The organism is Thermanaeromonas sp. DSM 22490 (assembly GCF_056378755.1).
In genome coordinates this window covers 57672-173014 of sequence record NZ_JBJHHE010000003.1, presented here as the reverse complement: position 1 = coordinate 173014, position 115343 = coordinate 57672, and the positions used below count along the sequence as shown (strand labels likewise).

The following is a 115343-nucleotide window of genomic DNA, read 5'->3' as shown; positions in this document are numbered from 1 at the left end:
TTTAGCTTCTTTTCTGTTCAAAAGTACCTGGTGGATGGTGAGCAAATCCCCTGTGCCTGGCAGGCCGTTGGCCGGGAGATTGAACTGGAGCTCAGACAAAGGATAAAAGTAAGGATTCTGATAAGCCAGGAAAAGCCTGCCTTGTATTAACCTTTCTTCGGGCTCCAGGCGGGCCTGAATATTATAGACAGGATAGTAACGATAGTGGGAGTATCCTGAGCTACCACTACCCCAGACGGGCAGCCGGACTTCGTTAAGATCACGACTAGAAGAAGGTAAACCAAGGAGACTTAGCGCGCGGGACAGGGGAAGGTAAGTATTGCCGGCGCCCAAAATCTGGCCGGCCGGTACCATAACTTCACCCTTTACTTTTAGAGGAGGTGGATCCAACACTACCTGCCTGTAGCTTGCCCAAGGTACAATTTCCGCCCCTGGAGAGCGCGAGAAGGAAAAAGGTAAAGATATGTAAGAGTAAAGCGCCAATAAAAGGCCCGGTAAAGCTAGAAACAACAATTTTTTACCCCGCATCATTGGCCCCCTTCTGACGGCTAATTCGACAAAATTATCTATTCTCCTGCTATCTTTAGCATTTTTGCCGTATAGGCCTGGGCCAGGGGTATATACTAAAACAAACTACAAGTAAAAGGTGAGGGGAACATGAGCATCTGGCGGACCAAACCTGTAAGCCAGCTATTGGAAGATGTCCAGGAGGAAGGAAAATTAAAACGCAACATGAATGCAGTTGATTTAATAGCCCTGGGCGTAGGAGCTATTATCGGTACCGGTATTTTCGTTCTGACCGGAGTAGCTGCAGCCAATTATGCTGGTCCGGGCCTGGTCCTTTCCTTTATACTCTCAGGTATAGCTGCAGCCCTGGCAGCTTTGGTCTACGCTGAGCTGGCCTCCATGATACCGGTAGCCGGCAGCGCCTACACTTACACTTATGCTGCTTTAGGAGAAATCATAGCCTGGATCATCGGGTGGAATTTAGTCCTGGAGTATATGGTGGCTGCCGGAGCAGTAGCCCTTGGCTGGAGCTCCTACTTTACCGACATGCTGCGCTCTGCCGGGATCTTTTTGCCGGCCGCCTTAGTCAACCCCCCCTTTAAAGGTGGTATAATTGATCTGCCAGCAATTCTAGTTACTCTGCTAATGACCCTTGTGGCTATTATTGGCACCAAAACCAGCGCGACCACTAATAAAATCGTGGTAGCCATTAAACTCCTGGTAATTCTGGCCTTTCTAGCTTTAGGCTCTCCTCGAGTCAATCCTGCTAACTGGCACCCTTTTCTTCCCTTCGGTCTTCCGGGAGTGGTGCAAGGAGCAGCCATTATCTTTTTTGCTTATATTGGCTTTGATGCTGTCTCCGCTGCTGCGGAAGAGGTCCACAATCCCGCCCGGGACTTACCGCGAGGCATTATCGGTTCCCTTTTCATCTCTACCCTTCTTTACATGGCCGTGGCCGCTGTCCTCACCGGCCTCACCAATTATACCCGACTCAATACAGCTTCCCCTGTAACTACTGCTCTTCTGGATGCAGGCATCCAGGGAGCCTCTTTGCTCATCGGCATAGGGGCTTTGGCCGGGCTGACCAGCGTACTCCTGGTGGACATCTACGCCCAAAGCCGGATATTTATGGCCATGGGGCGAGACGGGTTGCTACCTCCATTTTTTGCCTGGGTCCATCCCCGCTTCCATACTCCCTGGTTAACTACCCTTCTAGTAGGAGCAGTAATAGCGCTTATAGCTGCATTTTTACCCATCGAAATAATTGCCCAGCTGGCCAATGTTGGTACCCTGTCAGCCTTTATTATTGTATCTATCGGTGTTATAGTTCTGCGCTACGCCAAGCCCGACCTGCCCAGGCCTTTCCGCACACCTCTGGTACCGCTTCTCCCCTTTCTAGCGATGGCCTTCGCCGGATATCTTTTTATAAATTTACCTCGCCTGACCTGGATCCGTTTTGCGATCTGGATGGCCTTAGGGCTGCTAATTTATTTTAGCTACGGCTACCGCCACAGCAGCCTTGCCCGGGTAGAGGCGCCTCTTCCTAAAATCAAGGGAGCCGAAGATATCCTTCCGGCTCCCGGAAAACAGCCTGCTAGAGTTCTTCACTCTTTGTCTTTTTTCCGCCCCGCCCTCTTCCCACTAAAACTCCGCCTCCCCCGGCGGAAGCCCCGGCCTTAATAACTTAATAAATAATAAAGATTGGAAAGCTACCAGGCGGATGGTTTTTCCGTCAAGGTGACTGTGATGTTAATTTGGCCACCCCGGCGGAAGATCAAAAGCTGTACTGCCTGCCCCACTTGCTTCTTTTGAACAAGTTTCACCAGCTCGCTGGCCGAGTTCACTACCTGTCCATCCACCTGAAGAATTACGTCTCCACCTTTAATACCGGCCTTGGCCGCTGGGCCCCCGGCTACCACTTCCCTAACCAACACGCCTTCTGGCTTGCTCATACCCAAGATGTCTGCGATATCAGGTGTTACTTCTTGTAAGAACACTCCCAACCACGGCCGGCTAATCTTGCCCTTGGTCATTAGATCGTTTAACACCGGCTGGACGGTAGTGCTCGGGATGGCAAAGCCCACTCCCTGGGCGTCTGCCTTGACGGCCGTATTGATGCCGATCACTTCTCCCCGGAGGTTGAGAAGGGGCCCACCGCTATTACCAGGATTGATGGAAGCATCGGTCTGCAACAGGTTTTCGTAATGGCGATCCTGGGTATCAATGGGACGCCCTTTAGCGCTTAAGACCCCTACGGTTACCGTATGGTCCAGGCCATAAGGATTACCTATGGCAATAACCCATTCTCCTACGCGCGCTTTGTCGGCATCTCCCAGTTTCAGGTAGGGTAAGGGCTTGCCCACATTAACCTTTAACACGGCCAAGTCCAAGTCGCGGTCGGCCCCCACTACTTTAGCTTTAAAGCGCTGGTCAAAACCGACGATGGTAACTTCGACTTCTTGGGCCCCTTCTACTACATGCTCATTGGTCAAAATATAGCCGTCGGAAGAAATAAGAAAACCGGAACCTAACGACCTTTCCTGTCGCTGGCCACCGAAGGGCAGCCCAAAAAATTGACGGAAAAAGGGATCGTTAAAGGGTGCCGGCAGGCCACCGCTTTCGGTTAGAGTATCAATCCTTACCACTGCCGGGCTGGCTGCTTCCACGATATTGGCAATACTCTCAGGTCCCAGCCCTGGTGGCAAGTTGGGAGCTGCTGCCGTATCGGCAGTTATCTTAGGCTCCGCTGCAGTCTGCGGCGGCAAGGCAAAAGCGCGGGAAGCTCCGCCCAGAACAAAAAAGATAGTAGTAACTGCTACTCCCGCCAAAAATACCACCAGTAAGAGCAACCCCAAGCTCCGCCTGCCCTCGCGATCATACATAAGAAGTCCCCTCCTTCTTAAAACCTTTACTCCATCCACCACACACTATTGTACCATGTCATTTTACTACAGAAAAACGAAGAAAGTATTAAGAAATCCTGAAATAATTATAAATTCCCGGGTAGACCATTGCAACGCTAGCCTGCCTCTGCTATACTGGGCCTCGAGGGGTGAAAGTATGAAGAAAGTATCTCTGGTCCTCTTTCTTCTACTTTGGCTAGCCCTGGGGCTGACAGTAACTATCATAAATAGCCAAAGTGCAGGCGAAGGAAGTCATGGGCCTGTAGCTGGTGAAGTGGAAGCAAGCCAGCATTAAGGTCAAGGAAGGAAAACGCCTTCCTGGCGGCGCACGTATGGTCGTGCGCTTATTTATCCTTGATATGGCTGGGTTGTAAAGGAAAGGAAGGTGGGCTTTCTTGCTGGCTGAAGCAATATTCACTGGTACTGAGCTCTTGCTCGGCCAGATAGTGAACACCAACGCTGCCTTTTTGGCTAGGCAATTAGCTGCTGCAGGTGTTAACCTTTACCGGCAAATAGTAGTAGGTGACAATCTGGAACGCATAAAGCAGGCTATTTTAGAAGCGCAAGCAAGGGCAGACCTTATTATTCTCTGCGGGGGCCTGGGTCCTACAGAAGATGATCTCACCCGGGAGGCCCTGGCAGCGGCCTTAGAGGTACCCCTGGAAGAAGACCCTGGGGCCCGGGAACATATCATTCGCTTCTTCACCGCTCGTAACCGCCCCATGCCGGTCCAAAACCTTAAGCAAGCCCTGATCCCGCGCGGAGGTCAAGTCTTGGAAAATCCTTTAGGTACTGCTCCCGGTATTTTTCTCGATTATAAAGGTAAACTCTATGCTTGCCTGCCCGGTCCGCCGGGGGAATTCCGCTCCATGGTTAAAGATAAACTTTTGCCCCTGCTTACTAAATACGGCAGCGGTAGCGAAGTCATCCTCTCCCGAGTTTTAAAGATAACTGGACTGGGAGAATCGGCAGTAGAAGAAAAAGTGCAAGACCTCCTGAATAATACCAACCCCACCCTTGCTCCCCTGGCCAAAACCGGGGAAATCCACCTGCGCCTCACGGCTAAGGCTCCCACTACCGAAGCTGCTTTCGCCCTTATCGAGCCGGTGGAAAAAGAAATCCGCCAGCGGCTATCCGATTACCTTTTTGGAGCGGACGAGGACACCCTGGAAGGCGTCGTAGGAAGTCTTCTGGCCGCCAGGGGCCTGACTCTGGCCGTAGCTGAATCCTGTACTGGCGGCCTTCTGGCCCACCGCTTAACCAATATCCCTGGGAGTTCAACCTATTTCCGGCTGGGGATAATCGCTTACGCCAATGAAGCTAAAACAAAGCTTTTGGGAGTATCCCCTGAGGATTTGGCCCTCCACGGAGCCGTGAGCAGTGAAGTGGCCCTGGCCATGGCCCGAGGAGTGCGAGCCTTGGCCGGCACCGATGTGGGCGTAGGAGTTACCGGCATTGCCGGCCCCGGCGGAGGGACGCCTGCTAAGCCGGTAGGACTTGTATATCTGGCTGTCGATTTACAGGGAGACACCCAGGTGCGCCAAGAGCTCTTTCAGGGAACGAGGGACGAGGTTAAATGGCGGGCCAGCCAAAGCGCCCTGGACCTGCTGTGGCGAATGTTGAGGATAAAAGCGCGGGAAGAAGGGTAATCACCGTCATTGGCCGTCACATTTTTGCTCTTTAACCTCGGCCATAGCAGCTACCTTCTGAAGAAATTCCTCATATATGGAGAGAGGTACCTCTGCTCGCAAATATACTTCCAAGGGACCGTAGTCCGCGGTTACCACCCGGCCACCACCAGAATTTATATGGTAAAGTACGCGTTCCAGGGTGGTATACGGACAAGTTAAGGTTATTGGCTGTGTAATTACCTTTTCTACCCGGCCGGCCTTTTCCAATACCTGGCGCGCCGCTTGCCCGTAAGCCTCGATCAGCCCTCGCACACCCAGCTTTTTACCGCCAAAATAGCGAGTTACCACTACTGCCACATTGGTTAAGTCTAGGCTTAAAATAGCTCCTAAAATAGGACGTCCCGCCGTACCGCTCGGTTCTCCAGCATCACTATAATATAGAACTTCTCTGGGAGGCAGGCCTATCCGATAAGCAAAACAATTATGGGTGGCCTGCCGGTGAAGCCTTTGCCGTAAGGCTATGAAATCCCGCGCTTCCTCTTCAGTAGTCACTTCTTTAACACAACTGATAAACAGGGAACGTTCGATTTTTAGTTCCACTTCCGCCGGGCCAGCTATGGTGGCAAAGGTATCCCTTCCCGTCATGCCGAGCTACAGGTTAAAACCGCCCTCCTCTAGGCTTAAGACCCAGACCTCTGTTTCCGGCGGCAGTGTAGTCTTATCCACTTCTACTTCACTGCGGCCCAGATGCCGCACATTAGCCCTGCCCGAAGTAAACTCGTCCACTCCTGCGATGGGGAAGCCGCGCATGCCGGCTGTCAAATAGTGCATGGGCAATACCAGCCGGGGTTTTAAAGTTTCCACTATCTGCCAGGCCTCGCGAGCATCAATGGTAAAGTACCCGCCTACAGGCACCATTAATATGTCCAGTTGTCCAATTTTTTGGCATTGTTCCGGGTCTACGACGTGGCCCAGATCGCCCAGGTGGGCCAAGCGCAAATCTCCTATCTCCAAAACAAAAATAGCGTTCTTACCCCGCTTCTCCCCCTGTACCTCATCATGGTAGGCAGGAACGGTGTAAACATGAACATCTTTAAAAGTTGCATCCACTTTATTCCAATCTTCCCCTTCAGCTGTTAAGCCCCGCAAAATTTGAGGGTCGCCCTTTACCCCTTGCAGGTAGTTGTGATCCCAGTGTTCGTGGCTTATAGTAACTACATCGGCCTCTACCACCTTGGCTGCGGGCGAAACATCAGGTCCATAAGGATCGGTAACTACCCGTACTCCTGCCGGGGTAGTAATATAAAAGCTTGCATGACCAAGCCAGCGTATCTTCATTTTGTGGCCTCCTCTAGTGCTTATATATTACTATTACTACTGTAAAGTCAATATTATCACATAATGGCGAAGTGTGCAAGAAGAACGGGTTCACTGTTTGTTGCCTTTTCTCGTCAAGTATGAGCGAAGTCGCCGAAGAAACCCTCGAAGTTCTGCCCGGAAGGAGCCTTATTAAGTTATACTTAACAGCAAGGGACCGGACCTTCTCCGGACTCACTCCGCTTCCACTCCACTTTTGTTCTTAAATTCACAATTAAGCCTAACTTAACCCCCTTTCACCCAGAGAGCATATTGACCTCGTCACCCTATTATACGCTATAAGCCGCAGCCAAAACAAGTAAAGCTCCAGACCGGCACTCTTGCAAAGGGCTCATTGAGCAGGCCACGAAAATCCCCTCTAGTGCCATCTTAAGGACACTGAATTATATCCTGTGCCCAGAGGCAGTCGGCACAAGAAGGGTCATTACCCCAGCAATCACAGTTTTCGGCCGGATAATCGCAGGTGTATGCCAGTTGGCAGTCGACGCAGGAAGGAAACCTGAACAACCTGACTTTTCCGCGGAACCTCACGTATTCTTCCGAGGTCCACAGAGTATACAGGCTGGAATCCTTTAGATTCCCGAAAGAATACCTTTTTACCTCTTTACGGCGACCGAAAACAAAGCATGAGTAGGAATGGGATAAAGGATAGCAAGGAGTTACCTCCCCATCCCAAGTGACTACAGCCGAATACGAATTGACAAAGCGGCAATTGCGCGCTGCACCCCAGACCATCCTAGGCAATTTAATTGTTCCCCAGGTAAACCATTTTTTTGCTGCCGCTTCCCACACTATGGAACCTATATCCACATAATTTTCCGGCATTATACCGTCGACCTTGACCTTCTTGCTGGCCGCAGGATAAGTATAAAGTATTTCACCTCTCATATCGGCACTATAGGGTAGCAAATTGGTTACCAGTAAAGCCAGGGCTTCCCAGCGGCTGGCCAGGCCGGGTAGGTCCTTAAGCTCTTGAAGATTGCGCTTCATAGCCACAAACTCCAGCACCAAGCGCGGATGGATACTTTCATATTTCTTTTTGGCCCGATTTAGCGCCCGGATACCCTCTTCCAAGCGCCCCAAGGAGCTGCCGCGAATGGCTTCAAAGCTTTCTGTAGTGGCACTATCGCAAGAAACTATAATTTCCTCCACTCCCAGTTGGACCAGGTCCTCGGCCATGGCCGGTAGGTACTGCCCGTTGGAAGAAATTTTAATCCTCAAACCTTTTTCCCGGGCACGCCTTATCATATACAAAAGCCGGGGATGTAACAAAGGCTCGCCGAAACCGCCCAGGTAAAGCCATTCCAGTAAGGGAAAGCGAGGCACTTCATCCATAAGTGCCTGAAACAGCTCAAAACTCAAATCTCCTTCAGCTTCCCTCCAGGTGCGACGTACACACATAATACATCCCGCATCACACCGGTTGGTAACTTCCACATAAAGGCGCCGGAGATCGGATAAACCCCGGTACAATATAGTTGCGCCCTCGATTTCCTCTTTATAGACAAACTCCTTAATCATAGTAATCACGCCTCTTTTAGCCCCCGGCTATGGGAGGAAAGATTCCTATTTCGTCGCTGTCTTGCAAAATATAGTCGGGCTCCACCCTTCTCCCATTTATAAAGGCCTGCTTTATTTCCTCCGAGGGTATTCCCAGTACTTCATACAGCCTGCCCAGGCTAGTACCGGGCTCAATTTTAAGGGTAAATTCTCCGGCATTAGGGCCGGAAGGATTGTACTTGTTAAGCGTAGCATAAAGGCGTACTTTAACACTGATGCTCACTTCAGCGGCCTCCTCGTAAAAGCAGGGCTGCCGCAACAGCCCTGCTTCGGTAATTTCCCTTGTTTGGGTTTTATTCACCGAATACTTTGTCCAGTTCTTCATCAGGCACGTCGTATACGTGATTGTGGGGCGGCAGAGGCTCATACCGCATAAACTCGGGCGGCCGGTCATGGGCCTCGGTGAATCCCGCAGCTTCGTTGAAGGCGCGCTCTATCTTTAAGATCTCTCTGCCTATAGAAGCTACATCATCTGCTGTCCACGTGGTGCCCAATACGCCGTTGCAGGTCTCCACCATGCCCTCGAAACCGGTGGCTATGTCCAGGATGGCAAAGGAAATAAACAAACAGTAACCTGTGCTGTCCACAAAGGCCGTAGTAGTCTGGAAGTTTCTAGATAGTTCTGCTTTACCTCCAGGAAGTAGCGGATCAACTTTCCCGCCCACAGAGAGGATTTCGGGTGCTATAGTATACCCGGCAGTATGATCAGCGCCCATGGGAGAGGTCATGTAGGTAATACCTATTCCTTTCACGGCCCGCGGTTCATAAGCCGGCATCCCTTGCCCTTTGACCGCCGGAACCCTTGTTACGCCAAAGGCTTTGCCGGTAAAGGCAGCACCGTTGCCGATGATGTGTCCCAGCGGCGTACCCTTGGCGCACTCCTTCAACAGGTTGATGGCTCCCTGGGCGTCTCCAAATTTGATTAGCCCGGCCTCCATGGCTACTCCCAGGGTTACGCCGGCCTCAATGGTATCTAAACCGCTATCATTGCAAATCCATACCAGTTCAGCTACAGCATCTATATCATCTATGCCGCAATTAGCTCCCAAAGCCCAGACAGATTCGTATTCCAGACAGGACACGTGTTCACTGCCATCCGGCCTGGCCCAAATATTGCCGCACTGGATGATACAGCCGGGATGACAGGGATGCCCTGTGCTACCGCTACCATTTCTTTGCTTGATGATCTCAGCAATGGTTTCGCCTGCGATCTTGCTTGCTCCCTCAAACCTGCCGGCACTGAAATTACGGGTGGGCAACCCCCCGGCCTCGTTTAAAACATTGATCAGAGCTGCCGTACCATAAGTATTAAGCGTACCCCCAGGCTTGGTTACACCATGTTCCCTTAACGCCTCCACTAGCTTGCGCTGCCCTGTCTTGAAAAGGTCCTGGTCAACCACGGTGACCCCCGGAGCACCGCTAGCGTCTATTATAATGGCTTTAAGGCCTTTAGCACCCATTACCGCCCCTAAGCCCCCGCGCCCGGCATAACGGCTGGGACGGTCGTCCTTATCGTTAAAGCATACACCGGACATACTTAAGCGCTTCTCTCCGGTGGGGCCCGTTGCAATAAAGTCTACGTTACCGAACCTTTCTTTTACGCGTTTGGCAAATTCGTGCAGCCCAATACCCACCAGATCCCCGGCCGGTTCCAGGCTGCCACCGTCCTTGGTGAGGCGCAAGATAAAGAAGCTATCTTTTTCCTTGGGCTGCCCTTCAACAATGATAGCTTTAATACCCATTTTGGCTAAACTCTGGGCTGCAGGAGTCCCGGCATTGGCTTCTTTAATCCCCCCAGTAAGGGGCGATTTGCCGCCCACCGATATGCGCCCGGAGCAGGGTGCGGAAGTACCTGTAACTATACCAGGAGCAAAGATTAGCTTGTTATTGGGGCCTAAAGGATGACAGGTAGCCGGCACCTCATCGTAAACAAGCCTGGAAGTCAACCAGCGCCCACCCATATTTTTGTATTTCTCCGGTACTTCCTCAAATTTTACCGTCCCCTCAGTCATGTTTACTCGGACAAAATATTTCATACCATTAGTGCCCCCCTGCTCAATTTTTTAAAGATGTTAAAGGTAGTGATGCTTAAGGCCTCTTAAATCTCTTTAAAACAAACGACCCTTCACCCCCCTTTCCCCACAAACAAAAAGTACCCTCCTACAGTTCAGAAGAGTACCTTCCTTTGCCCACTGGCAGGCCCTGGGATTGCTCCCGGACCCTAACGTTTGCCCCTCCCGGAGGGAAAAGGCAAATCGGAAGCCTCAGCTCTTTTTTAAATTGTCAAATTTATATATTCGCTACTGACCGGAAAAATCCTCTTGGCCCTATAAATTTTAGGTGCCCAAACATAGAGTAATAATCCCGGGTTTAACCCGGGATTATTCGTTACATGATTTTTTCGCAGCGTTCCTGTGCTTCCTGGAGCAAATTGCCGGCTTTGGAGCACATAGTTTCCAATTGTTGCTTCTGCGAGTTCTGGGGTAATGCTTTAATTACCTGGCCCATCTTCATCAATTGATCTTGTGCCTGCCGGATGCAGTTCTGGAGTTCAGCCTGAATGCTGGTATCGACCATCCAACCTCACCTCCCAGCAGAATCATTTGCCAAACTCCAAGTTTTTATGTGCCCCGCCTAAATCATTACCGGCTTTGCCCTCAGTTCAAAAATCCTATTTCCCCTCCATAGAGGCTTCCTATCCGCACTAAGGACTCTACCCGGATACCTTGCTTGCGCAAATATTCGCCACCGCTCTGGAAAACTTTTTCGATTACGGTGCCCACGCCCACCAGCTCTGCGCCTGCCTGTTGTATAATTTTAATGAGCCCTCTAACTGCTTCTCCAGAAGCTAAAAAATCATCAATGATAAGTACGCGATCCCCAGGGCCAAGATAACTGCCTGCTACCACTATATCTACCACTTCTTCTCTCGTGAAAGAGCGCACCTTTCCCCAGTAGGCGCCTGAACCTATAGTGGAGGGCTGCTTCTTTTTAGCAAAGACTACAGGCACCCGCAGGGCCAAGCCGGTCATGAGGGCTACGGCGATGCCTGAAGCCTCTACTGTAAGCACTTTGGTGACCTTATCTCCGGCAAAGCGCCGGGCGAATTCCTCTCCCACTTTAAGCATTAAGACGGGATCTATCTGGTGATTCAAAAAGGAATCCACTTTAAGTATATCTTCAGATATCACTTTTCCTTCCCGGCGTATCTTCTCCTTCAGCAGTTCTACAACATCCCCACTCAAGGCCTTCACCTCATGAATTGCGATTTTGTTATTTTATTCTTGAGGGGAAATTCGCCCTCCAGGTCCAAAATTCCTGCCGGCGAATTTAAAGGTTGGAGGTAAAAAGAGAATAACAGGGCAGAAAAATAAAAAAGCCTAAATATGATAAAATAGCTTATACTGGAGGAAAAGACCAGGAATAGCAGGGGGTTAGTTGGTTGCAACGGGTACTGATCTATAACGAAGCCCAAGGACTTTTAGAACATATCCCGCAGACTTTTCGTCCGCGGGCAGGTACTGCTTATGTATGGGTGGATCTTGTCCAGCCTTCTCCGGAAGAGCTGGACATATTGAGCTCAGCCTTTTCCTTTCACCCACTGGCCATAGCTGACTGCCGGCGGCCCCATTTCCGCCCCGGCCTGGTCCAGTATGAGGGATACAGCTTCCTCACTTTACGTTGCGTTGCTCCTCAACCCCAGCCGCACGCTTTAACTACTTTCCTCAATATATTTGTCGGTCCTACCTATGTAGTCACCGTTCATGCTGAAAAGCTCGACTTCCTGGATACCCTTTGGGCCAGTTATCATGAGAATCCTTCCCTATTTCAAAAGGGCACCGATTTCCTTCTTTACAGGCTGCTGGAACCTCTCACGGCCGCTTTCTTTCCCTTTTTTGACCGCTTAGAAGACAAGATAGAAAAAGTTGAGGAAGAAATCTTTCGCCGGCCCGACCGCAAAGTACTCAATCAGATCTTTATCCTGCGACGCCAGGTCATTAAACTGCGCAAATTTTTAGGGCCCCAGCGCGATATTATAAATCTCCTTTCCCATCCTGAATTCCCCCTGGTCAAGGCAGAAAATAGGGTCTTTTTTCTGGACATCTATAACGAAATGTTGCGTCTGGTGGACCAGGTAGAAACCTTTCATGATTTGACCAGTTCGGCCATGGAGATCTATCTTTCCCTCACTTCTAACCGCCTGAATGAAATCATGAAGGTGTTAACGGTTATAACCACTATAATGATGCCCCTTACCCTGATAGCGGGTATTTACGGCATGAATTTTCGCTATATGCCGGAACTGGAATGGCGCTACGGTTATTATTGGGCCCTGGGCTGGATGGTATTGGTGGCTTTAATCATGCTGGGTTATTTTCGCAAAAAGGGGTGGTTCTAGGGGACCCCGGTTTATTCCGGGGGGCCGAGGACAACCTGAGCCAGCGGTTCAAAGAGTCTTATCAGGGCTTCAGAGGGAAAAACAATCTTCCTGTGGAGGGCCCAGGGTAAGCTTAAGGCCAGGCCCAGTAGGCACAGAACAGCAAAGACAATGAGCTCTCGCCAGGCCCGGCGCCGGAAAAGGGGCGGGACCTCCAGGAGGAAAACGCAGGTATATAAAGCGAGCACAATTAACAGCCTAAACACCAGCAATTACCTGCCTTAAGCTTAGCCTTTAATAAAATTTTTATTTAAGGGGGTTAACGCGCTAGGCTATCCCAGTTTTCGCTGGGGAGGTGCCAAGTTAACGCGCTTTGGGCTGCCAGGGGCGTCCGGTCAAACCTGTACGGCGCAACTTGGCCTCAACCTGTATGGTAACGGGCAATTTTTTGAATTCCTTATCCCAGCGGGTTTGCACTTGCTTCCACAGCCTCGGTTCCTTGCGGGAGAGGGCGCCGCCGAAGTCAAAAACATCGGTGCCCACCTTTTTTGCCTGGGCCATAGCGCTGTTAATTTCCTCTGTAACAGCCGCTGCCATCTGGCTTTCCAAAAGTTTGATGGCTTCTTCCCTGGTAAAGTCATGAAAGCATTGCTGCTCCAGAAGATTTCCTTCCACCTTTACCTTAATCGTACCCTGGAGCTGGCCGTTCTGGGTTTGAACCTGGGCTTTGCCCCGCGCTTCGGTTATTTCTACCGAAACCTTGCCTTTATCCTCCGGACACTTAAGTTCCAGGATGGCCCGCCTTACTTGATTTCTAACCCAGGCCCAGCCGCGGGTCTGGCGCTCGTCCAGCCAGCCTACCAGCTTATCATGGTGGAAAAGGCCTGCTCCGTTCAAACGCACAGTCCTGACTATTTCCGGTTCGGGTACCCGTCCTGCGCCTTGTTTGCCAGGCTCCCCGGAAGTAGCTCCCCCAGGAGTTGCTGCCCCTATAATGGGCGGTAAGGGCTGGGGGCTAAGCTCCAAAACCGGTATAAGCGCAGCAGCTGCCCCTCCGGATAATTCAAGAAATATATCATGAATGGTAGGTATAAAACCGAAACCGCTAACCCTTACCCATTTATTTAGACCCACAATCTCCCGTCCCAGGGTTGCCTCTAATCCCCCCTGGGCGAGGATTAAAATCTCCCTCGCTGGCCCCCGGGTAATCAAAATAAACGTAGAACGGCGGAATTCCTGTTGCCGGTCTAAAAAATCCAGAACTTCCTTGAGGCCCCGGCGGGCCAGCTCCTCCCCCACCAGTACGGCAGTAGTGTGAGCCACATAAGAGCGACGGGGTAACCTCAAAGCCAGCTTTCGCTTGGCGGCCAAAAGGGTATCTCCCCGGTCGCTGCTGAGGACTGCGTTGCGCTGGGGCAGAGCGCCTGCGGTGCCCCCTCCACCTCCGCCCTCACCACCTCCGGCAACCGCAGCCGGACGTATTATTTCGACCGTGACGATACGCTGTTCCCCCTCCAGATCGACAGCCAAAGAAGATATGAAAGCCAATTCGTTAATCTCCCGCCGGTCCCAGCAGCCAGGTAGAAAAATAAGAAGGAAGATCAGACCCAGCAAAGAAATGGTACGTAGGAGCATCAACGCCCCGGCCTCCTGGGACGCCCTTTAGCCCGGGCCCGTTTTCCTTTTCCCATCATAGTCTCTATCTCTGCCTCAGGGGGTTCTACCTGGGCCGGCTCAAACTTTTTAATGCCGGGTTTTACCCGGAAGAAATTCCTCAAGCCACCTTCGAGTTTAGGCCGGGTCAGCATAGCCCACCAGGGTGCCCGGAAGACAATGTCCTTCTGGTCTTCCCAGATAAAAGGCGCCAGAGGAGCCAGATAAGGCAAACCCAGGCTCCTTAAAGTAACCAGGTGGATTAAAATCGCTAAGATACCCGCAAATATGCCAAATATTCCCAAGGAACCGGCCAAGAATATCATGGGCAGGCGCAGCATACGTATGGCCGTGCCCAGACCGAAGGTGGGATTGGTAAAAGAAGCGATGGCCGTTAGGGAAACTACAATTACCATGGCAGCCGAAGCCAAGCCAGCCCGGATGGCCGCCTCACCGATAACTAAGGCCCCGACAATGGTAACGGCCTGGCCCACAGGCCGTGGCAGGCGTACACCGGCTTCCACCAGTATTTCAAAAATTATTTGCATCAGCAGGGCCTCCACAAAAGCCGGGTAAGGCACCCGCTCCCGCTGAGCCGCTATGGCCACCGCCAGGGTAGTGGGTATCATCTCATGGTGGAAAGTAGTGACGGCCACATAGAGGGCCGGCAGCAATAGAGCAATGAAAAGAGCTAAAAAACGATAAACCCGAATCAGGCTCACTACCCAGCGCTCATAAAGGTCATCGGGAGCCTGAAGCTCTGTAAAGAGGTTTATCGGCAAGGTAAGAACAAAGGGAGAACCATCAGTTAAGATAGCCACCCTGCCCTGCAAGATGTCCGCCACCACCCTGTCGGGCCTTTCCGTCCGGGCAAACTGGGGAAAGGGAGAAAAAGGGGAATCCTCAATGAGTTCCTCTATATAGCCGCTTTCGAGAATACCATCAATATCGATGCGCTTTAGCCGGCTACGCAACTCCTGCAGGACCCCTTCCAAAGCCAGGCCCTCTAGGTAGCTGATCACCACCCGGGTATGGGTAGCCCGGCCAAAATACCAGGTTTCAAAGCGCAGGTCGGGTGTCCGCAGGCGCCGCCGGATTAAGGATATGTTGGTAGGAAGATCTTCGGTAAACCCCTCCCGGGGGCCGCGGATGACAGTCTCTATTTCTGGTTCGGTTACCGCCCTTTTCTCCCACCTATCGGCCCCCAGGAGTACGGCCCGGCTATACCCATCCACCAATAAGGCCACCTGACCATCCAGCAAGCCATAAAATATCCCGCGCCACAAGCGGTGTTCTTTTAAATGTCCTATTGCCAAAGTATCGCGTACTAACCTGGATAAGCTCGCTCCAGCTAAAGACCCCTGTTCCGCTCGCAATTTCATTAAAGACGGTAAAATATCCCTCTGTACTACATCGCGATCCACCATGCTTTCTAAATATACCAGAGCGATGTGGCAGCCGGTTATCTCCATCTCCCTGATGATCAAATCCTCGCTCAGGCCAAAGGCTTCCCGCAGATAAGTTAAATTGGCCTTCAGGTCTGTTTGAAGCGGGACTTCGTATTTTCCCCTTATCTGGTCACGGGACGAATTTTTCTTCTTTCCTGAATGGGTTAATTTCCACAGGCGGCGAAAGACTCTCAGCAAGATCCGACCATCCCTTCTTTCCAAGTAGCCCGGCTATTTTACTATGGAGGTAACAGTACCTACCCTTTAGTGTGATGCTTGTCAGCCTTTTTATACTGTAGCTACATATAAGTAGAGCTAATAGGAAATATTAGTTAGCCAGGAGGAGGCCTACATCCATGCGGGAAGAAGGTAGAATTTCTAGCTGGCAATTTTTAATGCTGGTCATGGCTTTTCTCATTGGCACCTCCACCCTGATCATGCCCGTGGGGCCGGCCAAACAGGACGCCTGGATATCGTACCTTTTAACCGGGGCCCTAGGCGTGGGTGCAGCCTACTTTTACACAAGCTTAGGGCAAAGGTTTCCAGGGGAAACCCCCTTGCAGTACGCTCCGCGGGTCCTGGGAAGAGTCTTGGGCACCTTCTTCAATCTCCTTTTTCTCTGGTACGCCTTCCACCTGGCCGCTCTGCTTTTGCTCAACTTCAGTGAATTATATGTCATCGCCATTATGGTTACCACACCCCTTGTAGTTTTTGTCGGCATAATGGCCGGCCTGGCAGCTTGGGCAGTCCGCTCAGGCATCGAAGCCATTGCCCGTCTGGCCGAGCTATTAACTCCCTTTCTTATAGCTACTATTATCGCCCTCAACCTCCTTACCTTGGCTACACCGGGGTTGCCCCACTGGGAAAACCTCCTGCCCATTATGGCCGAAGGTCCGCTTCCCATCATTAGAGGGGTATTACCATCTTTTGCCTTCCCTTTTGGAGAAACTGTCTTTTTCCTGGTGTTTATTCCTTTTCTAACCGACCCCAGTAAGAGCCACCGGCCTTTTGCCCTGGCAGTGATTTTAATTAACCTCCTTCTCACCTCTGTCCTGGTGCGCAATATCCTTGTTCTAGGCCCGGTAGAAGCTGCCCGGACTAATTTCCCCAGCCTGACCACCATACAGCTAATTAATATTGGCGATTTCCTCCAGCGCATGGATCCTTTAATTATTTTCATCTGGACCTTTGGTGTCTTTTTAAAATTAAGTGTGGTTTTCTATGTCTTTACCCTGGGAACCGCCCAACTTTTTAACCTTCGGGATTACCGCCCCCTGGTTTTACCCACCGGCCTTTTGTTGACTTTTTTTGCCCCTACAGTCTATGAGAACTTCCACCAGATGCTGCGTTTCGCTTCCCGTACCTGGCCCTTTTACTTCTTGCCCGGCTATTTTATCTATCCTGCCATATTGCTGCTGGTAGCTAAAATCCGGAATATTAAAGGGAAGAGCGCTAAATAGTTGTTGCATCGAAAGGTGTGGTTTAGTACTTAGTCCGGTGCTAAAATAAAAAAGGCTTGCTTTCAAGGGGACAAAATTTAGATAGTGAAAGGGGGGCAGGATAAATTGCTTCCCTGGGAACAAAAGCCCTTACCCTATGAGTTTTTTGCCCGGGATACCAGGACAGTAGCTAAAGGATTATTGGGAACTTATATGGCGCATTTTTCACCGGAAGGTTTAACCGTAGGACGGGTGGTAGAGACCGAGGCGTACTTAGGCCCGGAAGACCCTGCCTGCCATTCGGCCCGCGGGCCGACAGAGCGGAATGCTGTTATGTTTGGCCCGGCAGGTTTTATTTATGTGTATCTGATTTACGGCATGTATTATTGTGTGAATGTAACGACAGATAAACCCGAAGTCCCGGCGGCGGTGCTTTTGCGGGCGCTCGAGCCCCTGGCCGGCCTGGAACTTATGGAACGACGGCGCGGCACCAGAAAAATCCAACAACTCTGCAACGGGCCGGGCAAGCTGGCCCAAGCCATGGGGATCGACCGCAGCCTTAACGGTACCAGCGCCATCCAGGGCCCCATTCGTTTTTATCCTCCTCTCCCCGGCGAAGACGTCCCGGAAATTGTGGCGGCGCCGCGCATTGGTATCAGCCAAGCCACCGACTGGCCCTTGAGGTATTACATAAAAGGAAATCCTTTTGTATCCAGGAAATGATTAGTAACATCCTTAAGGTTCGCGGAATAAACTACAGTAGATTAACAGATTAAAAACTTGATTGGAGGAGTGTAATATGGCTGACAGTGGTTTGGGTTTCTTGCGTGGTAGGTTTGCCTTTATTTTGTTCCTAATTCTGATCCTGCTCTTCTTCGGCGATGATTAAAATTTGCCAGGCTTCCCCCGCTTATAGCGGGGGAGCCCTCCCCTTTAAACGGGCCGCGTTACGAAAGCTGGAAAGCTAATAGGGTTTAGTAAATCTTTAAAAAGGAGGATTTTTATGGGCGGAGGATTTTTGGGCCCCGGATTTTTTAGTGGTAGGTTTGCTTTCATTTTGTTCCTAATCCTGATTCTCCTTTTCTTGGATGCGTAAACTGGCAACCGCCTCCCAAAAGTTGGTATAGATATAGTAAGTAAACAGGCCACACCCTTCTTAATAAAGCTCAATTCCTAAAAGGAGGGCTGTGGCCTGTTTGTATAGGCCAGACTATAATTTTGCCTCTTCCCTGGGTACCCTTTCCAGGTCTAATAAATATCATACAATAGAAGAGGAAATATGGAGGGGTACTTATGTCGCTCGAGCAGATTATAAAGCTCCTTAACCTCGACCTATCCTGGGAGTATGCAGCCATGATCCAGTATATCCAGCATGCTAGTATGCTTACTGGCCCCCAATATGTAGCTGTTATAGAGGAAGAGCTCCAACATGCCCAGCAGGAGCACGCCCACGCTGTTATGTTAGCCGATAAAATCCAGTACCTCGGTGGCATTCCCACGGTCCAGGTACAGGAGATCAGAACCTCCCTTAATAATGTAGAAATGCTTCGCCAGGATCTACAGGCCGAATACGACGCCCTAAACCGTTACCTGCAACGTATTGAGCAACTGGAAGCTATGAAACTCTACGATGTCGCCCAGGTCATCAGGGAAATTGCCGTCGTAGAGCAAGAACACATTATTAATCTGGAAAAAGCTCTGGGCATCCAGAAGGTAAGATAAGAAGGAGATTACGGGGGATCTCCTTGGCTTTCCTTAACACCCCTGGCTTGTACGAACAACATGCCTGCAAGTATAAGGCCGCATCCCAAAAGCTGCTTTAAACCCAGAATTTCGCCACCAAAAGCATAGGCGGTAAGGGCACCAAAAACCGGCTCCGTAGCCAGGATTACAGCCGTAGCGGCGGCAGATAGGTAGCGCTGGACCTTCACTTGTATGAGAAAAGCGGCAGAGGTGGCTAAGACAGCAGTAATAACTAAAGCTTCTATGACTCTAGCTGACCAAATAACTTGGGAGGGTTCGAAGGGTAAAAAAGCGGCGCTAAAGAAGCCCACGGTCAAAAGCTGTACCAATGCCAGCTGAATTGAGCTATGCAGGTGAGTCACCCTATCTATGAATATCACGTGTCCGGCAAAACAAAAAGCACATAAAAGGACTAACCAGTCGCCGTAAGATAAAGCCAAGGAACCTTCTAGGGAGAGGAAGCCCAGACCGGTTGCCGCCAGCCCTGTGGACAACATCACTGAGGCGGGCGGGCTTTTTCTTTTTAGCAAGGCTTCCAAAAGAGGTACTATTACTACCGACAGTCCAGTGATGAAAGCCGCTTTAGAAGCAGAAGTAATTTTAAGGCCGATTGTTTGGAAGGCGTACCCGCCGAACAAAAGAAGGCCAGCCGTAAATCCGTGTATTATAACCTTGCGCACCCTGGAAAGCTGTTCCTTTAGAGCCCAGGGTAACAAGAAGAGTGAAGCCACCATGAAACGGTAAAAGAGAAAGTGAAAAGGAGCTATATCCTTCAGCGCTTCACGCACAAAATAAAAGGTTGCGCCCCACACAAACGCAACTCCTAATAAGCCTAAGCCAGGTATAACTGATTTCCCCATCAAGACCACCAAGCCTGATTCTCCCACTATCCACCCTTGACTGTCAATGAAATTTTACTTCTCTTCCGGCAGGAGTTATCAATCTAATGCCGAAATAACACTTTCGTTTGGGATTAAAAGCACAAAAAGGAGGAGACCTGAAGTGAAAACATTTCTCAGAAAAATTGCCTTTCTAGCCGCTGCTTTGTTGCTGGCGGTGGCCATCACAGGCTGCGGCCAAAGCAGTTCTCAGGGCCAGGCCGGCAAACAGTCTTCTGACAAGCAGCAGAGCCCGTCCAAGCCCAAATATGTAGTGGCTACCGAAGCTTCTTTCGCTCCTTTCGAGTTTCGGGATGATAAGACCGGTCAATATGTGGGGTTTGATATCGAGCTTATGAAAGCCCTAGCGGAAGTCCAAGGTTTCGAGGTCGAGTTCAAAGATATGGGCTTTGACGGCATCATAGCCGCGGTGAAAACGGGAAATGTAGATATGGCCATCTCCGCCATAAGCATCGATGATGACAGGAAACAGCAGGTAGACTTTTCTTTACCCTACTACCAGTCCGGACTCAGCGTGGCCGTACGAGCGGACAATAACACCATTAAAGGTTTTCCAGATCTTAAAGGTAAAAGAATAGCCGTACAGATAGGAACTACCGGAGCTAAATACGTCAAGAACAACATCGAAGGAGCCAAGGTAACCGAATACAATACGGTTAACGATGCCTTTCTGGAACTGATCAACGGCGGAGTAGACGCCTTTGTAAACGATTATCCCGTATCTGCTTACTTTATAAAGCAGGGCAATACTAAGGTAAAAATTGTAGGGGACCTGGCCAACAGCGAATTTTACGGCATTGCTATCCCCAAGGGCAAAGCTGAATTGCTCCAGAAAATTAACGACGGGCTGAAGAAGCTAAAGGAAAACGGTAAATACGCCGAGATTTACCGCAAGTGGTTCGGAGAAAACCCACCCGATTTCCTGCCTGGCGAGCCCAAAAAGTAGTTGAAAAAATGTTTATTCCCAAGACTTAAGTTTATGGTAGTATATAATGCGTAGTGTCGTCTAAAGACGGTACTACGCATATTTTGTGTTATACTGGCGAGGTGGCAGTCTTGGCACTAATTTTGAAATCTCTCCCCTACTTGCTCATGGGCGCTGTGGAAACCCTAAAGATAACCTTTTTTGCCGTTTCTCTGAGAACTATACTGGGCCTTATTGTGGGATTGGGGAGGATCTCCGGTCAAAGGATTATCCGCTTCCTGGCAACCTGCTATGTGGATTTCCTGCGCGGCACACCCCTTTTAGTGCAGGTGTTTATCGTTTATTTCGGTTTTCCCCAGCTATTGGAGCAATTGGGCTCACCCATTACCCGTATCCCTCCCTTCGTGGCCGCCATTATCGCCTTCAGTCTCAACAGCGGCGCTTACGTAGCGGAAATATTCCGGGCGGGCATTCAATCCATTCACCGGGGACAAATGGAAGCGGCCCGGAGCCTGGGTATGACCCACGCTCAGGCCATGAGATATGTTATTCTACCCCAGGCTTTCAAACGGGTCATCCCACCCCTAGGAAACGAATTTATAGCCCTGCTTAAAGATACTTCTCTGCTTTCAGTCATCGGTATAGTCGAACTTACGCGCCGGGGCCAGATAATAATAGCCAGTACCTTCAGGCCCTTTGAAATTTGGTTTACCGTAGCCCTTATCTACTTGGTTCTCACCTTTTCCATTTCGCGCCTGGTAGACTTCCTGGAAAGGAGATTGGACATCAGCGATGATACGCGTTAGGGGGTTAAAGAAGCGCTTCGGCCGCCTGGAAGTGTTAAGGGGTATAGATTGTGATATAGAGGCGGGAGAAGTGGTGGTGATAATCGGTCCCAGCGGTTCGGGCAAAAGCACCTTTCTCCGCTGTCTTAACATGTTGGAGGAACCTACTGAAGGCTCCGTCGTTATTGATGGAGTGGAACTTACTAATCCCTCCACCAATCTCAACCTGGTCCGCCAGAAGGTGGGCATGGTTTTCCAAAGCTTTAACCTTTTCCCCCATAAAAACGTCTTGGAAAATATAACTCTGGCTCCTATAGTAGTAAAGAAGCTCGACCGGGCAGCAGCTGAGGCGTTGGCTTATGAACTTCTTAGAAAAGTAGGCCTGGAGGATAAGGCCAGGGCTTACCCCGACCAGCTCTCCGGCGGGCAGCAACAGAGGGTAGCTATAGCTCGGGCCCTGGCCATGCAGCCTAAAGTTATGCTCTTTGATGAACCTACCTCGGCCCTGGATCCAGAAATGGTGGGCGAGGTTTTGGGAGTGATGCGGGACCTGGCCAGGGAGGGGATGACCATGGTAGTGGTAACCCACGAAATGGGGTTTGCCCGCGAGGTGGGACACCGGGTAATGTTTATGGACGAGGGTAAAATCGTGGAAGAAGGTCCCCCGGAGAAAATTTTTAACCACCCCGAAAATCTCCGCACTCAAACTTTTTTAAGTAAAATCCTTTAGAAAGGCTGGAAAAACTGTGGAAAGTTTACTGGGACCCTTGTTCAAGGCCATAACTGAAGTCATTGCGGCCTTCGGCTACTGGGGAGTGGCCGTGGGCATGGCCATCGAGAGCGCCTGTATCCCTTTGCCCAGCGAAATTATCTTACCCTTTGGAGGATATTTGGTGAGCATCGGCCGCCTGGAGTTTTGGGGAACTGTGCTGGCCGGCACCGTAGGAGGTACCATAGGCTCTATTGTGGCTTACTTGGCGGGATTGTGGGGAGGACGACCTTTCCTTAAAAAATACGGCCGCTACATTTTCTTCTCCGAAAAAGAATTCGCCGTAGCCGAGAGATGGTTTCAGCGCTACGGCGAAGCCACAGTTTTCTTTACCCGCCTCTTGCCAGTAATCCGTACCTTTATATCCTTGCCGGCGGGGATTGCAGGCATGCCTTTCGGACGTTTCGTTATTTATACCTTTTTAGGGTCGCTGCCCTGGTCCATAGCGCTAGTATATGCCGGTAAGGTTCTGGGCAACAACTGGAATGCCTTAAGCCCCTATTTTCACCGTTTCGATTTAATCCTAGGGTTAGGTATACTGGTTTTGCTGTTCCTGTATTTGCGGCACCGCCGCCGGCACTAAAATCCTAGACCAGATTGCGGGGGTAATTGGCAAACAGCTCCCTGGCCTCTTCCAGAGTGGTATCAGGAGCCGGTAAAATCAGGTCCGACTCCACCAGCTCGGTATCCGGCACTTTAGTGCCGCGGCCACGGATTAAAGCCAGAACTTCTTGGAAGTTTTTATTGAACTCTCCTTCATCGCTATTTGCTACGGCATCCAGCAGTCTATCATCGAGCCGGTCCAATTCGCTCAAGGCCTCATTCTCTACCCGGTACTGGCCTTCGGTGAGGATACGGATAATCACTCCTTCCCCACCTCCTTTTTGAGCCGGGCCAGTTCTTCTTGCACTTTACTCGCAGCAGAAGCCCGGCGCAGTTCCGCCTCTAGGGGATCCCCGCTTTCCAGGGCGTCCTCCAGCACCCCTTTAGCCACCAGCTCATCGATGGCATCTGCTCGAGCCCTCATTCTTTCTGTCTTTTCTTCGGCCCGCTGGATGGCCAGGGACACGTCGGCCAGTTCTTCTGATAGTCCGGTGACTGCCTCGCTTATCTTTACCTGGGCCTGGGCTGCCGAATACTGGGCTTTAATAACTTCTTTCTTGGTGCGGAAAGCTTCCACCTTGGCCTGCAATCTCGCCTCTACTGTAGCCAGCTTTTCCTGTTCCTGCTCCAACCCTTTAATCTGCTCTTCCAATCCCTCAAGTTGAGCAGCCAACACCTGCTTGCGCTCCAGGGCAGCTGTGGCCAGGTCTTCTCTCCCCAGCTGCAAAGCCTCCTTGGCCTGTCTCTCCAGCCGCTCCATGTTTTCCTTGAGCCGCACCACCTGTAGCTCCAGACGCTTCTTGGAAGCTACCACATCGGCCAGGTTCCGCTTAACTTTCTGCAAGAGTTCAAGCTGGCGCTGGTAGGAGTACTCCAGAGTCTCATGGGGGTCTTCGGCTGCATCGAGAATCTTGTTGATCTTGGCTTTAAAAATGGTGGACATGCGGGATAGGATGCCCATTTATATGTCACTCTCCTTATGAATTATTAATGCCTACACCGGACTATTCCATAAAGGATACCAACGGCTAAAATCTTTCTCCCAGGGAAGCTCTTTTTCTAAAAGGGCGAAAAGACGCATTTCCCCGGCATTGTCCCGCTCCTTATCCTTCCCCGGCAAAGGCAGGAAAGGATAAAAAGTGCCTCGCTTGTAGTTAAAAATGAGGTAAAGAGCGGAAGCAGAAGCCTGTTTCTGTAGGCGGAAAACGGCGGCCAGGAGGCGATCGCCGAAACCGTTTTCTATCAGCGCCTGCCCGGCCATGTGGATTAAAGCCACCAGGTCTTCCCAGTCGGGATCTTGAAATACAAACCAGGTGTAGCCATACTCGTCCTGGATGACCTGGGCTTGGCTACCCATTTCCTGGGAAGCCAGCCGGATCAAATCTTGGGCTTCTTCCGCAGCAGAAGTAAAGGCACTGTCCTCTGCGGGCCGCAATACTAAACCGGCCCTTCCCGCCGGCAACCAGCCCAACTCGGCCTCTAAAGTAATCCGGGCGGTAGTCAGGGCAAAGAGGGGCTCGGTCCGGGCAGGGGGCACCCGCGTGCGGCCCAGCAAAATATCCCAGAAGCCCATTTAATGCCCCTCCATCTCCCTTTCCAGTCGCCGCAGGTATTCCAGCCGGCGTTCTAAGGAAGGGTGCGTGGAAAACAGTTCCATCAAACTGTCCCCGCTCAAGGCCGGGACAATGAAAAAGGCGTTTAGGGCTTCAGCCTGGCGCAGATCCCTGGTGGGAATGCGCTGGATCACCCCACTGATCTTTATCAGCGCGGAAGATAGCTGGCCAGGGGCCCCCGTCAACAACGCCGAGCCTCGGTCAGCGGCAAATTCACGGTAACGGGAAAGGGCATTTATAAGGAAGTAGCTGATAATCCATACCACGAGGGAAACCAGATAAACGAACATAGCCGACCCACGGCCTTCACGCCCTTCCCGGTCGCCGTAACCCCACCAGCCCCAGTAGTAGAACTGCTGGACCAGAAAAGAGGCCACGGTGGCAAAGAAGCTGGCAATGGTCATGACCGCTACATCTCTGTTGCGGATATGGCTCAGCTCATGGGCCAGGACTGCTTCCAGTTCAGGTGGGTTAAGCCGCTCTAACAATCCCGTAGTTACTGCCACTACCGCATGGGACGGGCTGCGGCCGGTAGCGAAGGCGTTGGGTAGAGGTGTACGTACAATAGCTACACGAGGCTTGGGAATATCGGCCAGGGCCGCCAGCCTTTCCACCAAGGCGTGGAGCTCGGGCGCCTCCCTAGGGCTGACCTCTTGCGCCCCCATGGACCATAAAACCAGGCGGTCGGAAAAATAATACTGGGCTACAAGCATACCGCCGATAACCACAGCCATGCCCACATAGCCCACCCCTGCCTGCCACAGGACAAGGCTAAAAAACAGGTATAGGGCTGCCAGGAGAAACAGGGTCAAAAACATGCGGGCTTGCAAGCCCGTATCAGGTTTTATCTGCCGCCGCAAGAGCCCTTCCCCCTCCTCCAAAACTTAATCTTTTAATTCTTCACGCATACGGCGGTATTCTTCCGTGCTAATTTCTCCTCGGGCATAACGTTCTTTAAGGATGCGTAGCGGATCTTGCTCCGCCGTCGATCCCAGCGGCTGTCCCAACCGGCCACGGGTAAAAAGGGCTACTACCCCGTAAACGGCTAAAACGATAATACCGGCAATAACGAGCCACCACAGGATCATCCAAAGATTCATACCCCAATTCCAGCCCCAGTAGTGCATCACCTTCTCACCTCACGTTCATCATAATTGGCCAGCTTAAAAGCTGTCAAGGTTGTTCACAAAAACTTCAAAAACTGGCTTCATGCCCATAGTATACGCCAGCCCTGGTAAAAAAATAAATGCTGAAGTTGAACTTACATTGTTGAATATAAATTTGAAGAGGAAGGAGTAAGGGAGATGGAGAAAATGCTTAAACCCAGACCTTTAAAACCCGGTGATACCATAGGCATTGTGGCTCCGGCCAGCCCTTTAAAGTGCGACTTATACTTACAGCGGGGGATGGAACGCCTGAAATCTTGGGGGTTTCAGGTAGTATTACACCGACCGCTGACGTCGGGCGAGGGATACCTTGCAGGCAGTGACGAAGAGCGCCTGGCTGAATTGGAAGCCATGTTTGCTTCTCCCAGGATTAAAGCCATTATCTGTCTGCGCGGCGGTCACGGGAGCCTGCGCCTTTTACCGCACTTAAATTATGACCTTATCCGGGCCCATCCCAAAATCTTCCTCGGCTACAGCGATATCACTGCCCTGCACCTGGCTCTAATACAGAGAGCCGGACTGGTTACCTTTCACGGTCCCATGATTTATCCTGAATTAGGCGGCAACTTAACCCCCTACACCGAAGCCTCCCTGCTAGGTATGTTAACCGGCTGTCCACCCTCCTATACTATTTACCCCGCCGAGGGAAAGGGCTTGACTGTAACGCCAGGCCGGGCCAAGGGATATCTAATCGGCGGCAACCTTTCCCTTTTGACGTCTACTTTAGGTACTCCTTTTGAAGTAAACACCGGGGGAGCTATTCTTTTCTGGGAAGAAGTGGATGAACCCCTTTACCGCCTGGATCGCATGCTCACCCAGCTCCTTCTGGCCGGAAAGCTAGCGGCCGTCGCGGGCATGGTCATCGGGGAATGCATAGGGTGTGGGGACCTGGAGGAACTTCTGCGGGAACGCCTGGCCCCTTTAGGCATCCCCTGCCTCTACGGCCTTCCCTGCGGCCATGGTATTGACGTGGCTACCCTGCCCTTGGGTGTCGCGGCTACCCTGGATGCGAGCAAAGGTTACTTGCGCATAGAGGAAGCCCCCTGGGCCCAGGCTTGAACATGGCGGCAGGCCCAACACAGTCGTAATGATAAGGAAAAAGGCGCACGACTTTTAAAATCGTGCGCCACTTAAGCTCACACAGGTTCTCAGGCTACCCTTTGGCTACCGCTGGCGGAACCGGCCCGCTCCTTAATTTCGCGATACCAGCGGCCATGGTGTTCTCTGGCAAAGGCTTCCGAAACGGAGCCCCAAATCATACCTTTTATGGCTTCCCTGCAACCGGGGTGGCATAAAGCCAGGTAAACATGGCCAATTAGTGCCGCGCCCATCAGGAGGGCCCCCGCCGAATGGAGGGGATGGGCCCAGGCCACCACCTCAGGGGAAAATTTATCCCTTAACAGAAGTATCCAGCCGGTAGCCATCATCCACAAGGAACCGAATATGGTGAGCAGAGAATTTAACTTTTCTCCGGCGTTAAATTTTCCCTGTTCCGGCAATTTCACCGGCAGGCCAAAGAATTCCCGGGGAAAACCTTGTAGAAACTTCCAGTCCTCGCTTCTCCAGGTAATGCATTCTTTAAGCCACTGGAACGTTGTCCGGGGGGTACCAATCAGAAGAATGAGAACCGTTAAGAAAGTAAAAGGATAGGCCATGGCATGGTGCAAGCTGCGAGCAGCCTTCAAGCCCTCCGGGCCTAAAAGACCGCTCCATCCCCGAAAGACCAGGCCTAAACCCGTCAATAACAGCACCACAAAAGTTACACCATGGCTCCAGTGCCCCAAACGTTCAGCCAGGTTAAAACGCTCAATCCTCTTTTCCGGCATGATCCCTACCTCCTTTGTGAACAGTATTTATCAATAAACTGGTAACCACAGCAGCAGCCGCCAAGCCCATAGCCGCTTTGCCCGCCGGATGAATGATATCCTGCCACAGCCGCACTACTCCGGGTTGCTGTAGATCCGGGGGAAGAAGGGAGCGATCCAGCTGCAAGTTGCGGGGAGGCACATAAGCGATGCCGGTGCCAGTGATGTTAATGGCTTTTTTACTGTTAATGAGTTTGTTTATCTCGCTCCCGGGATCCTCCAGGTCACCAAAAATTCGCGCCCCGGCCATACAGGTCTCCACACAGGCAGGCTTTTTACCTCCTGCTAGCCGCTGGTAACAGAAATAACATTTCTGGACGATGTTCCGCTCTTTGTTGAAACTACGGGCATCATAGGGGCACGCCGACTGGCAATAGCGGCAGCCGATGCATTTCTGCTCATCTACTATTACCAAGCCATCGGATCTCTTTTGGGTGGCCCCCGTAGGACAAACTTTAGCGCAAGGAGGGTCATCGCAATGCATGCACTGGGTAAGGACCACTCCGCCTCGCACTTTAGGAAAAGTTCCCACCTCGTAGCGGTGAACTTGGGTGAAATGCTGTTCCGGTAATAGCTCCCACTCCGCCTGGCAGGCCACCGTACACCCGTGACAACCAACACAGCGGTTAAGATCGAACAGCATACCTAAACGCGCCATTCTTTTATCCCACCTTCCGCACTGTAACCAGTGTTTCGCACTGGGCGGCTGCTCCCGAAACAGGGGCCGCCAGAATGGGGATCAGAGCGCTATCGTTAGCTCCCCGGTTATAAGCCAGCCGCCTTAAGGGTACACTGCAGCCGAAGCCATGGGCCAGGAAGACGGCCTCCGGATGGATGCCTTCGGTTACCCGGGCTTTTACTTTAACCTTACCCACTCCCGATGTTACTTCCACCATATCCCCTGTCTTAATACCCAGTTTGCTTGCCCGGCTGGGATGGATCCAGAGTTCGTTTTCCGGCATAAGGGCAGCAAGATAACTATTGTTATCTGTGGTAGTGTGAGTATGCATGGGGACGTGCCCCTGGATAAAGCGGAAGTTATCTTCTTTAGGCTCCACCAGAGGCGGCTCCCAGGCCGGCGTCAAGGTGCTGCCAGCTTTAACAAAGACCTGGCAGGCCAGCTCGATTTTACCGGAAGGAGTTTTGAGTTTGGTATAATCCGGTTTCTCCGCCTCTACCTCCACTACCCCTTCCCGGGCCAGCTTCTCATGGGTGAGGCCTAGAGGAGCTAGTAGAGCGTCATTGTACTGCTCCAGGGTAAAATTGAAGTATTCGCCCAAGCCAGCAGCCTTGGCCAGCCCGGCAATTATTTCCTCACCGCCCTTGGTATCAAAAAGAGGTGGCACTGCCGGCTGGCGCAGGATAATCTTATTGCCCACCGTCATCAAGGGATCGTACCTTTCCAGGTAGGTGGATTCCGGTAAAACATAGTGGGCATAATAGGCAGAATCGTTCATTTGGATGTCGATGGCCACCACCAGGTCGAGCTGCTTTAACGCTTCGATAAAAGCTCTCGAGTCCGGGCAGGAACGTACCGGATTCAAATGGTAGATTACTGCCGCTTTGATGGGATAGGGTTTGTTTTCCTTCACCGCTTTAGGGAAAAGCTGGATCATGCCATGGGCTTTGATAAGGGGCCATTTTTCGCTGCCCGCTCCATCCCAACGCGGAGCAGCTACTGCCGGCGGCTTAGGGCCCATGATGCCGGACGGGTCACCCAATTTAATCTTGGGCGGGAAGGTCAAGCCCCCTTTGGCTCCCAGGTTACCCAGAAGGGCATTGAGAGCAGCTACTGCCCTGGCTGTCTGCAGGCTGTTGTAATACTGGGAACCGGTAACGGCATGCCAGCCCGGATCGATAGCCGCTGCCGGCTTAGCAGCTGCCAGCTCCCGGGCAATGCGGGTGATGGTGGAAGCTTCGATACCCGTGATTTTAGCTGCCCACTCAGGTGTGTAACTAGCCACACCAGCTTTTAGCTCTTCAAAGCCGATTGTGCGTTCAGCGACAAAAGCAGCATCATAAAGGTTTTCGTTAATGATAACGTTAATAAGTGCAAGCACTAGCGCTAAATCGGTACCGGGCCTGATGGGAAGCCATTCATCGGCAAAGGTGGCAAACTCGCTCAGGCGCGGGTCTACAGCCACCAGGCGGGCACCCTTTTCTTTGGCAGCCACGATCTTTTGTATATCCGGATTTTTAATACCTCCAGTGAGATTCCGGCCGAGGGCAATATAGTAGCGCACGTTGGCGTAATCGGTACCCGGCACAGCGCCGTACATCTGCTCAAAGGCCACATTGCGGCTGCTGTAGCAGGTAGGCGCATGGCCGGTATAGTTGGGAGACCCAAAGGCAGCCAGAAAATGCCTCTCCCAGGGAGCAATAAGCTCAGGGTGAGTTAGCCAGACCAGCGACTGGGGGCCGTAACGGCTCTTAATCTCCTGGAGTTTATCGCCAATTTCTTTAAAAGCCTGCTCCCAGCTGATGGGTTGGAACTGTCCTTCTCCCACACGCTTCATAGGGCTTTTCAGACGGTCAGGGTCGTACAGGGTTTTCATGCCGGCATTACCCCTGGCGCATAACCGTCCCGCTGCCTGGGGATCCTTGGGATTGCCTTCGATTTTTACTACCCGGCCCTCTCGCACTCTTACCAGGATGCCGCACTTAACGCCGCACATCTCGCATATACTTGGTACAACCCGCTCTTTTTCCGCCGCTTCGGCCGGAACCCCTCTTCCCCAAACGGTCAGGCCGCTGTTAAAAGCGGCCAGCGCCCCTGCCGCAGCCGAAGCCTTCAGAAAAGTGCGCCGGCTGATTTTGGTTGCTAACATTGGCCACCACCTTCCTCATAGAATAGTCGTTCCTTTAAGAGATTTTGTTATTGTTCTAACACAGTTTTTCCCCTTGTCTCCTGCGAAGCCTTTGTGTTACCTTTAACTTTCACAGAAAAAGTTAGCCATTGGCCCGCCTTATTCCTGCCGCCCAAAAGCTTGGGGGAATCAAAGAGGGGAAGCCCTTCCAGCTCCCCCTAACCCTTGATATTTCTCATCTGACAGCCTTCGCCCCTCCCAATTTCCTATCGAGTATTTCGAAGGCTCTCAAACCTTTCGATAGATACCAGCAACAATCGTCCTCCCAGATAGCTTCCCAAAATCAATCCCAGGCCAAAAATATAGCCATGCAAAGAGAAGGAGGCAATTCCGTTAAAGAAGGCACCGATGTTGCACCCCATACCGATTCGGGCTCCGTAACCCATCATTAGGCCGCCGGCGATACCCCAGGTCACCGCCTTCCAATTCCGGGGAAAACGCAGGCGAAATTCCGAAGCTCCCAGAGCGGAGAGGAGAGAACCGGCAATTATACCCACATCTAAAATAGTACGCGGTTCCTGGCTAAAACCTACCTTCAGAGCCAGAGCGTTTTCAAGTAAAGTAAAGTAATACCAGTTTTCCGGATTTCCGCCTAACAAAAGGTAAATCCAGGCACCCCAGTAAGCAAAAGCGGTGGTAATGCTCCAGGGGGCACCGCGAAAAATTAGCAGTCCGGCATCCAACAGGGCAATGAGCACCCCGCCCAGCCAATAGGGCCAGGCTATGGTCCAGGGGGGCTTGGTCCCTTTAGTGCCCTCTTGCGCCGGCAAAGCGAGGATCGCGCCAAAGGCCCTCTTCTCCACTTGAAGTAAACCCAGATAAACCGCACCCAATAACAAGGCTTGTAAGAAGAGGGAAAAAGTCCAACCGAGTCGGTCAGGCAAAAATAAAATAGGGGAACGGCTGATAAAAGTTTGATGCCACCAGCCGAAATCATGGGCTCCCCAGAGGGAGCCGGCAATAAAGGCGCTTAAAACCAGCCATTGCTGCACATGACCTTCTCCGGCCCGGGTTAAAGTGCCGGTAGCACACCCGCCGGCCAGCACCATTCCCAGGCCGAAGATAATCCCACCGATAAAAGTATGCCAGCCTGCCGGGCGGACGTCGCCCTCAAAGCCCGCCCTTAAAAGAAAAGCAAAAGCCAGAGTGGCCACCATTAAAGCTATTACTAAAGCCCGGCTAAGGGAGGTATTGCCCGTTATGAAAGGGTCTCTAAAACAGGCTACAAAACAGAAGCGGCTACGCTGCAGTACATAACCGAAACCCAGGCCGAAGAACAATATACCGCCCAAAATCGGGTCCTGTCTTTGTAACCAGGAAAACACACCAATTATCAAAAATAAGAGCAGGATAGCATAGGGTAATTGAGACTTCACCTCGTCCTGCACCGGGTATCACCTCAGCAGGATTGAAGTTGTTGTTTGTAGAAAGATATTTAAAAGTTTTATATAGGGTGGGGGTAAGGTTTGTGAATCTGGCCCATATTCAGGCCTTTTGCACTGTGGCCCAGGTAAAATCCATTTCCGAAGCGGCCCGAATCCTCCATATATCCCAATCTTCCCTCAGTTACCAGATACAGCTGCTGGAAAATGATCTCGAAGCGGAGCTTTTTATCCGCACTACAAAAGGCGTCGAACTTACCGAACTGGGAGAAATAGTTTACGAATACGGTCAAACCCTCCTCCAACTAGTGGAAAATATGAAACGGGATATAGCTAACTGGAAGAGCGGCCACGAGCGCCTCATTGTAGGAGCCAGCAGTACCATTGGCAGCTATGCACTCCCCTGTACTATCTATACTTTCAAAGAAAAATACCCGGAAGCCAATATCAAGCTGCTGGTGGCCAACCGGGAAGAAACCATTCAGCGCTTGCTGGAAAGAACCATTGACCTGGGACTCATTGAAGGCCCAGTGGAGGTACCGGGCCTGGTAACTCGCGGCGTAGCCGAAGATGAATTATTGCTCATTGTAAATCCCGGCTGGCAGGGCCCGGATAGCATCAGCCTGCAAGAACTCCGCAAACTGCCCCTTATCATCCGGGAAGAAGGTTCCGGTACTCGGCAGATCATCGAAAGGGCGCTGCGCGAACAGAACCTTACCCTTAAAGATTTAAATATAGTCTTAGAACTCAATAGCAATGACGCCATTAAATCGGCTATCAGCGCAGGCCATGGAGTAGCTTTACTATCGCAGTTAACGGTCCGCAGCGAGCTAGGTACTGGAGCCCTCAAAGCCCTTAAGGTAGAAGGGATTTCTTTCCGCACCACCTTTACCATTGTTTATCCTCAAGGGAAACCGGTGAGCAACCTCCAAAAAAAGTTTTGTCGCTTTATCCTTTCCAATCGCAAAGCTTTCTGTTAAGTCAGCAGCATTTTTCAATGCTAATTTCCCAGAGACCATTGCCCACAGTTCGCACGTCCACCCGGTGTCCCATCTTGCGTACCACATCTACCAGTGCCTGGGTAGTACAGCTATGATCGCTTTCTACAATGAGGATATCCCCCCGAGCCATACCTTTCAGCCGCAGTTTGGTGCGCACGATGGGTATGGGGCACATCTCGCCGTAAACATTGAGCCGGTAGACGGCCACCTTATCACCGCCACTCCATATACCAGTTCCACGGATTGGATTCGCCATTACTCTCTTTCTTTCCTGCAGGAAGGATAAACTAAAACAAAAAGGGTGCGCTTAACAATAAACGCACCCCAGTAAAGCTTATCCTATTTTCCTATAAACTCTTGCGCCCAGTAGTGGCCGTAACTCCCTCCGCTGGCATAGCCCACGCCAATGTGGGTAAAATTAGGATTGAGGATATTAGCCCGGTGCCCTGAGCTTCCCATCCAGGCAGCCACTACAGCTTCCGGAGTCCTATAACCGGCGGCTATGTTCTCCCCTGCCGTGCGGTAAGTAATCCCGAATTTCCTCAACATTTCTGCGAAGGGTCCATAGGTAGGAGAAGTATGGCTAAAGTAGTTTTTGTCCCGCATATCTTCGGCCTTCAGCCGGGCTGCTTTGGACAGTTGCAAGTCCACGGCCAGGGGCTTAAGGCCGGCTTTGGCCCGCTCGGCGTTAACCAGTTCCACCACTCGCTGTTCATACTGGTGGAGCTTATAGGCGTTATCAGGTTGTGGCTGCGGAGGGTTAGGAGTTGGTTGAGGTGCCGGCGCTGGCCCAGGCTGGGGTTGAGGTGCGGGGGCCGGCTTGGGCTGAGGTGCCGGTGCTGGCTGAGGTGTGGGAACAGGGCCAGGTGCCGGTAGCCACCGGAATAACCAGGTCCAAAGTTGTACCGGGATAGATTGATAGTTTGGGGTTGTCTTTAGGTAGTAAATGTACTTTAGGCTGTAAGAAGTACCGGCCCCGGCCGGGTTCGCCAGGGAAAGGGCGAAGGTAAAGGCCACAAGTAAAGCAACGAGGGATAAAATGAGCCGCTTACGCCGCAAAGTCAACATTCCTCCCTTTTTTGGTAATTTCACTTTCGGGCCCGTCGGCCAGAAACCCCTCCTTTTATACGCTAAGCCCCTTGACATTCCCTTACGGCAGGCAGAGATGCTAGTTTAGAGGAAGGGCATCTTGATGTTACCATAAAGGGAGGTGTAAGTTAACATAAAATTTTTACCAGCTTATCCCCGCCTTTAAGGATACGCTCCCCTAAAACCCAAGCGCCGGGAGACTTCCTGGCCAGCCCAGCGCACTAACTCTCCCAATTCAGGTATCCTCTCCTCCGTTACGTGAACTTCCGGTCCGGAAATACTTAAAGCCGCCACCACGCGGTTTTGATAATCAAATATGGGCGCTCCTACACAGCGAATGCCCTCTTCATTTTCACCGTCATCCACGGCATAGCCCTTCTGACGAATCTCTTCCAGTTGTTCTGCCAATACCGGCCACTCGGTAACCGTGCGGGAAGTAAAACGGGTCAAGCCTTTCCTGGCCAATAAACCCTGTACCTCCGGCCAGGGAAGATAGGCCAGGATAGCTTTACCCACCGCCGTAGAATGCAAGGGCACCCGGCGGCCGATCTGGGAGTACATGCGGATGGTCCGGTTTCCTTCCACTTTATCAATATAGACGGCCTCATCCCCGTCCAGAATTACCAGGTGAGCCACTTCGTTGCTTTTAGCTGCTAACTCTTTTAGAAAGGGATGGGCAACAGTACGCACATCCATCCGGTCTAGAATTCTTCCGCTTAATTCTAATATCTTTAACCCCAGGTTATATTTGCCATGGCTGGCATCTTGCTCTACATAGCCATATTCCTTTAAAGTTTGGAGCAGGCGATAAACTGTGCTTTTATGCAATCCTACCCGCCGTGCCACTTCATTTAAGCCCAATCCTTCCTTCTCCTGGGCTAAAGTTTCGAGAATGGTTAAAGCCCTTTCCAGGGCTTGGACAGTTCCCGCACTTCCGGACATTTTGCTCATCACCACCATGGTGTCAAGGCACTAGCTCAACCATTGATACTAAATCAATTATACCACTTGTTCTTCCTCTAAAATCTTTTTCTAGGGCGACCTCGTCTCTGCAGGCAATCTTAAAATTAAAACCCTGGGCCGGTGATTTAAAACAGCACCAGGGTTTTAATACAATTTAATACCGGCTATTTTTAACGCTGGACGCGACCGGAGGCATCTCCCTTCATCAAAGTTTGTACCTCCTCGCGAGTTACATGGTTGAAATCGCCGGGAATGGTATGTTTGAGGCAAGAGGCGGCTACGGCAAATTCCAGGGCTTCGCGGACATTCCAGCCCTCCAGCAGAGCATAGATTAACCCCCCGGCAAAGGCATCCCCTCCCCCTACCCGATCTACAATATGGATCTGGTAGCGGCGAGAGCGATAAAATTCCTCCCCGTCATAAAGCAAAGCAGACCAGCCGTTGTCAAAGGCAGAAAAGCTCTCCCTTAAGGTTATGGCCACCATCTTTAAATTAAACCTGCGGGCCAGCTCTGCTGCTACCTGCCGGTATCCTTCTTCACTGATCTGGCCGGCAGTTACATCCGAAGCGGGCGCTTTAATACCGAAAACTTTCTCCGCATCTTCTTCGTTGCCAATGGCTATATCCACATAAGCCATAAGTGTGGTCATAGTAGCCTGGGCCTTTTCCGGAGACCATAAGTTTTTGCGATAATTTAAATCACAGCTCACCGTAAGGCCTAATTTCTTGGCCGTCTGAACCGCTTCTAAAGTTACCGCCGCCACATTATCCCCTAAAGCCGGGGTAATGCCGGTAAAGTGGAACCAGTCGGCACCTCGCAAGATCTCTTCCCAGGGAAATTCTCCTGGCTGTACCTGGGAAATGCTAGAACCTTTTCGGTCATACATTACTTTGGACGGCCGCTGAGAAGCCCCCATTTCCAGAAAGTAAATGCCCAGCCGTTCGCCCCCGCGCAAGATATAGCGCGTATCTACCCCGTAACGGCGCAAATGGTTTATGGCCGCCTGGCCTAAAGGGTTGGCCGGTACTTTGGTGACAAAAACGGCTTCGCCGCCGTAGTTGGCTATAGAAACGGCTACATTGGCTTCTCCTCCACCGTAGGTAACGTCTAGAGAATCTGTCTGCACCAGCCGGCTATACCCGGGCGGCGAAAGCCGCAGCATAATTTCACCGAAGGTTACCACTTTAGCCATTTCGGCTAACCTCCTTGATCAGTAAGATTTCCCCCCACTGTTGAACCCAGACCTGCCTGGCTTTAGCCCGCTCCCAGCTCAAGCAGGCCTCCCCCAGCGAAAACCGGGGATATTTCAGGTCAGGAAGCAGCTTGCTGGCGCGCCTTTCTTATAGCCTCTACAAACTTCCTGGCCGTCTCCGTTACCAGTGCATAGTTCCCAGTTTTAGCTCCTTTGGTCAGCTCTCCTCCCACACCTACCGCCTCGCAGCCAGCCTTAATCCATTCCGCTACATTTTCCAGGTTAACTCCACCCGTAGGAATAAGGGGTGCTTGCGGCAGAGGGCCTTTAATAGCTTTAATTACTTCCGGTCCAAAAACGCTCCCGGGGAAGAATTTAACAAAATCCCCACCTGCTTCCATAACCTCCACCACTTCGCGTATGGACATGGCTCCCGGCATGCTCACCTTCTGGTAGCGGTTGCACATCTTGACCATATCCACATTTAGGCTGGGGCTCACCAAAAATTCCGCTCCGGCCAGTATGGCCAGCCGGGCCGTCTCCGCATCCAGCACGGTGCCCGCCCCAATGAGAATTTCCCCCTTCCGGTAAGTGGCGGCCAGCTCGCGTATGACCTCTACCGCCCCCGGTACCGTCATGGTGATCTCAATGGCCTCCACCCCTCCGGCCTTGACCGCCTCCGCAATTTGCAACGCCTGTTCAGGGTTCTCCGCCCGCACGACCGCCACAATACCGCACTGGATAATACGCTGCATGGTCTGTAGCTTTTTCATGTGGTTAAATCACCTCTGGTTCATATTATAAAACTATGGTTTACTATATGATAATAATTCGCCACGGCTGGCCAAATCCCTCTTATCTCCACCCCCTAAATCGCAATTTTTGTTGTCAAGTCTGCCAGAATGCCTTTAATTCATTGAGGGACGACGTCACAAAGTAACTCCCGTTTTAAAAATAGCTATTTCCCGGGAACCCATCTCTTCGTTGCAAGTGCGCTTCCGACCCGCAGCCACCGCCATAATAAGCTCCCACAGCTCCTCTGTTAATTGGTCCAAGGTTTTCCCCGTCAATAGGGGACCCGCATCAAAATCTATCCAGGCCTTTTTGCGCTGATAGAGCTGGCTATTGGAAGAGATTTTCAGAGTGGGCACGCAGGTGCCCAGGGGTGTCCCCCGGCCGGTGGTAAAAAGGATTAACTGGCAGCCGGCCGCTGCCAGGGCTGTGGAGGATACCAGATCGTTACCCGGCGCACTCAAAAGGTTAAGGCCCTTTTTCTGGCATCTTTCCCCGTAGGCCAGCACGTCTACCACCGGAGCCGTGCCCCCCTTCTGCACGCAGCCCAGGGATTTTTCTTCCAGAGTGGTGATTCCTCCTTCTTTGTTGCCGGGTGAGGGGTTCTCGTACACTGGCTGGCCGTGATCTAAATAATATTTTTTCCAGCCATTGATTAATTCCACTATTTGCTGAAAAACCCCCTGGTCCCTAGCCCTACCCATAAGTATCGTTTCTGCACCGAACATCTCCGGTACTTCGGTAAGGACTGCTGTTCCCCCGCAGGCCACCAGCCGGTCGGCCACCTTCCCCACCAGCGGATTGGCGGTGATACCCGAGAAGGCATCCGACCCGCCGCACTTAAGGCCTATTTTAAGCTCACCCACCGGGCAAAGTTGGCGCCGGAAAGTAGACGCATACTCTGCCAGTTCTTGTAGAAGTGTTAGACCCTGGGCCAGTTCATCTTCCGCTTCCTGGGCTACTAAGAATCTAATCCGCCTGGTATCCTTTTCCCCTATTACCTGTTGGAACTCATGAAGGTTGTTGTTCTCGCAGCCCAGCCCTAACACCAATACACCGCCGGCGTTGGGGTGAAGGCATAAAGAAGCCAGTAGCCGCTGAGTATTGCGATGGTCTTCCCCCAATTGGGAACAGCCATAGGGGTGCTTAAGGGCATAAAAGCCATCCACTCCGGGAATGTCACCCAAACGCTCCTGTGCCAGGCGAGCCAGATTCTCTGCCAGCTGGTTAACGCAACCTACTGTCGGTATAATCCAGATTTCGTTGCGCACTCCCACCTGGCCGTCGTTCCGCCGGAAGCCCGGGAAAAAGATTGCCTCTTCTTCCGGGGGCACAACTGAAGCTAGGGGCCGGTAACTGTACTCCTGGAGGCTTTCAAGCTTGCTCTGCAAATTGTGGCTGTGCACCCATTGACCTCGCTGAATGGGAACTGTAGCCCTGCCAATGGGAAAACCGTATTTTATGATGTCTGTTCCTGCCCGTATATCTGCTAGGGCAAACTTGTGCCCGGCCTTAATGGCTTCCTGCAAACAGATCTCGTACCCGCTTACCGTGACCCTCTCACCTGCAGGAATAAGGGTTAAGGCTACGGCCACATTATCCTTTTCATTCAACTGTAAAACCTTATTCATATTCTCCTCACTCTCAGTTTAAGACTTTTTCCAGGGCTCGCTCAATTCCCTGGTTTATAATCGTTTCTAGATGCTGAGCCAAAAGCTGGGTGAGGCCGGCAATAGTAGTTAAGTCCTGGCCCCAAATTCTCTCCCGGCGGAGAATAAAATTTGCCACCTCTTTTGTACTTTCAGCCGTCCCCCGGTATCTCTGCCAGGCGGCCTGCCAGAAAGCCAGAGCCTCCGGGTCATCTTCCAGGGTAAAGCTACCCTTCCCGCGGTGTCCCAAGAAGTTCCGATCCTGTACTTGTCCATCCTTGAACAAAAACGCTAGGGCCGCCAGGGAGAAAATTAACCTTGAAGGTAAGGACCGTTTCCGGTCAATATAGTCCAGGATAGAGGGCAAAACCCGGGTTTTATATTTAGCCGTAGTATTGAGGAGGATGCTCTGCCAGTAGTGGACAATATAAGGATTATGAAAGCGTTCCAGGACTTCTTCAGCAAAATCTCGGAGCACATCGGGGTCGCCTTCTAAGGAAGGAAGGATCTCCTTAAAAATGGTCTCCTGCATGAAACGGCCCAAGAGAGGGTGTTCCACTGCTTCCCTTACTGTATCAATCCCCCACAAAAAGGCGGGTGCAGCCGTAGTCGTGTGAATTCCATTTAAAACGCGAACCTTCCTGGTGCGATAAGGTGTGAGGTCATCGGTCCAGACGACGTTGAGCCCGGCCCGGTGGAAAGGCAATTTATCTTTTACCCAAGCTGGGCCTTCAATCACCCAGAGATGAAAGAGCTCTCCCACTACCATCAGGTCGTCCTGATAACCCAGCTCTTGGCTTAGCTGAACGGCTTTGTCGCGAGGGTAACCAGGTACTACGCGATCAACGAGAGTGTTGAGAAAAAGGTTGGATTTGTCAATCCATTCCCGGAAGCCGGGTGATAGTCCCCACTCCTCGGCCAACTGCAAAACTATTCTCTTGAGGTTATCCCCGTTACGGTCGATAAGTTCACAGGGAAGAAGGATCACTCCTTTATCGGGATTACCATTAAAGTGTTGGTATCGCTGGTAGAGAAAAGCCGTCAGTTTACCGGGGAAAGAACGGGGAGGCTTAAAATCTAAGTTGTCTCCAGGGTCATAGGCGATACCGGCTTCTGTGGTGTTGGAAATAATAAACTGGATTTCAGGGTTGGTGGCGCATTCCAGTACAGCATCCCATTCTTTATACGGGTTAAGTCCCCGGCTGACGGAAGTTATTATCTCTCTATGTTCTATTACTTTACCTTCCCGGTAACCGTATAAGAAGAGAGTATAGAGGCCGTCTTGCTGGTTTAACTTTTCTACCAGGCCCTGGGGCAAAGGCTGGACCACTACCACACGGCCCTTAAATAAACCTTCTTGGTTTAGCCGGTGAATCATCCAGTCTACAAAGGCTCGTAAAAAATTACCTTCGCCAAACTGGATTACCCGCTCCGGAAAACTAGAGCTATCAGAGCCTACTTTAAGGTTAGGGGGAAAAGGAAAGTTATTGTACAGCAGGGTTTTATTCAACGCCCGCACTTTTTTCTCCTCCCTTCTAGAATCCTATTTTCTAAGATCCATGGTGGGTGGCTGCTTCTTGCGGGTCGGGACGCCGTGAAACCAACCAATGACCTTTCCGTACTAGATTCCCGCCAGCAATCTTTTAATATATTTTAAAGCCCCCGCTGCCGCTTCTTCAGGAGAAGGATAGGGCAAACACTCCAGGGCGATATACCCGTTATAAGCAATGTCCCTTAAAGCAATGATTATTTCTTTAAAATCGATATGTCCCCGACCCGGGTAAAGCCTGTTGCTATCCGCAAAATGAACATGGCCCAGGGCTTCCCCCGCCTTTTTTATGCTCTCGCTAAAATCTGCTTCTTCAATATTCATGTGGAAGGTATCCAGATGGAGCTTCAGGTAAGGCGAATTAAACCGGGCCAGGAAATCTAGCACCTCTTCTGCCGTATTCATGAAATTGGTCTCGTAGCGATTAATGGCTTCTAAGAAAAGTTTCACCCTGCATTCTTTAGCCTTTTCGAGGCAAATCCCTAAACCTTCTACTGCATATCCTTCATATTTCTTAAACTGTCTGGTTTCGCCAATCACCCCCCTCATGGATCCGATTATTACCCCAGCTCCCAAAAAGGAGGCTACCTGAATATGGCCTAACAGCCGCTTTACCGCTTCCTGCCTTACCTGGGCGTCTGGGTGGGTAAGGCTTAATTTATCCATCACATATCCTAACCCCGTCCCCAGAGTGGAGACAGTCAGCCCTTCCTCCCGGCAAACCTTTAAAATCTGTTCTATCTCCAGTTCCCGAGGGTCTCTTACGTGGATCTCTACAGCATCATATCCCAGGGCAGCAGCCTTTCTAAGGCTATCAACATAAGGCCCCCTCAGGACAAAGGGGGCAGATTCAGGAACATTTTGGGCGATGGATAGGCTTATTTTCATTTCTTATAAACCTCCACCAGAGGGGGAATTTATGGGGATGGGCCTGCCTTCGGCCAAAGACCTATTAGCCGCCAGGCCAATAAGTACTGGCTGCAAGCCGTCAATACCTGTAACGGGCGGTTCTTTATCGTTTAGTAGACAGTCTACAAAGACTTTTATTTCTTCTATATAAGCCTCCCGGTACCTTTCGATAAAGAAGTTTTGGAGTTTGTCGCTTAGGAAGCCCTCTTCCGTGCTTAAAATCGTATGGGTTAGAGGATCATTTCCTACCAGTATACACCCCTTAGACCCCAAAACCTCTATCCGCTGGTCATAACCATAAACAGATTGGCGGCTATTATCGATGACTCCCAGGGCGCCGTTAGCAAATTTTAAGGTAACAATGGCCGTATCGATATCTCCCACTTCACCAATAGCTTTATCCACCATCACCCCACCTGCGGCATACACCTCTGTCACTTCGCTCCGCGACAGGTATCTGACCATGTCGAAGTCGTGAATGGTCATATCCAGGAAGAGCCCGCCAGAGACTTTTATATACTCCAGGGGAGGAGGTGCAGGATCCCGGGAGGTTATCTTTATAACACGTATATCGCCGATCTTCCCTTGGCCTATCAGGTCATAAGCTTTTTTAAAGCTAGGGTCAAAACGGCGCTGAAAGCCAATTTGGAGCTTGACCCCTGCCTTTTCCACCTCCTTCAGGGCTTCTTCGATCCGCTTTAAGTCGAAATCTATGGGCTTTTCGCAGAAGATGTGCTTGCCAGCCCGCGCAGCCTGTATTATCAAGGCCGAGTGGGTATCCGTGGAAGAGCAGATTAAGACAGCATCGATGGCTTCCTCTTCCATGATCTTTTGACTGTCGCTAAAAACGTGCTTGATACCCAGACTATAGGCCCAATCTTTTATCCTATCGCTATAAAGATCGGCTACAGCCACGATTTCCGCGTCCGGGACATTAAACCGTATATTTTCCGCATGTACCCTCCCGATGCGGCCAGCGCCGATAAGACCCACTTTTATCTTCTTAGCCATACATTGCCTTCCCCCTGGCTTAAAAGTTGATTTCTCTGAAACATCCAGTTGCCCGGAGGCTGGCGCCGGCTCCTTATGGATAGCGCCAGCCTCCCTGGTACTGGAGGCAGCAAGATTACAGCTTGTGGAAGGGCCCTATCAGGGGCATTTCATACACAGACTTCCAGCCTTCGCTCAAAGGCTCTTTCAGGAAAGGCCGCATTTCTTCCTCGGTTCGCAAGGTTACCTTCTCTACCGGCGGCACAGTACCGGGCGGAAAGGCTTCCAGTATCTGGTCGTGTAACAGAGTAAGGTATTTTAAAATTGCCGCTACAGGCCGCTTAGCCTTCTTGGCAGAAGCCAGGCTGGGTTTGCCCACCACTCCCTGGGGAGTAGCCGCCCGCTCGATGGCCATATGTCCTTCGCCTTCGGACCACCGATGGGGGCGCCTGAAGGGATCCACGGCCGTATCGAAATGACCGACGGGCAGGAAACTTTCCCCTTGGGCGTCCTCCACCACGCTCATATCTATCATACCTGGGAAAAGAAGAAGAGCTATGGAAGTCTCTGCTTCGTCAGCGTGGACAAAATGAGTCTCCAGGCTGTCTTCCCTCTCCACGGGGAAGAAGAATTCCCTGATAGCCCGGTGCCAGTCCACTACCTGGAAAATACCTGGCAGGTGGAACCTCTTCATAAACTCATGGATAGCGGATTCGAGCATCCATAAATGACCGTGGTTGTTAACCAGGATAATCTTACGGAACCCGTCATTCCAGAGGCCCAGCATAGTATATATAATAGTTTCCTCTACCACTTCCTTGGGCATAATGACCGTTCCCGGCATACCCACATGGTGATAGGGGTGCCCACCATAATTCAAAGGTGGGAAGGCCAGGCTCACTTCCCTTCCCTGCTTGGCTGTATAGCGGCGCACACCTTCCAAAATCTGGGTTACCATGAAGGTATCCAAACCGCTGTTAGCGTGAAGGCCGTGATTTTCCGTACAGCCGATAGGTACAAAGACGATATCGTTCTTCTTGCGTTTTTCAATTACCTTAGCCCGGGGAGTATTCTGGATATACGTGCCGGGTTTGCCCAGCTCAGGTTCCGAAGGGATCTCGTACTCTTTTAAGATAGCATCGATCTCTTCTTCTGAGGCATCCCAGATTTGTTTCTTGAGCCGGCCCACGGTATTGTCTTCAAAGACAATGGCCGGGTGCTCAGTCAAAAGCCAGCCCTTAACTGCCTTCTGCTCCATAAATTTATCAACTCCTCCCTAAAGCTGCTGATACTTCCTGAAATATGACCCATGCCGGGGTGCGGGTGCGCCGGATTGGGAGTCCGGCGCCCCAGCATCTCCTTCTCACTTACCTATTCCATAACACAGGTTATCTTGCATTCCTTCCTATCCGTCCGCAGCGACACCAGGTTTTCCGGGACTTCCTCGAGCTTTATCTTCTTGGTGATCATGGGCGTCATGTCCATGCCAGCGGCCATGCTCTCGATAACCCGCGGGAAGGTGCCATGGCCGGAATGACCTTGAGCACCTATAATCTGGGCCCGCCTCACCTGGAGCACCTCGCCGGTAACCGGCATCTTGGCGTCCGCCCTGGCCACGACAATCACCCTGGCATTTAGGGTTCTGCCTTCCCAGACCACTTGCTCGATCTGGGGATATACTACAGTCGGCAGTCCAGTGGCCTCCAAATAGAGGGCTGCTCCATACCCGTCAGTCAGCTCCAATACCCTTTGTACAAAGTCCTCTTTTAGAGGATTTATGACATAATCAGCTCCCATTTTGAGGCCCAGCTCGGCCCTGGCTGGCTCAGGCTCCGACAAAATCACCCTGGCCGCACCCTGACGTTTCAGTATAGCGCAGGCGGCAATGCCTACTGGTCCTCCTCCACAGATAACCACGTTATCGCCAGGCCTTATACCGCCACCGCTCCTCTCTATCACGGCGTTATAGGCTACAGAGGTGGGTTCTACTAAGCTTCCCGCCAGGAACAGATCCAAACCCTTATACCGGGATTTCAAAGGCTCCAAGCTCCATACCAAGCGAGCTGGTACCTTCACATACTTGGCAAACCCACCATCTACGTTGAATCCCAGCTCATCCAGCCGTTCACAATGATTGGGATAGCCATCGGCGCAAGGCTGGCAGGAACCGCACCATACCATCTCTTCGGTGCACACTTCTTCGCCACCCTTGAAGGGCTTATTGGTCCGCTTATCATAAGCTCCTGGACCTGCCTCTACCACTACCCCGGAGATTTCATGTCCTAATACCACGGGAAAACCTGTAAGCCCTGGGTAAAGGATATACCCTTCCTCATCCGGCTGGGCCATATGCACATCGCTACCACAGATACCGCAAGCCTTTACCTCGATCACCACCTCACCCGGGCCCGGTTTGGGTATTTCCTTCTCTTCAATAACTACCCTGGGGTTCCGCCACACTCGGCTACCCAAGTAGGTCTGCTTCCCCTCGATGTCTTTAGCCCCCAGCTTGAAGCCTGGCCGGGGATCCCAGTCGGCATGGAGAACTACGCAACGCATGGTGGACATGAAAGTAACTACCTCCTTTGGATTGTTTAGGGCTTAGTGTTCAGCCTTTTGGTAAGCGCTTTCAAGAGAATTGTTGAAAACCGCCACAATCCTGGAAAGATCCAGGACTGTGGCAGTGATCAGCCAAAAGTTTTTTATTTCTTGCCCAAGATCTTGGCCAACTTGTCCATCTCTTCCTGCACATTTTCCTTAGTTATAACCTTAGTACCCGTATCGATCCTCTTCTCTACGCTTTCCCCTTTAGCAGCCTTTACAGCAGCCTCTACACCCATATAGCCAATATTGTACGGGTTCTGCGCTATGGAAGCGGTGAGCTTGCCCTCTTTAATCGACTTCAAGGCATCAGGTGAACCGTCAAAGCCTACCACTATGATGTTCTTTTTGGCCGCCTCAATAGCCCTTAAGGCGCCTAAAGCCATTTCATCATTGGTGGCAAATACGCCCTGAATATCCGGATTGGCCTGGAGGATATTCTCCATTACTGACATACCCATCTGGCGTTCGCTGTTGGCCGGCTGGATGGTAACCACTTCTAATCCTTGAGCTTTAAGAACTTCTACTGCACCGTTGGCCCGCTCGTCATGAGTCGGATCGCCCAAAGCACCGCGAAGGATAGCTATCTTGGCGCCCTTACCCAACTTTTGGGCCAAAAATTCACCCGCTTGCTTACCGCCTACGTAGTTACCAGTACCTACGAAGGAGACCTTGTCCTGCCAGGGAGCATCGGTATCTATTAAAACTACCGGTATCTTTTGGGCCTTAGCCCGCTCAAAGGCAGGTATGGCCGAGCTGGGCTGGCTGGGAGCTACAGCTAGAGCAGATACTTTCTTGGTAATCTGGTCCTCAATCATAGATACCTGTTCGGTTACTTGGGTCTCCGCAGCAGGCCCTAATACGGTAACATCTACCCCTAATTTAGCCCCTGCATCTTTAGCTCCAGCCTCCACCAAATGCCAGTAATCGCTATTGAGGGCTTTTACTATAACAGCTACCCGAATTTTGCCGCTGGCCTGTGTCTCCTGCTTAGACGCCTCCTTCCCGCCGCCTTGGGAACTCTGCCCTTTGCTACCGCCACAGCCAGCCAATACGAAAACCATGGCTGCTACCAAAAGGACAATGGCCAACAACTTCCTACGCACGAAGCAGACCTCCTTTAAAATTTTAGTGAAAGTAGTAATTGGGGAAAAATTGATGTAAGGACCTTAAGCTCTACTTACTTGCCTCACCTCCTCCCTTTATTTATCGCCCGCTGGCGCAACACATCGACATAGACAGCGCCGATAATAACAGCGCCTATAGCCACAGTCTGGAGATCAGCAGAAACTCCCAGTAAGTTTAACCCGTTGCGCAGAACAGCCATAATAAGGGCTCCCACCAGGGTGCCCCACACAGTACCTACCCCTCCGAAGAAACTAGCCCCGCCAATAATCACTGCTGCGATGGCATCTAGCTCATACCCCAGGCCGGCCAAGGGATAGGCCGCATTGACCCGGCCTATCAGCACCAGCCCCGCCACGGCTGCCATAAAACCGCTTAGGGTATAAACTATCACCAGAACCTTTTCTACCGGGACACCTGATAACCGTGCTGCCTCAGGGTTACCGCCTACGGCGTAGATGTAGCGGCCCGTAGTGGTACGTGTAAGGAAGAGGTGAAAGATGATGAATACTACGAGGACCAGGATAAAGCTAACTGGGATAGGTCCCCAAAAGGCAGCCCCCAAGAACTGAACGGAAAAGGGGAAGCCCGAGATAGGAGTAGCACCGGTGACAATTAATGCTAATCCCCGGGCAATATTCATGGTGCCCAAGGTGGAGATAAAGGGATGGGGGAGATGTAATTTAGTAAGCAAAATGCCGTTCATAAAGCCCAAAAAAGCGCCCAGGGACAGACCTGCCAATACTCCTATGAAAGGGCTTACATGTAACTTTACAATAAGGATAGCCATTACCACGGTGGACAGGGCCAGGACTGAACCCACAGAGAGGTCGATCCCTGCTGTCAAGATTGTAAGGAGCATCCCTACAGAGATAAGACTGTTTATAGCCGACTGACGGGCAATGTTCATCAGGTTATTGAGGGTCAAAAAGTCAGGTGATAATACGGTTAATACGGCACTTAAGAGGATCAGCCCCAATAAGGCACCCAGGCTATATAGCAAGTCCTTCCAGTTCTTACCTTCTGCCTGGATGTCCGGCTCCTTAACCGCTTTTTCGCTAACTGTTTTAAGCATCTTTAATAACCTCCCGTTGCCGCCCTCATTATCTTTTCTTGAGTGGCTTCTTCCCTTAAAAACTCCCCGGTAATCCGCCCCTCACTCATCACCAAGATGCGGTCGCTCATGCCCAGTATTTCGGGCAACTCGGAGGAAATCATTATAACGGCCGCACCATTTTGGAGCAGTTGGTTTATGAGGTTATATACCTCTACTTTAGCCCCCACATCAATACCCCGGGTAGGCTCGTCGAAGATGAAGATTTTAGCTCGGGTGCATAACCACTTAGCCAGAACCACCTTTTGCTGGTTACCCCCGCTGAGTTCCCGCGCTTTTCTCCGTACATCTAGGGGCTTCACTTTAAGCTCCCGGGCTAGCTGTTCGGCAGCCTTAAATTGCCGCCTTATATCTAGCCAGCCCCACCGTCTAAATTGCTTAAGTCCCGCCAAGGTGATATTGAAGGCCAAACTTTCTCCCAGGATAAGGCCCTGGGTCTTCCTGTCCTCCGTCAAAAAGGCCAGTCCGCATCGAATAGCGTTCTCCGGGCATTTTATATCTATCCTATGCCCGTAAATGAAGATGCTGCCTTTACGTAAAGGGTCGACCCCGAAAATGGCCCGCGCGAGTTCCGTCCTTCCCGCCCCAACCAGCCCAGCGATTCCTAAGACCTCACCTTCATAGGCTGAAAAGCTAACCCCTTTTAATCCCGTATCTGTCCATATATCATCTACCCGCAAAGCCTCCTGGCCGCGCTGGACGCTAATCTTGGGAAATTTCTCCTTCAGGGTCCTGCCGACCATCAACTTAATCAATTCTTCAATGTCAAACTCTCCCCGCTGCAAAGTGGCCACTTTCCGGCCGTCCCTTAGCACCGTAACCCGGTCAGCAATTTGGCGTATCTCCTCTAGCTTGTGGGATACAAAGATTATGGCTATACCCTTTTCTTTTAACTGCCTGACTACCCGGAAAAGCTCGGCTACTTCCTTCTCGCTTAAGCTCGAAGTAGGCTCATCCATGATCACCAGTCGAGCATTTAGAGAAAGGGCTTTGGCTATCTCTACCATTTGCTGCTTGCCCAGCCCTAAATCTTTAACTTTAGCATTAGGGGAAACCTGGCAACCTAGCTCCTTAAGTAGGGCGGCGCTCCTAACATAGCGCTCTTTTAAATTTATAACCCTCAAGGCGAGAATGCTCTGGGGTTCCCGGCCCAGAAAAATGTTTTCTGCCACACTTAAATGAGGAATTAGATTTAATTCTTGGTAAATGCACGAAATACCTAGTTGCAGAGCTTCTCTGGGGTTTCTAATATTTGCCTCTTTTCCATCAATAATGATCTGCCCGGCGTCCTTTTGGTAAGCGCCGGTTAAAATCTTGATTAAAGTAGACTTGCCTGCCCCATTTTCTCCTAGCAGCACGTGAATTTCTCCGGGATAAATATCTAAATCAACGTTATCTAAAGCCACTACTCCCGGAAAGCGCTTACAGATTCCTTTAAGCACCAGGAAGGGTTGCTGCATTTTAAGACCACTCCCTTACCCGCCATAAGACTTAGTAGAGCTTCTCACTACTAATTTGGTCGGCAATATTATTTTCTTTGCTATCTCTTCCTTATTGCGTATTCTATTTATCAATCTCGTCATGGCCATCTTGCCCATCTGACGCATCGGCTGGGCCACACTAGTTAAAGGGGGTTCAGCAATAGCAGCAAATACCGTATTATCGAAACCCAGAACCGAAACCTCCTGGGGGATACTTAGGCCCAATTCTTTCAGTGCTCTTATTACCCCTATGGCCAGCACATCGTTAGCAGCGAAAATGGCCGAGGGCCTCGCTTGGGGATAAAAAGCCTTCACCACCTCAAAGGCATCTTCCAAGGTTTTAAGGCCAGTTATGATTAACCCCTCTTCTACCGGTAAGCCGGCTTCTTGTAAAGCCGTTTCATACCCTGCCTGGCGCTCTCGGGTGGACTTGATGTTTAATGGCTCTCCTACAAAGGCAATGGTGCGGTGGCCCAAGCTGATTAAGTATTTAACACCTTCATAAGCCCCTTGAAAATTGTTGGCTAGAACAACATCTACTTCAACGCCTTCGACTTCACGGGCAATTAACACTATAGGAAATTGCTTTTCTTTTAACATCAAAATATTTTGGTTGACTATTTCTGAGGTAGCAAAAATTATGCCATCTACACTTTTCTGTAAAAGAAGGTTGACGTATTTAGTCTCTTTTTCTGGATCATTATCAGTATTGCATATGATTATATTAAAACCGAATTTATTGGCTGTATCCTCTACCCCTCGCGTTATCTCCGCAAAAAAGGGGTTAGAAATATCGGGAATAAGCAGGCCTACCGTATAAGTATTTTTCTTCATAAGTGCTGCAGCCAGCAAGTTGGGAGCATAATTTAGCTCGTGCATGGCCTGCAAAACCTTTTCCCTCGTCTTTTCCGCTACAAAGGGGTAACCGTTAATCACCCGCGAGACAGTAGCTATAGATACACCTGCCGCTTTGGCCACGTCGTAAATAGTGGTCAAAATATTTCACTCCATTGGAAGCGCTTACAACTGTTTGCTAAATATAATATTCGCCGTTGAAAGGAGAAATCCTTCTGCTTCAAACAAATTATTTTTTTCACTTATCTCACAAACTGTTAGTACTAAATATTCTTATAAGCACAATTAATCGCCTGCCTTAAGCCAGTTCTTTCCCCCTGTTTGAATTTATACCTGGCAACAATCCGAGCAGGGATCTAGTTACCGCTTGACCTGATAGACACTGATTTGTTCCCCTCGCATATAAAGAGCCAATAAATCAGGTAGTAAATGTGCCCAGTGTTCGTAATCGCCGAAGCGCTGATTTACAACGACAAAATCTACTCCATGGCGCTGGATGGCCTCACGCCAGGAGGCAGCCGAATTGCCGTCTACCAAATGTACTTCATGGCGCAGGCCGCCGTAAAGGGGATAAATCCAGGCCATGGGCGTATAGCCTATGCGGCTAGGTGGTAAATCGTCCACCCAGGCATAATCTTTAAAGTATATCCGACCAAAGGTGCGGTGGGTACTATCCAGCCGTAGAGCCATGGGGAGCTTATCTAAGGTTTCTGTCAGGGTCAAACCCGTGGCTACTACCAGATTAAGGATTAATATAGACACCACTATGATCTTCATTATCCTAGTATGGAGACGGTCATACACCCAGGCGAAGGCCGCCAGTCCTATCGGTACTACATAAATTATGTAACGGGGCCACCAGGCGGCCGGTTGGATGGCTAAGAGCAGAACTGTTAGACCAGTCATCCAGAGTCCTGGAGCATGACGGCGGCGCAAGGCGTAAAGCGTAAAAGGTAATAGGGCTGGAAGGGCAAGGGACGCCCAAACCGGACCCAGCCCACGGGTACGGGAATAATAGTTATACGATTCATCACCCAGTTCTAGCCACGAACAAAGAATATTGAGTATGATATTACGGCCCTGGTAGACGGCGGGTGTGTTATGGTGCATAAAGAGCTGAGAGACACTACCCATACCAGGTAGCTCCCAGCCCCATAACTTGACTTGAACGGGATAGATAGGATTGCCGTAAAACCACCAAGTACGTAGGTACCAAAAAGATCCGGTGGACAACAGACCTAAAAAGGCCACCGCTGCCTGCAACCCCAGCGCACGGCCACATAGTTGCCCGCGCCGGTATTGCCATAAGCCATAGCCCAGAGCGGCCAGGGCAAAAAGGCCAGCGAAAGCAAGGCCTGGGGATTTGATGCCCATCATCAGCCCTAAAACCAAACCCAAAATCAGGGCATAGCCAAGGCTACGCTGCTCCTGCCACCTTAACAGCATGTAGATTGCGGTGGCTACCATGGAACCAAAGGCGGCATCCACATAGGCTACCCGCAGTTGTATCAAAACCATGGGCGTTAATAGGAAAAGCATGGCAGCCAGGATCGAGGATTCCCTACGGGCGCCGGCTAGTTTGCTCAGGCCAAAGGTGGTGAGGGCACCAATTAAAACATAGGGAAGCTGGGCAGCATCGGCCAGGAGATCGTTACCAATTAGAATCATGCTCCATAGGGCACTGAGCTCAGCGTTGAGAGGATAAGCATTGGCCCAGTTGTAGGCCACACTGAAATCCAAGGCCAATTGATTGGGATCAACCCTACTGGGATCATAATCTTGCCACAGACTGGCCTCAGGCAACCTAGTAATTGCGCCCTGTTTAATCCAGGCGGCCATGGGAGTAAGATGATACCAGATTTCATCCCAGGCAAAAGGTGGAAGATAAATCCAGCCTACAAACAAGGCCGCCAGGCTAAGGACCAGGATGAAGCCGACAACTGTTAGCAGGACGTGGTGGTGGGAAATCGGGCCAAAGATTTGAGGAGGTTTTTTTATTTTGAACTCTAACCCGCCATGAACTAATATACCCAGGCCCAGCCAGGCCAGAGCTGCAAATAAAACAGTCCAGCGGTTAAGCTGCCTTAAACCGGCACCAAGCAAAAGAAGGATCAACACCTGGGCGGACAGGGATAACACCCCAGCCGCTAGCAAGCGATCAGTAATCGATTTTGTCCCAAATCGATTAACCATCAACCAAGACCCGGTTACAATTGCCAACGTCCCAATTATTAACCCCAACACCTTGGCTAGCTCCGTAATTTTACATAGCTAGAGATATCACTACAGGTTCGCTTTCCATAGCTTGGTGGGCAGGTAAGTTTAATTTTATTATTGCCCTACCGCTTTAATAGTATATCCAACCTCTACTCGTTAAAGGCTCCCTGCCATTTATGCTTTTCAGTGTTAAGACTCCTCTGTATTGTTACCCATCTCCTGAGATCTCTGCAGGCGGCCTGTCAAAAAGCCAGAGCCTCGGCTCTGCAACTATTTGATTAAGAAAGCCAGTTTGGGTGCATAATAATCGTGGGCTTAATGTTTTTACGAGGAGCTGATCTTTGTGGCCGGTGAGACAAAGATTTTGGTAGTTTTCTACAGCCTTTATGGCAGTACGGCTAAACTTGCCCGAGCCGTAGGGGCCGGGGTGACGGAAGTACCCGGCTGTACCGCCGTCTTGAGGCGGGTACCAGAAACCATGCCCCGGGAAACCCTACAGCAACTGGAGCAATCGGCAGCTTATCAACGAGCTCAGAAGGAAATGCAGGACATTCCTTTAGCCACCCTGGAAGACCTTCAGGATGTCGATGGGGTAATCTTCGGCAGCCCTAGTCACTTTGGTAATGCCGCGGCCCAGTTAAAACAATTTATTGATTCCACTGTCCCTCTATGGGTTAAAGGTCAACTTGTCGGTAAAGTCGGGGGCGTCTTCTGCACTTCGGGCAGCCTTCACGGGGGTAACGAGGGCACCCTTATTTCCATGCTCCTGCCCCTGCTCCACCACGGCATGATTATCGTTGGCCGGACCTACGAAGATTATAGCCTGGCCAACGCTGGAACTCCCTATGGGGCTTCCGCCACTTCCGGTCCCAATCATGACCAGCCGCCCACGGATCAAGACCTGATCATCGCCCGTTCCCTGGGCAAACGCATCGCTTTGGTGGCCCAGAAGCTAAAGGGGTAATCGAATCGGAAGGAACGGCCAGCCCCCCGTCCTTTTACCTATAAAGGGCAACATTAACCCTATCCTTGGTTCTTAATATCCGCCACGAGCGCGGCTATCGGCGTACGTTATCAGGAGAAACAAAGCCTAAACACTTCTTTAACTTCCTTAGCAGAATTTCCCTCCGCCCCTTGCCGATCCGGCTCTTCGGCCTTGCTGTCGTAGGAAAATACAGCTATAGGCAATACCTTCTTCTGATGCTTTTCGTAAAGCTGGCAACACTGGCCTGCATAATGAGGACGGTTAAATGGCCCAATCAGTGAAACATAACTCGACTCAGTTAGCCATAACTCCGGCCAGTAGTCCCTAACCAACGAAAAAAGGACAATTGAGCAAACCTGTAAGCCGAGTTCTGTCGAGGATGGTCATCTATCTAGGATGCCAGTTGCCTGGCACCTCCAGCGACCTTACCCGGGGACGGAGCGGGCCACTCCATTGTCCCCCTATTCGGTCTTGCTCCGGGTGGGGTTTACCTAGCCGGTTAGTCGCCTAACCGCTGGTGAGCTCTTACCTCACCTTTCCACCCTTACCCCAGGGGCAGAGGTTAAATACCTTTCTCCCCTGAGGCGGTCTGTTTCTGTGGCACTATCCTTAGGGTTGCCCCCACTGGGTGTTACCCAGCACCCTGCCCTGTGGAGCTCGGACTTTCCTCAGGAGTGAGGACACTCCTGCGACCATCCGGTTTACTCAATTATCCTATGTAGGCATAATTATTTTACCACACTTCCTGCCCCAATTACAACAGCCGCCACGGTTCCCTTTCCTTTTGGGCTGCCAGTACCATAACTTCCCGGTCCTGCAATTCCTCCTGTAAATATTGGACCAGGGCCGGAACAATAACCCTTTCGGTGGCAAAATGTCCGGCATCGATAAGGGCCAGTCCCAATTCCAAAGCACGCCGGGCCTCGTGATATTTAACATCTCCTGTTACCAGTACTTCAGCCCCTTTAGCCTTAGCCGTCTCTATCATATCGCTGCCGGCCCCGCCGCATACCGCTACCTTCTTTATTTTACGCTCGGAGTCGCCTACCACAACTACTCTTTCTACCCCCAGCTCCTTTTTAACCGTGAGGGCCAATTCCTGCAGGCTTATAGGTTGAGGCAGCTGGCCTAAGCGCCCTGCTCCCTGGGCCGGACCTTCGTTGGCCAGCGGATAAATATCATAAGCCACTTCTTCATAAGGGTGAGCTTTAAGTAAAGCCTGCAAGACTTCGGGCAGGCGCTCCCGCGGCAAAATCGTCTCTAGCCGGTATTCTTTAACTTCCTCTAGCTTGCCTTCCTGGCCGATATAAGGGTTAGTTCCAGCCAAGGGCAAAAAGGTTCCCGTACCCGGGGTACGGAAAGTGCAATGAGAATAGTTACCTATCCAGCCTGCACCGGCGGCACAGATGGCTTCCCGGACCTGGCTCTCGGCTTCTGCCGGGACGAAGGTTATCAACTTATAATATCGTTCCTGGTATGTAGGTTTGAGAATCTCGATATCTTCCAGCCCTAGCTTGACTGCGAGGTGATAGCTCACACCCAGGGCAGCAAAGTCTAAGTTGGTGTGGGCACTATACACCATAATATCTTCTTGTACCAAGCGCCGGACCAGTGCTCCCTGGCCACAATCAAAGCGCAAGCTTTTCCACGGCCGGAAAAAGAGGGGATGATGGCTGATAATTAAGTTGACACTTCGGCTACTTGCTTCTTCCACTACTTCAGGCGTAACATCCAAAGCCACCAGGATGCGCCGCACTTCCTTTTCCGGATCGCCCAGTAGTAAACCTACATTATCCCACTCAGCAGCCAGTTCCGGTGGGGCCAGGGTTTCCATGATAGCCATTATTTCGCGGCATTTGGCAGGCATGCCATTACCTCCTGTAAAGCTTTAATCTTTTCCACAATCTCACGGCAGCGCGCTATCGCTTCCGGCCGCTGGCTCTGCATCAGACTTTCCTTCACCCGGTGCAACTTTTTTATACGTTCTGCCAGGTAACCGGCCAGCAGAGGATGACCCTTCGCCAGAAGTAACGGGCCAACCTCCCATTCCCACGAGCTAAAGGGCGGGCTTTCGCCGTGCTCCCAGGCAAAAATTATATAGTACCTACCCTTATCCAGCACCAGTTCCTCGTCTACCAGCTGCCAACCGGCACCCGCCAGCCAGCGCCTTAAAGCCATATGATCCCCCTGCGGTTGCAATATCAAACGCCTTGTAGTTTTTAGTATTTCCGGAGAAGCAGAAAGTATAGCCTGGATAGTATTAGCCCCTAACCCGGCAATGGTAATAACCTCTACCTCTCCCGGTCTTAAAGGTTTAAGCCCCCACCCCAGGCGGATATCGATCAAGTGGCTTAGGCCGGCTGCGGCCACATTAGCCAAGGCATTCTGGTAAGGCCGGTACCGGCTTTCCACACCTACCGCTTTGGGTGAGTGCCCCCGCCCGACCAAATAAATAGGGAGGTAAGCATGATCGGTCCCGATATCCGCAAAAGCTTTGCCGCCGGGGACCATGGCTGCCACCCCCTGTAAGCGGGAGGAAAGCTCTATGTCACGGCGAGAATTAAAAAAGGTCAGCAGTCACGGTCACCTCCCGACCTCCGACTCTGACCTTCCCTTAAGCATAATTGGTGGGCCCACTAGGATTCGAACCTAGAACCAACGGATTATGAGTCCGCTGCTCTGCCGTTGAGCTATGGGCCCTCTTTTGGCTCCCCGGGCAGGACTCGAACCTGCAACCACTCGGTTAACAGCCGAGCGCTCTACCATTGAGCTACCGAGGAAAGCCACCGCTATTAATTATACGACAGACTGCGTCTCAGGTCAACCCCTTGGCGCCTCCCCTGCAAAAAGTGGGGATGCGCCAGCTTGGCGGTCTGAGCAACTTAAAGCTTTTTGGAATATCTCCACTATCCCCTGGATAACTCGCCCAAAAATGTAAAGCTTGTGAACGAAACTATGGCCCATTACCCCCCTTATTTAATAGCTCTCTTCTATTTCTTCAGCTTTACCCCGGAACACGTAATAAACGTAAGCGGTATAAAGGAGAACTATGGGTACCCCCAGCACCGCTATGATAAACATAGTCTTCAAAGTAAGGGGCGAGGAGGAAGCATTGTAAATCGTCAAATTAAGTGCAGGATCAGTAGCAAAAACCAGGTTGGGATACATACCCGCGGCCATGGTAGCCACCATACCTGCCAAACTCAGGGAGGAACCCACAAAGGCAGTCAGAGCTTTCTCCCGCCGCAAGGCCCCATAAGTAACCACCAGGCCCACCCATAGCAAAAGAGGGAAAACATAAATAACCGGTGTTTTAGTGTAGTTGGCAAAAAGGTGCCTAGCTTCTATGGTGGAATAGAGGGTGGCCAAAAGGTACAGGCCTAACAAGGCCCACCAGGCCGACCCGCCGATGGTCCGAGCCCGCTGGTAAATCTCCCCTTTGGTCTTAACCATGGCGTAAGTCGCTCCCTGCAGAATAAAGGCGGCTAGGCCTACCAGCCCTAAGAGCAAGGAATAAGGGTTAAGAAGGGTCCAAAAAGTACCCGCATAATTTTGCCCTGCATCCAGGGGGATTCCTCTGGCCACATTCCCTACCGCTACCCCGAAGAGGAGGGCGGGTAGCAGGCTTCCTAGAAAGAAGGCCAGATCCAGGAGTTCTTTCTTTTCGGCGAGTTTGTTGCGGTATTCTATGGCCACAGCCCGGAGGATTAGGGCAAAAAGTACTAACATTAAGGCCAGGTAAAAGCCGCTGAAAACCGTGGCATACACCAAGGGAAAGGCAGCAAAGAGAGCTCCTCCCCCTGTAAGCAACCACACTTCGTTCCCATCCCAAAAAGGTCCCAGGGCGGTAAGAAGTACTCGTCTTTCCTTGTCCTCTCTAGCCAGCCAGGGATAAAGGACCCCTACTCCTAAATCGAATCCATCTAAAACAGCGTATCCGGCCAGTAAGACCATTACTAAAATAAACCAAATGGTATTTAAAGTCATCCAGGCTCCCCCTTTCTATTGTGCTCCGTTATTCTGTATCCTTTATCTCACTCCATAAGAACCATGTACTCCAGTTACCCCACCAACTTTTAATTGCTCCTTGACCCCTGGGCCCATACCGTAGCCCTTGACCTCGCGGAACATAAGGAACAAGAAAATACCAAATAAGATAACGTAGAAAACGGTAAAAGCTACCAGAGTAGTGAATACCTGACTAGCCGGTAAAGGCGAAACTGCTTGCGCGGTCTTAAGCAATCCGTATACTATCCAGGGTTGCCGGCCTACCTCGGTAACCAGCCACCCTAGCTGGCTGGCCACATAGGGTATAGGTATAGAGTAAAGGAGCACCTTTAAGAAAGAGGAACGGGCGGTAAGCTGACCGCGTAACCACAAGTAAGCACCCCAGAGCATTACTCCAGCCAAATATAGCCCTAAAAGGACCATAAGCCGATAAGCGAAAAAGAGTGGTGTGACAGGTGGCCGGAGTTCTGGGGGGAATTCCTTTAAACCCTGGATCGTTCCCTGGGTGTCGCCGTGCACTAGCCAGCTTAGCATCCCGGGAAGCCCTACCTCCAAAGTGTTCCTCTCGCTGGCCGGATCCGGGAGGGCAAAAAGAAGCAGGGGTGCAGCCTCTCTAGTTTCCCACTGGGCTTCAAAGGCTGCCAGTTTGGCGGGTTGGGTATAGGCTACTTGCTGGGCATGGTTATGGCCCAACAGGATCTGGAGCAAGGTAAAGATGAGCCCGAAAGTGAAGGCCAATTTCAGGGAAGGCACCGCCATATCCTCGTTTTTCTTCTTAAGCAGGTAATAAGCACTGATACCTGTAACGAAGAAAGCTGCAGTTATATAGGACGCGGCAATGGTGTGCAAGAAACGGGGGACTGTAGAAGGATTAAACACGGCTTCCACAAAGCTGGTTAACACGGCCCGGCCGCCCTCTATTTGATACCCAGCCGGAGTCTGCTGCCAGGAGTTGGCGGCCAGAATCCAGAAAGCAGAGAGATTAGTGCCCAGGGCTACCATTAAAGCTGCGAAAAAGCGCATAAAAAGAGAAATCCGGTCCCTTCCGAAGAGGAGCAATCCGATGAAGGTAGATTCCAGGAAGAAGGCAAAAACCCCTTCCGCCGCCAGGGGAGCTCCAAATATATCGCCTACAAAGCGAGAATAATTGGCCCAATTGGTTCCGAATTGAAATTCTAAAGTTATACCGCTAGCTACACCGATGGCAAAATTTATAGCCAATAGCTTGGTCCAAAAGCGGGCCATCTTATCCCAGACAGGATCCCGGCTCCGCCAATAACGGTACTCCATTATAGCGATGAGCACCGCTAGCCCGATGGTGAGGGGGACATAAAGGAAATGAAAGGCTGACGTCAAGGCAAACTGAATGCGGGAGAGGGTAAGGGTATTCATTATTTTTTTACCTCCCTAATATAAAAGTATACTAATTAAGTATACTTTCGGGGTGAAAATAAAGTAGTATTAACCTAAAAAATTGAACTCTTGACCTAAAAACCAATATCGCCCAAAATTTTACTTTATGATTGTGCTTACTTATATAAATTCTTGAGCATCTTGGGTATCCCGCCTACTTTTATGAAGCAGCTCAGCCAAGGAAACGGAATCTAAAAGTTCGTTTACTACCTTTTGCACCGTAGAGAGGGTTTCATGCACAGGACAAAAATTGGCCCACTTCTTAGAACAATATTCAGGATCTACTAAGCACCGGTTGATTTCTATTGGACCTTCTACAGCCTGTATCACATCCAAAAGGGTTATTTTATCTGGCGGGCGTGCTAAGCGATACCCCCCCTTTGCTCCCCTTACGGCTTCTACGAGTTTAGCCTTTATCAAGGAGCGAAAGATCTTAAGAAGAAATCTTAACGGGATGGCTTCTTCCCGGGCAATGGTTTCCGCGTCTACCACCTCCCCTACCTTTATCCTAGCCAGGTGTAGGGTTGCCCTTAAAGCATAATCCGTAGCTTGAGTTAAGCGGATATTTTATTCACCTTCCCCTTCAAGGTAGGCTGGAGTGTGAATTCCGGAGGACAACGCTATTCTTTCGGACTTGGTGAAACAACCTTCCCAAGGCCCCGGAACGTAAGGCCCGTCCAGTAAAGTATACCACAATAGTATACTTTCTACCAATATAGTAACACCTGCGCTGGCTGCTGTCAATAACTAAAAAAGGCTCTATGTCACCGGACTGTGATATTGTCATAACCGTAAGCGCACTGAGAAGAGGTCAGTATGAGATTAGAAACTTTTTGAGCTAAAAAGAAGCTAAAATGGTCTACGTTATGGAACGGATCTTAGCCCGAAAGCTCGCCGTCCGGGAGGCAGCAGAGCTTATTGAATTAAGTGAACGCCAGATATTCATGTTCCGCCTCAAGGGAGGAAGGAAAAAAGAAGACATTGCCAAGGAATTTCAAGAAATCGCCGGAACGTGTTAATCTTATGCATGGGGGCACTCCTTTCTTGCAGAGGTTTGTGTTACCAGCATTCCATTTGGATGTGCCCCCACCCTTTGCTCCTTTACATCTAAGAAATTTACACCTCCCTTATTGAACTCTACCTAGCCCTATCCCACGCTTTTTATTAATTATCAAATAGAGCCCCTTGGCCTTATTCCAGGTAATCCTTAAGCTTTTTGCTCCGGCTAGGGTGACGCAGCTTGCGCAAGGCCTTCGCTTCTATCTGCCGAATGCGCTCCCGGGTTACTCCAAATTCCTGGCCTACTTCCTCCAGGGTACGAGCTCGCCCATCATCCAGGCCAAACCGCAGGCGTAGGACTTTCCTCTCCCTGGGCGTCAAGGATTCCAATACTTCTTCCAGCTGCTCCCGCAAAAGCATATAGGACGCGGCATCCGCTGGGGCCAAAGCGTCCTCATCTTCTATGAAATCGCCAAGGTGGCTATCTTCTTCTTCTCCAATGGGTGTCTCCAGAGAGACCGGTTCCTGGGCAATCTTCATGATCTCCCGTACCCGCTCTACAGGAATATCCATCTCCTTGGCTATTTCTTCCGGGGTAGGCTCCCGGCCCAGTTCCTGCAAAAGGTTGCGGGATACACGAATTAGTTTATTGATGGTTTCCACCATATGCACAGGAATCCGGATAGTCCGCGCCTGATCGGCAATAGCTCGGGTAATAGCCTGGCGTATCCACCAGGTAGCATAAGTGCTAAACTTATATCCTTTACGCCAATCGAATTTTTCTACAGCCTTAATAAGGCCGAGATTACCTTCCTGGATGAGGTCTAAAAAGAGCATACCGCGACCTACGTAGCGTTTAGCAATGCTCACTACCAGGCGCAAATTAGCCTCTGCCAGCCTTCTTTTGGCCTCTTCATCCCCTTGTTCCATGCGTTTAGCCAATTCTATTTCTTCTTCCGGTGTGAGCAGAGGTATCCGGCCTATCTCTTTCAAGTACATCCGTACGGGGTCATCAATTCCTACGCCTTCAGGTACGGACAGATCCAAATCAGCTTCTACAGAAGCCCCATCATCTTTTTCCAGGGCTTCCAGTTCGGCCATCTCCGGTATAATATCAATACCCAATTGGTTCAGGTGATCGTAGAGGTCATCGATCTGTTCGGGTGTCAATTCTATTCCCTGAAGGGTATCTATAATTTCCTGGTAAGTTAGAGAACCCCGCTTTTTGCCCTTTTCAATCAGTTCTTTTATTAATTCGTGTTTGTTTTGTTCCTCGTGTTTTTTCTGGGCTTCTTGCTCTTGTCTTCTCTGCTCTTGTTTCTTCTGTTCTTCTTCCTTCACTAAAACTCCCCCCTTCCTGTCCTCAACATTTTTATGTCTCTAGCTAAAGCTAGGATTCTAGCCTGTAAGGATCTTACCTCTTCTCTCTGGCCGGCTGCCTCAGCCATAGCTAAATGTCGCTGGCAGATATTTATTTCTTCCTGCAGCCTCTTTAAACGTATGGCCTTAATAGCTCTATCCAGGGATTTAGGATTAAAGGGCTCTTTTTCTCCTTCCAGGGCCAACCGGGCCAGATAAGGATGGGCCTCGGGTTCCAACCTTTTGATAAGTTCCTCGTGTAAATCCTTTCCCTCCAAATGGGGATTTATTTTTCTTAACTCTCTAGCTGCCGAGGCGATAACTCTGGCCGGCGATAACTGCCAAAAATCTGTTCCCAGCGCCGTCTCTATATGGCTGGCCAGTTCGGCTCTGGCCAGGTAGGCTGATAAGAGGAAAACTTCCGGACCATTAAAGGTTATTTTAACCGGTTCTAAGGCACTATCCCTAGTATACCTGCTTTTTCCTCTGTTATCCTGCCTGCGTTTAAATTTTTGTATTTCCTCATAGATCGCTGTTTCCGCCTGACCGGTGCGCCGGCTGAGCAATCGGACATAAGTATCTCTCTCTACGGCATTCTCTATTTCGGCCAAATAGGGTACCACTGCATTTATCGCGGCTACACGACCTCCTGGATCTGTTAAATCATGAGTGCTTACCGCCTGTTCTATAACATAAACCAGCCAGGGCTGGGCCTCTTCAATAAGTTTCTGGAAGGCCTCCCCGCCCCGAGCCTTTAAGAATTCATCGGGATCCTTGCCCTCCGGCAATAACAAAATCCTCACTTTTAAGCCTGTGCCGGCCAAAATACTTAAGTTGCGCAGAACTGCTGTTCTTCCTGCTTCATCGGCATCATAGGCAATAACGACTTCTGAGGCGTACCGCTTCAACTCCCTGGCCTGTTCCACAGTTAGGGCGGTACCTAAAGTAGCTACTACATTGTCTATACCGTGTTGCCAGGCAGCTATGGCATCCATATAACCTTCTACGACTAACGCCCTGTCCTGGCGCCGTATTCCCGGGGCGGCCAAGTGCAACCCGTAAAGGTGGCGACCCTTTTGGAAAAGTACGGTCTCCGGCGTATTCAAATATTTAGGGTGGCTATCATCCAGTGCCCGGCCGCCAAACCCAATAACTCTGCCAGCAATATCCTTTATGGGAAACATGAGCCGGCGGCGAAAGCGATCCCGGGTACCTTCCGGGTAGCGCGAGGCAGACAGCCCGGCACGAGCAATCTCGTAGGGTTTAAAGCCGTGACGCCGCAAATATTCCACCACGGCCGTGGGACTGTCCGGCGCATATCCTAGTTCAAATTTCTGCACTGCTTCTGTATTTACCTGGCGCTGGCGCAAGTATTCCCTCGCTCCGGCCGCCTCAGGATGTTGAAGAAGGAGCAGGTGATAAAACCTGGCCGCTAGGGCGCCTATCTGGTAAAGCCTCTCCTTTTCCCGGCGCAGGGAAGAACCCACTTGGCCCTCCTGTCTTTCTTCCAGCCGTATCCCGGCGCGCTCAGCCAGCTGCTGCACCGCCTCCGGAAAGGTTAAGCCCATCTGTCTCATCAAGAAGGTAAAAATATCGCCCCCGGCTCCACAGCCAAAACAGTAAAACATACCTTTGCTCTGGCTCACGGTAAAGGATGGTGTTCTTTCACTATGAAAGGGGCATAAACCAACATAATTCTGGCCGCGCTTTTTTAAACGGACATATTCACCTATCACCTCAATAATATCTACTTTAGCCTTGATCTCCTCTAACAAGTCTTCAGGAAAGGCAGACGGCAAGGGTTATGCCCCCTTGTAGTTTACGGGCCAAATGTCTTTATTGTATTCGCCATTTAAGCCAAATATCCTCTTTTTTTAGGTCAATACCGGCTTATTCTATTATTTGTTACTATTTACCATATTATACCTTAAGGCTTTTACATAGTGCTTACTGCCTTTAGGGACAATAGAAATGAGGTGATCTTTAATGGCCAAATTTATCGCCTTTATATTAATAGCCCTGCTGGGAGGCAGCAGCCTTTATGTACTTTACAAAGGAGTAATTTTACCTCTTTTTGAGCCGTATCTTAAAACGAGGCAGTAAAATGTTATCCCCCAATAAAGTTTATGCTTTGGTATAAGATATGGTGGAGCTGGTTATAATAGGCCTGGAAGGTACTTTGAGGGAAATCCTGCCGGCGTCTTCGTCAAACGCCGGATAGCCTGACGAGCGAAGAGATTTTCCGGGGGTACCTTCCCATTCTATCTAGCTAGCTAGAACTCTTTATAGATGAAAACCAGTGGGCACGAATAATTTCTGATATTGCAGTATAGCGAACCGGTCGGTCATGCCCGCTATGTAATCGCACACTCGCCGGCTTAAGTTTTCTTCCGGGTGCCTGGCAGGTGGCAAGAGCTCGGGATGTTCCAGGTAATAATAATATAGCTCCTTCAGCATTCTCTTGGCTTTGCCTTCTTCCGTTTTGGCCCGCGATCCTATATAAACATATTTAAAAAGAAAAGCCCGCAATGAATCAGTAGCTTCCTGGACCCGCGAGCTCATGGCAATGCGTTCCTTCCCCCAGCTATTTTGGATAATGTCCAAGACCATAGTATTAATCCGCTGGCGATGTTCGCAACCCAATACCTCCAAACACTCGGCTGGCAGGTCCTCTGGAGCAATAATCCCAGCTCGCAAAGCATCATCAATATCATGGTTAATATAGGCTATGCGGTCGGCATAGCAGATAATTTGCCCTTCCAGGGTCTGGGGTTTCACCGGTCCTGTGTGATGGACTATACCGTCCCGCACCTCCCAGGTAAGGTTTAGTCCACCTTCTCCCTCTAAAAGTTCTACTACCCTCAAGCTCTGCTCGTTATGTTTAAAACCGCCGGGAACAATTTCATTCAAAGCTTCTTCCCCGGCATGGCCAAAGGGAGTATGCCCAAGATCATGCCCCAGGGCAATAGCTTCGGTTAGATCTTCGTTTAACCTTAAAGCGCGAGCTATTGTTCGCCCTATCTGGGCCACTTCTAGCGTATGGGTAAGCCGGGTACGGAAATGGTCGCCTTCCGGAGCTATAAAAACCTGGGTTTTATGTTTCAGCCGGCGGAAGGCTTTGCAATGGATAATTCTATCCCTGTCCCGTTGAAACTCCGTCCTCACCTGGCAGGGTGTTTCAGGCCGTACACGGCCCCGGCTCCGGCTGCTTAAGGCGGCAAAGGGTGAAAGCAACTCTTCTTCCAGGCGTTCGGCTTCCTCCCGCAAAAGCAATGAACCTTCCCCCTCTCTAGCCGCGATGGCGTAGAGACATAGTGGCAGCCGCAACTTCTGCCAAGCGCAAGCCCAAAATCTTTGCTCGCTGCTGAGCGAATTCGTCCTGGGTTACGGGTGCTTGACCGCAACCGCCCTGGTGCCCACAGTCATATTCCCGGTAACCATCCCCTACAATCATCATCCCCTGTATGAGCATCATATCGAAGAGGGCTTTAAGGGTAGTTTCTTGTCCTCCAAAGCGGCTACCGCCGACGGCTAAAGCGGCACCCACCACATTGAGGAGGGCCTTTTCTTTGCGCAAAATCCGGCTTTTATCCCAAAAGGCCTTAAGCTGGGCGGAAACACTACCGAAATAAACGGGGCTGCCTAGAAGAAGGCCATCGGCCCGGCGCAAAAGCTCGTAAGCCTCGCCCAGACGATTGCCCCGGGAACAAAAGCCCTCACAGGGAGAGCTGCACTGATTGCAGAAAAAATATTTTTGATCTGCCAGGGCCTCATTCACATGGATCAATACTGTTTCTGCTCCGGCACTTGCGGCAGCCGCCAGCCCCTGCCCTACCAGAAAAGCCGTATTACCGTCTTTTCGAGGACTGCCATTAATGCCCACAATTAACATACTTAGTCACCCTTTAGCGAACCGAATTTACCTTGCAAATGTTCGACATGAAGGCAACCTTCTCCTCCTGATCCGGTATTAAGATGCGTTTCCCTTGGCTCCCTTCTTCAGCATATTAGCAATAGCTTGCCTGGCCAGGGCATCGCAGCGATTGTTTTCTGCATTGTCGCTGTGGCCGGCCACCTTCAGCCACTCCACTTGGTGCCGGGCGGTAAGCTCTAGGAGTTCTCGCCAAAGATCCTGGTTTTCCACCGGTTCCTTTTTGATCGTCCGCCAGCCATTTTCTTGCCAGCGCCTGATCCATCCCTGCCGGAAAGCATTGACCAGGTAAGCGCTGTCGCTGTATAGTTTCACCCGGCAAGGTTCCTTTAAGGCTTTTAAAGCTTCAATGGCCGCTGTCAATTCCATACGCTGGTTGGTTGTTTCCGGTACGGCTCCCGAAAGTTCCTTACGGTGATTCCCGTAAAGGAGAACTGCACCCCAACCGCCCGGTCCGGGGTTGCCGCTACAGGCTCCGTCGGTATAGATTATTACTTCTTTCATATCAGAAGCGCCCTTCACCCGCTCCTCCTGGCGCCCCGCCTATCTCCGGCTATAATAGGCCACGAAGCGTTCTATACTGCGGTCGTAAGTCCGTTCAATTTCGGGGGGAAATAGACAACCAGGGAGCTCGCCATGCTTCCGGTGATAGGTGATGCAGGCACAACAATTTCCCTTTCTGCTACAAGGTTCATAAGTGCAGGTACAGATTTTTTTATTTTGGGAGACGTTAAGGCATTCGGCCATAGGTCTTTACCTCCTTCTTCCCTTATAGCTTCTCCTTTTAGGGCTAGGATTCCTGCTAATCTTGTGTCATACTTGTTTATATTACATACTAAAGATAAAGTGAAAAGAAATCTCTATTTCTCCTGGAGTGATAAAGAAGAAAATGAATAATAATTTGCCTCCCATTCTGGTGAGCGCCTGCCTGGCCGGTTATAATTGCAAATATAATGGCCAGTCTAACCTGGTGCCAGAAATAAAGGAATTAGTAGCCCAGCATAAAGCCATCCCTGTCTGCCCCGAAAAGCTGGGAGGGCTACCCATTCCTCGGCCTCCGGCAGAAATTAAGGGCGGGGACGGCTTCCATGTGTTACAAGGCAAAGCCAGGGTAGTGAACAAAAAAGGCGAAGACGTAACCCAGGCTTTCCTCCAGGGTGCGCATGCTACCCTGGAATTGGCCCACCGCCTGGGGACGCGGGTCGCCATTCTCAAGGAAAGAAGCCCTTCTTGTGGGGTTAAAAAAATCTACGACGGTAGCTTTAGCGGCGAGACCAGACCCGGTTGCGGCGTTACCGCCGCCTTACTTCTCCGGCATGGTCTACAGCTCTTCAGCGAAGAGACCTGGAAGGAAGGGAGGGGGTAAGATAAGCCGGGGATATATCCCCGGCTTATCCTATTCCGTACTGTATTTTTCGGCTGTCTCTTGCTTTTCCCGAATAGCCGCTTGGGCCGCAGCCAAACGAGCTACGGGCACGCGGAAGGGCGAACAGCTGACATAGTTAAGGCCGATCATGTGACAGAACTCCACGGAACTCGGCTCACCACCATGTTCACCGCAGATGCCTATTTCCAGGTCTGGCCTGGTCTTGCGGCCCAGCTCTACCGCCATCCGCATGAATTTACCTACACCCTCCCGGTCCAGCACAATGAAGGGATTCTCCTTCAAAATCTTCTCTTCCAGGTACTGGGGCAGGAACTTGGCCTCGGCGTCATCACGGCTGAAGCCGAAGGTGGTCTGGGTAAGGTCATTGGTACCGAAGGAGAAGAACTCGGCTTCCTCCGCAATCTCATCAGCTGTAGCACAAGCCCTGGGCATCTCGATCATGGTGCCCACCTTGTACTCGAATTCCACTCCGGTCTCCTTCTTCACCTGGGCGGCTACTTCATCCACCAGTTGACGCAGCCTCCGCAGTTCATTGACGTGGATGACAAGGGGAATCTCTACCTCCGGCAATACGTTAATACCTTCTTTCTTGAGTTGAGCTACGGCCTGGAAGATGGCCCGGGCTTGCATAGCATATACTTCGGGATAAGTAATGCCCAAACGGCAACCCCGGTGGCCCAGCATGGGGTTAAATTCTTCCCTGGCCCGGACTTCCCTTAAGAGGGCCCGCTTGGCTTCCAATTCTTCCTTCTTTCCGCCGGTAGCCTCCATCCTCGTAATCTCTACCAGCAGCTCTTCCGAACTGGGCAAGAATTCATGCAGGGGCGGGTCCAGCAGGCGGATGGTAACCGGTAAGCCCTCCATTACCTTCAGGATCTCATAGAAATCGCCCTGCTGCATGGGTAGCAGTTTGGCCAAGGCCGCTTCGCGTTCTTCCTTGGTTTTGGCCAAAATCATTTGTTGCACTACCGGCAGGCGATCCACAGCCATGAACATATGCTCGGTGCGGGTAAGGCCAATACCTTCAGCGCCAAATTCCCTAGCCCGCTGTGCATCTTCCGGCGTGTCGGCATTGGCACGTACCTTCAGGCGACGTGCCTTATCAGCCCACTGGAGCAAAGTCTTGAACTCGCTAGTGAGTTGCGGCTCTACCAGCGGCACTTCTCCTAGCATGACCTGGCCGGTAGCTCCATCGATGGAGATAATATCTCCTTCCTTGACTTCCAGGTCGCCCACAAAGAATCTCTTGCCGCCCACATCGATCTTGATATCGCCGCAGCCGACCACAGCCGGTTTGCCCATGCCGCGGGCCACTACTGCAGCATGGCTGGTCATCCCGCCGCGGGCGGTTAAGACCCCTTGGGCCTGGACAATGCCGTGGATGTCATCGGGTGTAGTCTCGTTGCGCACCAGAATAACTTTTTCGCCATCTAACCCCAGCTTCTCAGCCTCATCGGCATCAAAGACGACTTTACCAGAGGCAGCGCCCGGAGAGGCCGGCAAGCCCTTGGCAATTACCTGGACTTTAGCGTTGGGATCCACGCGCCGGTGCAGGAGCTGGACTACTTGGTCAGGATCTACCCTTAGGATAGCCTCTTCTTTAGTGATCAGGCCTTCTTCTACCATATCAACAGCTATCTTTACTGCTGCAGCCGCCGTCCGCTTCCCAACGCGGGTTTGAAGGATATACAGCTTGCCTCTTTCTATGGTAAACTCGATATCCTGCATGTCGCGGTAATGCTTCTCCAAAAGGGTACAGATCTCCTCAAATTGCCGGTAGGTTTCCGGCATTTCCTGTTTTAGCTCGGCTATGGGTTTAGGCGTGCGGATACCGGCTACTACATCCTCGCCCTGGGCGTTAAGGAGATATTCGCCGTAAATACCCTTTTCTCCGGTGGAGGGATTGCGGGTAAAGGCTACACCCGTACCGCTGGTGGGACCCATATTCCCGAAGACCATGGTCTGTATGTTGACCGCCGTACCCAGGTCATCGGGAATTTTATTGATCTTGCGGTAAACAATAGCCCGCGGGTTGTTCCAGGAATCAAAAACTGCCCTTATAGCCATCCGAAGCTGCTCTTGGGGATCCTGCGGGAAGTCCCTCCCGGTCTCCCTCTTGATTAAATCCTTGTACTCGGCAATGACCTCTTTTAAAGCCTCAGGAGTGAGTTCATTATCAAATTTAACCCCTAAGCTCTCTTTATGTTTCTCCAGGATGGCTTCAAATTTGCCGTGCTCCACACCGAGGACCACGTCGCCAAACATCTGTATAAAGCGCCGGTAGCAGTCCAGAGCAAAGCGCTCATCATTAGTATTAGCAGCCAAAGCTTTAACAGATTCATCATTTAGCCCCAAGTTCAAGATGGTATCCATCATTCCCGGCATGGAAACGGGGGCTCCAGAGCGGACAGAAACAAGTAGGGGATCCTGGGGATCGCCCAATTTCTTGCCCACCAAAGCCTCCAGATCTTTAAGCCGGGTCTCCAGCTCCTCTTCCAGTCCAGGCGGGAACTGCCGGCCCAGACGGTTATATTCATTACAGGCCTCACAAGTGATGGTGATACCCGGCGGTACCGGTAGGCCGATATTGGTCATCTCGGCCAGGTTGGCTCCCTTGCCGCCTAACAGCTTCTTCATATCGGCTCTACCTTCAGAGAAGAGATAGATGTACTTTTTACCTGCCATCTTTTTCCCCCCGATAATAGATTTGAAGTATTTTAATGGCCGTATCTTCTACAGCCTTATTGGTAACATCAATCACAGGACAGCCCAATCGCTTCATAACTTCATGGGCATAGGTCAGCTCTTGCTGAATGCGCTCCATAGTGGCGTAATCAGCCCGAGGCGGTAGACCCATAGTTTTTAACCTCTCCTGCCTTATCTGGTAGAGCTGATCAGCATCAATGGTAAGCCCGATTATTTTCCCCCGCGGTAAAGAGAGAAGCTCTTCCGGCAAGGGAACCTCGGGTACCAACGCTAAGTTGGCAGCACGCAATCGCTTGTGGGCCAGATACATGCACACAGGCGTCTTGGAGGTACGGGAAACGCCTATAAGAACCACATCAGCATATAGAAGGCCACGGGGATCCTTGCCGTTATCGTATTTAACGGCAAAATCGATGGCTTCCATTTTAAGAAAATAATCTTCGTCTAGACGCCTGATAAGCCCCGGCTCCAGGCGAGGAGTTTTGCCTGTAATATTGGCAATAGCTTCCAGCATGGGCCCTAACAAGTCCACTGCCGGGACGCTGTAAGCCTCGGCTAGTTCCAGGAGCCTTTTCTTGAGTTCAGGCAGAACGAGGGTAAAGGCTATTAATCCCTTCTCCTGGGCTGCTTCTGTTACTATCTCCTCTAAGTATTCTATTTCCGTAACATAGGGTATACGGCGAATATCCAGTTCTGCCCCATCGAACTGACTAGCTGCTGCCCGGGCAACATGTTCGGCAGTCTCACCTAAGGAATCCGAAACAACATAAATAATGCCGATGGCAGAGCCCTCCTTTCTACCTGCCGGCCGTACCTAGCTCTACAAAGAGCTTGGCTATAGTGGTTTTGGTAATCCGGCCGATGACTTCCAATTTGTTCCGGGAACCGGCTACAGGCCGCACTACCGGCAGTGCATCTACTTCGTGCTCAATTATTTTTTTGGCAGCAGTTAAGACACTTTCTTCCGGGGTAGTACAGATAATGTTAGGCATACGGGTCATTACCACTGAGACCGGCATCTGCTGCAAATTGGCAGTGCCACCAATAGCTGCCTTGAGAAGATCTTTCCGCGATACTACGCCCTCCAAATGCCCCTCGCCATCTACTACCATTAAAGTGCCTACATCTTCTATAAATAATGTAACAATGGCATCGTAGACAGAGGCATCACGGCGAATAACCTTGGGCAGTCCCTTAACATCTCCTACTTTAATTTTTTTTATCTCTTCAGCCACCAGAGCTTGTACCGATTTGCCTTGATAAAAATAACCTACCCGCGGCCGCGCTTCTAATATACCCGACATGGTGAGGATAGCGAGGTCGGGGCGCAGGGCGGCTCTAGTGAGATTCAACATGGCAGCAATCTGTTGGCTAGTGATAGGCCCATACCGCTTGACGATCTCTACTATTTTCTCTTGCCGCGGCGAAAGCTGCACGGCGTCACCACCCTTAACCGGCCGCCGGCAACGGTTGTATACATAATTACGTATACAACGTTGCCAGCCTTTTTCCTGCTTTCCCTTAAAAATTTCACTATGCAGGAATTAAACGAGACAAATCCGCCACCTTTAAGACCAAACCGGTTATCCCGCGCAAAAGCGCCAGTCTATTGCGCCTCACCTCTGGCTCAGGGGCCATGACCAGAACCTGGTCAAAAAAGACATCAATGGGTTCCCGTAAGGCCACCATCTTCTCCAAGGCTCCTAAATAATCTCCTTTGGCCAGGTAGGGGCTTGTCGTTGCTTCAACGGTGGTTAAGGCATGGTACAGCTTTCGCTCTGCTTCCTCCTTGAGCTGCCCCGGATCGATAAAAATTCCCCCTCTCTCATTCACCTGGCGGGCCAGGTTAAAGGCCCTGGTAAAGGCAGTGAGCAGCGCAGTCAAATCACCCTGCTGGCGGAAAGTCTCCAAATCCCGGGCGCGCTGATAAGCATCGGCCAGGTCATCCCAGCCCACGGCCAGCACCGCATCCACCACATCATAGCGTATTCCCTTTTCGGCCAGGATATGCTCCAGTCTACCCCGGAAAAAGCTTACGAGCTCCTCCTTTACCTCTGTCAGAGGCTTTAGCAGCTTTATCTGGCTGACCTCATACGTTCTGTAGGCAGTAGCAATGGCCTGTTCCAGCGAGAACCTTAAATTTAAATCTACGGCCATGGACACCACACCTTGAGCGTGGCGTCGCAAGCCAAAGGGGTCCTGGGAACCGGAGGGAATAAGGCCGCTGGCAAAACACCCGACCAGGGTATCGAAACGGTCCGCTAAACCTACCACTATGCCGCTAAGGGAATCCGGCAATCGATCGCCGCCGAAGCGCGGCCAATAATGCTGCCTTATTCCCCGGCAAACTTCCTCCTCTTCGCCATCCAGAGCAGCATAATAAGACCCCATAATCCCCTGTAACTCGGGAAATTCATAGACCATGCTGGTAACCAGATCGGCCTTGGCTAACTCCGCCGTCCTCTGTACTGTGGCCAGGAGTTTCTCCGGCAGGTCCAGGGTGCGAGCAAAGTAAACAGACAGTTTTTTTAAACGCTCCACTTTGGCCAGCATACTGCCCAGGTTTTCTTGGAAAAGAATATCCCCCAATTTGGGCACTTTACTGGCTAGAGATGTCTTGCGGTCTTCCTGGTAGAAAAAGGAAGCATCCGCCAGGCGGGCTTTAAGAACCTTTTCGTAACCCCGGCGTATATTGTCCAGGTGGTCTCCTGTTCCATTATGCACAGCAATAAACAGGGGCAATAGCTTTTCCCCTTGACTGTCCCAAACAGGAAAATAACGCTGGTGTTCGCGCATGGGAGTGGTAACTACTTCCTGAGGAAGCTGGAGGTACTTGTCTTCTATCCGACCGCAAACAGCCGTGGGGTATTCTACCAGGAAGGTTATTTCTTCCAGCAGCTCGGGGTCGTCTTCTACCACCCCGCCCTCTTTACGAGCCAGGTTTACTACTTCTTCCCATATGAGCTGTCGACGCCGGCGGTGGTCAGCAATCACATAGTTTTGCTCCAACACCCGAAAATAATCTTGGGGTAGCTCCACCGGATGAGGGCCGTGAGCCAAGAAGCGATGGCCGTAAGTAAAGCGGTCGGCTTTGAGGCCGGCCAGCTCCACGGGAACTATGTCCGGGCCAAAAAGGGCTAGTAACCAGCGGATAGGCCGGATGAAGCGGATCTCTAAGTCGCCCCAGCGCATAGGTCGAGGAAAGCTTAAGTCCTCTATTATTTTCGGCAAAATCTCGGGTAAGGCATCCAGGGTTGGGCGACCGGTTTCCCTTTTAACGGCAAAGACATAATCTCCGGAGGAGAGCTTGCGGATCTCTAGCTGGTCTACACTCACTCCCTGATTTTCGGCAAAGCCGAGGGCCGCCCGGGTTGGCTTCCCGTCGGGGTCAAAAGCTACCCTCGCCGGAGGCCCTTTGATTTCGCGGACCAGTTCCTTTTGTTCTTCAGCCAACCCGCTCACATAAAGGGTGAGGCGGCGCGGCGTACCATAGGCAGCCAGACTCTGGTAGGACAGGCGTGCTTCGCTCAATCGACTGGCGGCCAGCTCTTCCAGTCGAGCCAGGGTAGAAGGTATCATCCGCGCAGGCATTTCCTCTGTACCTATCTCGAAAATAAGATCTCGTACCAAACCCTACCCCTCCTTGATATCTAAACTGTTCTTGGTGTCTTGACCAAGCGGATACTTGTGATACTTCTCTGCCAGCGGCTTATCGCTGCCTATTGAAAAGCTCTTAAGGAGGGGATAGCCCAGCTTCTCTCGCTGCTCCAGGTAAGCTGCAGCACAGAGCCGGGCTAAGTGACGTACTCTGGCTATATAAGCCGTCCTTTCGGTAACACTGATAGCTCCTCGGGCATCCAATAAGTTAAAGGTATGGGAGCATTTTAACACATAATCGTAGGCCGGTTGCACCAGTTTCTGCTCTATTATGCGCTTGGCTTCGGCTTCATAAGTACTGAAAAGGGAAAAGAGCATGGCAGTATCAGCCGCAGTAAAATTGTAATGGGAATAATCTACTTCTGTCTGGTGGTGGATGTCGCCATAGGTTATACCGTCTGCCCACTCAATATCGAAAACGCTATCTACCTCTTGGATATACATGGCTAACCGCTCCAGGCCGTAAGTAATTTCGGCGCTTACCGGCTTAAGATCGAACCCCCCACATTGCTGGAAATAGGTGAACTGAGTGATCTCCATTCCATCCAGCCACACTTCCCAACCCAAACCCCAGGCCCCCAGAGTCGGCGATTCCCAGTTGTCTTCTACAAAGCGAATATCGTGCTCCAAGGGGTTAATGCCTAAAGCCTCCAGGCTCTTAAGGTAAATATCCTGGACATCCGGAGGGGAGGGTTTCAGGATAACCTGGAACTGGTAGTAATGTTGCAGTCGATTGGGGTTTTCGCCATACCGGCCATCCGTAGGACGGCGGGAGGGCTCCACATAGGCTACACGCCACGGTTCAGGCCCTAGAACGCGCAAGAAGGTCGCGGGGTGCATGGTACCGGCACCTTTTTCCAAGTCATAGGGCTGCTGGATAACACAATTTTGTTCGGCCCAAAAATTCTGCAAAGCGAGGATAAGCTGTTGAAAGTTCACGGTAAGGCACTCCCACTGTTTTTCTTCTTTATTTATTCTTGAAATATGTTAGCCTTCTTTCCTACACTTTTAAACCTTTAACACCTTTGCTACATAAAAAACCCGCCCCACCCAGGGACGGGAGCTTTCTCCTCCTCGTAAAATAATTTAACAGAGGAGGCGAAGATTGTCAACTTCCGGTATTCCCTACCTCTTTATCTGGCAGATCCAAGGAATGTTCTTCCACCTGCCCGCCGGGGCGCTCGATCTCTAGAGTATAGCGGTTAAAAAGGGCAGCCACTGTGCTTATTCCCGCTAGAATAGCCAGCTCGGTACTGGCCAGCACCCCCATAACGCCCAGGGCTCCGGCAGTAGCCGGTATTTCGGCTACAGTTTTGCCGTCCTTTTTGATTTTTATTTTGGTAGCATTACCTTTTTGGAGGATCTCTCTAATGCGCGCTAGAAGTTTTCCTCCCCAGGATTCCAGCTGTTCTACCACTGCTTCCTTCTTACCTTCCTCAAACCTTATTAGGGCTTCTATTACGTCCCCACCAGCTTCGTCGAGGGCTTTCTTGGCCTCCCGGTAGGACAGCCCTAAACGCTTACGCAAGATATCAATTTTTTCTAGTTCTGTTTCCGTACTCATGTTCATCCTCCCTAATTTTTTCCATTAAAATGCGGGATTTTAGCTTTCTGTCTAAATAGTATTCCAAATAACCAGGTAAAACTTCCGCCAACTCATCCTGACACCTAGAAGATAGCTTCAGCCGCTTAAGGTGCGCTCCATCTATCACCATCAGCCGCCGCCAGACGGCCAAAGTTTCCCGAGATAAGTAGTATTCCGGACCATGCTTTCCCCGGCAACTATGGCATAGGGCACCACCAGCCTCAGGAGCCACGGAGATAGCCCTTTCTTCCTCTAAGGGGCTTTCACAGGCAGCGCAAACTGTAAGCCGCGGAGAAAACCCCATAAGATTGATAATACGAGCCTCAAAGGCCCGGGCCACAAGGGAAGGATCTTCCCGCGTCAGCATGCTAAGGCTTTCCTTTAAGAGCCAAAACATCCCGGGACTAGCTTGTCCCGGCAGGGCAGCTGCTTCAGCTATTTCCGCCAAATAACAAGCAGTCAGGAGCCTGGTGAGGTTTTCTCTTAAAGGGGCGAAAAAGTCCTCTAACTGGCACTGGGTAACCGTGGCCATACTTTTCCCTTCGTAAAGCAAAAAACGGGCTAGACACAGGCGCTGCGTACCGCTTCTTAAGCTACTCTTAGCCTTACGCACCCCCTTGGCAATGGCTGTAATTTTCCCCCGGCTGGGGGTTAAAATATGCAAAATCCGGTCTGCCTCTTGGAAATCCTGGGTGGAAAGAACTATCCCCTTGACTTGATAAAGACCAGCCACTTTTATTTACCTGCCCGTCAATATTATTTTTTCCAGCCTTCTCTAGCCTATTACGGAGTTTGGCTGCCCCTCCCTTGATACCTCTATTTCGCTCTCCTGCAAACCCGCCTTTAATTCATATTTTTGATGTTGTTTATAGAGCAAATAAATACCTATATGCCCTGTGGCTGTAAAAATTTCCCAAAGAATATCGCTAGGTCTCACAGGTTTTCCCCTCCTGAAGGGACGTGCCTTTAACATATAGACTTGCCTAAAATAAGCGGCCTATACTGGTCTCCTTCTGCCAACTTCACACTTTTAACGATAGCCCAATTGCTTTAAGGCCGCCTCCTGCCAGCGCCAGTCCTTCTTTACCTTTACCCTTAAGTCAAGGTAAATTTGACTACCCAAGAGCCCTTCTATTTCCTGGCGGGCCAGAGTACCTATATCTTTTAGCATTCGTCCCCCTTTACCGATAAGGATACCTTTCTGAGAATCCCTTTCCACGTATATAGTAGCTGCTACATATACGACGCCCTTAGGGCGCGGAGCTATTTCCTCTACCACCACGGCTACCGAATGAGGCACTTCTTCTTCGGTTAAAAGCAAAATTTTCTCCCTGATAAGCTCAGCGATAATTAGGCTTTCCGGCTGATCGGTCACCTGCCCCGGGGGATAATATTGCGGTCCGGGCGGCAGGTGTTGGATGATTAAGGGCGGCAGCTCGCCCACATTAATTCCTTTTAAGGCTGAAACAGCCAGCACCGCTACAGGCTCGAAACGTGCGCGAAAAAACTCTTCCACTTGCACCAGCTGCTGCGAAGAAATCAGGTCAATTTTATTTAAAACCAAAATCACTGGCGTATTTACTTCCTTAAGAAAGTCCAGGATATACTCTTCGCCCCCACCTGGCTCTACCGAGGCATCCACGACATAAATAATAACATCAACCTCTTTTAGAGTTTGCTGCGCTACTTTAACCATATACTCGCCCAGGCGGTGCTTGGGTTTATGTATGCCCGGGGTATCCAAAAAAATAATCTGAGCTTTGTCGTCTGAATAAACTCCTAAGATCTTATTGCGCGTAGTCTGGGGTTTATCCGACATAATGGCTACTTTGCGTCCCACCAGGGCATTTAATAAAGTGGACTTACCGGCATTAGGCCGGCCAATAATTCCGGCGAAACCGGAACGGTAAGCCTCTTTTTCCACCATAGCTGGCTACTCCTTGAAATTAAAAGCGTCGGGTAAAAGGTCTTTTAGCCGCCTTAAGATAAGGCTCTTTCCGGGCTGACCTGTTATTATTTCCAGATCTGGAGCAAACTCCATCATAACCTGGCGGCAGGCGCCACAAGGAAAGCAAACGGGAAGGTCGCCTCCCACTACCGCTAGGGCTAAAAAATCACGCTCCCCTTCGGAAACAGCCTTCCAGAGGGCCACCCTTTCGGCACAAACAGTTAACCCGTAAGAAATGTTTTCAATGTTACATCCTTGATAAATCTTGCCGGAAGTAGCAAGTAAAGCTGCCCCCACTGGAAAGCGAGAATAAGGGGTATAGGCGTTCTTCCTGGCAGCTGCTGCAGCTTGGAGCAGCTCTTCTCGATTATATTCTCTAACCATTATTATACCTCTTTCTATCTCGAAAAACATTTTTAATCCAGCAGGAATTTAATAAGAGGGAATATAATCCTAATACTAGAGTTCAAAAAACTGGAGGAACTTAAAGTGTCACGCAGCTATCCCGATAAGCCTCTGGTGGGCGTAGGAGCCATTATTTTGAAAGGTGAAGAACTGCTTCTCGTACGGCGGGGCAGGCAGCCGGCCAGAGGACTTTGGAGCATCCCCGGAGGCAGGGTGGAAACAGGAGAAACCCTAGCCCAGGCCCTCCAGAGGGAGATCGCCGAAGAATGCGGCATCAGCATTATCGTGGGACCGCCGGTAGCCGTCCTGGACAGCATTTATACCGATGCTGAAGGCAGAGTAAAATATCACTATGTACTGGTTGATTTCTGGGCCGAATATGCCTCTGGTGAACTTCGCCCGGCCTCCGATGTACTGGAGGCTCGCTGGGTTCCATTGAAGGAGGTATCCGGCTATACTCTTACTGCCGGTACCCTGGAGCTGATAACCGAACTGGGCCTGCTCTCTCCCGAACCCTGTGTTAAACCTTCTGGAATTTTTTACCGCACCATCAAAAGGAGTAGCCTATAAGCCGCAGCAGTTTGGGCAAGAAAATTAACAGGCCGACGATGACCGCTCCTATGGCGGTCAAAAGGACGGCGCCGGCCGCCACATCTTTGGCCACCCGGGCCAGGGGATGGTAGCGAGGGCTATAAAGGTTAACGACCACTTCCAAGGCCGTATTGAGCATTTCCGCTGTTAACACCAGGGTTATAGTTAAAATCAAGGCCACCCATTCCCAGTCCCTTACCTTGAGATAATACCCAAGTAAGAGTACAACTGCAGCGGCGCTCAAATGGATGACCATGTTTATCTGAGTGCGCAAAGCATAAAAAATCCCGCTGAAGGCTGGTTGGAATTTTTTACGCACGCACCAGCCCCACCCTGAATAAAATTTCTTCCTGGCGGCGGAACATGATTTCCTCAGCCTCTTGATTGTCGTGGTCATAGCCCAGCAAGTGAAGAAAACCATGAACCGCCAGAAAGCCTATTTCCCTTTCCAAAGAGTGGCCATAGGCAGCAGCCTGGCGTTCGGCAGTCTCCAGGGAGATAAAAATATCCCCTAAAAGTAGCCCTTCTTCCCCTCCTTTGATTTCCGGTTCCTCTGGTACCTTTTCCTGCAGAGCAAAAGAAAGTACATCGGTGCTGCTGTCCACTCCGCGGTAGGTGCGGTTCAACCGTCGAATCTCGGCATCATCTACCAGAGTTACACTTACCTCTGCTCCTTCAGGTACACCTTCCACCCGGGCCGCTTCTTGTAGAAGGTCTCTTAGCATTTTTTCCAGGGAGGGATCCAGGGGTTCAGCCAGCTGATTGTTTATGAAGAACTCCATTCCGGTTCTTTCTCCTTTCCATTTCTCGTAGGACGGCTTCCGGATATTCTACCCGGGAGTGGAAAATGCCATTCAGAATACGCACAAAAGCATCGCCTATGATGGCGAGCTCTCTAAAGGTCAGGTTGCTGTTTTCTAATTGCCCATCTTCTAATTTTTCTTTAATGATTTTACGGACAAAACCTTCCATCCGCCCAGGCGTTAGCTTCGGCAAAGAACGAATACCTGCTTCCACGCTGTCTGCCAGCATCACAATGGCTGCTTCTTTGCTCTGGGGCTTGGGACTTTCATAGCGGAAGTCTTCTTCGTCCACCTCACTACTACTGTTTTTTTCGCAAGCCTTATGGTAGAAAAAGGATATAAGGGTGGTACCGTGATGCTGGGCAATAATATCCTGCACCACTTCCGGCAAGCGATATTCCCGGGCGAGGTCCAGCCCATCCTTTACATGGCAGGAAATAATCAACGTGCTTAAAGAGGGCGTTAGCTTATCATGGGGATTTTCCATGCCTACCTGATTTTCAATAAAAAAGTAGGGCCTTTTCAGCTTTCCGATATCGTGGTAATAAGCCCCGACCCTGGCCAGCAGAGAATCCGCCCCTACCGCGTTGGCAGCTGCTTCGGCCAAATTCCCGACCAAGATGCTATGGTGATAGGTCCCCGGCGCCTCCAGGAGCAGCCGCTTCAAGAGGGGATGATTGGGATTGGAAAGCTCCAGGAGTTTAACCGCAGTGGTAATACCAAAGGTGTTTTCTAAAAAGGGAAGGAAGCCAATGGTCAGCACCGTGGATAACACACCATTAGCCAGCGCCAGGCCTACCGAAATACTGAGCTGGAATAGAGAATGGTTCAGGAGTAGACCTAAAGCCACCACAGCTAGCAAATTAGCCAAGGTGAGATAAAGGCTGGATCGCGCGAGACTGGAACGTTGGTCCAGGTGGGAAACACAATATATACCTGTCAACCCGCTAATAACCCCGGCGACTACAAATTGGAAATAATTGCCGCTTATAATGCCTGCTTCGAGGGCCAAGAACAAAGTAAAGATAATTGCCACTTGGGCTTCCAAGAGAATGGCCGTCAGCATGGAGCCGGCGGCAACAGGAATGAGGTATCCCACTAGCTTAGATATTTCCGGCCGGTTGCCTAGACTTATGGCTGTCACACCTCGGGCGAAAAGAAGGAAGATCAGCCATAAGAGGCCCAACAACAGCAAAAGACGGTCGCTGGCATATATGTGCTTCTTAAAGCTGCGCAAGTAAAAGAGTATTAAGAACAACAGAATTCCCTGTAGGAATACTAAACCTAAAAGGCCGCTCCAGGTAGCCTCCGGCCGGAGAAGCCCCAATTTCTGCAAGGCCTCAATATCTTCTTCAGTAACAATCTCTCCATCTCCGACGATCTTTTCTCCCTGACGGATGGTAACCTGCACGGGAGCCACTTCGGCCCGTGCTTTTTCCTGCCTTTGCAGGGTAGCGGCCACATCATAAATTAAGTTGGGTTTTAGCTCCAGGTGTTGAACAATGGCCGTCAGGAAGGGTTTATATTTCCCTTCTACATTTAAATTTTCCACTTCGGATAGCATTTTCTGGCGGGTGGATTCCAGAGCATCCTGGGAAATGGCCCCCTGCATATTATGGCGTACGATTTGAATCAGCCGTTCTTCCAGGCTATTCAATTGGCCGCCCTCGGCCGCTGCCAAAGTTTCCCTAATTGCGGGGGTTAGCCCTAAACCTGGTAGGGCAGCCTCTAGGGCTGCGGCTCGCGTATTTAAATCCGTACTCTGACTATTGACTTGCCGCACCGCCTGAAAAACAGCACTGACCTGGGCTACGAGGCGCTCGGTTACGGTATTATCCACTTTATAAATAGGCTCTACCCTGCGAGCCGCTTCTTCCCGGGCTCTAGCGGTCAAAACTTCGCTCTCATAAACAATCCCCTGGGGAGCTTTAAAATCCCGAGGGCTGGGCTGGCCAACCTTTAAATCCAATTTCTGTGGCAAAAAATCCACAGCCATAATAGTCATGCCCAGGAAAAATAAAACCCCTCCCCAGAGGGTTCGCCTGGTGATTAAGTTTCGCTCGGTGTGGACCAAAAGTGAACGTAGCTGGCTTACTGGCCGTTGCCACGCCACACCCGTTCGCTCCTTTCATAGGCCTTTATAATATCTTGAACCAGCGGGTGCCTTACCACGTCGGCTTCTGTCAAGTACTCAAAGGCAATCCCTTCAATTCCCTGAAGGATACGCTGAGCCTCCACTAACCCGGAAGGTACATCCCGCGGCAGATCTATCTGGGTCACGTCGCCAGTAATAACTGCGCGGGATCCAAAACCAATACGGGTTAAAAACATCTTCATTTGTTCCGAAGTGGTGTTTTGAGCTTCGTCCAGGATAATAAAAGCATCATCCAGGGTGCGTCCCCGCATATAGGCCAGAGGTGCTACTTCTATAATATTTTTCTCCATGTATTTCTGTGCCATTTCCATGCCCAGGACATCATAAAGTCCGTCATAAAGGGGACGCAGGTAAGGATTTACCTTTTCCTGGAGGTCACCAGGCAAAAAGCCCAGCTTTTCGCCCGCCTCTACCGCCGGGCGGGCCAAGATTATACGTTCCACACTCCGGGAACGTAAAGCGCTTACCGCCATAACTACCGCCAAATAGGTCTTGCCTGTCCCGGCCGGCCCAATGCCGAAAACAATATCATGTTGTCTCATGGCCTGGACGTAACGCAACTGGCCCATGGTCTTGGGCCGGATCTGTTTGCCCCGAGGCGTTATATAAAGGACCTCTCCTAAAGCCTCAGCCAGATCTGGGCCCCGACTAGCCTTTTTTTTGCGCTGCCGCACCTGATTCCAGGCATAGTTTATAGTTGCTGTGTTAATGTGAGTACCCACCCGAACTAGTCCCACTAGCTGACGAAAAAGCTCTTCTAGCTCCTCCACTTCAGCTTTTTCACCGGAAATATATACTTCATTGCCCCTGGCTACGATCCGGGCTGCCGCATGATCTTCAATATACCTTAAATTTTCATCCTGGTGACCAAAAAGAGTGGCCGCCTCACCGTTATTTCCCAGTACAAGTTTAACTTCCGCCTGTTCGGTCAAACTTGACCCTCAACCTCCTCTATACACTTGTGCGACAATTTATTATACTCCATTCCCTTGTTCCAGTAAAGCTTTTTGGCTCAAACAATTATTTCTTGTGCAGGGGCATTACTCGGCCGATGTCCTGTTCAATTTCCAGCATCACTTTAACTCGTACGCGATCTTCCGTTTCCGTTACCTGCACTATCTTTTCTCCCAATAGTCTGGACTCAGGCGGTATCTCTTTACACAAAAAAGCTATGGCTTGTTCCCTCGCTTTAGCTTTAGCTTGTTCCAGGGTTAGGCGTGAGCGCTCTACGGAGGTTTCAAAATAAGTCACAATAATCAGTTCGACGGGTATAGTAAAATTCCTCCAGGAAGGGAGACGGATAATCTTATTTTCTTGTCTATGGTTAGTATAAGGAGGACCTTTTGGGCCCTTAAGTATAATTTCACGGTCGGGAGTTCGCAAAAGGATGGCTGTTGTATGTTGCCCTGTAAGGATTTCCTGTACCTCCTCCTTGAAGGCTTCTCCTTCAGCTTCATACCACACCCGAGCTCGAACTATACCCCTCGCCCGGACTAAGCGCGGCTCTGCCGGTTGAGGAGCCGCCTGGCCGGGTTTAGGCGAATCCTCGGGTTGTGGAGGTAAAATGATGCCTGAAATAAGGATATCTCCCCGGCGCACAGTATCACCCACCGTTACCCTGCCCTGGCCGCTTAAAACTAATATTTCGGATATAATACCGTCTTGGGTAGCTATAATATGAGCCGGTGTGCTGACGTCGTTCTCCAGAGAAGGAAAAAGTTTCTCCACTACCTCTATCCGCGCCCTAGTACCTTGAAAACTTACACCGACCCAGGCCAGTTCGGGTATCTTGAACAGAATATCGTGCTCTATAGCACGTACATCCAGCTCGCCTTTCCAGGCGCCCCTGTCTAAACCGGAAGCCCTCGCTGCCGCCAGTATTTGTTCGGGTGTAACTTTTTTTAACTCGTTTAAGGGTAGCACGTCCACTACCCAGACAAAAGTAGACAGAAGGTAAAGGCCCATGGTGAAAACAAGGGCGCCCAAGATAAGCATTGGTCTTCTTTTTAGGCGATGCCACCAAAAATACAGGCCCTGCTTGTCCAAAATATGTACGCGGCAACGGCTCTGCCGGGCCACTGATCGTAAGCTGCGAAAATAGCGCACAGGCAGTTTAGCCAGGACCTTTTCCTCAGATAACCGGCCGGTATCCCAAAAGGTAAGACCCTTGTTTAAGGCCAAATTAAAAAATTTTTCCGTGTTCTCGCCCCGTATCTCGATAAGGACATAACCTTCTACAAAGGCCAGCCAGTCACGCCACATTACCGACCTCTCCTCCTTTTACCCCAGGCTTATTCCCTTGATTATCCCTTCCACGGTAATGGCGTCAGGCCGGACAATTTTAAGCTTCAGATCCTCACCGTTAATCTCCACTTCCCCCAGAGTGACGTTAATCTTGATGAAGTCCTTCTCATAAGCGATAAGACCCCGGTGATTTTCTAAAATAAGCCTGTTATTGCCAATAAGGGTCAGCCTGGGTAAATCTAAAACAGCATCGTGGGGCAGGTCTAAGAAATTTGCCAACTGTCTCTCAGCATGCCTGACGCGATTCACCAGGCCCCTGGGCTTACGACGTCTGGCCATAACTGCCCCTCCCTCCCACTAATCTATGCCTTTTCTTTCCGAAAAAGACCCTATAAGTTTACAAGGCAAAAGAAAACCCGGCCTTAAAAACAGACCGGGCTTTCTTTTGCCAGTAGTCGCTTTAACGGGCAGATTTAATTAAATTCCCAGGAGGAAGGGCACAACACTTAACGATGAAACTTTTGCTTTAGCGCCAACGCCGTTTCTTTGCGGCTTGCGATTTCTTTTTGCGCCTGACACTAGGCTTCTCATAATGCTCGCGTTTACGAATCTCTGCGAGCACCCCTGCTTTCTGGCAAAGACGTTTAAAACGCCGTAAAGCGCTATCTAAGGTCTCGTCTTTGCCGACTCTAACCTCGCTCACCTAACCTTATCCCTCCCTCCGGCCCTGCCGCGACTACAAATACATGCCTTACTTTTGACCATTTATAAGGTACGTAATTAGCTTGCGCTTTCTGAGGCTCCCTTAGTATTTTTTATTTTCCTTGGAGGTAACCTTACTTTTTATGCCTTCCACCCCTATATCTATTTCTATTCCACATCTTTTTTCTTTTTCCTCTTACCTTACCCACCTTATCCTTAACAAATAGCACTTCCCTTAGAGGCAGCAGACCCCTTTAACTGGAACTATATTCTCCCTTTTCCATGCAGCAGTTACCGCATAAGATGGCTCCGGTTTCCACGGCCAGTTCACCCACCTTTACATCGCCGTAAACCGCACCTTTAGCCAGTATCTCCAGCTTGCCGCTGGTTTGCACGTTACCCTTTATTTTCCCAACCACAAGGCAATTGCGAGCTGTAATGGTGGCCACCACTTCCCCTGTTTCACCTATTATCACATCACCAGAGGTGCTTATATCTCCTTCCAAAAAACCATCTATCCGGAGAGATTCCTCGCTCACCAGCGAACCCTTGATCCTGGTACCGCGTCCAATCACAGTATTTACAGGAGTATTCTCCTGTAGAGGAGTTTGCTTCCGTCCCAGCATGGCTACATCCCCTTACCGCAAAAATTGCAGCGGATCAACTGGTTGGCCGTCCACCTCGATCCGGAAATGAACATGAGGTCCGGTGCTCCGACCCGTGCTGCCCACCTTGGCAATGGCCTGTCCCTTGGCAACATTCTCCCCTTCGCGCACTAGAAGGGAAGAGTTATGCCCGTAGAAAGTACGATAACCGTAGCCGTGATCGATGATAACACTCAAACCGTAAACCCCTACCCAGCCAGCGTAAACAACGCGTCCTGCTCCGGCAGCGCGCACCAGTGTTCCCACCGGAGCGGCTATGTCCAGGCCATCATGAAATTCCTTCCGCCACCGGTTAGTAGGAGAAGTTCGGTAGCCAAATTGGGATGTCACGTCTCCCTCTACCGGCCACAGGGTAGGTTTGGCCTTCAGATAAGCCAGGTGTTCTTCCACGTACTGGTTTAACTCCTTGAGTCTTATAGTTACGCGGGGTATCTCCTCCCTCAAACCTTTAAAGCTTGTCTCTACATCGGCCAGATTCTGGCCCTGTTCCCGCGGGCGCATGGGCACATAGGAACCGCGCGAGCTAAAAGAGACACGCGGCCGCTCCAGCCCCAGCATTTCTCTCACTCGAGCATCTAATTGGTTCACCTCGTTAATCTTATCTTCCAGGGCTTGAGCTTCCGCTTTGAGGCGGGCAATTTCCCGTGCCTGTTCCAGGTTTATAGCCTCCAGTTCATGCAAATTTTTAACCCTGGAGGCCAGGCGAAAGGACAGATAGCCTAATCCCACCGCCAGCGCCAAAATAAGCACCAGCAACCCTGCCAGCAACCTTACACTCCAAAAGGGTAAACGCCAGCAGCGGGTGCTTTGGCGGCCTTCGGGGACAAGTAAAAGGGTAAAATATTTTTCTGACTTTCGCTTCATAGATGTAATTTATTCCACATTTTTTCCCTTTTTCCTTTTACCCTGCAGGCGAAATTCTACTTCTTCCGCCAAAGACGAGAACTCCGCCATTTTACTGCAAAAAAAATAATGCCCCTGGTGCAAACCAGGGGCTACTTCCGGGGATTCTAAAAACTAAATCATTCTAATAGCAAACTGGGGACATACCTCGGTACAGTAACCGCAGAGAATACATCTTTCCCGATTAATCCTGGCTTTGCCGTTAACTAAAGATATGGCTTCATTGGTGCAGGCTTTAAGGCAGGCCCCATCTCCCTTACAAACACTTTCCACCACTGCGAATTCCTTAGTAGAGCTTAAGGGTTCGCCCGGATCTTCACCGTTAAAATATCGCAGGTTATAATCCACTTCTTCTTCGCTAAGCATTCCCACAGCTACGGCGGCAATGCCCGGTACCCGACGGGCGAAATCCATGGCTTCTCGGTACTGTTTTATGAGATTGCCCCCAGCGAGGGCCTTCATCAAGTAGACTCCTTTACCGGCACCCACTGCCTTTGCTATAGCATTTAGCATATCCTCACGGCTACCGTCTATGATGCCCATCCCTTTAAGGTTGAGCAGGGGAAAGACTACATCTATTTCCTTTAAAGTTGCCGCCTTTCTTACCGCTGCCACCGAATGGGTGGCAATGCCCACCGCGCCTATAATGCCTTTTTGTTTAGCCTCCATAAGGCAGCGCAGAGCGCCAGCCCGCTCTTCAAAAACTTTCTCCGTAGCCCGGGCTGCATGCAAGTGAAAAATATGTATATAGTCAAGCTCCAGCTTAGTTAGCGCCTCGTTTAGGGCCTGTTCCATAGCCTCATGGGTAGAAGCATTGGATTTAGTAGCTATAATTACCTCCTGGCCATGCTTTTTGAGGGCTCGTTTAATGGGCTCGTAAGTCTCGTAAACCTGCGCTGTATCGATAAAGTTAATTCCTCCAGCCAGGGCCCGGGAAATGATGGCCGTACAGGTATCCACATCCAGGTTCTTCTGACGCGGCCCCATGGGCAAAGCTCCCAGGCATAGTTCGGAAACCTTGAACCCTGTTTGGCCTAAGGTGCGATATTCCATTGGGCATCCCTCTTCCTTCCAGGACACTAAATTTGGACCTAGCAAAGATTTCTAAGCTGCCTCCCACCCAAGAGGTGAAAGTGGAGGTGATATATGACCTGGCCGCCCTCCTGTTTACAATTGTTCACCAGGCGGAAGCCGCGGTCAGCTATGCCCTGTTCGCGGGCTATCCTGACGGCTACCAGGTGCAGGTGGCCAATAATCTCGGCGTCTTCTTCGGTAATAGCCGTGAGATCCGGAATGTGCTTGCGGGGAATGATCAAAATGTGTACGGGAGCTACCGGCCGGATATCTTTAAAGGCTATCACGCGCTCATCCTGGTAAACAATTTCCGCAGGTAGTTCTCCATCTACTATCTTACAAAAAATACAATCGGACATGTATATTAGTACCTCCCTGTAAGTATTGGCTATGGGATTATTTCGCCCTGCTCTGATTAAAATCCTTCTAGGGTTAAGGCTCTCGGTCCCCGGAAATTTCACCCCAGATTTTGCCTTCCCGCCATTCCAACAGGCGCACCGGCACCAGGCGCCCTGTCCAGTCCCCCTCGGCGGCAAAAATTACCGTCAGGTAATTGCCAGTGTGCCCTTCCCAAATGCCCTCCTTTTCAGCCAGCTCCTCCTCGGCCAGAACTTCCAGGGTCTCTCCCAAAAAGCTTGTGGCATATTCTTTCTCCAACCTTTTAGCTAGGCTTATTAAGCGGGCTACGCGCTCTTTTTTGACTTCGGCCTCCACCTGCTCGGGCATAGTTGCTGCCGGAGTGCCGGAACGGGGAGAATAGGGGAAGACATGGATACGGGCAAAGGCTGCCTCTTCTGCTACTTTCAGAGTACGGCAAAAGTGCTCTTCTTTTTCCCCGGGAAAGCCTACTATGATATCGGTAGTTATAGCCACGCGAGGCCGCCTGGAGCGCAATAGCTCGAGCAAATTCAGGTATTCCCTGCTGGTATACCGCCTCCCCATGCGCTGGAGGATAAAGTCGTCCCCGCTCTGGAGAGGTATATGGAAATGGGGACAAATTCTTTCCCCTTCCGTTAAAGTGATAATTAATTCTGGCGTAAAATCCAGAGGATCAATGGAGCTCAACCGCAACCGGCCCAGTTCCGGTATTTCCAGAATTCGCTTCAGAAGGAAGTTTAAATCCATACCACCTTTTAAATCACGGCCATAGGCTCCCGTATGAACACCGGTCAAGACTATCTCCTTATAGCCCGCTGCTACCATTTTTTTTACTTCCTCTACAATGAGTTCCGGGGCCCGGCTGCGCAAAGGCCCTCGGGCATAAGGCACTATGCAATACGTACAGTATTCCTCACAACCTTCCTGGATTTTCAGAAAAGCTCTGGCCCTGTCCACCTGGGTCACGGGTAACTCTTCAAAAGGCTCATCTTTTTCAGGTTCCCTTACCGCATTGATGATCTTCCCTGTAAGCCGCGCTTCTTCCACCAGTTCTACTAACCTAGACCTATCTCGAGTTCCCACTACCACATCTACTCCCGGAAGACTTAAAACTTCCTCCGGAGCCACCTGGGCATAGCAACCGGTGACAGCCACCACGGCCTCCGGGTTGTTACGAACGGCACGGCGTATCATCTGGCGCGATTTGCGGTCGCTCAAATGGGTTACAGTACAGGTATGCACTACATAAACATCGGCCCGGGCGTCAAAGGGCACTACTTCGTACCCGGCTGAACGAAACAAGCCTTTGAGAGCTTCTAATTCGTTTTGATTCACTTTACATCCCAAGCTGGTGAGAGCCACCCGCGGTGCCGCCACCTTTACCACCTCCTCCTAGATCTCCCCATTCATACATAAGGGCCGCAAGACAAGCCAGGCCTGCTGTCTCGGTTCGCAAAATACGGGGCCCCAGGCCTACCGCCAATCCCCCTGCTTGCCTGGCCAGGTCTACTTCGGCGCGGCTTAACCCCCCTTCCGGCCCCACCAAAAGGGCCACATGACCACAAGGTTTCATCTTGGACAGTACTTCCTTTAAACCCAAGTTCCGCTCATCTTCCCAAAGGACCAGAAGCAGAGTTTCGGCCGGAAGCCGGGCTAGGGCTGGACCCAGCTCCACAGGCCCCTCCACCGAAGGTATACAAGTGCGCCGGCTCTGCTGAGCGGCGGCCATGGCTACCTTTTGCCAGCGCTCCCTCTTCCTGGCCGCAGCCTTATCGTCCAAACATAGTATTACCCTTTCCGTCAGCAGAGCCACTATCTTTTTTACTCCTAATTCGGTACATTTCTCTATAATTAGTTCCATTTTATCGCCCTTAGGTATTCCTTGTAACAAAGTGACGGATAGGGGGGGCTCGCTGGAGGGAAGGGGCTCCAGTATTTCGGCCTCCACTTCTCCCCTCCGCACTGCTGTCACGCGCCCTTTAAAGCAGGCTCCCCGGCCGTCAGCTAAAGTTATTTCCTCCCCTATTTTCAAACGCAAAACCCTGGAGGCATGATGCCCAGTTTCCCCTTCGAGAAGCACCTTTTTACTGTTACTGTTAAGCTGTTCTCCAGGTATAAAAAAATGGTGGGCCAAGTGGCTCACCCTTTCCTTCCCGCCAGGGTCACCCAATCACCCTGGACCTCCTGCCTAATTAAAGTAAACCCATTGGTCCTCAGGGCTGCCAACATTTCAGCGGAGCGTGAACTGATAATACCTCCTAGAATAATATACCCTCCCGGCCGCAGCACCCTAGCTGCTTGAGGTAGCAAAAGGAGGAGTACATCGGCCACAATGTTGGCCACCACCAGATCGGCGGTAGCCTCCAACCCTTTTAGCAGGTCTCCTTGCTGAACCCGGACGGTAGCCTCCACCCCGTTGAGCTTCACATTTTCTCGGGCCGCCTTTAGCGCCACCGTATCATTATCCACGGCAATTACTTGCCGGGCACCGAGTAAGGCAGCAGCAATAGCTAAAATCCCCGAGCCGGTACCCACATCGTACACCACTGCCCCCGGTTCCATCAGTTCTTCCAGCATCTTGAGAGCCATAGCCGTTGTGGCATGAGTCCCCGTACCGAAGGCCATCCCCGGGTCCAGCTCTATTACTAGCTCCTCCGGCCCGGGGGCATAATTCTCCCAGCTCGGTTTAACTACCAAGTGATTTCCTATTTTTATCGGTTTATAATAAGCCTTCCAAGAGGCAGCCCAATCTTCCTCTTCCAGGCTCCTATAGGACAGGTCGGCCTGGCAGCCGGGGAAAAAACGGCTGAGCAGCTTTAGGCGTCGCTTAAGTTCTTTAAGGCGCTCCGGCAATAATTCATCCTGGGGCAAATAACCGCGGAGGATTATGGGCGTTTGGCCATCTTCGACAACTAAGCCTTGCGCCCCAACTTCATAAAAAAGGCTAGCTACCGCCTCGCTAGCATCCTCTGTAGTAGTGATGCTGATCTCTTGCCACTTCATATGCTATTTTAACCCATAAAAGCATCTTTTACTTTTTTAAAAAAGCCCTTATCTTTTTCTCTTTCCTGTTCCGAGGGTTCCCAACCGGAAAGCCGGGCAAATTCGCGCAGCAATTCTTTTTGTTTATCATTTAGATTTCTAGGAATGACCACCCTTACGATCACATGTTGATCGCCCCGTCCCGCGCCATTTAAGCGCGGAATCCCCTTACCCTTGAGGCGAAAAGAAGTCCCGCTCTGGGTTCCTTCGGGTATGGTTAAACGGGCCTTGCCATCCAAAGTCGGTACTTCTATCTCATCTCCCAAGGCAGCCTGGACCATAGATATGGGTATCTCGCAAAGCACATCAAAACCTTCGCGGCGGAAAATCTTGTGGGGCCGCACATTAATGTATACGTAAAGATCACCCGGCGGCCCACCCCGCTCGCCCGCTTCACCTTCTCCTACCAACCGCAGGCGCGCACCGTTATCCACACCCGGCGGAATTTTAACCTTGATCTTCCGGGTACGCTGCACCTGCCCGCGACCCCGACAGGATCTACAAGGGTTAGTGATAACAGTACCTGTCCCCTGGCACTGGTGACAGGTACGGATGGTTTGAAAATAGCCGAAAGCCGTGCGTTGCGATATGCGAACCTGTCCTGTGCCCTGGCAGGCGGGACAGGTTACAGGATAAGTGCCCGGAGCAGCGCCGGACCCACCGCAGTCGGGACATTTCTCCAGCCGCGGTACACCAATCTCTTTCTCTGCCCCAAAGGCCGCCTCTTCGAAAGAGATATCCAAATCCACTCGTATATCGTCACCGCGCTGGCGTCCCGGTTGGCGTCTTCGGCCGCCACCAAAGGCATCTCCAAAAAACATATCAAAGAGGTCGTTAAAGCCTCCGAAATCGGCGGCCGCGCCACCAAAGTCAAAACCACCAAAACCCGGACCGGCGCCGGCTCCCCCTCCTTCTACACCAGCATGCCCGAACTGGTCATAACGCGCCCTCTTCTCCGGGTCGCTCAAGACTTCGTAGGCTTCCTGGATTTCCTTAAATTTTTCCTCCGCCTCTTTATTACCTGGGTTCAAATCCGGGTGATACTGCCGTGCCAGGCGCCGGTATGCCTTCTTGATCTCCTCCTGCGAGGCCCCTCGATCCACTCCCAGGACCTCATAATAATCGCGCTTCGGCATGATAATCACCGGCTTTTATTTCTTATCATCATCCATTACGCGGTAATCGGCGTCCACTACATTATCACGCCCCGAGCCAGGGCCTTCGGTCCCGGTAGCCTGCCAAGCCTGGCCGGTGCTCCCCTGAGCCTGCTGATATACCTTGGTGGTCAGGCTGTAAAGGGCCTGGGACAGGGCCTCCATTTTCTCTTTAATCTTGCTGATATCCTTACCGCCCAGGGCATCCTGTAGCTCGTTCTTGGCCTGTTCAATGCGGTCTAAATCAGCCTTATCAGCTTTATCTTTAAATTCTTTTACGGTGCGTTCTACCTGATAGAGCAGGGAATCAGCCTGATTTCTCGTCTCCACTTCTTCCTTGCGCCGCCGATCTGCTTCGGCATAGGTTTCAGCTTCCTTGATCATGCGTTGAATTTCTTCTTCGGTTAAGCCGCTGGAGGACTGAATGGTGATGGCCTGCTGCTTGCCGGTGGCTAAATCCTTGGCCGAGACGTGGACGATACCGTTCGCGTCTATATCAAACTTAACCTCAATCTGGGGCACTCCCCGCGGTGCCGGCGGAATCCCCGTCAACAGGAAGCGGCCCAGGCTCTTGTTATCAGCAGCCATGGGGCGTTCGCCTTGCAGCACGTGGATTTCCACCGTAGTCTGGTTATCCGCCGCTGTAGTAAAGATCTGGCTTTTAGAAGTAGGAATAGTGGTGTTGCGCTCAATAATCTTGGTAAACACTCCACCCAAAGTTTCGATACCCAAAGATAACGGGGTAACATCCAGCAATACTATATCCCTTACTTCACCGGCCAAGACCGCGCCCTGAATGGCTGCACCCATGGCCACACACTCATCCGGATTTATTCCTTTATGGGGTTCTTTGCCTAAAATCCTCCTCACGGTCTCCTGCACCAAAGGAACACGGGTTGAGCCGCCGACCAGAATTACCTTATCGATATCCTCAGGCTTGAGGCCCGCATCTGACAGGGCCTGTCGTATAGGCTCTACCGTTTTTTCCACCAAATCGGCAATGAGCTCTTCAAATTTGGCCCGTGTCAGAGTGACATCCAGGTGTACCGGCCCATTGGAGGTAACGGCAATAAAGGGCAAGTTGATATTGGTACTGGTAACGCTGGAGAGCTCGATCTTGGCCCTTTCGGCAGCTTCCTTGAGTCGCTGCAGGGCCATTCTGTCCTGGCGCAAATCCACCCCGTAGTCGCGCCGACAGATATCTATGAGGTAATTCATGATCCGCTCATCAAAGTCATCCCCGCCCAGCCGGTTGTTCCCGCTGGTGGCCTTCACTTCAAAGACACCGTCCCCCAGCTCTAAAATGGAGACATCAAAGGTACCACCGCCCAGGTCGTAAACCAGAATCGTTTGATCTTCGCCTTTATCCAGGCCATAGGCCAAGGCAGCAGCGGTAGGCTCATTTATAATGCGCAAGACCTCTAACCCTGCAATACGGCCCGCATCCTTGGTAGCCTGCCTCTGGCTGTCGGTAAAGTAGGCTGGAACAGTGATAACGGCCTGGGTGATCTTTTCACCCAAGTAGGCTTCGGCATCAGCCTTCAATTTCTGCAAAATCATGGCCGAGATTTCTTGGGGAGTATACTCCTTATCGTCTATTCTTACTTTATAATTAGTTCCCATGTGCCGCTTAATGGACATAATTGTTCGTTCGGGATTCATGATAGCCTGGCGTTTGGCCGCCAGACCTACCAGGCGTTCCCTTTCCTTAGTAAAGGCCACTACCGAAGGAGTGGTTCTCCCTCCTTCGGCGTTGGGAATTACTACCGCTTCACCGCCTTCCATTATCGCCATACAAGAGTTGGTAGTACCTAGATCGATGCCCAGAACCTTACCTTTTTTCGCCATAATCTTACCCCCTATTCATCCCCAGATTCTTCTTCGATTTTCTCCGCCTGCCGTTGGTTTTGCTCTCCTTGCGTGGCGGAAGCCGCCACTGCTACTTTTACCAGGGCCGGCCGCAAGAGCCGTCCGCGCAAGAGATAGCCCTTACGTAGCTCCGCCATTACAAGGTTATGTTGGGCTGCTTCCCCTGTTTCTTCTGTAGCCACTGCTTCATGATAGGTGGGATCAAAGGGTTGCCCTACCGTTTTAACCTCGGTCAACCCCTCTCGATTCAAAATCTCCGAGAGCTGGCGCCCAACCATTTCTATACCTGTTACCAAAGAATCCTTTTCCCCACCAGCCCTAGCCGCTTGTAAGGCCAGTTCCAAGTTATCCATTACGGGCAACAGCTCTTTTATGAGATGGGCGGCTGCTGTTTCCTTTATTTCTTGCTGGTCGCGCCGCACGCGTTTGCGGTAATTATCAAAGTCGGCCTGCAAGCGCAATAGCTGGGAACGGAGCCCCTCTATCTCCATTTGTTTAGCTGCCAGCTCCTCTTTTAGGGCCGCTATTTCTGCTTCCTTCGGTGTCTCTGGCGTACTTCCCCCTTGTTCTTCTTCTCTTTCGTACTCCTCCAAAGTTGAAGCCCGGGCCGCCCCTTCCGCTTCAACCTTCGTGACTTCCTCGCCTTCGTCAGCCCCTTCTTGGTCCACCATTTTGCTGGCAGGTTCAGCTTCTAACTCTTGGTCCCCTTTTAATTTTCTTACCTGTTCGTCTTTCCCATTAACCATAAGGTTGACATTCACCCCTTCCGGCCAGAAAGCCAGGACCCTTCCATATGCCGTCCTAGCCACAAAGCTTTTCCAGAGCCTCAGAAAGATTGCGCGCTACATACTCTAAAACGGAGATGGTACGGGAATAATGCATGCGCGTAGGCCCCAAGACACCTACATTGCCAATGACTTCCCCGTTTATTTCATAGGTTACCGTTAGTATGCTGCAATTATTAATATCCCTGTACTTGTTTTCCCGCCCGATTTTGACAGTGAGTCCTGCCGGAGGGCCTTCAGCAAAGAGTTCGCGCAACGTTTCGGTTTTTTCTAAAAGAGACAACAGGCCTTTAACTTTATCGATATTCCTGAACTCGGGCTGTTCAAAGAGGTTTATAGTGCCTTCTAAAAAGATTCTGTCGTCTTTTTCCAGGTTGCTCAACTGTTCCAGCAGCTCTATCAGCAAGGAGCAAAGTTCCTTATGCTCCGAAACCAGCTCCCGGTAAATATTGTTGAGCACTGCTGGCTTAAGCTCTTCTAACACTATTCCTCGCAAGCGCTCATTCAACATACAGGAGAGACGGTATAATTCCGCGCTGTGTACCCCCTTCGGCACGTTGAACAAGTGATGCTCTACCAACCCGTTGCTAGTAACCACTACCAGCAAAGCTTTGCCCGGTGACAGATATAAAAGCTGTACCTGCTGGATATGAGCCCTTCCCTGATAAGGTCCTACCGCTACAGCTGCATAACTGGTCATTTCGGCAATTAACCTGGTAGCATCGGCCAAAACCTGTTCAATTTCTCCTATCTTTTGTTCAAACCGCCGGCGAATATATTCCTTTTCAGCGGGAGTAAGCTCATGCCTCTCCATAAGGCAGTCCACATAATAACGATAGCCCAAGTCAGAAGGAATCCGGCCGGCGGAGGTATGGGGCTGCTCAATAAGGCCGAGCTCTTCCAGGTCGGCCATTTCATTGCGGATGGTGGCCGGACTTACCCCCAAATTATAACGCCGGGCAATAGTACGGGAACCTACCGGTTCTCCCGTAGCAATATAATCTAAAATGATAGCCTCTAAGATTTTCCTTTTCCGTCCCTCCACCCGCATTCTGACTCACCTTCTCTTGATTAGCACTCTAAGATGTCGAGTGCTAAAAACTTTCATTAAAAACATAACACCCGCCTGGCAATTTGTCAAGCAAATTCCAGGCTGGTGTACCCCGGGCTTACATAAAGGCTACAAACACTTCGTTGGCCAGAGGCAGACCCTTTTCTGTAAGACAGAGATAATTACCTCGTATCTCCACCAGCCCCCAAGCAGTTAAACGCTCCACTTCCTCCTTATAAACCTCCACCAAGTCCTCTCCAAAGCGGTTCTTAAATTCCTTCAAACTTAACCCCCGGAGCAGGCGCAGGCCCAAAAAAATTGTCTCGGCCATTTGCTGCCGCCGGTTTAATATTTCCCTTTCTGCTATTGGCAGCTCTCCCTTTTCCACCGCCTCGCAGTAAACCTCCAGGGAAGTATGGTTTTTCCACCGACTACCTTCCCAGTAGGAAGCGGCCCCGGCGCCCAGACCCAGGTAAGGCCGGTTCTCCCAGTAAACAAGATTATGGCGGCACTCAAAGCCCGGGCGGGCAAAGTTAGAGATCTCGTAATGCTCGTATCCCGCTGCCTTCAGCTTTTCCCTGGCCCTTTCGTACATAGCTAGCACCTCTTCCTCTGCAGCCGGGTGGAGTTTTCCCGCCTCCCACCAGCGACCCCAGACCGTCTCCGGTGCTAGCTCCAAACTGTAGGTAGAAAGGTGCTCTGGTCCCAGGGCCAGGGCTTGATTTAACGTATCCTCCCAATCAGCCAAGCTTTGACCTGGCAAACCATAGATTAAGTCCAGGCTTATATTCTCAAACCCAGCCTCCCGGGCCCAATCAAAGGCCTGGTAAATCTCCTTTGCGCTGTGCACCCGTCCCATAGCTGCCAGCATTTTATCGCTAAAGCACTGGGCTCCCAGAGAAAGGCGGTTTACCCCAGCAGTCCGCACGGCTTTAAGCTTTCCCGGCGTTACCGTACCGGGATTAGCCTCCAGGGTAATTTCGGCGACTTCTTCTATACCAAAAATACGTCTGACTTGGGCTATTAATCCCAGCAGGTCCCGGCCGGATAGATAGGTAGGGGTACCGCCCCCTAGATAAAGGGTGACGGCCTTACCTGGCCGAAAGGCAGCAGCTACCAGTTCCATCTCCCAGACCAGGGCCTGGAGGTAGCGCTGTACTCTGGGAGCAGATACGCCAGGATAAGAAATAAAGTCGCAATAATGGCACTTCTTCCGACAAAAAGGAAGGTGGATATAGAGGTTCATCTAATCCACCCGCAATACGGCCATAAAGGCTTCCTGTGGTATCTCTACCTTGCCTATCTGTTTCATCCTCTTTTTGCCTTCTTTTTGTTTCTCCAACAGTTTACGCTTCCTGGTAACATCTCCGCCGTAACACTTGGCCAGGACGTTCTTGCGCAAAGCTCTTATGGTCTCTCTAGCAATTACCCTATTTCCGATGGCCGCCTGGATGGGCACATCAAAAAGCTGCCTGGGTATGAGTTCTTTTAAGCGCTCCACCAGAGCCCTGCCTCGCTGGTAAGCCCGGTCCCGGTGGACGATGACCGACAGGGCATCCACTACCTCATTGTTGACCAGAATATCCAGTTTCACCAGGTCAGAGGGCCTATACCCTATAAGTTCATAATCCAGCGAGGCATAGCCGCGGGTCCTGGATTTTAATTGGTCAAAGAAATCGTATATAATTTCCGCCAGCGGCAGTTCATAGGTAAGAATAACCCTTTTTTCCGAGAGGTACTCCATCCCTATAAAGAGGCCTCGCCTTTCTTGACAGAGCTCCATCACCGAACCCACGTATTCAGAAGGTAACATCAGGGTAGCCTTAACGTAAGGCTCTTCCATAGAAGCAATAGTCCCCGGAGGCGGAAGATGAGTGGGGTTATCTACCATGAGTACCTCCCCATTGGTTTTAAGGACTTTATAAACTACGCTCGGAGCGGTGGTAATAAGCTCTAAACCATATTCCCTCTCCAGACGCTCCTGGACAATTTCCATGTGGAGAAGTCCCAGAAAACCACAGCGAAAACCGAAGCCTAAGGCCGCCGAAGTCTCCGGTTCAAAGACTAAAGCTGCATCGTTCAGCTGGAGCTTTTCCAGAGCATCCCTCAGATCATCGTATTTTTCCGAATCCACCGGATAAAGGCCGCAATATACCATAGGCGTAACCCGACGGTAGCCGGGCAAAGGAGCCACGGCTGGCCTGTCGGCGCTGGTAATGGTATCCCCTACCCGGGTATCCCTTACATTCTTAATACCGGCAGCCAAATACCCTACTTCCCCAGCCTCCAGGGACTCGACAGGCTTGGGGGCAGGTGTAAACACGCCTATTTCCGTCACCTCAAACTCCTTGCCGGTGGACATCATGCGGATGACCATTCCCTTAGCAATACGCCCGTGGACTAAACGCACATAGGGAATGGCTCCCCGGTAAGAATCAAAATGGGAGTCAAAAATTAAGGCTTGTAAAGGCTCACTGACCTCCCCCTTGGGGGGAGGAATACGCTGGACGATAGCTTCTAAAATCTCTTCCGTGCCCTGGCCCGTCTTGGCCGAAGCCAGAATAGCTGTGCTGCCATCCAGACCAATAACTTCTTCCAGTTCCCGGCGTACACGTTCCGGTTCCGCGTTGGGAAGATCTATCTTATTGATCACCGGTATGATCTCCAAATTATGCTCCAGGGCCAAGTAAAGGTTAGCCAGGGTTTGCGCCTCGATACCCTGGCTGGCATCTACCACCAGAAGAGCCCCCTCGCAGGCCGCCAGACTCCGCGAAACTTCATAGGTGAAATCCACATGGCCCGGAGTATCGATGAGGTTTAAAATATACTCGTGACCGTCACGGGCCCGGTAGGTAAGGCGTACAGCCTGTAATTTAATAGTAATACCCCGTTCCCGCTCCAGTTCCAAGGTATCCAGCACCTGGTCTACCATTTCCCGCGGGCTCAAGGCACCGGTATATTCCAATAAGCGATCGGCCAGGGTAGATTTGCCGTGATCGACATGGGCGATAATGCAGAAATTGCGAATACGCTCTTGCTTGGTCAAAATTACCGGCACCTCCTCATCCCATTATAGCAAAAAGCGGGCCCGGCTAAAAGCCCGGCCCGCTCTTCGGGGTATTTTAGCGTAGCTCCGTCGGCACAAAGGCATCGATAACACCGATAACTAAGGCCGCCAGCAACGCCCCTAGCACATTTACCTGTAAAACATTGGGTACCAAGAACTGTGCTAGGTAAATTACCACCGCCGCCACAATAAAACCTACGATACCCCGGCTGCGAGGCGAAATCCGTTTACCCAGTAAAGTTTCTGCCAACCAGCCCAGGGCAGCAATAACCACTGCTGCAATAAGCGCCCCGGTAAAACCTGCTACCCGTATACCCGGCAACAGGTAACCCACCAACATTAGCACTAAAGCTGAAACAATAAATCGGATAACAACGCCTAGCCAGTTGTTCACTCTTATTCACCTCCTTTTTAGGTTTTGCTATAGCTTTACCCAAAAAAGAGGTGAATTATACCATTCCTACCTTTTTAGCCTGGTAATGGCCGTAGCCAGTGCTGCCGCGCCAAACCCGTTATCTATGTTTACTACGCCCACACCAGCAGCACAACTATTAAGCATAGTTAATAGGGCCGCCAAACCGCCAAAACTCGCCCCATAGCCCACACTGGTAGGTACGGCAATAACTGGCTGGGCTATCATTCCGGCCACCACGCTGGCCAGAGCCCCCTCCATACCGGCCACTACAATGACCACATCCGCATGCCGCACTTTGTCCATCTGGTCCAGCAGACGGTGGATGCCGGCCACTCCTACATCATATATCCTTTCCACCTCATTCCCCATTACTTCCGCTGTAACAGCAGCTTCCTCAGCTACGGGCAGATCGGCGGTGCCGGCGCTTAAAACCGCTACCCGCCCTCCGGTAGGAGGTATTTCCCCAGCCGGTACAACAATGGTGCGGGCCAGGGCATTGAACTGGGCGCGGGGTAACTTTTCGGCTACGGCATTGTAGACTTCTTCGCTAGTCCTCGTTACCAGCACAGTAGTTTCGGCCGCAGCCAGGCGGCAGGCAATGGCTACAATTTGCTCCTTGGTCTTGCCCTGCCCAAAGATTACTTCCGGGAAGCCATTGCGTAAAGTCCGATGGTGATCCACTTTAGCAAAACCCAGTTCCTCATAACGCAAAACTTTAAGTCTATCCATGGCTTCCTCCAGGCTAACCTGACCCTGCTTAAGAGCTAGCAAAAGCTGTTTTAACTTTTCTTCCGTCATTTAGTTTCCCCCCATTGCTTTAGTATATTTTGCCCTAACTTCTACAGGAGTTCAACTCTAACCTGGTCTAAAAAAGGGTTGGCAGGAATAAAATGGCTGTAGCAAGGGGGAACGACCCTTGAATATTTACTTCATCACCAACTGGAATACAAGAAAGTTATTCAAAGTCTGGCTGCGGATTTTATTTTTATTTTTAGCTGCTTTGTTATTGGTTCGGGGCTCCGGCCGCATAACATACTTTTTACGGCAGATACCGGCAGCTATAGCCGGTTACTCCTACTCTTTACCTTTATCCTTTTGGGAAGGCATTTTAACTGAGGGTATGCCCACCCTGATCCTTAAAGCCGCTAATCAATCCAATCTCGACGGAGCCCATATCTGGCCCGCTCTCCAGGCCTTAAACCCTGGCCTGGCCCAGCTTCTAACCACCGAAGAAGAGGAATATCCCCTACCCGAAGGGCAGGAAAGCCCGCCCCCACCCCCTCCCCTGGACTTAAACAGAGTCCAGGAAGGGAGCAAACATCCTTTAGTGGCCCTTTACAACACCCATAATGCCGAAGCTTACGCCCCTAGCGATGGGGTAGAGAAAATGCCGGGTAAAAACGGCAGTATTGCCAGAGTGGCAGCCTCCCTGGCTGAAAGCCTGAACCAGGATTACGGTATACCAGTGGTTCGCTCCGATACTATCCATGACTACCCGGATTTTACCCGTGCCTATGCTAATTCGGAAAAGACGGTGCGCCGACTGCTGGCCGAATACCCTTCTATCCAGATAGTGTTAGATATTCACCGCGATGCCGGTCTAAAGGAGCCACCAGTAGCCTATATCAATAACCAAGAGGTAGCTCAGATTTTGATCATTGTCGGCAGCAATGCCCGGCTAGAACATCCCAACTGGCGTCAAAATGAAGCCTTTGCCCGGCGGTTGGCCGCCAAGATGGATGAACTCTATCCAGGCCTTTGTCGCGGCGTGCGCGTGCAGCAGGGTCGCTACAACCAGCACTTACACCCGCGCGCCCTCCTTTTGGAAATAGGGAGCAGCAACAATACCCTGGATCAAGCCGAAAGGGCGGCCCGCTTGTTAGCGCGGGTAATATCCGAAGTGTTGCGGGACTTGCGCCAGGAAAATCCCTTGGCGAGGTAAAAGAAGGCCTATTTACCCTAGCAACTGCTTTACCATTTCATTGGCTTTTCTGCCATCAGCCTTTCCGCGAATTTTAGGCATCAGAGCAGCCATAACTTTGCCCACGTCTTTGCTCGATTTAGCCCCTACTTCGTCCATAGTTTCCCTTATAAGGGAAGTGAGTTCCTCGTCGCTCAGCTGCTGAGGTAAATAACCCTCAAGCACCTTTATCTCTGCCTCGGTCTGCTGTACCAAGTCTTCCCGGCCACCCCTGGCGAACTGCTCCAGGGCCTCCTTCCGCATCTTTATCTCCCTCTGGATTACATTTACAATTTCTTCCTCATTTAGGGTACGCTGCCTATCTATTTCCGCATTCTTAATGCTGGCCAAAACCATGCGAATGGTCTGGAGCCTGATTTTATCCTGGCTTTTAAGAGCTTCTTTCATGTCTGAAGTCAACTTATCCTTCACTACACCATACCTCCTTGCTTGGAACTCCACCCTCGCCTCCGGTTTTCCCTCAACTCTACTCTAGTACAGTTTTGCCCAAAATTCCATAGAAGAATTATAAAATAGCTAGACTTAAAGATGCCACAAGCGCTATAATCAGCTTAAAGTAAGGCCCTTCCGGCAGGTGATTTGGTAAAGATGCAAGATTTTGGTCCAGCAATAGAACACATAAAAGCCAAGATCGCGCAACATACGAGCAGCCTTATGGATGGTGACCGCTATATCCGCTCGGCCGTATTGGTTCCCCTTCTGCGGGAAAAAGATGGTACCTATTCGATCCTTTTTGAAGTTCGTTCCGCCAAGCTGGCTACCCAGCCAGGAGAGATCTGTTTCCCCGGAGGGCACGTAAGCCCAGCTGACGCTCACGAAGAAGAAACTGCTGTAAGGGAAACCTGCGAAGAGCTCGGGGTTCCCCCGTCCTCCGTGGAAATATGGGGAAGGCTGGACATTCTAGTTACTCCCTTTAAGCAAATTATATACCCCTTTGCGGGTTACTTAAGGGAACCGGAGCGCATCAGGCCCAATCCCCAAGAAGTGGGAGAGATTTTCACTGCCAGGTTAGATCTTCTCCTCAGCCTCACCCCAGAATACCATGAAGTAACTATAAAGGTACATCCTCCAGAGGACTTTCCGTTTCACAAAATCCCCCACGGCCGGGAGTACCCCTGGCGCACCGGCACCTGGCCCGAATTCTTTTATGAGATCGAAAACCGTATAGTTTGGGGAATGACAGCTAGAATCCTGCATCACTTCCTAAAGATTGTAAGGTAACAGTATGGTTGCACACCCTTTAGTTTGGGCCGCCCTGGCTTATATATGCGGGCTGTTGCTGGCGCCCTTCATCCGGGTGAAGCCGTTCGGGCCTCTGGCCTTGGCTCCAGTCTCTTGGGTGCTGGCTCACCTTTTCCGGCAACCTTATTTTCGCCAGCCAGCTCGGCCCTTAGTCTGGTTAACATTTTTTCTTACCGGATTTACGGCCCTCGGCTTGGGGATTAACCTTTGGGATGGCCATCGTAACCAGAGCCAGCTAGCAAATGACCGCGACACTTTTCTCTACCTTACTGGCATGGTAGCAGAAGAGCCTACGTTGTATCCCGACCGGGTAGTCTATACTCTAGCGGCCCGGGAGGTGAGCCAGGGGAACTACCGGAAAAAAGTTAACGAGCGGGTACAGGTTGTTCTTTACTGCCCGCCCCAGAACGGACAACTCCCCCTTTACCGCTACGGAGATATCCTCCGCCTCCACGGCCAGTTAACCCTCCCGCCGAAGGCCCGTAACCCCGGCGAATTAGATTATAAAGCTTATCTAGCTCGGCACTATGTGTATAACCAGATGATTATAAAAAGCCCCGGGCCGGTGGTTAAAATAGGAACCGAGCCGGGGAATCCCCTGGTACGCCTGGCTCTAGCCGCCAAAGAAAAAGCCGGGAAAACCTTGACTGCGGCCCTGCCCCGGCGGGGAGCAGGGATTCTCCAGGCCCTGCTCTTTGGCGATAAAGAGCAGCTCGATCAAAACGACGTGGAAACCTTCCGTACCTTGGGTGTAATGCATATATTTGCAGTCAGTGGACTGCACGTGGGGTTTGTCGTCCTCTTCCTCATGAGCCTCTGCGGTATCCTGAAGGTGCCCCTGGGCAGCAGCGTAATCATGGGCATAGCAGGGCTTATCTTCTATGCTGCCGTAACGGGTTTCACCCCCTCTGTTAGCCGGGCCGCTATAATGGGTAGTATAGGGCTCCTGGCCTACTGGAAGCGGGAAAAGGCCTCCTTATACGATTCCTTAGCTCTGGCTGCCCTGGTCATATTGCTTTTACGGCCGCGTTCCCTTTACGAGCCCGGCTTCCAGCTCTCCTTCCTGGCTACCTGGGGCTTAGTCTATCTGCATCCCTTATTCGAGGGCCTCCTTTCTCGTCTTCCTCCCTGGCGGCGTTACCTGGCAGTTCCTCTGGCAGCGCAGGTAGCAGTGTTGCCCCTCACTGCTTATTACTTTAACATTCTGCCCCTTTTAGGCCTGCCCGCTAATCTGGTAGCAGTCTCCCTAGTGGGCATTATTGTCACCCTGGGCCTGGCCGCCTTTCTCCTGGCCCAGGTTTTTCCACCTGTTGCCGTAGCCATTGCCTCAGCCACCGGCCCCTTGCTGGAAATACTTCTGCGGTCCCTCTCTCAAATGAGCAGAATACCGGGTGCCTCTATAACAGTGCCCACTCCTTCCTGGGGTTGGATAATGGGATATTATGCTGGGCTGGTGCTGCTTAGAGAGATATATGCAAGGTGGAATCACCCCCGGCTTCTCTGGTGGCGATCGCGGTATCTAAAGAAAAAAGTCTTGCCTGCTCTCGCTGCGCTGTTGGCTTTGTTTTCTCTGGGCTTCTTTCAACTGTTTAATTATCTTTCTCCCCGAGAGCTGGAGGTAACCTTTCTGGATGTTGGCCAGGGAGATGCTATCTTTATTTCTACTCCTCAAGGTAAACATGTGCTTATAGATGGCGGCGGCCGGCCGGAAGAAGATATGGGGAGTGAGGTCGGGCGGCAGGTGGTAGTGCCCTTTTTGCGCCGTCAGGGAGTAAAACGCCTGGACGCCGTGATCAGCACCCATCCCGACGCCGACCACCTGGGTGGGCTACTGGCAGTAATAGAAGAAATACCGGTATCTTTGGTTGTTCTACCGCCTTTAAGGGACTCCTTCCGTCAAGAGTATGAACCCCTGCTAGAAAAATTAAAAGCTGGAAAAATACCCTGGTCTGAGGCCGAACGGGGGGATAGCCTGCGCTTAGATTCTTTAGTCCAGTTGCTCTTTCTGAATCCCGGCCAGCCTATCCATAATACGCGCTCGGACAGCAACAACAATTCCTTGGTAATCCGGCTCCAATATGGAACCACCAGTTTCCTCTTCAGCGGCGATATCGAAGCCGAGGCCATGGCCGACCTTACCAAAACCCGGCTAAACCTGGCCAGCACTGTGTTTCAGGTGCCCCACCATGGCAGCCGTTATGGCCTGCAAAGGGAATTTTTAGACCAGGTGAATCCCCGGTTGGTGGTTATCTCGGTAGGAGCTAAAAATAACTTTGGCCACCCCGCCCGGGAAGTAATAGATTACTGGCAGGTAAAAGGGGTGCCCGTTTTCCGCACTGACCGGCAGGGAGCGATTAGCTGTTTCAGCAATGGTCACAGGCTAAAAATAAAAGGTATGGATGGAACTACGTGGACGCTGGAGACCGACTAGTAAGCACTCAATCCCCTGGCTAGGTTAAGAATTTACTCCTTTTGGGCGTCTTGTTCCAGGAAATAAAGCAGGAGTTTATTTCGTTCAAATTTGGCCTTTTGAATCCTGTCCGGCGTCCACTCATAAAGTCCACGACCGGTTTTGCTGCCCAAGTCACCGGCTTCTACCTTGGCCTGCAAGAGGCGGGAAGGTCGGGCGGAATTACAAAGATCTCCCAGAAGGTAAGTAGAAATACTATAGAATACATCTAACCCCCCCAGGTCAGCACTGGCTAAAGGCCCTGTTACCGCCAGACGCCGTCCAAACCCGTATTCCACAGCTTTATCTACTTCTGCCGGCTCAGCCCAGCCCTGCTCCACAATATACAAGGCTTCGCGCAGCAAGGCTAATTGTAAACGATTGCCGATAAATCCTAAACATTCTTTTTTGAGCCTGACCGGCTCTTTCCCCAGGCGCCGGAGCCATTCTATAGTAGCCTCCACCGTGGCCTCCGAAGTACGCTCTCCGGGTACCACTTCGACCAAGGGAAGGAGTTGAGGAGGATTCCAGAAATGGGCTACTATTACTCTCTCCGGGTACCGCGTTCCGGCAGCAATGGCTGTGGGGCTAATACCTGAGGTAGTACTGGCCAAGATTACCTGAGGGGGACAAAGGGAATCCAGTTGTTTAAAAATTTCTTGTTTTAGTTTCAGGTCTTCTGCCACCGCTTCTACTACCAAATCCACTTCCCGCACTGCTTCTGGAAGAGCCGTGATCCCCTGAATACGAGCTAAAATATCGTCAGCATCTGCTCTAGTCAACTGATTATTATTTATTAACATCTCCAAACTGGATGTTATATTTTGGAAGCCCCGCTCAAGGCTCCCCTCAGAACGCCCAAACATATATACTTCCCAACCGGCCTGGGCGCATAACTGCGCTATACCGTGGCCCATGGTGCCCGTGCCAATTACTGCTACTTTATGGATCGCCATACTTATCCACTCCCCCGATATCATTGGTTAGCTAACGTTGCAGAAACAGTAGCCACTCTCTATATTGTAAATCAAAAAATCAACTTGTCACCACTTCTCGAGCTAAAGCTACAAACCATAGGCTTTAGGTCCCACTTTTTAGGACTACTTGCCCATTCAAAATAATGACCTGGTCATAACTGAAAATGAGCCCAAAGCCGGATAGAAAATTACTTTATATTCACTTAAGATCAAAGTAACCAATTCGTAAAGGAGGGCTGGAGCATGCAATTCCTAAAGAGAATTTGGGCCGAAGAAAGTGGACAAGGAATGGCGGAATACGGCCTCATACTCGCTCTAGTAGCTGTGGTTTTGATCGCATCCCTAGGAATTTTGAGCGGCGGTATTAAAAATATCTTCGAAGGAGTGGGCAATAAGCTCCAAAACCAACCAGTCCAATAACCGGGTTTTTGTTTAGTAACCGAGTTTCCTTCCGGGCCCTACTTAAGTCCCATACCTTGAGTAGGGCCACTTTATAAAAATAGATAAGAGAGAGTTGAGGGTAGGCTCATGTTGAAAGAAGCAGTACTGTTACTCTTATTAGTTACCTGCGCCTATACGGATTTAACTAAGCGCTTAATCTTAAATCGAGTGCTCCTTCCCGCCGCGCTCTTTGGCCTTATCTATGCCGGCCTGAACTACGGAATGAGCGGCCTCCAGCAAAGCTTAACAGGTATGATTGTAGGCTTTTTATTATTGCTGCTGCCCTTTTATCTAGGGGGTCTGGGAGCGGGTGATGTAAAAATGCTGGCTACCATCGGGGCCCTGCAGGGCCCGCAGTTCACCATCCGCGCCTTTATATTCAGTGCACTGGTAGGCGGGGTGTGGGCTCTAATTTATCTAATACGCAGAGGGAGGCTTGGGCCTACCGTAAAAATACTTTTAATTAATGGCTTGTTTTGGTGGTACGGTTCTCGCCTGAGCGGCTTAAGGCTTCTCTCTCCCGCTCCGACCTCTGCAGATGAATCAGAAGAAACGTTGCCCTACGGCGCGGTCTTGGCCCTGGGCACTTTGCTAACCTACCTGAGCGGGTGAAAAAATTGAGGCGGCCAAGGTCTTTATTATCCAACTGCCAGGGCCAGGCCCTGGTGGAGCTAGCTTTAATCTTACCGTTTTTGCTGCTCCTTATAATGGGTACCTGGGAAATAAGCCGAATTTTGCACAGTTACCTACTCTTGACCAGCGCCAGCCGCGAAGGCGCCCGGGTAGGTGTCGTGGGAGCCAGCGATGACGCCATCCGGGAGCGGGTGAAGGAAGTAGCTGCTACTTTAAATCTTACTGATATGGATATTACCATTACGCCAGAACAGGGCCTGCGCCTTCCGGGAACTGCCCTTAAAGTACAGGTTCGTTACAGTGTGGAGCTAGTCACTCCTGTTCTTTCCGGTTTAGTTTCTAATCCCTTTCCTCTGACTGCCGAAACTACCATGAGGGTGGAATAATATCGTTATGGCAAGGAGGCTAAGGTTTAACCGTTTATTACAGGAGGAAAAAGGTGTAGCTTTAGTTTTTGTGGCCCTTAATTTAGTAGTTACGCTGTCTTTTGCGGCTTTGGTCATTGACCTGGGCCTTTTAGCTTTATCCCGTAACACTTTGATTAATGCCGTGGATGCTGCCGCCCTGGCCGGTGCCCGAGAACTGCCTGATAATCCTGAATTGGCCAAAATGGTGGCAGCTGAGTATGCTTCCTTAAATGGCGTCGAGGCTATAGAAGCGGAAGTTGCGCAAGATAGGCAATCCCTCACGGTAACAGCCAGGAAAAGAATAACCTATTTTCTTGCTCCGCTAATGGGCTTGGCCAGCGGCGAAGTTCAGGCCAGGGGAACCGCCATGGTGGCCGGCATTAGGGCCATACGAGGTGCAGTTCCTTTGGCCGTCCCCAACCAGGATTTCCAGGTGGGGAGCAAATACCTTCTCAAGCTGGGCGCCGGCCAGGATTCCCCCCTAGGGCCGGGCAATCATTTGGCCCTTTCCTTAGGGGGTACCGGCGCCAGCAACTATGAACGGAATTTAATGTACGGTTACTGGGATTGGCTGAGAGTAGGAGAGGTCGTGGCTACGGAGACGGGAAACATGTCCAACCCCACTAAGCGAGCCATTGATTACCGGATAAGTCTTTGCCAGCATTCGCCCCCCTGTACACCAGAGAATTTTGCTCCCGATTGCCCCCGCGTACTTATTGTGCCGGTTTATGACCCGGCTGTAGTCCAGGACGGCCAGATCAAGTCCATAGTTATTGCCGGCTTTGCGGCGTTCCTGGTAGAACAAGTGCGCGGCCAGGGCAAGGACAATTATATTGAAGGTTATTTTATACGTACCGTAGCAGCTGGGGAGGCTGACCCCAGCCAGCATAATTATGGCTTGCAGGGTGTAAAGTTAGTGCAATAAGCTAAAGGAGTGTTCTGATGCGTCCTAAAGTGCTATTGGGACTTTCTCTAGTCATAGCCCTGGTCGCCGCCGTCTCTGTTTACTATTATCTTAACCAGTTAAGAAGCACCTATCAGCAAACGGGGAACTTTAAACAGGTAGTAGTAGCCCGGCAAAGGATACCGGCTAGAACTCAGATTACTGCCCAGATGGTGGAAGTTAAAGAACTGCCGGCCCAGTACATAAGCGACCTGGCCATTACGGAGCTCAAAGAAGCCTTGGGTAAGACAGTAAAGGCAGAAATCTTGCCGGGCGAAATACTCCGCCGGGAAAAATTGGCCAGTGGTAAAGATGCGGCCGAAGGGCTGGCCTTTCTTGTCACCCCTGGCAAAAGAGCCGTAACGGTGGCTGTGAATGATGTATCTGGCCTGGCTGGTTTGTTACGCCCTGGCGACCGGGTTGATGTTCTGGGTACCTTCGAACTACCAGGGGGTTCCGGCCAGGAAAAAGCCACTCTTACCTCTTTAATAGTCCAGAACATTGAAGTGCTTTCGGTGGACCAGGCCCTGGCCTCTCCAGGCCAGCCAGTGGCTGATGGCAAAAAGCAAACCGGTTACCGCAACGTAACTCTACTGGTTACACCTGAGCAGGCCCAATCTTTAGTCCTCAGCTCGGAAAAGGGCAGCATAAGGTTGCTTTTAAGGGCACCTGCAGACCAGGACATTATTTCCCTCCCTTCTCTAAAAATGCAACAGCTTGTTCGCTAGAAATGTTGGCGGGAGGTAATCCATATGAGCGAGACCACCGTTATGATTGTCGATGATATATCCACTACGCGGGAAGACATTAAACGTTTGCTCTATTTTGAGGAAGATATCAAAGTTGTAGGGGAAGCGGGCGACGGCGAAGAGGCCATTCGTCTGGCCCAAACTTTGAGGCCCGATGTGGTGCTGATGGACATCAATATGCCTGGTGTGGACGGTATCGCTGCTTCTGAAGCCATTACCAGTCTCCTGCCGGAAACAGCAGTGGTCATCATTTCCATCCAGGGCGAACCGGAGTATTTGCGTAAGGCCATGGCTGCAGGTGCCAGGGATTACCTGGTGAAACCCTTTACCAGCACTGATTTGGCCGAAACCATTCGCCGAGTGGCGCGCACCCAAAAGCAGCAGATACTGCAGCTTAAATCTCCGGCACCTAAAGCAGCTCCCCCAACAACAGCAGCAGCACCAGCGCACCGGATGCTGGTGGTGTTTTCTAGTAAAGGTGGCGTGGGTAAGACAACCCTGGCCTGTAATCTGGCCGTCAGTTTAGCCCAGGAGACAGGTGAAAAAGTGGTTCTGGTCGACCTAAACCTCCAGGGCGGTGACGTGGCCTTAATGCTGAACATAATTCCCCGTGGTACTATCGCCGAGCTGGTACAAGAGGAAGATCACGGCGAGATTTCCGTGGTGGACAGTTATCTCTATCCCCACCTGGCGGGCCTGAAAGTTTTGCCCGCACCTCTTAAGCCGGAACAGGGAGAACTGGTAGCAGTTAAAGATGCCGAAGCCATTCTTAAAATATTAAAGGATAACTATACTTATGTGGTTGTAGATACGGCACCTGGTTTTAATGACTTAAACTTAAGCGCCCTGGAGATGGCCGACGATATCTTGCTCATTGTTACACCCGATTTACCTGCCCTCAAACATGCCAAAACCGGTATAGAAGTTCTGGAACGCTTAAACCTGGCCAGCAAGGTCAAGACCATTCTAAACAAATCTACCGTAGAAAATGGCCTACCCTTGCCGGAGATTAACAAAATTCTCGGGGTTACGCCGGTGGCTATATTACCCCACGCTGAAAAAATGGTGCTGAACTCCATAAACCGGGGGCATCCCTTTGTCCTCACCCAGCATAGGCGCGCTTTAACCCAGAGGCTCAGGGAGCTGGCCCAGCAATTTATACTTGTGGAAAAGAATAACCAGGTTAAAACCCGACAGAAGAGATTTTTCTTTCTAAGATAAGGAGGGGTTAAAGGCATGTCCCTGCTAGCACGGTTAGAACAATACAAAGGCGGGGTGATGGGAGGTACTAAGAAGCAGGAAAAAATGAATCTTGCTCTCAAAGACCCTTATGCCCAGCTTAAAAACTTGATCCACAAAAAGATCATTGACGAATTGAAAGAAGCACCATTAGACGAAGATAATGATGGTGACCAAATAGCTGCTAAAATCGAGAAGAGGGTTTTAGAAATCCTAGCCGAGTTGGAAGAGCCTTTATCAAAAACGGAGCGCCAGCGCCTAGCGCGGGAAATTACCGATGATGCGGTAGCTTTCGGTCCTATTACTCCTCTCTTAAATGACCCAGAAATATCCGAAATCATGGTTAACGGTCCAGAAAAAGTATATGTGGAGCGTAAAGGTAAAATTGAGCTCACTGATATTACCTTTCGCGATAATACCCATGTCATGCACATTATCGAAAAAATCGTAACTCCCCTGGGGCGGCGGATTGATGAAAGTGTTCCTATGGTAGATGCCCGCTTGCCAGATGGCTCCAGGGTTAACGCTATCATTCCACCCGTAGCTTTAAACGGGCCGACCATTACCATTCGCAAATTTTTCAAAGATCCCCTAACTATTGAGGATCTCATTCGGCTGGGCACCCTAACTACCCAGATGGCCAAATTTTTGGAAGCATGTGTTAAAGGACGGCTAAACATCATTGTTTCCGGAGGTACTGGTAGCGGTAAAACAACCACCTTAAACGTTCTATCTTCCTTCATACCTGCAGATGAAAGGATTATTACCATTGAAGATGCGGCTGAACTCCAGTTGCGCCAGGAACATGTTATCACTCTGGAAAGCCGTCCGCCGAACATTGAAGGCCGTGGAGCTATTACTATCCGGGACCTAGTAAGGAATGCCTTGAGGATGCGCCCTGACCGCATTGTGGTGGGCGAAGTAAGGAGCGGTGAAGCTCTAGATATGCTACAGGCCATGAACACCGGACATGACGGTTCCTTAACTACAGGTCACGCTAATTCCCCCCGGGATATGCTTTCCCGGTTGGAAACTATGGTCCTTATGGCCGGAATGGATTTGCCGGTCAGGGCCGTACGAGAGCAAATAGCCTCGGCTATTGATCTTATCATTCACCAGAGCCGTTTCAAGGACGGTTCACGTAAGATTACCCATATTACCGAAGTGCAAGGTATGGAAGGGGACACTATCACCCTTCAGGATATTTTTGTCTTCCGGCCAGAAGGTTATGACGCCAACGGTAGGGTAAAAGGGCGCTTTACCGCCACGGGCATCAGGCCCAAATTCTTAAGCAAGTTAGAAGCCCATGATATTGTTTTGCCTCCCGAAATTTTTCATCCTTCGCTTTAGAGAGCAGTGGGGGGAAACATGTTGTCCTTACCTACCTTTATAGCTATGATGATTTTCCTGGCGGTCTTCTTCCTCGCCTTTTCCTTAACCAACTGGGAGTACCTTAAGCAGGCGAGGGTGCATGAGCGCCTGGAAAAAATTCTGGGGAACCAACCCCAAAGAAGTGAAAATAAATCTCCAGATAAGAGAGATAAATGGGGCTTTAAGGTCCTGGAATACTTAGGGAAACTAGTGGGAACCAGGGGCTTAAATGCTAAAATAGACAGGGAACTGGCCAGGGCAGATATTCCCCTTAAAGGTGAAGAATTCTGGGGGCTAACCTTGCTATTGAGCTTAGGGATGGGAATCCTTACTTACGTTTTTACCCGCAATTTATTCTTCACAACAGCAGCAGTATCCTATAGCGCTTATCTTCCCTGGGGGGCTGTACGGGTAAAACAGAATAAGCGCCGGGCTAAATTTAATGGCCAAATAGGTGATGCCCTGGTTATTATGGCCAACGCTCTGCGGTCTGGTTTTAGCTTCTTGCAGGCTATGGATATGGTACGCAAAGAAATGCCGGATCCTATCGCCAAAGAATTTGGAATAGCGCTGCTCGAGATGAACTGGGGTAGTTCCACTGAAGCAGCGTTAGCGGGCCTTAGTGAAAGGGTCAAAAGCGACGATTTGGATCTGGTCATTACTGCCGTCCTAATTCAGCGCCAGGTTGGCGGCAATCTAGCAGAAATTCTGGACAATATTGCCCATACCATCAGGGAGCGGGTGAGAATAAAGGGCGAAATTCAAGCTCTGACCGCTCAGGGCAGAATATCGGGCCTGATTATTGGTTTGCTGCCTACTGTCCTGGCCGTGGTTATCTATACCTTGAATCCCAGCTATTTAAGCCTGCTTTTTACCACTAAGGCCGGGCTTACTATGCTTGCCGGTGCCGGACTGGCAGAGTTACTGGGCGTCCTAATGATCCGGCAAATTATCCGCATCCAAGTCTAGGGAGGATTTTAATATGTCTTTCGCCATTGCGATGGAAATCTTTTTACTATGTTTTCTGCTAGGCCTTATGCTTTACCACCAAGTTGCCCCAGCCCGCCGAATTAGCGACATACTTGGCAGCCGGCCAGCCCTTACAGCCCGAGAACGGGAGCTAAAAATACCTTTCTACCAGCGCGCCGTAAAGCCTTTGCTGGACAAATGGAGCCAAAAATTGATTAAAATATTGCCAGCGGAAAAAGAAGCGGAACTGGGTCGCAGGATAAACCATGCACATCTCCAGCACAAAATAGCGCCCCGGGAGCTCATGATTTTAAAGTACCTGGGTAGCGCAGGGGGAGCCATTGGAGGTGGATTGGTAGCAGCGGGCTACCTTCAGCAATTAGGGGGTTTACTAGCTTTCTGTTTGGCTAGCTTGTTAGCCGGCTGGTACGGGCCCGATTTTTACCTCCATTTAAGAGCGCGGGAACGACAGCGAGCCATAGAAAAAAGTTTGCCCGACGTGTTAGACCTTTTGACAGTAAGCGTGGAGGCTGGCCTGGGTTTTGACAGCGCTCTGCTTAAAGTAGTAGAGAAAAGCAAAGGGCCCCTAGCGGAGGAATTTGGCCTTACCCTACAGGAAATTAGAATGGGCAAGCTCCGGGCCGAAGCCCTGCGCGATTTGGCAGCCCGTACCGGCGTAGACGAATTAGCCTCGGTTACCGGAGCAGTAATTCTCGCTGACCAGTTAGGCTTAAGCATTGGTAACGTCCTCCGGCTGCAGGCCAAACAGCTTCGCCTCAAACGACGTCAGCGAGCCGAAGAACTGGCCATGAAAGCACCGGTGAAAATGCTGATTCCCCTGGTGTTCTTTATTTTTCCTTCTATTTTTGTAATTTTGTTAGGACCGGCAGTTATTCAGCTTACGAGATACTTTCTTAGATAATAATTTGGCCAGGCTATCCGGGGGTGATTGAAAATCATTTTATTTAACGCTACCAAACAGGTGGTGGTGGCCAGACAGGTCCATCTGGCCCGCACTTTTTATGAGCGCTTTTGGGGTTGGATGGGGCGGAAAATAATCGGGGAGGAAGAAGCTTTAGTGTTAATCCCCTGCCAGGCCATCCATACCTGTTTTCTTAAATTTCCTTTGGACGTTCTCTTTGTGGCCTCTGATGGTAAAGTGCTCTTGACTCTGGCCAGCTTACGCCCCTTCCGCTTTAGCCCCTACGTGCGCCATGCCATGCTGGTAGTGGAACTGCCGGCGAATCGTCTGGCCCAAACTAATACTACCATAGGTGACAGGCTAGTTTTTTACAGTGGGGAGGAAACAGGGTGCTTAAAGGATCAGTTGCTAGGAAAATGGCTCTAGTTTGGAGTTTTTTACTAATCCTTATGCTTGGCTTGGCTGGGACCTCCTCTTTAACCAGTACCAGAAGCCTAGTTCAGGGGGAGTACGAAAGAGGAGGCCAGGAACTTGCGCGTATAATAGCCTTGATTTCTGCCGAATATATCTCGGCAGGAAAGCAGGAACTCTTAATTAACCTGGTCCACAAACTTAAGTTTTATGGTAATATCGATTATATAAGCATAACTGACGTTAACGGAAATGTTTTGGCCAGCAGTAAAAAAGAAGCAAGCAACTCACTGCTAGTTGGTAATGAATTGATGGCTAGCATCCCTTTACCAGACGGCAGGACCGGCGGTTATGTCCGCCTGCGCCTGGACCAGGCTCATTGGCAAAAATATACGCTAGCTACGGCTATTAGGTGGATCGTATATGCTTTAACTGCTCTCTTAGCAGGTATTTTCCTAGTAACTTTTTTGACTAGGCGGCTATTGCAAAAACCGCTGGCAGAGCTGGTAGCTACCGCAGAACTGGTCTCGGCCGGTGATTTTACTTGCCGGGTAAGCTTGCCCCAAGCCGATGAACTTGGTTTTTTCGCCCAGTCCCTAAATACTATGTGTTTTCACCTGGCCAATTTAATCGAATCAATCAAGATAGGTACTGCTGAACTGCAAAAGGGAGTGGAGCAATTAACAGCCGTTCTCCAGGGAGCAGCCCGTACCAGCCAGCGTTTTATGCGGAATCTGGGGTTCTTAAAGGAAAATGCCGAGGAACATGTGAAAGCTTTAGCTCGGTCAGCTTCCCTGGCTGAACAACTTATCAACATCTTAGAACATATTAACGAACACGAAAAAGTTAGTTCTTCTCTTACCGATAATGCTTTAAAGCTGATAGACAAGGGGGCGAGCGCCTTCAGGGAAACCATTAGCCGACTGGAGGAGTGCCGCCAGATCCTGACTGAGAACCAAAAACTGCAAGCCGGCCTTTTAAGCAAAGGAGAGCTTTGGGATACAATTATAGCTAACCTGGCAGCTCTTATGGAGCATCTGGCCCCTTTTGTGGTAGAAGTGGCCCTGGCAGCAGCCAAGTCTGGCAAAGGGGAATTAACCGCTACTGCGGAAGAGTTAAGCCAGGCTTTACGAAATGCCTACTCTTATCTTAAAGAGATGCGGCTGGAGCTGGCAGCTCTGTTAGAAGCGGGACGGACTACTCAGCAGACGTTAGAAAAAAGCCTGGATCAGGTGAAGGTGGTTGAAACTCATTTGGCTAAGCCCAGGGAGGCATGGCTAGAGCTGGAGCATACCTTGCGAGAAAAAATCGGGTTAGAAAGTGAAATTCAGGCCCAGGGCCAAGAGCTGGCAAATACCGTGGGGAGTCTGGTCCAGGGCCTTGGTGAACATTTAACCGCTCTAAATAAGTTGCTATTAAATAACTTGAACAGTGACAGCCTGTGCGTTGCGGATTGGGAGGAAATTAATTCCCTTGTTAAAAGGCTCGCGCGTTCCACTGAACGCCTCCATGCTTTGGCTGCCCAGTATAAAGCCTAGAACTTGAGGATGAGGTGAGGGCGGTGCTGGATACCAGCGCCTTAGATTACATCCTGAAAGAGACTATCGAGGCCATTGAACGCAGTCAAGCGCAGATATTTGAGATTGCCGAAAATGCGCGAGCAGAGGTAAAGCAAATCAACAGCGAACTGGCTCAAGTAAAAATGGAATTAAGCGCAGTTATCGAAGAGGTCGATAGGCTGGAACGAGCTGAAAAAAAAGCTCGGATACGTCTGGCCGAGGTCAGCAGAGACTTTAATCGTTATACTGAACAAGACATTAAAGCAGCTTACGAGACAGCCTATAATTTGCAAATCGAGCTTATTAAGCTTAGAGAAAAGGAAAAGATGCTGCAGTACCGGCGCAATCACTTGGAAGCGAGTTTTCGCCGCTTACAGCTCACCCTCCAGAAGGCCGAACAGTTGGTCTCCCAGGTGGGAGTGGTACTCAATTATTTAAGTGGTGAACTCCATGATTTGAGCTTAAAGATCGGTGAGCTGCAACAAACACAGCAATTGGCCCTAAGCATCATCCGGGCACAGGAGGAAGAGCGTAAACGCGTAGCCCGGGAAATCCACGATGGTCCAGCTCAATCCTTGGCCAATATTGTTCTGCGAGCTGAATATTGCCTTAAACTTTTGGACAAGGACCCGGGCCAAGTCCGGGAAGAGTTGCAGGCCCTGCAAAATATTGTCATGATCAGTCTCCAGGATATTCGCAAGATTATTTTTGACCTCCGGCCCATGGCCTTAGATGATTTAGGGTTAGTTCCTGCTTTAAAGCGGTACTTTGCTACTTATAAACAACAATACGGGCTAGAAGTTGAATTCCTCTTTTTTGGACAGGAGCGCCGCCTAGAGAATACCATGGAAGTGGCCCTTTTCCGGATTATTCAAGAAGCAGTAAACAACATCAAAAAACATGCAGGAGTTAAAAATGCTGTGGTTAAAATGGAAATGCTCCCCAATAAAGTAACCATCTCTATTCGCGACGAAGGTCGAGGCTTTGATTTGAATAGTGTCCAAGGAAATAAAGAAAGTCCAGGTTATGGCCTCATCAGTATGCGGGAAAGAGTCCAGCTTTTGAAAGGCCAGGTAAAAATTACTACTGCACCGGGTAAAGGTACCAGCATAAGCATCACCATACCCTTAGAGGAATAGACCAGTAAACATGAGGCGAGGGGCTTTACCACTGAGTTATCCCCACTTTTTGCAGAGCAGGCCTGCTTGGGCTTGGAAGCGAGCGACTAAACCTGAGCGGTTAGCCAAACTTAAGCTTGGCGAAAGGCGGAGGCAGGCCCGAGGGCATGAGACCTTCGGCCGGCAACTGAGGCAGGAAGCCGAATTTGCCGGGAAGCCTGCCGGAGCCTTGAGCCAAGCGCTAGTTTGGCCCGCGAGGGTTTCCGGAGCGAGCGGAAGCCAAGCAGGCCGGGATCAAAAGTGGGGATACGCTAGGTTTTACCATGGACTTGAACCAGGGGGCAAGACAAATGACCTGGCCAGAACTTCAACAGGAATTGTCCAAGGGACATATAGCACCAGTATACCTGTTTTATGGCGAGGAAAAATATTTACTAGTTCAGGCGGTAACAACTCTTAAAAATAGAATATTATCCCCGGAGGCACAGCTTTTTGATTATCAGGAGTTCTCCGGTGCAGAGGTTACCCCGGAGAACCTCTTAATAGCGGCCCATACACCACCGGTACTGGCTGAAAAGCGCCTAATTTTAATCAAAAATGCCTCGCTGGATAACGAGGGGTTGCTCGCTTATCTTGATCAACCTTCCCCCACTACTTGCTTGGTATTAATAGCCGAAGGGGAAATAGACAGGAGAAACCAAGCCTTTAAGAAGATCGAGCAAGCAGGCCGCGTCATCGAGTTTAGTCCTCTTAAGCCCGCTGCCCTGGCCAGCTGGTTAAAGCAAGAAGCGAAGAGAATGGGTCGCCACATGGACAACCGTGCTGCCCAAGCTCTGGCCCAGGCAGCAGCTGACCTGCAACAAGGTGTGATGGAACTGGCCAAGCTGGATTTGTACCTGCCACCGGGAGCCCCTTTCACTATAAAAGATATCCAAACTTTAACCCCTGAGACTTTGGCTGCGGATGCCATCTTCCAGCTGGTAGATGCCTTGGGCAATGGCCAGGCCTCAATAGCCACCAGCCTCTGCCGGAAACTGTTAGCTTCTGGCGAAGCCCCTTTAGCTATTTTGGGCATGATGGTGCGCCAGTTCCGCTTGATATTACAAGCTCATATTGCCGGGCTGGGCTCCTCCAATCTGGCTAAAATTCTTAATCTCCCGCCGTTCGTGGCTCAAAAAATAGCCCGACAGGCCTCAAAATTTTCCCTGGATGCAGCGGCAGAAGTTTTAGAAAGACTCCTTAAAACAGATGTGGCTATAAAAACGGGGGCCGGCGATCCTTCCCTCCTTCTGGAGCATACAATTTGGGTTATTACCAGACAAAAGGGAACGGGCTAATTTCTCTCCCATTCCCTCTTTTGCCTTTACCTACCTTGCACGCTCTGTGTCGTTTTTGTCCTTCGCTGTTCTACCGGTGGCTATTGTCCCCGGCGTCACTTCAGGGCTAAATTCAAATTCGCCTACACCCCCGGCTGGGCGGCCAGGAGCGGGACTGAAGGTCCGCCTTTCTTTAGCCCCTTTTCCCTTCTCCTTCTCGGCCAAAATAAATCCCCCCTTTCAGCTCTATCTGTTGTTAGTATGCCATGTGAAAGGGGGGATTACACTCAGAAA

At 50.8% G+C, this 115343-nt stretch carries 117 protein-coding genes, 2 tRNA genes, 1 other RNA gene and 1 pseudogene (1 of these 121 only partly in view); 35 read left to right on the top strand and 86 right to left on the bottom strand.

Annotated elements, in window-relative coordinates; translation table 11 throughout:
• A protein-coding gene (locus AC1BI1_RS03725) for a M1 family metallopeptidase (RefSeq protein WP_476715913.1) crosses the window boundary here: on the bottom strand, window positions 1-528 show its 5' end (the start). The gene continues 1044 nt to the left of window position 1, outside the view; the window shows 528 of its 1572 coding nt (coding positions 1-528); the start codon lies at window positions 526-528; its stop codon lies beyond the left edge, outside the window.
• Between the two features lie 129 nt (window positions 529-657).
• Between AC1BI1_RS03725 and AC1BI1_RS03720 the strand changes: the two genes are divergently transcribed.
• Window positions 658-2187 (top strand): amino acid permease, encoded by a 1530-nt coding sequence (locus AC1BI1_RS03720; RefSeq protein ID WP_476715912.1) that lies wholly within the window; start codon window positions 658-660, stop codon window positions 2185-2187.
• A gap of 29 nt (window positions 2188-2216) precedes the next feature.
• On the opposite strand, the gene AC1BI1_RS03715 is transcribed toward AC1BI1_RS03720, so the two are convergent.
• Entirely contained in the window at window positions 2217-3389 is a 1173-nt protein-coding gene (locus AC1BI1_RS03715; protein ID WP_476715911.1) for a S1C family serine protease, read from the bottom strand.
• A gap of 178 nt (window positions 3390-3567) precedes the next feature.
• Between AC1BI1_RS03715 and AC1BI1_RS03710 the strand changes: the two genes are divergently transcribed.
• Window positions 3568-3705, top strand: coding sequence for a hypothetical protein (locus AC1BI1_RS03710; RefSeq protein ID WP_476715910.1), 138 nt, complete (start codon window positions 3568-3570; stop codon window positions 3703-3705).
• 100 nt (window positions 3706-3805) lie between these two features.
• Complete coding sequence (locus AC1BI1_RS03705; protein ID WP_476715909.1) at window positions 3806-5059, top strand: competence/damage-inducible protein A; 1254 nt, start codon at window positions 3806-3808, stop codon at window positions 5057-5059.
• Window positions 5060-5065: 6 nt separating this feature from the next.
• On the opposite strand, the gene AC1BI1_RS03700 is transcribed toward AC1BI1_RS03705, so the two are convergent.
• The 7 genes from AC1BI1_RS03700 to AC1BI1_RS03670 all read right to left on the bottom strand — a co-directional run bounded on the left by AC1BI1_RS03700 (window position 5066) and on the right by AC1BI1_RS03670 (window position 11223).
• The gene (locus tag AC1BI1_RS03700) at window positions 5066-5686 is read right to left on the bottom strand and encodes an IMPACT family protein (protein WP_476715908.1); all 621 of its coding nucleotides are present in this window, start codon (window positions 5684-5686) and stop codon (window positions 5066-5068) included.
• A gap of 6 nt (window positions 5687-5692) precedes the next feature.
• Window positions 5693-6379 carry an MBL fold metallo-hydrolase gene (locus tag AC1BI1_RS03695; RefSeq protein WP_476715907.1) on the bottom strand — a complete coding sequence of 229 codons (687 nt, stop codon included), beginning with the start codon at window positions 6377-6379 and terminating at the stop codon, window positions 5693-5695.
• Between the two features lie 408 nt (window positions 6380-6787).
• A complete protein-coding gene (locus AC1BI1_RS03690; protein WP_476715906.1) occupies window positions 6788-7939 on the bottom strand; it encodes a tungsten cofactor oxidoreductase radical SAM maturase in 1152 nt (383 codons plus the stop codon).
• A gap of 16 nt (window positions 7940-7955) precedes the next feature.
• Entirely contained in the window at window positions 7956-8201 is a 246-nt protein-coding gene (locus AC1BI1_RS03685; protein WP_476715905.1) for a MoaD/ThiS family protein, read from the bottom strand.
• A 70-nt stretch (window positions 8202-8271) separates the two neighbouring features.
• The gene (locus AC1BI1_RS03680; protein WP_476715904.1) at window positions 8272-10014 is read right to left on the bottom strand and encodes an aldehyde ferredoxin oxidoreductase family protein; all 1743 of its coding nucleotides are present in this window, start codon (window positions 10012-10014) and stop codon (window positions 8272-8274) included.
• Window positions 10015-10366: 352 nt separating this feature from the next.
• The gene (locus AC1BI1_RS03675; RefSeq protein ID WP_476715903.1) at window positions 10367-10555 is read right to left on the bottom strand and encodes a hypothetical protein; all 189 of its coding nucleotides are present in this window, start codon (window positions 10553-10555) and stop codon (window positions 10367-10369) included.
• Window positions 10556-10635: 80 nt separating this feature from the next.
• Window positions 10636-11223 carry a xanthine phosphoribosyltransferase gene (locus AC1BI1_RS03670; RefSeq protein WP_476715902.1) on the bottom strand — a complete coding sequence of 196 codons (588 nt, stop codon included), beginning with the start codon at window positions 11221-11223 and terminating at the stop codon, window positions 10636-10638.
• A gap of 197 nt (window positions 11224-11420) precedes the next feature.
• On the opposite strand from AC1BI1_RS03670, the gene corA reads away from it, so the two are divergent.
• Window positions 11421-12377, top strand: coding sequence for a magnesium/cobalt transporter CorA (corA, locus tag AC1BI1_RS03665; protein ID WP_476715901.1), 957 nt, complete (start codon window positions 11421-11423; stop codon window positions 12375-12377).
• An 11-nt stretch (window positions 12378-12388) separates the two neighbouring features.
• Here corA and AC1BI1_RS03660 read toward each other — a convergent pair whose 3' ends face one another.
• The 3 genes from AC1BI1_RS03660 to AC1BI1_RS03650 all read right to left on the bottom strand — a co-directional run bounded on the left by AC1BI1_RS03660 (window position 12389) and on the right by AC1BI1_RS03650 (window position 15655).
• A complete protein-coding gene (locus AC1BI1_RS03660; RefSeq protein ID WP_476715900.1) occupies window positions 12389-12622 on the bottom strand; it encodes a hypothetical protein in 234 nt (77 codons plus the stop codon).
• 97 nt (window positions 12623-12719) lie between these two features.
• A complete protein-coding gene (locus AC1BI1_RS03655) occupies window positions 12720-13991 on the bottom strand; it encodes a Ger(x)C family spore germination protein (RefSeq protein ID WP_476715994.1) in 1272 nt (423 codons plus the stop codon).
• Window positions 13991-15655, bottom strand: a complete 1665-nt coding sequence (locus AC1BI1_RS03650; RefSeq protein WP_476715899.1) for a spore germination protein — start codon at window positions 15653-15655, stop codon at window positions 13991-13993. The genes AC1BI1_RS03655 and AC1BI1_RS03650 overlap by 1 nt, the downstream gene beginning before the upstream one ends.
• A gap of 158 nt (window positions 15656-15813) precedes the next feature.
• Here AC1BI1_RS03650 and AC1BI1_RS03645 point away from each other — a divergent pair, with 158 nt between their 5' ends.
• The 3 genes from AC1BI1_RS03645 (at window position 15814) to AC1BI1_RS03635 (ending at window position 18618) form a co-directional block, all read left to right on the top strand.
• Window positions 15814-16917 carry a GerAB/ArcD/ProY family transporter gene (locus AC1BI1_RS03645; RefSeq protein ID WP_476715898.1) on the top strand — a complete coding sequence of 368 codons (1104 nt, stop codon included), beginning with the start codon at window positions 15814-15816 and terminating at the stop codon, window positions 16915-16917.
• Between the two features lie 105 nt (window positions 16918-17022).
• On the top strand, window positions 17023-17619 hold the full coding sequence (locus tag AC1BI1_RS03640; protein WP_476715897.1) for a DNA-3-methyladenine glycosylase: 597 nt from the start codon (window positions 17023-17025) through the stop codon (window positions 17617-17619).
• Between the two features lie 570 nt (window positions 17620-18189).
• Window positions 18190-18618 (top strand): ferritin-like domain-containing protein, encoded by a 429-nt coding sequence (locus AC1BI1_RS03635; RefSeq protein ID WP_476715896.1) that lies wholly within the window; start codon window positions 18190-18192, stop codon window positions 18616-18618.
• A gap of 8 nt (window positions 18619-18626) precedes the next feature.
• Here the strand turns inward: AC1BI1_RS03635 and AC1BI1_RS03630 are convergent, their stop codons facing one another.
• Window positions 18627-19499: a DMT family transporter gene (locus AC1BI1_RS03630; RefSeq protein WP_476715993.1), complete on the bottom strand. Its 873-nt coding sequence runs from the start codon at window positions 19497-19499 to the stop codon at window positions 18627-18629.
• Window positions 19500-19641: 142 nt separating this feature from the next.
• Between AC1BI1_RS03630 and AC1BI1_RS03625 the strand changes: the two genes are divergently transcribed.
• The 4 genes from AC1BI1_RS03625 to AC1BI1_RS03610 all read left to right on the top strand — a co-directional run bounded on the left by AC1BI1_RS03625 (window position 19642) and on the right by AC1BI1_RS03610 (window position 22600).
• Window positions 19642-20484 (top strand): basic amino acid ABC transporter substrate-binding protein, encoded by an 843-nt coding sequence (locus tag AC1BI1_RS03625; RefSeq protein WP_476715895.1) that lies wholly within the window; start codon window positions 19642-19644, stop codon window positions 20482-20484.
• 110 nt (window positions 20485-20594) lie between these two features.
• Window positions 20595-21269 carry an amino acid ABC transporter permease gene (locus AC1BI1_RS03620; RefSeq protein ID WP_476715894.1) on the top strand — a complete coding sequence of 225 codons (675 nt, stop codon included), beginning with the start codon at window positions 20595-20597 and terminating at the stop codon, window positions 21267-21269.
• The gene (locus AC1BI1_RS03615) at window positions 21256-21978 is read left to right on the top strand and encodes an amino acid ABC transporter ATP-binding protein (protein ID WP_476715893.1); all 723 of its coding nucleotides are present in this window, start codon (window positions 21256-21258) and stop codon (window positions 21976-21978) included. Before AC1BI1_RS03620 ends, AC1BI1_RS03615 begins: the two co-directional genes overlap by 14 nt.
• A 16-nt stretch (window positions 21979-21994) precedes the next feature.
• Complete coding sequence (locus AC1BI1_RS03610; RefSeq protein WP_476715892.1) at window positions 21995-22600, top strand: DedA family protein; 606 nt, start codon at window positions 21995-21997, stop codon at window positions 22598-22600.
• Between the two features lie 4 nt (window positions 22601-22604).
• On the opposite strand, the gene pspAA is transcribed toward AC1BI1_RS03610, so the two are convergent.
• The 5 genes from pspAA to AC1BI1_RS03585 are packed head-to-tail and all read right to left on the bottom strand — an operon-like array spanning window position 22605 to window position 25360.
• A complete protein-coding gene (gene pspAA / locus AC1BI1_RS03605; protein ID WP_476715891.1) occupies window positions 22605-22883 on the bottom strand; it encodes a PspA-associated protein PspAA in 279 nt (92 codons plus the stop codon).
• On the bottom strand, window positions 22880-23581 hold the full coding sequence (locus AC1BI1_RS03600; RefSeq protein WP_476715890.1) for a PspA/IM30 family protein: 702 nt from the start codon (window positions 23579-23581) through the stop codon (window positions 22880-22882). Before AC1BI1_RS03600 ends, pspAA begins: the two co-directional genes overlap by 4 nt.
• Window positions 23582-23614: 33 nt before the next feature.
• Window positions 23615-24193 (bottom strand): PspA-associated protein PspAB, encoded by a 579-nt coding sequence (gene pspAB, locus AC1BI1_RS03595; RefSeq protein ID WP_476715889.1) that lies wholly within the window; start codon window positions 24191-24193, stop codon window positions 23615-23617.
• On the bottom strand, window positions 24194-25093 hold the full coding sequence (htpX, locus tag AC1BI1_RS03590; protein WP_476715888.1) for a zinc metalloprotease HtpX: 900 nt from the start codon (window positions 25091-25093) through the stop codon (window positions 24194-24196). It lies immediately after the preceding gene.
• Window positions 25094-25117: 24 nt separating this feature from the next.
• The gene (locus AC1BI1_RS03585; protein WP_476715992.1) at window positions 25118-25360 is read right to left on the bottom strand and encodes an SHOCT domain-containing protein; all 243 of its coding nucleotides are present in this window, start codon (window positions 25358-25360) and stop codon (window positions 25118-25120) included.
• Between the two features lie 186 nt (window positions 25361-25546).
• Between AC1BI1_RS03585 and AC1BI1_RS03580 the strand changes: the two genes are divergently transcribed.
• Entirely contained in the window at window positions 25547-26458 is a 912-nt protein-coding gene (locus AC1BI1_RS03580) for a S66 peptidase family protein (protein WP_476715887.1), read from the top strand.
• Between the two features lie 89 nt (window positions 26459-26547).
• Here the strand turns inward: AC1BI1_RS03580 and AC1BI1_RS03575 are convergent, their stop codons facing one another.
• The 4 genes from AC1BI1_RS03575 to AC1BI1_RS03560 all read right to left on the bottom strand — a co-directional run bounded on the left by AC1BI1_RS03575 (window position 26548) and on the right by AC1BI1_RS03560 (window position 31519).
• Window positions 26548-27225 carry a formate dehydrogenase subunit gamma gene (locus AC1BI1_RS03575; RefSeq protein ID WP_476715886.1) on the bottom strand — a complete coding sequence of 226 codons (678 nt, stop codon included), beginning with the start codon at window positions 27223-27225 and terminating at the stop codon, window positions 26548-26550.
• Complete coding sequence (locus tag AC1BI1_RS03570; protein ID WP_476715885.1) at window positions 27206-27922, bottom strand: 4Fe-4S dicluster domain-containing protein; 717 nt, start codon at window positions 27920-27922, stop codon at window positions 27206-27208. The genes AC1BI1_RS03575 and AC1BI1_RS03570 overlap by 20 nt, the downstream gene beginning before the upstream one ends.
• A 4-nt stretch (window positions 27923-27926) precedes the next feature.
• Entirely contained in the window at window positions 27927-30092 is a 2166-nt protein-coding gene (locus tag AC1BI1_RS03565; protein WP_476715884.1) for a molybdopterin-containing oxidoreductase family protein, read from the bottom strand.
• A gap of 245 nt (window positions 30093-30337) precedes the next feature.
• Entirely contained in the window at window positions 30338-31519 is a 1182-nt protein-coding gene (locus AC1BI1_RS03560) for a YeeE/YedE family protein (protein ID WP_476715883.1), read from the bottom strand.
• 80 nt (window positions 31520-31599) lie between these two features.
• On the opposite strand from AC1BI1_RS03560, the gene AC1BI1_RS03555 reads away from it, so the two are divergent.
• Window positions 31600-32493 (top strand): LysR family transcriptional regulator, encoded by an 894-nt coding sequence (locus tag AC1BI1_RS03555; RefSeq protein WP_476715882.1) that lies wholly within the window; start codon window positions 31600-31602, stop codon window positions 32491-32493.
• A gap of 1 nt (window position 32494) precedes the next feature.
• Here AC1BI1_RS03555 and AC1BI1_RS03550 read toward each other — a convergent pair whose 3' ends face one another.
• Both AC1BI1_RS03550 and AC1BI1_RS03545 read right to left on the bottom strand, forming a co-directional pair.
• Window positions 32495-32770: a sulfurtransferase TusA family protein gene (locus AC1BI1_RS03550; RefSeq protein WP_476715881.1), complete on the bottom strand. Its 276-nt coding sequence runs from the start codon at window positions 32768-32770 to the stop codon at window positions 32495-32497.
• Window positions 32771-32853: 83 nt separating this feature from the next.
• A pseudogene (locus tag AC1BI1_RS03545) lies at window positions 32854-33228 on the bottom strand (CAP domain-containing protein); the annotation flags it as partial.
• Window positions 33229-33281: 53 nt separating this feature from the next.
• Between AC1BI1_RS03545 and AC1BI1_RS03540 the strand changes: the two are divergent.
• Window positions 33282-33428: a hypothetical protein gene (locus AC1BI1_RS03540; protein WP_476715998.1), complete on the top strand. Its 147-nt coding sequence runs from the start codon at window positions 33282-33284 to the stop codon at window positions 33426-33428.
• A 337-nt stretch (window positions 33429-33765) separates the two neighbouring features.
• Here the strand turns inward: AC1BI1_RS03540 and AC1BI1_RS03535 are convergent, their stop codons facing one another.
• The 14 genes from AC1BI1_RS03535 to AC1BI1_RS03470 all read right to left on the bottom strand — a co-directional run bounded on the left by AC1BI1_RS03535 (window position 33766) and on the right by AC1BI1_RS03470 (window position 51017).
• Window positions 33766-34545, bottom strand: a complete 780-nt coding sequence (locus tag AC1BI1_RS03535) for an IclR family transcriptional regulator (protein WP_476715880.1) — start codon at window positions 34543-34545, stop codon at window positions 33766-33768.
• A 191-nt stretch (window positions 34546-34736) separates the two neighbouring features.
• Window positions 34737-35759 carry a PfkB family carbohydrate kinase gene (locus AC1BI1_RS03530; protein WP_476715879.1) on the bottom strand — a complete coding sequence of 341 codons (1023 nt, stop codon included), beginning with the start codon at window positions 35757-35759 and terminating at the stop codon, window positions 34737-34739.
• Window positions 35760-35878: 119 nt separating this feature from the next.
• The gene (locus tag AC1BI1_RS03525; RefSeq protein ID WP_476715878.1) at window positions 35879-36532 is read right to left on the bottom strand and encodes a bifunctional 4-hydroxy-2-oxoglutarate aldolase/2-dehydro-3-deoxy-phosphogluconate aldolase; all 654 of its coding nucleotides are present in this window, start codon (window positions 36530-36532) and stop codon (window positions 35879-35881) included.
• Between the two features lie 156 nt (window positions 36533-36688).
• Complete coding sequence (locus AC1BI1_RS03520) at window positions 36689-38182, bottom strand: UxaA family hydrolase (RefSeq protein WP_476715877.1); 1494 nt, start codon at window positions 38180-38182, stop codon at window positions 36689-36691.
• A 13-nt stretch (window positions 38183-38195) separates the two neighbouring features.
• Window positions 38196-39719: a tagaturonate reductase gene (locus tag AC1BI1_RS03515; protein WP_476715876.1), complete on the bottom strand. Its 1524-nt coding sequence runs from the start codon at window positions 39717-39719 to the stop codon at window positions 38196-38198.
• A gap of 102 nt (window positions 39720-39821) precedes the next feature.
• Window positions 39822-40637 carry a TIM barrel protein gene (locus AC1BI1_RS03510; protein WP_476715875.1) on the bottom strand — a complete coding sequence of 272 codons (816 nt, stop codon included), beginning with the start codon at window positions 40635-40637 and terminating at the stop codon, window positions 39822-39824.
• A gap of 3 nt (window positions 40638-40640) precedes the next feature.
• Window positions 40641-41669, bottom strand: coding sequence for an inositol 2-dehydrogenase (gene iolG / locus AC1BI1_RS03505; protein ID WP_476715874.1), 1029 nt, complete (start codon window positions 41667-41669; stop codon window positions 40641-40643).
• A gap of 115 nt (window positions 41670-41784) precedes the next feature.
• Window positions 41785-42906 carry a 3-dehydro-scyllo-inosose hydrolase gene (iolN, locus tag AC1BI1_RS03500; RefSeq protein ID WP_476715873.1) on the bottom strand — a complete coding sequence of 374 codons (1122 nt, stop codon included), beginning with the start codon at window positions 42904-42906 and terminating at the stop codon, window positions 41785-41787.
• Between the two features lie 113 nt (window positions 42907-43019).
• Complete coding sequence (gene iolM, locus AC1BI1_RS03495) at window positions 43020-44207, bottom strand: scyllo-inosose 3-dehydrogenase (protein ID WP_476715991.1); 1188 nt, start codon at window positions 44205-44207, stop codon at window positions 43020-43022.
• Window positions 44208-44350: 143 nt separating this feature from the next.
• Window positions 44351-45313 carry a sugar ABC transporter substrate-binding protein gene (locus AC1BI1_RS03490; RefSeq protein WP_476715990.1) on the bottom strand — a complete coding sequence of 321 codons (963 nt, stop codon included), beginning with the start codon at window positions 45311-45313 and terminating at the stop codon, window positions 44351-44353.
• A 125-nt stretch (window positions 45314-45438) separates the two neighbouring features.
• Complete coding sequence (locus tag AC1BI1_RS03485; protein WP_476715872.1) at window positions 45439-46449, bottom strand: ABC transporter permease; 1011 nt, start codon at window positions 46447-46449, stop codon at window positions 45439-45441.
• A 2-nt stretch (window positions 46450-46451) separates the two neighbouring features.
• Window positions 46452-47948, bottom strand: a complete 1497-nt coding sequence (locus tag AC1BI1_RS03480; protein ID WP_476715871.1) for a sugar ABC transporter ATP-binding protein — start codon at window positions 47946-47948, stop codon at window positions 46452-46454.
• 15 nt (window positions 47949-47963) lie between these two features.
• A complete protein-coding gene (locus AC1BI1_RS03475) occupies window positions 47964-48965 on the bottom strand; it encodes a LacI family DNA-binding transcriptional regulator (RefSeq protein WP_476715870.1) in 1002 nt (333 codons plus the stop codon).
• A 219-nt stretch (window positions 48966-49184) separates the two neighbouring features.
• The gene (locus AC1BI1_RS03470; RefSeq protein ID WP_476715869.1) at window positions 49185-51017 is read right to left on the bottom strand and encodes an ArnT family glycosyltransferase; all 1833 of its coding nucleotides are present in this window, start codon (window positions 51015-51017) and stop codon (window positions 49185-49187) included.
• A gap of 367 nt (window positions 51018-51384) precedes the next feature.
• On the opposite strand from AC1BI1_RS03470, the gene wrbA reads away from it, so the two are divergent.
• Window positions 51385-52005 (top strand): NAD(P)H:quinone oxidoreductase, encoded by a 621-nt coding sequence (gene wrbA / locus AC1BI1_RS03465; protein ID WP_476715868.1) that lies wholly within the window; start codon window positions 51385-51387, stop codon window positions 52003-52005.
• A gap of 364 nt (window positions 52006-52369) precedes the next feature.
• On the opposite strand, the gene rnpB is transcribed toward wrbA, so the two are convergent.
• From rnpB to AC1BI1_RS03425, 8 genes are all read right to left on the bottom strand, one after another.
• Window positions 52370-52734: RNase P RNA component class A (gene rnpB / locus AC1BI1_RS03460), an RNA gene on the bottom strand.
• A 46-nt stretch (window positions 52735-52780) separates the two neighbouring features.
• Window positions 52781-53893, bottom strand: coding sequence for a Nif3-like dinuclear metal center hexameric protein (locus AC1BI1_RS03455; protein ID WP_476715867.1), 1113 nt, complete (start codon window positions 53891-53893; stop codon window positions 52781-52783).
• Window positions 53869-54573, bottom strand: coding sequence for a tRNA (adenine(22)-N(1))-methyltransferase (locus AC1BI1_RS03450; RefSeq protein ID WP_476715989.1), 705 nt, complete (start codon window positions 54571-54573; stop codon window positions 53869-53871). The genes AC1BI1_RS03455 and AC1BI1_RS03450 overlap by 25 nt, the downstream gene beginning before the upstream one ends.
• 78 nt (window positions 54574-54651) lie before the next feature.
• Window positions 54652-54726: transfer RNA gene (locus tag AC1BI1_RS03445), tRNA-Ile, on the bottom strand.
• Window positions 54727-54731: 5 nt separating this feature from the next.
• Window positions 54732-54806, bottom strand: a tRNA-Asn gene (locus AC1BI1_RS03440).
• A 196-nt stretch (window positions 54807-55002) separates the two neighbouring features.
• On the bottom strand, window positions 55003-56013 hold the full coding sequence (gene cydB / locus AC1BI1_RS03435; RefSeq protein ID WP_476715866.1) for a cytochrome d ubiquinol oxidase subunit II: 1011 nt from the start codon (window positions 56011-56013) through the stop codon (window positions 55003-55005).
• Between the two features lie 42 nt (window positions 56014-56055).
• Entirely contained in the window at window positions 56056-57426 is a 1371-nt protein-coding gene (locus tag AC1BI1_RS03430) for a cytochrome ubiquinol oxidase subunit I (RefSeq protein WP_476715865.1), read from the bottom strand.
• Window positions 57427-57567: 141 nt separating this feature from the next.
• Window positions 57568-58011: an RrF2 family transcriptional regulator gene (locus tag AC1BI1_RS03425; RefSeq protein WP_476715988.1), complete on the bottom strand. Its 444-nt coding sequence runs from the start codon at window positions 58009-58011 to the stop codon at window positions 57568-57570.
• A gap of 290 nt (window positions 58012-58301) precedes the next feature.
• Between AC1BI1_RS03425 and AC1BI1_RS03420 the strand changes: the two genes are divergently transcribed.
• A complete protein-coding gene (locus AC1BI1_RS03420) occupies window positions 58302-58466 on the top strand; it encodes a hypothetical protein (RefSeq protein ID WP_476715864.1) in 165 nt (54 codons plus the stop codon).
• Between the two features lie 172 nt (window positions 58467-58638).
• On the opposite strand, the gene rpoD is transcribed toward AC1BI1_RS03420, so the two are convergent.
• The 6 genes from rpoD to AC1BI1_RS03390 all read right to left on the bottom strand — a co-directional run bounded on the left by rpoD (window position 58639) and on the right by AC1BI1_RS03390 (window position 64447).
• Entirely contained in the window at window positions 58639-59697 is a 1059-nt protein-coding gene (rpoD, locus tag AC1BI1_RS03415; RefSeq protein WP_476715987.1) for an RNA polymerase sigma factor RpoD, read from the bottom strand.
• 89 nt (window positions 59698-59786) lie between these two features.
• Window positions 59787-61604, bottom strand: coding sequence for a DNA primase (gene dnaG / locus AC1BI1_RS03410; protein ID WP_476715863.1), 1818 nt, complete (start codon window positions 61602-61604; stop codon window positions 59787-59789).
• Between the two features lie 484 nt (window positions 61605-62088).
• Entirely contained in the window at window positions 62089-63078 is a 990-nt protein-coding gene (locus AC1BI1_RS03405; RefSeq protein ID WP_476715862.1) for a deoxyguanosinetriphosphate triphosphohydrolase, read from the bottom strand.
• Window positions 63079-63094: 16 nt separating this feature from the next.
• Window positions 63095-63697, bottom strand: coding sequence for a flavodoxin family protein (locus tag AC1BI1_RS03400; protein WP_476715861.1), 603 nt, complete (start codon window positions 63695-63697; stop codon window positions 63095-63097).
• 78 nt (window positions 63698-63775) lie between these two features.
• Window positions 63776-64240 (bottom strand): ribonuclease HI, encoded by a 465-nt coding sequence (rnhA, locus tag AC1BI1_RS03395; RefSeq protein WP_476715986.1) that lies wholly within the window; start codon window positions 64238-64240, stop codon window positions 63776-63778.
• 39 nt (window positions 64241-64279) lie between these two features.
• Window positions 64280-64447, bottom strand: a complete 168-nt coding sequence (locus AC1BI1_RS03390; RefSeq protein WP_476715985.1) for a DUF6485 family protein — start codon at window positions 64445-64447, stop codon at window positions 64280-64282.
• Here AC1BI1_RS03390 and AC1BI1_RS03385 point away from each other — a divergent pair.
• A complete protein-coding gene (locus tag AC1BI1_RS03385; RefSeq protein WP_476715997.1) occupies window positions 64373-64633 on the top strand; it encodes a hypothetical protein in 261 nt (86 codons plus the stop codon). The genes AC1BI1_RS03390 and AC1BI1_RS03385 overlap by 75 nt on opposite strands.
• A complete protein-coding gene (locus AC1BI1_RS03380) occupies window positions 64626-65102 on the top strand; it encodes a 2-thiouracil desulfurase family protein (protein WP_476715860.1) in 477 nt (158 codons plus the stop codon). Before AC1BI1_RS03385 ends, AC1BI1_RS03380 begins: the two co-directional genes overlap by 8 nt.
• A gap of 30 nt (window positions 65103-65132) precedes the next feature.
• On the opposite strand, the gene ppdK is transcribed toward AC1BI1_RS03380, so the two are convergent.
• The 9 genes from ppdK to AC1BI1_RS03335 form a co-directional block, all read right to left on the bottom strand.
• The gene (gene ppdK, locus AC1BI1_RS03375; protein ID WP_476715859.1) at window positions 65133-67808 is read right to left on the bottom strand and encodes a pyruvate, phosphate dikinase; all 2676 of its coding nucleotides are present in this window, start codon (window positions 67806-67808) and stop codon (window positions 65133-65135) included.
• Window positions 67798-68604, bottom strand: coding sequence for a pyruvate, water dikinase regulatory protein (locus AC1BI1_RS03370; protein ID WP_476715984.1), 807 nt, complete (start codon window positions 68602-68604; stop codon window positions 67798-67800). The genes ppdK and AC1BI1_RS03370 overlap by 11 nt, the downstream gene beginning before the upstream one ends.
• 22 nt (window positions 68605-68626) lie before the next feature.
• A complete protein-coding gene (gene ccpN / locus AC1BI1_RS03365; protein WP_476715858.1) occupies window positions 68627-69265 on the bottom strand; it encodes a transcriptional regulator CcpN in 639 nt (212 codons plus the stop codon).
• 97 nt (window positions 69266-69362) lie between these two features.
• Window positions 69363-71459 (bottom strand): glycine--tRNA ligase subunit beta, encoded by a 2097-nt coding sequence (gene glyS, locus AC1BI1_RS03360; RefSeq protein WP_476715857.1) that lies wholly within the window; start codon window positions 71457-71459, stop codon window positions 69363-69365.
• Between the two features lie 3 nt (window positions 71460-71462).
• Window positions 71463-72425: a glycine--tRNA ligase subunit alpha gene (gene glyQ, locus AC1BI1_RS03355; protein ID WP_476715856.1), complete on the bottom strand. Its 963-nt coding sequence runs from the start codon at window positions 72423-72425 to the stop codon at window positions 71463-71465.
• Between the two features lie 169 nt (window positions 72426-72594).
• Entirely contained in the window at window positions 72595-73050 is a 456-nt protein-coding gene (locus AC1BI1_RS03350) for a DUF4342 domain-containing protein (RefSeq protein ID WP_476715855.1), read from the bottom strand.
• Window positions 73019-73804 (bottom strand): DNA repair protein RecO, encoded by a 786-nt coding sequence (gene recO, locus AC1BI1_RS03345; RefSeq protein WP_476715854.1) that lies wholly within the window; start codon window positions 73802-73804, stop codon window positions 73019-73021. The genes AC1BI1_RS03350 and recO overlap by 32 nt, the downstream gene beginning before the upstream one ends.
• 297 nt (window positions 73805-74101) lie before the next feature.
• On the bottom strand, window positions 74102-74998 hold the full coding sequence (gene era, locus AC1BI1_RS03340; protein WP_476715853.1) for a GTPase Era: 897 nt from the start codon (window positions 74996-74998) through the stop codon (window positions 74102-74104).
• A gap of 6 nt (window positions 74999-75004) precedes the next feature.
• Entirely contained in the window at window positions 75005-75403 is a 399-nt protein-coding gene (locus AC1BI1_RS03335; RefSeq protein WP_476715852.1) for a cytidine deaminase, read from the bottom strand.
• Between the two features lie 105 nt (window positions 75404-75508).
• Between AC1BI1_RS03335 and AC1BI1_RS03330 the strand changes: the two genes are divergently transcribed.
• The gene (locus AC1BI1_RS03330; protein ID WP_476715851.1) at window positions 75509-75994 is read left to right on the top strand and encodes an NUDIX hydrolase; all 486 of its coding nucleotides are present in this window, start codon (window positions 75509-75511) and stop codon (window positions 75992-75994) included.
• Here AC1BI1_RS03330 and AC1BI1_RS03325 read toward each other — a convergent pair.
• From AC1BI1_RS03325 to larB, 22 genes are all read right to left on the bottom strand, one after another.
• The gene (locus AC1BI1_RS03325; RefSeq protein ID WP_476715850.1) at window positions 75975-76334 is read right to left on the bottom strand and encodes a diacylglycerol kinase family protein; all 360 of its coding nucleotides are present in this window, start codon (window positions 76332-76334) and stop codon (window positions 75975-75977) included. The genes AC1BI1_RS03330 and AC1BI1_RS03325 overlap by 20 nt on opposite strands.
• Entirely contained in the window at window positions 76327-76797 is a 471-nt protein-coding gene (gene ybeY / locus AC1BI1_RS03320) for an rRNA maturation RNase YbeY (protein WP_476715849.1), read from the bottom strand. Before ybeY ends, AC1BI1_RS03325 begins: the two co-directional genes overlap by 8 nt.
• Window positions 76766-78931, bottom strand: a complete 2166-nt coding sequence (locus AC1BI1_RS03315; RefSeq protein WP_476715848.1) for an HD family phosphohydrolase — start codon at window positions 78929-78931, stop codon at window positions 76766-76768. Before AC1BI1_RS03315 ends, ybeY begins: the two co-directional genes overlap by 32 nt.
• On the bottom strand, window positions 78910-79905 hold the full coding sequence (locus AC1BI1_RS03310; protein ID WP_476715847.1) for a PhoH family protein: 996 nt from the start codon (window positions 79903-79905) through the stop codon (window positions 78910-78912). The genes AC1BI1_RS03315 and AC1BI1_RS03310 overlap by 22 nt, the downstream gene beginning before the upstream one ends.
• Window positions 79906-79993: 88 nt before the next feature.
• Window positions 79994-81235 carry a sporulation protein YqfD gene (yqfD, locus tag AC1BI1_RS03305; RefSeq protein ID WP_476715846.1) on the bottom strand — a complete coding sequence of 414 codons (1242 nt, stop codon included), beginning with the start codon at window positions 81233-81235 and terminating at the stop codon, window positions 79994-79996.
• Window positions 81236-81253: 18 nt separating this feature from the next.
• Complete coding sequence (gene yqfC / locus AC1BI1_RS03300; RefSeq protein WP_476715845.1) at window positions 81254-81556, bottom strand: sporulation protein YqfC; 303 nt, start codon at window positions 81554-81556, stop codon at window positions 81254-81256.
• Window positions 81557-81743: 187 nt separating this feature from the next.
• Window positions 81744-81920 carry a 30S ribosomal protein S21 gene (gene rpsU, locus AC1BI1_RS03295; protein WP_476715844.1) on the bottom strand — a complete coding sequence of 59 codons (177 nt, stop codon included), beginning with the start codon at window positions 81918-81920 and terminating at the stop codon, window positions 81744-81746.
• A gap of 253 nt (window positions 81921-82173) precedes the next feature.
• A complete protein-coding gene (locus AC1BI1_RS03290) occupies window positions 82174-82545 on the bottom strand; it encodes a bactofilin family protein (protein ID WP_476715843.1) in 372 nt (123 codons plus the stop codon).
• 12 nt (window positions 82546-82557) lie between these two features.
• Window positions 82558-83448: a peptidoglycan DD-metalloendopeptidase family protein gene (locus tag AC1BI1_RS03285; RefSeq protein ID WP_476715842.1), complete on the bottom strand. Its 891-nt coding sequence runs from the start codon at window positions 83446-83448 to the stop codon at window positions 82558-82560.
• Between the two features lie 153 nt (window positions 83449-83601).
• On the bottom strand, window positions 83602-84540 hold the full coding sequence (locus AC1BI1_RS03280) for an aldo/keto reductase (RefSeq protein ID WP_476715841.1): 939 nt from the start codon (window positions 84538-84540) through the stop codon (window positions 83602-83604).
• A 38-nt stretch (window positions 84541-84578) separates the two neighbouring features.
• Window positions 84579-84920 carry a histidine triad nucleotide-binding protein gene (locus AC1BI1_RS03275; protein ID WP_476715840.1) on the bottom strand — a complete coding sequence of 114 codons (342 nt, stop codon included), beginning with the start codon at window positions 84918-84920 and terminating at the stop codon, window positions 84579-84581.
• Window positions 84921-84993: 73 nt separating this feature from the next.
• Window positions 84994-86316: a tRNA (N(6)-L-threonylcarbamoyladenosine(37)-C(2))-methylthiotransferase MtaB gene (mtaB, locus tag AC1BI1_RS03270; protein ID WP_476715839.1), complete on the bottom strand. Its 1323-nt coding sequence runs from the start codon at window positions 86314-86316 to the stop codon at window positions 84994-84996.
• Window positions 86276-87109 (bottom strand): 16S rRNA (uracil(1498)-N(3))-methyltransferase, encoded by an 834-nt coding sequence (locus AC1BI1_RS03265; RefSeq protein ID WP_476715838.1) that lies wholly within the window; start codon window positions 87107-87109, stop codon window positions 86276-86278. The genes mtaB and AC1BI1_RS03265 overlap by 41 nt, the downstream gene beginning before the upstream one ends.
• Entirely contained in the window at window positions 87079-87942 is an 864-nt protein-coding gene (gene prmA / locus AC1BI1_RS03260) for a 50S ribosomal protein L11 methyltransferase (protein ID WP_476715837.1), read from the bottom strand. The genes AC1BI1_RS03265 and prmA overlap by 31 nt, the downstream gene beginning before the upstream one ends.
• An 8-nt stretch (window positions 87943-87950) precedes the next feature.
• A complete protein-coding gene (gene dnaJ / locus AC1BI1_RS03255; protein WP_476715836.1) occupies window positions 87951-89117 on the bottom strand; it encodes a molecular chaperone DnaJ in 1167 nt (388 codons plus the stop codon).
• 15 nt (window positions 89118-89132) lie between these two features.
• A complete protein-coding gene (dnaK, locus tag AC1BI1_RS03250; RefSeq protein ID WP_476715835.1) occupies window positions 89133-90983 on the bottom strand; it encodes a molecular chaperone DnaK in 1851 nt (616 codons plus the stop codon).
• Between the two features lie 11 nt (window positions 90984-90994).
• Complete coding sequence (gene grpE / locus AC1BI1_RS03245; protein WP_476715834.1) at window positions 90995-91813, bottom strand: nucleotide exchange factor GrpE; 819 nt, start codon at window positions 91811-91813, stop codon at window positions 90995-90997.
• Window positions 91806-92840 (bottom strand): heat-inducible transcriptional repressor HrcA, encoded by a 1035-nt coding sequence (hrcA, locus tag AC1BI1_RS03240; RefSeq protein ID WP_476715833.1) that lies wholly within the window; start codon window positions 92838-92840, stop codon window positions 91806-91808. Before hrcA ends, grpE begins: the two co-directional genes overlap by 8 nt.
• Before the next feature lie 118 nt (window positions 92841-92958).
• The gene (hemW, locus tag AC1BI1_RS03235; protein ID WP_476715832.1) at window positions 92959-94086 is read right to left on the bottom strand and encodes a radical SAM family heme chaperone HemW; all 1128 of its coding nucleotides are present in this window, start codon (window positions 94084-94086) and stop codon (window positions 92959-92961) included.
• Entirely contained in the window at window positions 94087-95889 is a 1803-nt protein-coding gene (lepA, locus tag AC1BI1_RS03230; RefSeq protein WP_476715983.1) for a translation elongation factor 4, read from the bottom strand.
• A gap of 73 nt (window positions 95890-95962) precedes the next feature.
• Window positions 95963-96301, bottom strand: a complete 339-nt coding sequence (locus AC1BI1_RS03225; RefSeq protein ID WP_476715831.1) for a phage holin family protein — start codon at window positions 96299-96301, stop codon at window positions 95963-95965.
• Window positions 96302-96367: 66 nt separating this feature from the next.
• Complete coding sequence (larB, locus tag AC1BI1_RS03220) at window positions 96368-97120, bottom strand: nickel pincer cofactor biosynthesis protein LarB (RefSeq protein ID WP_476715830.1); 753 nt, start codon at window positions 97118-97120, stop codon at window positions 96368-96370.
• A gap of 118 nt (window positions 97121-97238) precedes the next feature.
• On the opposite strand from larB, the gene spoIIP reads away from it, so the two are divergent.
• Window positions 97239-98264, top strand: coding sequence for a stage II sporulation protein P (spoIIP, locus tag AC1BI1_RS03215; protein WP_476715829.1), 1026 nt, complete (start codon window positions 97239-97241; stop codon window positions 98262-98264).
• A gap of 12 nt (window positions 98265-98276) precedes the next feature.
• On the opposite strand, the gene AC1BI1_RS03210 is transcribed toward spoIIP, so the two are convergent.
• Window positions 98277-98714 (bottom strand): GatB/YqeY domain-containing protein, encoded by a 438-nt coding sequence (locus AC1BI1_RS03210; RefSeq protein WP_476715828.1) that lies wholly within the window; start codon window positions 98712-98714, stop codon window positions 98277-98279.
• A 177-nt stretch (window positions 98715-98891) separates the two neighbouring features.
• On the opposite strand from AC1BI1_RS03210, the gene AC1BI1_RS03205 reads away from it, so the two are divergent.
• Both AC1BI1_RS03205 and AC1BI1_RS03200 read left to right on the top strand, forming a co-directional pair.
• The gene (locus AC1BI1_RS03205) at window positions 98892-99524 is read left to right on the top strand and encodes an NUDIX hydrolase (RefSeq protein ID WP_476715827.1); all 633 of its coding nucleotides are present in this window, start codon (window positions 98892-98894) and stop codon (window positions 99522-99524) included.
• Window positions 99525-99528: 4 nt separating this feature from the next.
• Window positions 99529-101976, top strand: a complete 2448-nt coding sequence (locus tag AC1BI1_RS03200; RefSeq protein ID WP_476715826.1) for a DNA internalization-related competence protein ComEC/Rec2 — start codon at window positions 99529-99531, stop codon at window positions 101974-101976.
• Between the two features lie 32 nt (window positions 101977-102008).
• Here AC1BI1_RS03200 and AC1BI1_RS03195 read toward each other — a convergent pair whose 3' ends face one another.
• Window positions 102009-102950 (bottom strand): 3-hydroxyacyl-CoA dehydrogenase family protein, encoded by a 942-nt coding sequence (locus AC1BI1_RS03195; RefSeq protein ID WP_476715825.1) that lies wholly within the window; start codon window positions 102948-102950, stop codon window positions 102009-102011.
• Window positions 102951-103214: 264 nt separating this feature from the next.
• Here AC1BI1_RS03195 and AC1BI1_RS03190 point away from each other — a divergent pair, with 264 nt between their 5' ends.
• The 13 genes from AC1BI1_RS03190 (at window position 103215) to holA (ending at window position 115070) form a co-directional block, all read left to right on the top strand.
• Window positions 103215-103391 (top strand): Flp family type IVb pilin, encoded by a 177-nt coding sequence (locus tag AC1BI1_RS03190; RefSeq protein ID WP_476715824.1) that lies wholly within the window; start codon window positions 103215-103217, stop codon window positions 103389-103391.
• Window positions 103392-103499: 108 nt separating this feature from the next.
• The gene (locus AC1BI1_RS03185) at window positions 103500-104024 is read left to right on the top strand and encodes an A24 family peptidase (protein WP_476715823.1); all 525 of its coding nucleotides are present in this window, start codon (window positions 103500-103502) and stop codon (window positions 104022-104024) included.
• A 5-nt stretch (window positions 104025-104029) separates the two neighbouring features.
• The gene (locus AC1BI1_RS03180) at window positions 104030-104431 is read left to right on the top strand and encodes a TadE/TadG family type IV pilus assembly protein (RefSeq protein WP_476715822.1); all 402 of its coding nucleotides are present in this window, start codon (window positions 104030-104032) and stop codon (window positions 104429-104431) included.
• 7 nt (window positions 104432-104438) lie between these two features.
• A complete protein-coding gene (locus tag AC1BI1_RS03175; protein ID WP_476715821.1) occupies window positions 104439-105377 on the top strand; it encodes a pilus assembly protein TadG-related protein in 939 nt (312 codons plus the stop codon).
• 17 nt (window positions 105378-105394) lie between these two features.
• Window positions 105395-106123, top strand: coding sequence for a Flp pilus assembly protein CpaB (gene cpaB / locus AC1BI1_RS03170; RefSeq protein WP_476715820.1), 729 nt, complete (start codon window positions 105395-105397; stop codon window positions 106121-106123).
• A 24-nt stretch (window positions 106124-106147) separates the two neighbouring features.
• The gene (locus AC1BI1_RS03165) at window positions 106148-107365 is read left to right on the top strand and encodes a CpaE/TadZ family protein (RefSeq protein WP_476715819.1); all 1218 of its coding nucleotides are present in this window, start codon (window positions 106148-106150) and stop codon (window positions 107363-107365) included.
• A 15-nt stretch (window positions 107366-107380) separates the two neighbouring features.
• Window positions 107381-108733, top strand: a complete 1353-nt coding sequence (locus AC1BI1_RS03160) for a CpaF family protein (protein ID WP_476715818.1) — start codon at window positions 107381-107383, stop codon at window positions 108731-108733.
• A gap of 21 nt (window positions 108734-108754) precedes the next feature.
• Complete coding sequence (locus AC1BI1_RS03155) at window positions 108755-109723, top strand: type II secretion system F family protein (RefSeq protein WP_476715817.1); 969 nt, start codon at window positions 108755-108757, stop codon at window positions 109721-109723.
• Between the two features lie 13 nt (window positions 109724-109736).
• A complete protein-coding gene (locus tag AC1BI1_RS03150) occupies window positions 109737-110645 on the top strand; it encodes a type II secretion system F family protein (protein WP_476715816.1) in 909 nt (302 codons plus the stop codon).
• Between the two features lie 27 nt (window positions 110646-110672).
• Entirely contained in the window at window positions 110673-111071 is a 399-nt protein-coding gene (locus tag AC1BI1_RS03145; RefSeq protein ID WP_476715815.1) for a DUF192 domain-containing protein, read from the top strand.
• Entirely contained in the window at window positions 111035-112594 is a 1560-nt protein-coding gene (locus tag AC1BI1_RS03140) for a HAMP domain-containing protein (protein WP_476715814.1), read from the top strand. Before AC1BI1_RS03145 ends, AC1BI1_RS03140 begins: the two co-directional genes overlap by 37 nt.
• Before the next feature lie 23 nt (window positions 112595-112617).
• Entirely contained in the window at window positions 112618-113754 is a 1137-nt protein-coding gene (locus tag AC1BI1_RS03135; protein WP_476715813.1) for a sensor histidine kinase, read from the top strand.
• Between the two features lie 329 nt (window positions 113755-114083).
• Window positions 114084-115070, top strand: a complete 987-nt coding sequence (holA, locus tag AC1BI1_RS03130; RefSeq protein ID WP_476715812.1) for a DNA polymerase III subunit delta — start codon at window positions 114084-114086, stop codon at window positions 115068-115070.
• A 30-nt stretch (window positions 115071-115100) separates the two neighbouring features.
• Here holA and AC1BI1_RS03125 read toward each other — a convergent pair whose 3' ends face one another.
• Entirely contained in the window at window positions 115101-115274 is a 174-nt protein-coding gene (locus AC1BI1_RS03125; protein ID WP_476715811.1) for a hypothetical protein, read from the bottom strand.
• Between the last annotated feature and the right edge of the window lie 69 nt (window positions 115275-115343).

Excerpts from the sequence above, each read along its gene's own strand:
- AC1BI1_RS03655 (WP_476715994.1), bottom strand. The coding sequence starts at position 13,991 with ATGCTCCTACGTACCATTTCTTTGCTGGGTCTGATCTTCCTTCTTATT.
- AC1BI1_RS03550 (WP_476715881.1), bottom strand. The coding sequence starts at position 32,770 with ATGGCGAATCCAATCCGTGGAACTGGTATATGGAGTGGCGGTGATAAG.
- rnhA (WP_476715986.1), bottom strand. The coding sequence starts at position 64,240 with ATGAAAGAAGTAATAATCTATACCGACGGAGCCTGTAGCGGCAACCCC.
- AC1BI1_RS03600 (WP_476715890.1), bottom strand. The coding sequence starts at position 23,581 with ATGGGCATCCTATCCCGCATGTCCACCATTTTTAAAGCCAAGATCAAC.
- AC1BI1_RS03175 (WP_476715821.1), top strand. The coding sequence starts at position 104,439 with ATGGCAAGGAGGCTAAGGTTTAACCGTTTATTACAGGAGGAAAAAGGT.
- AC1BI1_RS03165 (WP_476715819.1), top strand. The coding sequence starts at position 106,148 with ATGAGCGAGACCACCGTTATGATTGTCGATGATATATCCACTACGCGG.
- AC1BI1_RS03335 (WP_476715852.1), bottom strand. The coding sequence starts at position 75,403 with ATGGTTAGAGAATATAATCGAGAAGAGCTGCTCCAAGCTGCAGCAGCT.
- era (WP_476715853.1), bottom strand. The coding sequence starts at position 74,998 with ATGGTGGAAAAAGAGGCTTACCGTTCCGGTTTCGCCGGAATTATTGGC.
- cpaB (WP_476715820.1), top strand. The coding sequence starts at position 105,395 with ATGCGTCCTAAAGTGCTATTGGGACTTTCTCTAGTCATAGCCCTGGTC.
- hrcA (WP_476715833.1), bottom strand. The coding sequence starts at position 92,840 with ATGCGGGTGGAGGGACGGAAAAGGAAAATCTTAGAGGCTATCATTTTA.
- AC1BI1_RS03290 (WP_476715843.1), bottom strand. The coding sequence starts at position 82,545 with ATGCTGGGACGGAAGCAAACTCCTCTACAGGAGAATACTCCTGTAAAT.
- AC1BI1_RS03455 (WP_476715867.1), bottom strand. The coding sequence starts at position 53,893 with ATGCCTGCCAAATGCCGCGAAATAATGGCTATCATGGAAACCCTGGCC.
- larB (WP_476715830.1), bottom strand. The coding sequence starts at position 97,120 with ATGACGGAAGAAAAGTTAAAACAGCTTTTGCTAGCTCTTAAGCAGGGT.
- ppdK (WP_476715859.1), bottom strand. The coding sequence starts at position 67,808 with ATGGCAGGTAAAAAGTACATCTATCTCTTCTCTGAAGGTAGAGCCGAT.
- AC1BI1_RS03420 (WP_476715864.1), top strand. The coding sequence starts at position 58,302 with ATGGTCTACGTTATGGAACGGATCTTAGCCCGAAAGCTCGCCGTCCGG.
- AC1BI1_RS03190 (WP_476715824.1), top strand. The coding sequence starts at position 103,215 with ATGCAATTCCTAAAGAGAATTTGGGCCGAAGAAAGTGGACAAGGAATG.
- AC1BI1_RS03700 (WP_476715908.1), bottom strand. The coding sequence starts at position 5,686 with ATGACGGGAAGGGATACCTTTGCCACCATAGCTGGCCCGGCGGAAGTG.
- dnaK (WP_476715835.1), bottom strand. The coding sequence starts at position 90,983 with ATGGCGAAAAAAGGTAAGGTTCTGGGCATCGATCTAGGTACTACCAAC.
- AC1BI1_RS03350 (WP_476715855.1), bottom strand. The coding sequence starts at position 73,050 with ATGAGTACGGAAACAGAACTAGAAAAAATTGATATCTTGCGTAAGCGT.
- iolG (WP_476715874.1), bottom strand. The coding sequence starts at position 41,669 with ATGGCTAAGAAGATAAAAGTGGGTCTTATCGGCGCTGGCCGCATCGGG.
- AC1BI1_RS03525 (WP_476715878.1), bottom strand. The coding sequence starts at position 36,532 with ATGAAAAAGCTACAGACCATGCAGCGTATTATCCAGTGCGGTATTGTG.
- AC1BI1_RS03520 (WP_476715877.1), bottom strand. The coding sequence starts at position 38,182 with ATGAATAAGGTTTTACAGTTGAATGAAAAGGATAATGTGGCCGTAGCC.
- AC1BI1_RS03385 (WP_476715997.1), top strand. The coding sequence starts at position 64,373 with ATGCTTCCGGTGATAGGTGATGCAGGCACAACAATTTCCCTTTCTGCT.
- AC1BI1_RS03690 (WP_476715906.1), bottom strand. The coding sequence starts at position 7,939 with ATGATTAAGGAGTTTGTCTATAAAGAGGAAATCGAGGGCGCAACTATA.
- AC1BI1_RS03285 (WP_476715842.1), bottom strand. The coding sequence starts at position 83,448 with ATGAAGCGAAAGTCAGAAAAATATTTTACCCTTTTACTTGTCCCCGAA.
- yqfC (WP_476715845.1), bottom strand. The coding sequence starts at position 81,556 with ATGGCCAGACGTCGTAAGCCCAGGGGCCTGGTGAATCGCGTCAGGCAT.
- AC1BI1_RS03695 (WP_476715907.1), bottom strand. The coding sequence starts at position 6,379 with ATGAAGATACGCTGGCTTGGTCATGCAAGCTTTTATATTACTACCCCG.
- yqfD (WP_476715846.1), bottom strand. The coding sequence starts at position 81,235 with ATGTGGCGTGACTGGCTGGCCTTTGTAGAAGGTTATGTCCTTATCGAG.
- AC1BI1_RS03185 (WP_476715823.1), top strand. The coding sequence starts at position 103,500 with ATGTTGAAAGAAGCAGTACTGTTACTCTTATTAGTTACCTGCGCCTAT.
- ybeY (WP_476715849.1), bottom strand. The coding sequence starts at position 76,797 with ATGGAGTTCTTCATAAACAATCAGCTGGCTGAACCCCTGGATCCCTCC.
- AC1BI1_RS03635 (WP_476715896.1), top strand. The coding sequence starts at position 18,190 with ATGTCGCTCGAGCAGATTATAAAGCTCCTTAACCTCGACCTATCCTGG.
- AC1BI1_RS03675 (WP_476715903.1), bottom strand. The coding sequence starts at position 10,555 with ATGGTCGATACCAGCATTCAGGCTGAACTCCAGAACTGCATCCGGCAG.
- AC1BI1_RS03585 (WP_476715992.1), bottom strand. The coding sequence starts at position 25,360 with ATGCACTACTGGGGCTGGAATTGGGGTATGAATCTTTGGATGATCCTG.
- prmA (WP_476715837.1), bottom strand. The coding sequence starts at position 87,942 with ATGAAGTGGCAAGAGATCAGCATCACTACTACAGAGGATGCTAGCGAG.
- AC1BI1_RS03380 (WP_476715860.1), top strand. The coding sequence starts at position 64,626 with ATGAATAATAATTTGCCTCCCATTCTGGTGAGCGCCTGCCTGGCCGGT.
- AC1BI1_RS03720 (WP_476715912.1), top strand. The coding sequence starts at position 658 with ATGAGCATCTGGCGGACCAAACCTGTAAGCCAGCTATTGGAAGATGTC.
- AC1BI1_RS03615 (WP_476715893.1), top strand. The coding sequence starts at position 21,256 with ATGATACGCGTTAGGGGGTTAAAGAAGCGCTTCGGCCGCCTGGAAGTG.
- AC1BI1_RS03485 (WP_476715872.1), bottom strand. The coding sequence starts at position 46,449 with ATGCTTAAAACAGTTAGCGAAAAAGCGGTTAAGGAGCCGGACATCCAG.
- iolM (WP_476715991.1), bottom strand. The coding sequence starts at position 44,207 with ATGCGTTGCGTAGTTCTCCATGCCGACTGGGATCCCCGGCCAGGCTTC.
- AC1BI1_RS03715 (WP_476715911.1), bottom strand. The coding sequence starts at position 3,389 with ATGTATGATCGCGAGGGCAGGCGGAGCTTGGGGTTGCTCTTACTGGTG.
- hemW (WP_476715832.1), bottom strand. The coding sequence starts at position 94,086 with ATGAACCTCTATATCCACCTTCCTTTTTGTCGGAAGAAGTGCCATTAT.
- AC1BI1_RS03570 (WP_476715885.1), bottom strand. The coding sequence starts at position 27,922 with ATGGCGCGTTTAGGTATGCTGTTCGATCTTAACCGCTGTGTTGGTTGT.
- AC1BI1_RS03430 (WP_476715865.1), bottom strand. The coding sequence starts at position 57,426 with ATGAATACCCTTACCCTCTCCCGCATTCAGTTTGCCTTGACGTCAGCC.
- AC1BI1_RS03490 (WP_476715990.1), bottom strand. The coding sequence starts at position 45,313 with ATGGTTTTCGTATTGGCTGGCTGTGGCGGTAGCAAAGGGCAGAGTTCC.
- AC1BI1_RS03400 (WP_476715861.1), bottom strand. The coding sequence starts at position 63,697 with ATGTTAATTGTGGGCATTAATGGCAGTCCTCGAAAAGACGGTAATACG.
- AC1BI1_RS03150 (WP_476715816.1), top strand. The coding sequence starts at position 109,737 with ATGTCTTTCGCCATTGCGATGGAAATCTTTTTACTATGTTTTCTGCTA.
- AC1BI1_RS03195 (WP_476715825.1), bottom strand. The coding sequence starts at position 102,950 with ATGGCGATCCATAAAGTAGCAGTAATTGGCACGGGCACCATGGGCCAC.
- AC1BI1_RS03535 (WP_476715880.1), bottom strand. The coding sequence starts at position 34,545 with ATGTCCGGAAGTGCGGGAACTGTCCAAGCCCTGGAAAGGGCTTTAACC.
- AC1BI1_RS03630 (WP_476715993.1), bottom strand. The coding sequence starts at position 19,499 with ATGGGGAAATCAGTTATACCTGGCTTAGGCTTATTAGGAGTTGCGTTT.
- AC1BI1_RS03510 (WP_476715875.1), bottom strand. The coding sequence starts at position 40,637 with ATGAAAATAAGCCTATCCATCGCCCAAAATGTTCCTGAATCTGCCCCC.
- AC1BI1_RS03710 (WP_476715910.1), top strand. The coding sequence starts at position 3,568 with ATGAAGAAAGTATCTCTGGTCCTCTTTCTTCTACTTTGGCTAGCCCTG.
- AC1BI1_RS03565 (WP_476715884.1), bottom strand. The coding sequence starts at position 30,092 with ATGTTAGCAACCAAAATCAGCCGGCGCACTTTTCTGAAGGCTTCGGCT.
- AC1BI1_RS03680 (WP_476715904.1), bottom strand. The coding sequence starts at position 10,014 with ATGAAATATTTTGTCCGAGTAAACATGACTGAGGGGACGGTAAAATTT.
- iolN (WP_476715873.1), bottom strand. The coding sequence starts at position 42,906 with ATGGAGCAGAAGGCAGTTAAGGGCTGGCTTTTGACTGAGCACCCGGCC.
- dnaJ (WP_476715836.1), bottom strand. The coding sequence starts at position 89,117 with ATGCCGAAGCGCGATTATTATGAGGTCCTGGGAGTGGATCGAGGGGCC.
- AC1BI1_RS03205 (WP_476715827.1), top strand. The coding sequence starts at position 98,892 with ATGCAAGATTTTGGTCCAGCAATAGAACACATAAAAGCCAAGATCGCG.
- holA (WP_476715812.1), top strand. The coding sequence starts at position 114,084 with ATGACCTGGCCAGAACTTCAACAGGAATTGTCCAAGGGACATATAGCA.
- AC1BI1_RS03580 (WP_476715887.1), top strand. The coding sequence starts at position 25,547 with ATGCTTAAACCCAGACCTTTAAAACCCGGTGATACCATAGGCATTGTG.
- AC1BI1_RS03530 (WP_476715879.1), bottom strand. The coding sequence starts at position 35,759 with ATGGCTAAAGTGGTAACCTTCGGTGAAATTATGCTGCGGCTTTCGCCG.
- AC1BI1_RS03470 (WP_476715869.1), bottom strand. The coding sequence starts at position 51,017 with ATGGTTAATCGATTTGGGACAAAATCGATTACTGATCGCTTGCTAGCG.
- AC1BI1_RS03275 (WP_476715840.1), bottom strand. The coding sequence starts at position 84,920 with ATGTCCGATTGTATTTTTTGTAAGATAGTAGATGGAGAACTACCTGCG.
- AC1BI1_RS03200 (WP_476715826.1), top strand. The coding sequence starts at position 99,529 with ATGGTTGCACACCCTTTAGTTTGGGCCGCCCTGGCTTATATATGCGGG.
- cydB (WP_476715866.1), bottom strand. The coding sequence starts at position 56,013 with ATGACTTTAAATACCATTTGGTTTATTTTAGTAATGGTCTTACTGGCC.
- AC1BI1_RS03160 (WP_476715818.1), top strand. The coding sequence starts at position 107,381 with ATGTCCCTGCTAGCACGGTTAGAACAATACAAAGGCGGGGTGATGGGA.
- pspAB (WP_476715889.1), bottom strand. The coding sequence starts at position 24,193 with ATGGGCTTCTGGGATATTTTGCTGGGCCGCACGCGGGTGCCCCCTGCC.
- AC1BI1_RS03575 (WP_476715886.1), bottom strand. The coding sequence starts at position 27,225 with ATGCCGGAAAAGAGGATTGAGCGTTTTAACCTGGCTGAACGTTTGGGG.
- AC1BI1_RS03480 (WP_476715871.1), bottom strand. The coding sequence starts at position 47,948 with ATGCAGCAACCCTTCCTGGTGCTTAAAGGAATCTGTAAGCGCTTTCCG.
- AC1BI1_RS03645 (WP_476715898.1), top strand. The coding sequence starts at position 15,814 with ATGCGGGAAGAAGGTAGAATTTCTAGCTGGCAATTTTTAATGCTGGTC.
- AC1BI1_RS03280 (WP_476715841.1), bottom strand. The coding sequence starts at position 84,540 with ATGGAATATCGCACCTTAGGCCAAACAGGGTTCAAGGTTTCCGAACTA.